Origin of the sequence: Pseudocitrobacter sp. 73, assembly GCF_008369545.1 — a bacterium.
Lineage (GTDB): Bacteria > Pseudomonadota > Gammaproteobacteria > Enterobacterales > Enterobacteriaceae > Pseudocitrobacter > Pseudocitrobacter vendiensis.
In genome coordinates, this window is the sequence record NZ_VTZO01000001.1 from 230,687 (window position 1) to 345,508 (window position 114,822).

Consider the following 114,822-nt stretch of genomic DNA (forward strand, 5'->3'; position numbering starts at 1 on the left):
TCAGGTTGTAGCGGCAGACGTGCGGTAACAACACGGCGTTTGCCACACCGTGAGCCATGTCGTACAGGCCGCCAAGTTGGTGAGCCATCGCATGGACATAACCGAGATTAGCATTGTTAAACGCCATCCCGGCAAGCAGCGAGGCGCAGGCCATATTTTCACGCGCTTTGATGTTGGTGCCCAGCGCCACGGCCTGACGAAGATTGGTCGCAATCAGTTTGATCGCCTGGATAGCAGAAGCGTCCGTCACCGGGTTGGCATCTTTGGAGATGTAAGCTTCCACGGCATGGGTCAGCGCATCCATCCCGGTTGCGGCGGTCAGGCCGGCAGGTTTACCGACCATCAACAGCGGATCGTTGATGGAGACGGAAGGCAGGTTACGCCAGCTCACAATAACGAATTTCACTTTGGTTTGGGTATTCGTCAGTACGCAGTGACGGGTGACCTCGCTGGCGGTACCGGCGGTGGTGTTGACGGCAATAATCGGTGGCAGTGCATGGGTCAGGGTTTCGATACCTGCATAGCTATAAAGGTCGCCTGGGTGGGTCGCGGCGATACCGATACCTTTCCCGCAGTCATGAGGGCTGCCGCCGCCTACGGTGATTATCATGTCGCAATGTTCTTTCTGGAAGACCGCCAGGCCATCGCGCACGTTGGTGTCTTTCGGGTTCGGTTCGACACCATCAAAAATCACCACGTCAATACCGGCTTCGCGCAGATGTTTTACGGTCTGATCGACTGCGCCGTCTTTAATAGCACGCAGGCCTTTATCGGTCACCAGTAGGGCTTTTTTCCCGCCCAACAGTTTGCAGCGTTCGCCCACCACAGACACCGCGCCCGGGCCGAAGAAGTTCACATTTGGAACAAGAAAGTCATACATACGATCGCTCATAATAAGCCTCAGAAAATGGAGTTTGAAATAAAGTTGATTAATGCTTGTCGAAATAGTCGAGCGCTGATCTGGCTATTTCCATGTCCTGTTCAACCGTGCCACCACTGACACCGATTGCGCCAATAACCTGATTGTTTTCAATAATAGGGAAACCACCGCCAAAAATAACAATTCGCTGCTGATTGGTAAGCTGCAAACCATAGAGTGACTGGCCCGGTTGAACACCTGCGGTTATTTCATGCGTCGGTTGTTGCAGACAGCAGGCTGACCACGCCTTGTTCAGCGAAATATCACAACTGGTGACGAAGGCTTCATCCATTCGCTGCATTATCAGCGGGTTTGCGCCGCCATCGACGATGGATATGACTACGGGTACATTGATTTCACTGGCTTTACTCTCAGCGGCTGCCGTCATCGCTTTTGCCATGGCAAGGCTGACGGTGGCGCGGGGAAGGCTTTTAATCATACAGACTCCTGAAATCATCCACAGAGTGTTAATGGGAGTGGTGTTAATTTAATGAAAAATTAAATGCTGGATAATTAATGGACGAAAATCACATTAATCCTTTGGTGTTATTTTTGCTTTTAATGAACGTAAGTCAACAGGGGGTAATGGGCGGGTGGTTTTATAGGAAATGCTTTTTTAGCACTATTTTGATTTGACGTCGGTCGTGTATCACATTTATTTGTGAGGCTGTTTTATTACGTTCCACAGTGAAACGGATTAACGAAAAGATGTCCCAAAATGAAACCAAATTTATTTAATTTTTTTATTTCGCTGCACCCTTTAAGTTGCCGGTAATTCTCACCCGGAGAGCACTACCGGGCACAATTTTTTAATCTTATGAGCCAGAGCAAAATGAGACGATCAAAACGATTCGAAGTCCTCGAAAAGCGGCCAGTTAACCAGGATGGCCTGATTGGTGAATGGCCTGAAGAAGGGCTGATTGCAATGGGTAGCCCCTGGGACCCGCCATCTTCCGTGAAAGTCGAAAACGGGCGCATTGTTGAACTGGACGGCAAAGCCCGTGCCGATTTCGACATGATTGACCGGTTTATCGCCGATTACGCCATCAACATTGAACAGACAGAACGCGCAATGGCCCTGGATGCGTTGACGATTTCGCGCATGCTGGTGGATATCAACGTCGGGCGGGCAGAAATCATTAACATCACCACCGCCATTACCCCGGCGAAAGCGGTGGAAGTGATGGCCCACATGAACGTGGTGGAAATGATGATGGCGTTGCAGAAAATGCGCGCGCGGCGTACGCCTTCCAATCAGTGCCATGTGACCAACCTGAAAGACAACCCGGTGCAAATTGCGGCGGATGCCGCCGAAGCGGGGATCCGCGGATTCTCCGAACAGGAAACCACCGTCGGCATTGCCCGCTATGCGCCGTTTAATGCCCTGGCGTTGTTGGTGGGCTCGCAATCTGGCCGTCCTGGCGTATTAACCCAGTGCTCAGTGGAAGAAGCCACCGAACTGGAGCTGGGAATGCGCGGGTTTACCAGCTATGCGGAGACAGTCTCCGTGTACGGTACTGAAGCGGTGTTCACCGATGGCGATGATACACCGTGGTCGAAAGCCTTTCTGGCATCTGCCTACGCGTCTCGCGGGCTGAAAATGCGCTATACGTCTGGCACAGGCTCGGAAGCGCTGATGGGATATTCTGAGAGCAAATCGATGCTTTACCTGGAGTCGCGCTGCATCTTTATCACCAAAGGTGCCGGGGTGCAGGGGCTACAAAATGGCGCGGTAAGCTGCATTGGCATGACCGGGGCGGTACCTTCCGGTATTCGTGCGGTGCTGGCGGAAAACCTGATTGCCTCCATGCTCGACCTGGAAGTGGCCTCAGCCAATGACCAGACGTTCTCCCACTCTGATATTCGCCGCACGGCACGCACGCTGATGCAGATGCTGCCGGGGACGGACTTTATCTTCTCAGGCTATAGCGCCGTACCGAACTACGACAACATGTTCGCCGGGTCGAATTTCGACGCGGAAGACTTTGACGATTACAACATTCTGCAACGTGACCTGATGGTCGATGGCGGCCTGCGTCCGGTATCAGAAGAAGAGACTATCGCCATCCGCAATAAAGCGGCCCGCGCGGTGCAGGCAGTATTCCGTGAACTGGGGCTGCCTGCGGTGACCGATGAAGAAGTGACGGCGGCGACTTATGCGCACGGCAGTAAAGACATGCCGCCGCGTAATGTGGTGGAAGACCTGGCTGCGGTGGAAGAGATGATGAAACGCAATATCACCGGGCTGGATATTGTTAAGGCCCTGAGCGTTAACGGATTTGATGATGTGGCTGACAATATTCTCAATATGCTGCGCCAGCGTGTGACCGGGGATTATCTGCAAACCTCTGCGATCCTCGACCGTGATTTTGACGTGGTCAGCGCCGTAAACGATGTCAACGATTACCAGGGGCCGGGAACGGGCTACCGAATCTCCCCGGAACGCTGGGAAGAGATCAAAAACATTGCCACGGTTATCCAGCCTGACAGCATCGAGTAAGGGGAGCTGCATCATGGAAACGAAACAGAAAAAGAGCCCGGTTTTTACCCTGACGCTGGTTGAAAACGGCGTTGCCGGTGCGGGTGAACGTGCCGATGAAGTTGTCATTGGTGTTGGCCCGGCATTTGATAAATTTCAGCACCAAACCCTCATTGATATGCCACATAAAGCAATTATCAAAGAGCTGGTGGCGGGCGTTGAGGAAGAGGGGCTGCATGCAAGAGTGGTCAGGATCCTGCGTACCTCGGATGTCTCCTTTATGTCCTGGGATGCGGCGAATCTCAGCGGCTCGGGGATTGGAATCGGTATCCAGTCTAAGGGGACAACGGTAATCCACCAACGCGATCTGTTGCCCCTCAGTAATCTGGAGCTGTTCTCTCAGGCTCCGCTGTTAACGCTCGAAACCTATCGTCAGATTGGCAAAAACGCCGCGCGCTATGCCCGCAAAGAATCGCCCTCGCCGGTGCCGGTGGTGAATGACCAGATGGTGCGCCCGAAATTTATGGCGAAGGCGGCGTTGTTCCACATCAAAGAGACAAAACATGTGGTGCCGGATGCCAAACCCGTTGCGCTAAATATTGACATTATCCGGGAGGAAAAATGACCACGAAAACCACAATGACGGCCGAAGATTACCCGCTGGCAACCCGCTGCCCGGAGCGTATCCAGACGCCAACCGGAAAACCGCTTACGGATATCACGCTTGAAAATGTTCTCGCCGGAAAGATAGGCCCACAGGATGTGCGTATCTCACGGGAAACCCTGGAGTATCAGGCGCAAATCGCAGAACAGATGCAGCGCCATGCTATCGCCCGCAACCTGCGTCGCGCCGGGGAGTTAATTGCCATTCCTGATAGCCGGATCCTCGAAATCTACAATGCGCTGCGCCCCTATCGTTCTTCCACCGAGGAGCTGCTGGCGATTGCCGATGAACTGGAAAACCAGTATCAGGCGACGATCACCGCCGCGTTTATTCGCGAATCGGCAGAAGTCTATCGCCAGCGCGATAAGCTGCGCAAAAAAGAAGCATAAGGGCGAGCTAATATGGCATTGATTGCGGGGATTGATATTGGCAACGCCACGACAGAGGTCGCCCTGGCCGAGTCCACCAGCCAGGGGCTGCAGTTTCTTGCCAGCGGTATCGTGCCGACGACCGGAACGAAAGGAACGCGGGACAACATCAGCGGGGTGATTGGCTCACTCATGCAGGCGCTGGATAAAGCCGGGCGCAGTCAGCAGGAGGTGGCGCTCATTTGCCTGAATGAGGCCGCGCCGGTCATTGGCGATGTGGCGATGGAGACCATTACCGAAACCATCATCACCGAATCGACGATGATTGGTCATAACCCCCAGACGCCGGGCGGTGAGGGGCTGGGTGTTGGAACCACCATCCGTCTGGAAAATCTGGATGCACTTTCACCCGAAGAATACGGCAGCGGATGGATACCGCTGGTGGACAATCAGGTAGATTTTATGGATGCCGCCTGGCAACTGAATGAGGCGCTCACGCGGGGCATCAACGTGGTGGCGGTGATCCTCCAGCAGGATGACGGCGTGCTGATCAATAATCGCCTGCAGCGGACCTTGCCGATTGTTGATGAAGTGACGCTTATCGACCAGGTACCCGAAGGCGTGCTGGCGGCGGTGGAAGTGGCGGCGACCGGGCAGGTGATTTCGCTGTTATCTAACCCCTATGGCATCGCCACCTGGTTTTCGCTCAGCCCGGAAGAGACACGGATGATTGTACCCGTGGCGAGGGCGCTTATCGGCAACCGCTCGGCGGTGGTGCTGAAAACGCCGAAAGGTGATGTGAAATCGCGGGTGATCCCGGCGGGGCATATCACCGTGCGTGGGGAAAAGCGCACCGTCCAGGCGGATGTGGCACTTGGGGCCGAGTCGATTATGCGCGCCGTCGCCGGGTGTGCCCCGATTTGCGATATTCGCGGGGAACCCGGCACTCACGCTGGCGGGATGCTGGAACGGGTGCGCCAGGTGATGGCTTCCCTGAGCGGTCACGGTGCTCATGAGGTCTTTATTCAGGATTTACTTGCCGTGGACACATTCATTCCCTGCAAAGTTCAGGGCGGGCTGGCGGATGAGTTCTCGATGGAAAATGCTGTGGGCATTGCGGCTATGGTGAAATCTGACCGACTGCAAATGGAGGTCATTGCCCGCGAACTCAGCCAACGTTTAAGCACCCGCGTGGAAGTGGGCGGCGTGGAGGCCAATATGGCGATTGCCGGGGCACTCACCACACCGGGGAGCGACACGCCGCTGGCTATCCTGGATTTGGGCGCGGGTTCCACCGATGCCGCCACCATCAATGGATCAGGGCAGATAAAATCGGTGCATCTGGCGGGGGCGGGCAATATGGTCAGCTTGCTTATCAAAACCGAGCTTGGATTAAGCGATTTGACGCTGGCGGAGGAGATTAAGAAGTACCCGCTCGCCAAAGTTGAAAGCCTGTTTAGTATTCGCCATGAAAATGGGGCGGTGGAGTTTTTCCGTGAACCGCTCAGCCCGACCGTGTTCGCTAAAGTGGTGTATATCAAAAACGGTACCCTGATCCCGATTGATAATCACACGTCGCTGGAAAAAATCCGTCTGGTGCGCCGACAGGCAAAAGAGAAGGTCTTTGTGACCAATTGTCTGCGCGCTCTGCGGCAGGTCTCGCCAGGGGGCGAAATCCGTGACATGGCCTTTGTCGTGCTGGTGGGAGGATCATCGCTGGACTTCGAAATCCCGCAGATGATCACCGATGCACTATCCCATTATGGTGTGGTCGCCGGGCAGGGCAACATTCGTGGAACGGAAGGCCCGCGTAATGCGGTGGCAACCGGACTCGTGTATCGCTGCGATGACAGATGAATATAAGGTAGTCGCGGTATGTTAATAAAACGGTACTCATAACGTATTATTTTCAGGGTTTACTTATAAACTTTTATATTATTGATTTTATCATGACGCTATTAATAATTAATTTTTTCTTTGTGCTGGGTTTAATCATTGACGGTTATTATATTTTTAGCTTTATTCAATGTGAGGGAAGCGCGCGTCTGAAGCCTGCTATTACGTTAGCAGACTAAGTCGTCGCGATTTTCCGGTGGGGCTGAGCATATATCCATCTTAGGGTCGTTTTTTGAAGTGAAGGGGGAATCGAGATCGTTTTCCCCCGGGGCGGAGCTGCTCTGTCTACTCGTTCAGTTAGCTATTTCAGGCGCGTAATTCGAGTGCCTCATACCGGCTTCGCCTTTTCGTGCCTGTTCATAGTCATTATTGAGAGAAATGAAAATGAACGATGTCAAAAAGCCTGACCTGAAATATATACTCAAGCAAATCCCTGCAACACAAACGGATGACGAAAGTGTTAACCTGAATATGTTATCCAACCGTTTGATGCCGTTCGTTATACCTGTCTTCGATCTTAGCTTTAGCCACCTGGCGACAGGGCAAGTCAAGTATGCTGCTGCAGAAAATTCCTTACTGCGCGTTTTTGATTCCTCGTCTCAGGGGGGATACGCAGGAACGAGCAATAACAAGACCGCCAGCATCTTACCCGCAGCTGATGTGAACAACGTTACCGCTCCCATTCTCGTCGCCAGCAAGAAAGCGTCGTCGGATGACGATGATAAGGACGATGACGATGATGATGTCGGCGGCAACGGCGCTTTCCCGCTCAACGCCAGTGATATCGCCAACCTGAAGAATCTTGTCAACGGGCTTGAGGGCGGTGAAGACAACGATGCGCTCGGGATCCGCGATCTCGAAGGTACCGGCAATAACCGTGCTCATCTTGACTATGGTTCCGCTGATCAACCGTTCATACGACTCACCGACGCGCACTATGGTGCTTACAATGAGACGACGCATAACCGCGACATCAACCCTCTGTTCTCCGGGCTGGATCCGCGCGCCATCAGTAATATCCTTGGCACACAGGAAGCCAACCTGTCCGGCAACGCCGCCGGGGTGAACAGTTTGTTCACGGCCTTCGGTCAGTACTTCGATCACGGTCTTGATTTCCTCGGAAAGGGAGGCAACGGAACGATCCAGATTGGCACGCCGGGCATGTTTCCTGATCCCGCGGACCTGACTCGCGGCACCGTTGACAGCATTGATGCCAATGGCATCCCACAGCATCTCAATAAGACATCGCCATTTGCCGATCAGAACCAAACATATGGCTCGAACGAACTTGTCGGCCAGTTCCTGCGTGAAGGCAATGGACAGGGCGGGTTTTCGGGCAAGCTGCTGGAGGGCGGCGTGGATCCCTCCAATCAGGATTTCAAGCTGCTCCCTACGCTTAGGGAACTCATCCAGCATCACTGGAACAACAACACGCAGTTCACCGACCACTCACTGCCGGGCGATCACAGCGTAACCTTTCGTGAATATTTCTCTGGGCTTGTCGACAGCAATGGCGTCATCAACCAATCGATGCTCCCTGCCATGACCTCTAATTTCATGGGAAGCGGCTTTGCGCTGCTGCTCGACACCAATCCCTTTATCAATCTTCTCGACCATTACGTGGCGGGTGATGGACGGGCGAACGAGAATATTGCACTCACCGCTATCCACAACATCTGGGAGCGGAATCACAACTTCCATGTCAACGGGCTGCTCGACGCCGGATTCGAAGGAACCGCTGAAGAGCTTTTCCAGGCAGCCAAGATAATCAACGAGGCTGAATATCAGCGCGTGATTTACACCGACTTTGCCGACAAGTTGCTGGGGGGGATGAGAGGTACGGGCGATCACGGTTTCGCCGGGTACAATCCAGACGTGGATGCGCGCGTCTCGCACGAGTTCGCGACGGCCGCTTACCGGTTCGGCCATTCGCTGATAGGGCAGACGCTAACGGTGCTTGACGCGCAAGGCAATGCCACGCAGGTCCCACTGTTCGACGCCTTCCTCAATCCGACCAACGATACGAGTGCGTTCACCTTCCCTAAAGCGCAATTGCCTTACTCTCCGCAACCGGGCTATGAGCAACTGGGCGCTGCCGGGATCATTGCCGGTGGGGTTGTCCAGCAAGCGGAAGAAGTTGACGTCAATATCGTTGATGCTGTGCGAAACGACCTCGTTCGTATGAGTGCTGACGTGTTTGCCTTCGACGTCGCCCGCGAGTGGGATGTCGGCCTGGGGTCGATGAACCAGATCCGCGCCGACCTGATGACTTCTCTCGATCCGTATGTGAGGGAGGCGGTCAGCTTTGCTGGCTCCCTCACACCTTACAGTTCGTGGGAGGACTTCCAGGCACGGAATAATCTCAGCGACACCGTCATAGGGCAATTCAGGCAGGCTTATCCCGACCTCGTGCTGGAGGAGTCGCAGATTGCAGGCTTCCTGGCGGCGAATCCTGGCTATAAGTTTGTTAATGGAAACACGGTCAAAGGTATCGACAGAGTTGATCTGTTCGTTGGTGGGCTCGCCGAGAAGCACATTAATGGCGGCGTGGTTGGCCAGACTTTCTGGGCTATCATCCACGAGCAACTTGACCGGATTCAGGAAGGTGATCGGCTCTATTATCTCGACCGCGTGGAGCATCTGGATCTCTACGAGGCCATTGAGGAACAGGGCTTTGCCGGGATTGTGGCACGCAATACGGGCCTGACTAATCTTCCTGAGAATATCTTTGGCACCAGTCAGCTTGATAACCCACCGGTTGTTGTCGGCCACAACCTCGTCCTTAATGGCGGTGGCGGCAACGACACGCTCAACGGCGGGGCCGGTAACGATACTCTTAACGGCGGTGCGGGCGCCGATGTGATGAAGGGTGGTACTGGAAATGACACCTATATCGTTGAAAATATTGGTGATGTTGTCAAGGAGGAACGTAATGGCGGGATGGATATTGTCTACACTACCCTCAAAAATTACACGTTAACCAATAACGTTGAAACTCTGATATTCAGTGGGACTGGCGCTTTCACCGGCAGAGGGAATGCCCTTGCCAATACCATCAATGGTGGCAGTGGTAATGACGTTTTGTATGGAATGGGTGGCAACGACACTCTCAATGGTGGAGCAGGAAATGACACGCTTGAGGGGGGAGACGGCGCCGATATTCTTAAGGGCGGGGCCGGTCACGACAACCTGACAGGCGGTGCGGGTAACGATAGACTCGAAGGTGGTCTGGGAGCTGATATCATGACCGGTGGTGCCGGAGATGACACCTTTGTCTTTAGCAAAGGCTTTGGCCGAGACCGTATTACCAGCGGTTTCGATAGTCATCCCAGCGGTGGACAGGACCACCTCGATCTGAGCCTATCAGGCATTAGTGTGGCGAATTTTGCCAGCAGCGTCACGATTGCCGGAGGCGCGGGTAACAGTACCGTTATTACCCTCGGCAATCCGATTGATGGCAATGTTATTACTTTAGAAAACGTAAACGTTAAAAGCGTGGATGTTAATGATTTTATTCTCATCGGATAAAGGAAGGTCACCTGGGCCTGGCCAAATACACAATCCCGGGCAAGAAATTGTCCGGGATTTTTGCTTCTCGACGTTCTTCAACGCTTACGCACCCGCATTAACCCAAATGCCAACATGAACATCGCTCATGTTGCATTGAAATTAACTCGCTTTCTCTCCCCCGGCGGCTCTGTCATTAATATCGTTATAACTTACTGACAACATGAGTGCCGCGGCACCAACAAGCCGGTTACATCTGGCCTGTGAAGCTGATGTGCGGTTTCATGTCTGAACCCAGGGTGCCAAAAGACGATGAATAACGAATTTACTTTTACCATCAAGCACAGCCGTTTTGATGAGAATTATAACCCTTCAGAAAACACGCGTATTACCACTAACTTTGCGAATCTGGCGCGCGGGGAAAATCGTCAGCAGAATTTACGCAACACCTTAAAGATGATCGATAACCGATTTAACTCGCTGGCTTATTGGGATAACCCGAAAGGCGATCGTTATTCCGTCGAACTGGAGATTATCTCTGTAGACATGGGCATCAAAGGCCAGAGCGGCGTCTTCCCGGTGATCGAAATATTACAAACTGCCATTCTCGACAAGAAAGTGGGTGAGCGCATCGAGGGTATTGTGGGGAATAATTTCTCATCCTGGGTGCGTGATTATGACTTCAGCGTATTGCTGTTAGAGCATAATAAAAACACGGCCCAATTCAGTATTCCGGTAAATTTTGGTGAGCTGCACGGGAATATCTTCCGGCATTTTATCCATTCCCGTGTCTACAGCGATAACTTCAAAAAATCGCCGGTTATCTGTCTTAGCGTGTCGAGCAAAGACACCTATCAACAAACCGGAAATCAACATCCTGTGCTCGGCCATGAGTATCAGCAGGAAGGCACCTCGTTAACGGAGAAATACTTCAATAAGATGGGGTTACAGGTGCGCTATTTTATGCCGAAAGGCAGTGTGGCACCGCTCGCCTTTTATTTCACCGGCGATTTACTGCGCGATTATACCGATCTTGAACTGATCGGCACGATTAGCACGATGGAGACATTCCAGAAGATCTATCGGCCGGAAATTTATAACGCGAATTCACCTGCCGGGTTGCACTATCAACCGGATCTCAATCATGACGATCATTCGTTAACGAAAATTGTCTATGACCGCGAAGAACGTAGCCAGTTGGCGATTGAACAAGGGAAGTTCACCGAGCAACACTTTATTAAACCCTACCAGCATATTTTTGAGCAATGGTCCGCTCACTACGCGCTTTGATTAATTGAAAAGAGAAGGTCACCTGTTATGAAAACATTGCTCCCAACCTCGACTGCTGGCAGTTTACCGAAACCGTTATGGCTTGCTCAACCCGAAACCCTCTGGTCGCCGTGGAAACTGCAAAATGAAGAATTAATTGCAGGCAAGCAAGATGCCCTACGTTTATCACTGGACGATCAATTACGTGCGGGGATTGATATTGTCAGTGATGGCGAGCAAACGCGTCAGCATTTTGTCACCACGTTTATTGAACACCTCAACGGCGTGGATTTTGAAAAACGCGAAGTCGTTAAAATTCGTAATCGCTACGATGCCAGTGTTCCCACTGTTGTCGGCGCGGTTGAGCGTCAAAAACCTGTTTTCGTTGACGATGCCCGCTATCTTCGTCAGCTCACGAAACAACCCATTAAATGGGCGCTGCCTGGGCCGATGACCATGATCGACACGCTGTATGACGCGCATTATAAAAGCCGTGAAAAACTGGCCTGGGAATTCGCCAAAATTCTCAATCAGGAAGCCAAAGAGTTAGAAGCTGCAGGTGTCGATATCATCCAGTTTGATGAGCCGGCTTTTAACGTGTTTTTTGATGAAGTGAATGACTGGGGCATCGCCGCACTGGAAAGGGCCGTTGAAGGGCTGAAATGCGAAACAGCAGTGCACATCTGCTACGGATACGGCATCAAAGCCAACACCGACTGGAAAAAGACGCTGGGATCTGAGTGGCGACAATATGAAGAGGCATTCCCGAAATTGCAGCAATCGACAATCGATATCATCTCGCTGGAATGCCACAACTCACGCGTACCGATGGATCTGCTGGAGCTGATTCGCGGTAAAAAGGTAATGGTAGGGGCTATCGATGTGGCGACCTCTGCCATTGAGACGGCGGAGGAGGTGGCTGATACCTTACGCAAAGCGCTTCAGTTTGTAGATGCGGATAAGCTATATCCTTCGACTAACTGTGGAATGGCACCCTTATCTCGCCAGGTGGCGGCGGGTAAACTTAACGCGCTGAGTGCGGGTACGGACATTATTCGCCGGGAGTTACTGGCATAATCGTGTTGGCATATTTCATACAAAAATGAATTGATCGCTTACCAACCTTTTCAGTATCACTTCGCCGAAGATCATTCAACGTGGGTGCCAGGATTAGATGCCTGGCACTAAATTTCATCGTTTGCAATTTACAATCAGTAATGGATTAATTATTATCAATAGTTAATACCTTTGCTATATCCCTTCCGCAATGTCTGGTATTCCAGGTTTCATCCGTATTAGCGTGATAATGATAAAGGGATGAAACTTTTTAATGATGTAATTAATACTGGTTAAATCCCCCCTCGACACAGAAAAATTTCTAAATAGCACTTTTTGCATGTTGAAACGTTAAGGCAATACGGGCTTTGTCAACTAAACTGAGACACTGAGTATACCTAATTGATGTTGTAAGGGAATTCTGAAGGAATAAAATGCGCATGTAAAAAGTAGTGTTATCTAATTCAAGATCGTGCTTTTTACAGGGAGTGGACTTCAATGAAAAAGAAGTGCCATTACTCAATGTCATATAAGGTTATTTTTTAATCTGTTGTTTTATCTAGGGAAACATCATGCAGTACTTATCGCTGGACAAATATAAAAATGGCTTCTTGTTGGTTGCTCGTATTTTACTGGCAATCCTGTTTGTGTTATTTGGCTGGCAGAAAATGATGGGGTTCGAGGGCACCGTGGGCTATATGGCATCCGTCGGTGCGCCACTGCCGCAGATTTCCGCGATTATTGCCGTTATTGTTGAGCTGGTGTTTGGGTTACTTATCGTTGCCGGTTATTTCACCCGTCCTTTGGCGCTGCTTTTGGCTGTCTACACCGTTGCAACTGCCATTATTGGTCACCCTTACTGGAGCATGACCGGTATGGATCAGTATATGGCAATGACCAATTTCTTCAAAAACGTTAGCATTTGTGGCGGTTTCTTACTGCTGGCTTTCACCGGCCCAGGCAGCTATTCACTCGATCGCAAATAACAGTCGGCAACAATGGTCTATCATTGATGCATAAATAATACCTACAGGCCCATGAGAGGCTGAAAGGTTAATGACTCGTATTGCCATTCGAACGATTTTGTTGGAATGGTAATATTTCTTATTTATGGCTAGGTATTTTCTTATTCGGTAGCGTGTGAAAATTAATTGAAGGGATGTGTGACAATGTCGAGCGAGAAAACAAACAGTTCGAGACGTGACTTTCTGGTCAAGTCGATGACGTTAATTCCTGCGGTAGTGGTGGGCGGCAGCAGTGTTGGCGCCCTGGGGATGGTTGAAAACGCCGTCGCCGCAGAAAGTAAGCCTCACTCAGCGCCCGATCAGGGTGAGTGGACACCACGGTTTTTTAACAGTGATGAATGGGCGTTTGTAAAAGCCGCTGTCGCGCGGCTTATCCCTGCGGATGAGCGGGGCCCGGGCGCGCTGGAAGCGGGCGTACCTGAGTTCATCGATCGTCAGATGAATACGCCGTATGCCACCGGCTCCATCTGGTACATGCAGGGGCCATTTAACCCGGATGTGCCGAAAGAGATGGGGTATCAACTTCCTCTGGTGCCAAAGCAAATCTATAACCTGGGCATTGTCGACGCTAATGACTGGTGTCGCCAGCAGTATGGCAAACCGTTTGCCGAACTGGATGGTGCAAAGCAGGATGCTGCCCTGAGCCAATTTGAATCGGGCGCTGCCAGCTTTAAACAGCTTCCCGCCTCTCTGTTCTTCTCCTACTTACTCCAGAACACCCGTGAAGGATTCTTCAGCGACCCGATTCATGGCGGTAACAAAGGCATGGTGGGCTGGACGCTGATTAATTTTCCCGGCGCACGCGCCGACTTTATGGACTGGGTTGAACGGGGCGAGCGTTACCCCTTCCCGCCGGTATCAATTAATGGGGAGAGGGCATAACGATGGCAACTGTAATGAAAAAAACCGACGCGGTGATCGTCGGATTCGGTTGGGTTGGCGCGATCATGGCCAAAGAACTGACCGAAGCCGGGCTGAATGTGGTGGCGCTGGAGCGCGGCCCGATGCGCGATACCTGGCCGGATGGCGCATATCCGCAGGTTATTGATGAACTGACCTACAACATTCGCCGCAAGCTGTTCCAGGATCTCTCTAAAAGCACCGTAACTATCCGTCACAACAGCAGCCAGACCGCCGTTCCTTATCGCCAGCTTGCGGCCTTCCTGCCGGGGACGGGCGTAGGTGGCGCTGGGCTTCACTGGTCGGGGGTTCACTTCCGCGCAGACCCAGTCGAATTACGTATGCGCAGCCACTATGAAGAGCGCTACGGTAAGAATTTCATTCCGCAGGACATGATCATTCAGGATTTCGGCGTCACCTACGACGAGCTTGAACCCTTCTTCGATAAAGCCGAAAAAGTGTTCGGGACATCGGGAACGGCGTGGACGGTGAAAGGCAAAGTGGTTGGGAAAGATCGCGGCGGAAACCCGTTTGCGCCGGATCGTTCAGACGATTTCCCGCTGCCAGCCCAGAAAAATACCTGGTCTGCACAGTTGTTCGAAAAAGCCGGGCGTGAAGTGGGCTACCACCCGTACAACCTGCCGTCCGCAAATACTTCTGATTCTTACACTAACCCCTACGGCGCGCAGATGGGGCCGTGTAACTTCTGTGGATTCTGTAGTGGTTATGCCTGCTACATGTATTCCAAAGCCTCGCCAAACGTGAACATTTTGCCTGCGCTGCGGATGGAAAAACGCTTTGAACTGCGCACCAATTCCAACGTGCTTAAAGTCAATCTGACCGATGATAAAACCCGCGCGACGGGCGTAACCTATGTCGATGCGCAGGGGCGTGAAGTCGAACAGCCAGCCGATCTGGTGATTGTTGGCGCGTTCCAGTTCCACAACGTTCACCTGATGTTACTGTCAGGTATCGGCAAACCGTATAACCCGGAAACCGGGGAAGGTGTGGTTGGGCGTAACTTCGCCTACCAGAACATGACGACGATCAAAGCTATCTTCGACAAAGACACCTTCACCAACCCGTTCATCGGGGCGGGCGGTAACGGCGTCGGTATCGATGACTTTAACGCCGATAACTTTGACCACAGTGAAGTTGGTTTTGTTGGCGGCTCACCGTTCTGGGTAAACCAGGCCGGTACCAAACCGATTTCCGGCCTGCCAGTACCTCCGGGAACCCCGGCATGGGGAAGCAAGTGGAAAGCGGCGGTCGCCGATACCTATACGCACCATCTGTCGATGGATGCCCACGGTGCGCACCAGTCCTATCGTCAGAACTATCTTGACCTCGATCCTAACTACAAAAACATCTACGGTCAGCCGCTGCTGCGTATGACGTTTGACTGGCAGGAAAACGACATCAAGATGGCGCAGTTCATGTTTGACAAGATGGCGCCAATCGCCAAAGCGATGAACCCGAAATACATGCTTGGCAGCCCGAAAAATGCCAACAGCCATTTCGATACCACCAGCTATCAGACCACCCACATGAACGGTGGGGCGGTGATGGGCGAAGACCCGAAAACCAGTGCCGTAAACCGCTACCTGCAAAGCTGGGATGTGCACAACGTGTTCGTCATCGGCGCATCGGCCTTCCCGCAGGGGCTGGGATATAACCCGACAGGGACGGTTGCCGCGCTGGCCTACTGGTCAGCAAAAGCGATCCGTGAACAGTATCTGAGAAACCCGGGCCCACTGGTACAGGCATAAGGAAGGCAACGATGAAAATTCAACTGTTATCGGCGCTGGTGCTGGGCGCGCTGAGCTTCGCAAGCTTCGCGCAGGATGCGTCAACCGACAGCAATCTCATTCGTCAGGGAGAATACCTGGCGCGCGCGGGCGACTGTGTGGCTTGCCACACTAACGGTAAAGACGGGAAACCGTTCGCCGGTGGTCTGCCGATGGAAACACCGATCGGCACCATTTATTCAACCAACATTACGCCGGACAAAAAGAACGGCATCGGCGATTACACCTTCGAAGAGTTTGACGATGCGGTGCGCAAAGGGGTCCGCAAAGATGGCTCAACGCTGTATCCGGCGATGCCATTCCCGTCGTTTGCTCGCGTGAGCGAAGCGGATATGCGCGCGATGTACGCCTACTTTATGCATGGTGTGGAACCGCAGGCCGAGCCAAATCGCGACTCCGATATCCCGTGGCCGCTCTCCATGCGCTGGCCGCTTTCCATCTGGCGTCTGATGTTTGCGCCAACGCCGAAAGACTTTGTCGTTAATCCCAACGCCGACCCGGTGCTGGAACGTGGTCGTTATCTGGTGGAAGGGCTGGGGCACTGTGGTGCCTGCCATACGCCGCGTAGCCTGACCATGCAGGAAAAAGCCCTGAGTGAAAAAGACGGCGATAACTATCTTTCCGGCAGCAATAGCCCGATTGATGGTTGGGTGGCTTCCAGCCTGCGCGGTGAAAATCGCGACGGACTGGGTACCTGGAGCGAAGCGGAACTGGCGGAATTCCTGAAAACCGGGCGTAACGACAAATCCGTGGTCTTCGGCGGCATGAGCGATGTGGTGGAACACAGCCTGCAATATCTCTCTGACGATGACATTACGGCGATTTCCCGCTACCTCAAATCCCTGCCGCCGCGCGACGGTAAGCAGACGCCTGCGCCGGTTGAAGACAGCGTGGCGAAAGATTTGTGGAAAGGGAACGACAGCAAGCCTGGTGCGTCTCTGTATGTGGATAACTGCGCAGCCTGTCACCGTACCGATGGCGTAGGTTACAAACGTGCCTTCCCGTCGCTGAAAGGCAACCCGGTGGTGCAGACGGAAGATGCCACTTCGCTGATTCACATCATCCTCACCGGCAGCACGACACCGGCAGTTAAAGGGGCCGTTTCCAACCTGACCATGCCGTCATTCGGCTGGCGTCTGGACGATCAACAGGTGGCGGACGTGACCAACTTTATCCGCACCAGTTGGGGCAACAACGCCCCTCCGGTCAGTGCATCGGATGTGGCGAAGGTGCGCAAATCGCTTTCTCACGATGAAAAAGCGATGGGCAACGCCGATATCTCCAAACTACCAACGCCGTAACGGACAAACGGGGAGCCTCGCTCCCCGTTAAAGGGTTTTTCATGCTGCACGCAAATCAACTGACCTGCGTCTACGAGGAACGGGTGCTATTTGAGTCGCTGTCTTTCACGGTGGAGCCCGGGGAAGTGGTGCAAATAGCGGGCGCGAATGGCTCAGGTAAAACCTCTCTGCTACGCCTGTTAGCCGGACTGACTCAGCCTGAAAACGGTGATGTATTCTGGGGGGGAGAACGGCTTTCGCGCGCGCGTGACACGTTCCATCAACAGCTGTTGTGGATTGGGCACAAACCGGGCGTCAAAACCGCGCTCACTGCCGAAGAGAACCTGCGTTTCTTTTATCCACGTTCAACGCTTGCGGCGCGGGAAACAGCGCTGGCGGCGATAGGTCTGGCGGGTTTCGAAGACTTGCCGCTGTTTCAGCTCTCGGCCGGGCAGCAACGACGCAGCGCGCTGGCGCGGCTGTGGTTAAGCGATGCCGCGTTATGGATACTCGATGAACCGCTGGCGGCGCTTGATGTGTCAGCGATTGAAATACTGACCCGTCGGCTGGAAAAACACGTGCACAGAGGCGGCAGCGTGGTGCTGACCACCCATCAGCCGCTGCGGTCGCTGAACTGCCCGTTACGCGTCTTAACGTTATCCGGCGGGGAGGCGTACGTTTCATGATCCGCACGATTTTTCTCTGCGAGCTGCGTCTGGCCTGGCGGCGAGGTGCGGACATCCTTAACCCGCTGTGGTTTTTTCTGATTGTCATCACGCTGTTTCCCTTTAGCGTTGGGCCGGAAAACGCGCTGCTGGCGCAAATCGCGCCTGGCGTTATTTGGGTTGCGGCGTTGCTGGCCGCGCTGCTGGTGATGGACCGCTTATTTCGCGACGACCTGCTGGACGGTTCGCTGGAGCAGCAATTACTGCTGCCGACGCCGCTCCCGGGCGTGGTGATGGCGAAAGTGCTGGCGCACTGGATGATGACCGGGTTGCCGCTGCTGCTGGTTTCACCGCTGGCGGCGTTGCTGCTGGGTTTGAACGCGCATAGCGCTGGCGTGCTGTTTCTGACGTTATTGCTGGGGACGCCCACGCTGAGTTTTATTGGTTCGGTAGGCGCGGCGCTGACGGTGGGATTAAAACGCGGTGGCGTTCTGCTCAGTTTACTGGTGCTGCCGCTCTCTGTTCCGATGCTGATTTTTGCTTCCGCCGCCTGCGAAGCGGCCGCTGCGGGTCTTCCCGTTGATGGTTATCTCGCGGTGCTGGGCGCTTTTCTGGCGGCGAGCGCGACGCTATGTCCGTTCGCCACCGCTGCCGCATTGCGGCTTTCCGTTTGACGGGCCTGTCTTCACCAGGAAGGGCATTTTTATGTGGAAATTATTACATCAACTGGCGATACCGGAGCGGTTATACACGCTCTGCGGCCGCTGGCTTCCGTGGCTGGCGATGCTCAGCGCGCTGCTGCTGATTGTCGGGCTGGGCTGGGGATTCATCTACGCGCCAGCCGATTATCAACAGGGCGAAAGCTACCGCATTATGTACGTGCACGTCCCGGCCGCAATGTGGTCGATGGGGATCTACGCCATGATGGCGGTGGCGGCGTTCATCGGCCTGGTCTGGCAGATGAAAATGGCGGACTTAACGCTTATCGCGCTGGCTCCTATTGGCGCAGGTTATACGTTAATCGCGCTGGTGACGGGCGCGGCCTGGGGCAAACCGATGTGGGGCACCTGGTGGATCTGGGATGCGCGTCTGACGTCTGAACTGGTGCTGCTGTTTCTCTATGCCGGGATTATCGCTTTGTGGAATGCCTTCGATGACCGACGCCTTGCCGGGCGCGCCGCGGGGATCCTGGCGCTGGTCGGGGTGGTGAATTTGCCGATTATTCATTACTCGGTTTTATGGTGGAACACCCTGCATCAGGGTTCCACCAATATGCAGCAGACCATTGACGTCAGCATGCGCATGCCGCTGCGTTTTTGTATTTTCGGTTTTCTGTGCCTGTTTATCACTTTAACGCTGCTGCGTTTGCGCAACCTTATCCTCTGGCAGGAGCGCCGTCGTCCGTGGGTGGCGACGCTCGCAAGCAAAGGAGACGCGCAATGACGCCTGCTTTCTCATCATTTGCCGATTTTCTGGCGATGGGCGGCTACGCCTTTTATGTCTGGCTTTCGCTGGCAACGACGCTGGTGGTGCTGCTGGGGCTGGTGGGGTATTCGCTCTGGCAGCATCACGCATTATTGCAGGCTGTTCGGCGTCAGCAGCGTCGCGAGCAACGGCTTCGCCATGCGCGTGAACACATGAATAAGGAGCAGGTCGATGCAGGCACGCCGTAAAACTCGCCTTTATCTGGTGCTGGCCGTGCTGGCAGGGCTTGGGCTGGCGGTGACTCTGGTGCTGTACGCTCTGAGCACCAACATTGACCTGTTCTATACGCCGGGGGAAATCCTCAACGGCAAAAATGAGACTCAGGAAAAGCCGCATATCGGCCAGCGCTTGCGCGTAGGGGGGTATGTTGAGCCGGGTAGCATCAAACGGGATGATAAAACGCTGGATGTCACTTTCCGCCTGTACGACGCGCGCGGCGCGGTCTCAGTGAGCTACAAGGGCATTTTGCCGGATCTGTTCCGTGAAGGGCAGGGGGCGGTTGCGCAGGGTGTCCTTGACAGCGAACGTCATATTACCGCGCAGCAGGTGTTAGCGAAGCACGATGAAAACTACACGCCGCCGGAAATTCATAACGCCATGACCACCTCGCCAACCGCGCAAAAGGATACTCGCCAATGATGCCGGAACTGGGCAACTTTTTACTCTGTCTGGCATTAGGGCTTGCGCTGCTGCTGGCGATTTACCCGCTGTGGGGCGCCTATCGCCAGAGCCGCTGGCTGATGGCGCTGGCGCGTCCCTTAAGCTGGGGGCTGTTTTTCGCGATTCTTGCCGCGTTTCTGGTGCTGGTGCACGCTTTCGTGGTCAATGATTTCACGGTGCGCTACGTAGCGGATAACTCTAACGTTGCGCTGCCAGTCTGGTATCGCGTCGCGGCCACCTGGGGCGCGCACGAAGGTTCGCTGCTGCTGTGGGTGCTATTGATGAGCGGCTGGACCTTCGCCGTGGCGCTGGGCAGCCGCCGGATGCCGCTGGACGCCGTCGCGCGCGTGCTGGCGGTGATGGGCATGGTCAGCGCCGGTTTCCTGCTGTTTATTCTGTTCACCTCTAACCCATTTACCCGCGGACTACCGGAATATCCTATTGCAGGGCGCGATCTTAACCCGCTGTTGCAGGATATCGGCATGATCTTCCATCCGCCGTTGCTCTATATGGGTTACGTCGGTTTCTCGGTGGCGTTTGCTTTTGCGATAGCCTCATTACTGGCCGGGCGTCTCGATACCGCCTGGGCGCGCTGGTCGCGCCCGTGGACCCAGGCCGCATGGGTATTCTTAACAATGGGCATCGTGCTCGGGTCAGCATGGGCCTATTACGAGCTGGGCTGGGGCGGCTGGTGGTTCTGGGACCCGGTCGAGAACGCTTCGTTTATGCCGTGGCTGGTGGGGACCGCGCTCATGCACTCGCTTGCCGTAACCGAAAAACGCGGCAGCTTCCGCGCCTGGACAGTGCTGCTGGCGATCAGCGCGTTCTCGTTGTGTTTGCTGGGCACGTTCCTGGTGCGTTCCGGCGTGCTGGTGTCGGTGCATGCTTTTGCCTCCGATCCGGCGCGCGGTATGTTCATTCTGGCACTACTGGTTCTGGTTATCGGCGGCTCATTGCTGCTGTATGCCCTGAAAGGCGGCAGCATGCGGGCGCGGGTGGAACACACATTATGGTCACGAGAATCTTTCCTGCTGGGCAACAACATCTTGCTGATTGCCGCCATGCTGGTAGTGCTGCTGGGTACGCTTCTGCCCCTGGTACATAAAGAGCTGGGGCTGGGCAGTATCTCTATCGGCGAGCCGTTCTTTAATACCCTGTTTACCGTGCTGATGGCGCCTTTTGCGCTGTTGCTGGGCATCGGCCCGCTGGTGCGCTGGCGTCGCGATGATGCGAAAAAGCAGATTAAGCGGCTGGTCATTTCGCTGCTGCTGACGCTGGTGTTATCCATTGTTCTGCCGTGGTGGCTCCAGGACCGCATCGCCGCCATGACGGTTATCGGTCTGATGATGGCGCTGTGGGTCTTTATCTTCGTGCTGATTGAACTGCATGAACGTGCCACCCATCGCCACGGTTTCTGGCGTGGGTTGACGAAACTTTCTCGTAGCCAGTGGGGCATGGTGCTGGGACATATTGGCGTGGCGGTGACAGTCACCGGTATCGCCTTTAGTCAAAGCTACAGCGTCGAGCGCGATGTGCGCATGAAGGCGGGCGACAGCATTGATATTCACCAGTATCACTTCGTCTTTAAAGGCGTGCGAGACATTGTCGGGCCGAACTGGTTTGGCGGGGAAGGGGTTATTGACGTCACGCGCCATGGCCAGCCGGAAGCCACCTTGTATGCGGAAAAACGCTTCTACAGCGCCAGCCGCATGATGATGACCGAAGCCGCCATCGATGGCGGCCTGACACGCGACCTGTACGCGGCGCTGGGTGAAGAGCTGGATGACGGCAGTTGGGCAGTTCGTCTCTATTACAAACCGTTTGTCCGCTGGATCTGGTACGGCGGCGTGCTGATGGCGCTGGGCGGCCTTTGCTGCATGCTCGATCCGCGCTACCGGATGCGTAAATCACGCCAGGAGGCCAGCCATGACGCGTAAAGCGCTTTTCCTGCCGCTGGCGCTGTTTCTGGCGCTGGCTGTTGCCCTGCTGTGGCAACTGCTGCGCAACGCCGGTGGCGATGACCCAACTTCGCTTGAATCGGCGCTGATTGGTAAGCCGGTTCCTGCTTTTCGTCTTGAATCGCTGAATAATCCTGGCAAGGTGTACGATCGTTCTGTACTGGTTAGTGGTAAGCCGCTGCTCCTCAACGTCTGGGCCACCTGGTGCCCAACCTGCCGGGCGGAGCATCAGTTTCTCAACCAGCTCTCTGCGCAGGGCGTGAGGGTGGTGGGAATGAACTATAAAGACGATCGCCAGAAAGCGGTCGACTGGTTGAATCGCCTCGGTAACCCTTATTCTCTGAGCTTGTTTGACGGCAACGGCATGCTGGGGCTGGATCTCGGCGTCTACGGCGCGCCAGAAACGTTTCTCATTGATGGTCAGGGCGTGATTCGCTGGCGTCATGCGGGGGCGCTGGACGATCGTATCTGGCGGGAACAGCTGGCGCCACTCTGGCAGCAATACAGTAAGGAGGCGTCATCATGAGACGCTGGATACTCGGTATTGTCACACTGCTGCTGGCCTGTAACGCGCTGGCGGCCATCGACACCTGGCAGTTTAAAGATGATGCCCAGGAGCAGACGTTTCGCGAAATCACCTCTCAACTGCGCTGCCCGAAATGCCAGAACAACAGCGTCGCTGACTCCAATGCGATGATCGCCGCCGATATGCGGCTGAAGGTCTATGAACTGTTGCGCCAGGGGCAGAGCAAACAGCAGATTATTGATTACATGGTGGCGCGCTACGGTAATTTTGTTAGCTATGAGCCGCCCGTCACGCCGGGGACGATTGCCCTGTGGCTGATCCCGGCGCTGTTTATCGTGGCGGGCGCGACAGTCGTGGTGACACGCGCCCGGCGGCGCATAACGCAGAGCGATACGCTAAGCGACGCAGAGCGCGAACGCCTGGCTGCCCTGTTAAATAAAGAGAAAAAGCTATGATCCTGTTTTTACTCATCGCGGCGCTATTGCTCACCGCGGCACTCGTGCTGCTGTATTTTCCATGGTCCATGCGTGACGATGTTAATCACGATGCGCTGAACCGCGCGTTTTATCACTCGCGCCTGCGGGAAATTGAGCTGGAAGCGCCTCAGGATCGCGACGCAATGGTGGTGGAACTGCAACGTACGCTGCTGTCGGATATCCCGGAAACGGCCTCGCCGACAGCACGCCCTCAAAGCCGCTGGCTGCTGTTACCCGGCGCGCTGGCGCTGGTGGTTATCAGCCTCGGCGTGTTTCTGAAAACGACCAATATCGGTGAAGTGCTGACGTTGCGTCTGGCACAAAATGAATTCCCTGGCCTGATGCAACGCGCATTAAACCCTGCTGAACGTCCACTGCGTACAGATGAATTGGAACAACTGGCGCTCGGCTTGCGCAGCCACGTTCAACGTGCGCCCGACGATCTGGATGCCTGGCGTTTACTGGGGCGGGTTGGGATGGTGCTTAACAACGGCGACATGGCGATAGGCGCGTATGCCAGAGCGAGCCAGCTCGCGCCAGATAGCGCGGCCATCGCGCTGGATTACGCCGGAGCCTTGCTGTGCACAGGGGATGAGAGCGCAAACCGACAAGGCGAAATGAAGCTGCATGAACTGCTGAAAAAATACCCCGATAGCGTGCGCGCAGCATCGATGAACAGCACCCAGCCGCCGCTCAATCTGTTAAATAACAGCGGAATGCGCTGTGATGTGATGGTACACCGTTTCCTCGATATTCTGGCGCGGGGCGGCAAGCCGTAATACACGTGCAGCCTGACGCGCTGGCGCTTACAATGATTAGCGTTGATTGAACGATGTATTGCGCATCCCGTACCTGGTGGAAGAATGCAGTTAGAAGATATTCGAATATTTGTCACAATCGTAAATATGGGAAGCTTTACGGCAGCGGCGGAACATTTGCAGCTGTCGAAACAATATGTCAGCCGACGCATGGCGGCGCTGGAGAAAAAAGTCGCCGCCCGTCTACTGGTACGTAATACGCGAAAGCTGTCGATAACCGATACCGGGCAGGTTTTTTTCCATCACGCACAGCGGATTCTGGAAGAAGTTCAAGAAGCCGAACAGGTTATTTCTGCCCGTCAGCAAAAACTAAAGGGCTCTTATCGTATTAGTCTGCCGATGATTTATGGCGTGCGACGCCTGGCGCCGCTGGTGGTGGAATTTCAGCGTGCACATCCAGAATTATCAATGCACATTGATATGAGCGATCATTACGTCGATGTGGTCGGCGAGGGCTACGATATGGTCCTGAGGATTGGCAACCTGATGGACTCCACGCTAATTGCCCGCTGCTTGGGAAAACTGGCAATGGTGCTCTGTGCCAGCCCGGACTACCTGAAGGTTCACGGTACGCCACGATCATGCGATGATTTAAGTCAGCATAATTGCTTGCTGTACGGGCGCGAAGGACAATTAGGCTGGAAATTAAAATCGGATGGCGCACTTAATACCTTCGCGGTTAAAGGCAGCCTGAACAGTAACAATGGCGAAGTGATTCGTGACGCCGCCGAGGCCGGTGTCGGCATCGCACTGCTGCCCACGTTTATTGTGGAAGATGCGCTGCGTCAGGGCTCACTGGTGCAAATATTAGCGGAATGCTCACCCCCGCATCTGGCACTGAGCGCACTGTATCCCAAACATCGACAGAATAGCGCGGTGACCAGAGTACTGCTCTCTTTCCTGGCCGAACGGGTGGCGGGGATAGTGGATGAAGATGCGGGTGATGAAATATAAATCGCGGTTTATGCGGTTGTATTAGCGCCAGCCTTGTTTCCTGCGACGGATAATAAAGCCAAAACGGCTAAGACCCGTCCAATCCATAACGCTGAACGTAAACCGAACGATTATGGGCCGTTCAGTCAAATAATTTTCATAAAATAATCAGTGGTGATGCGCAATCGGCGGCCAAATCACCGCCGATCCCCTGGAACTTACAAATCTGGCCCTTTTTTCCCTTCCTCAATAAACGCCTCGTCGAGTTCTTCGGCATTGCCTTCATGATCGCGGCCTGAGAAAAGATTCCAGCTGGCAAGGAACAGGGCGGCAATGAGTGGGCCGATAACGAAACCATTAATTCCGTAAATTTCCATGCCGCCAAGCGTGGTGATCAGAATCAGGTAATCAGGCATTTTGGTGTCTTTGCCGACCAGCAGCGGGCGCAGAATATTGTCGACCAGGCCGACGATAATCACAAAGAAACCAATAATAAACAGGGCTTGCCACAACTGGTGGGTGGCGAACAAATATATCGCCGCCGGAACCCAGACGATGGCTGAACCCACGGCGGGCACCAGCGACAGAAACGCCATCAGTGCGCCCCACAGAATACTGCCGTCGATGCCGACAATCGCAAAGGCGATTCCGCCCAATGCGCCCTGAACAATGGCAACGACCGCCGTGCCTTTCACGGTGGCGCGTGTAACGCCGACAAATTTAGCAAACAGATGCTGCTTCACAAAGTCGGAAAGCGGGAGTGAATCCAGAATCTGATTAACCAGATACGGCCCGTCTTTAAGCAGGAAAAAGAGCAGATACAGCATGATACCGAAACTGATGGCAAAACCGAAGGTCCCTTTACCAATCAGGAAGGCGCTGCCCGCAAGATATTGCCCACCCTGCAAGGCCACTTCCGAGAGCTTTTTCTGGATCTGCGCCGCGTCATCCAGATTGTGTTCCGTCAGGAACCCACGCGCCCAGTCGGGAAGATGTGAGAAAAGGGCGGCGACCACTTCCGGGAACTGCGTATTGTTTTGCTGGAGTTTGGTGTAAACCACGTTCAATTCGAATGCCAGCGATGACAAAATGATCATCAACGGGATAAAGACGATAAGACAAATAATCACCAGCGTAACCAATGAGGCCAGCCCGTTACGATCCCCCATCGCATCGCGTAATTTGTTTTTCACCGGATAGAAAATTACGGTTAATACTGCCGCCCATAAAATCGCGGAGAAGTACGGCGACAGCACATCGAAAAAGGCCCAGGTTACCAGGGCCAGAATGAAGAGAAAGAAACCTTTAGTAAGTCCATTAAAACGCATTAGTAAATCCTGTAACTGAAAGACTGTATCGACTATAGAACCGTACAGACGATTTACCAAACTAAAAGCCCTCAGGGCACAATAAAGTTGCGAAATACCTTAATGGGCTGACACAAAGGAAACGAAACAATTTAATACCCGGCTAACCTCACGGTTTTTCAGCCATATCATCATGGTATTGACGTTGCCAATGTGCGGAGAAATAGAGTGACAGCGAATAGGGAAACTTGCTTCATACTGCTTTACGACGCTCTCAGGTAAAAGTGCAATGCCCATTCCGGCGCTTACACAACCAAGAATTGCCTGAAAAGAACCAAACTCCAGTGGATCGGCATAATCGACGTTCTGCAGCCGCAACCATTGCCCAAGCCGGGAACGATAATTACATCCTTTCACAAACACCAGCGGCCTTGTCACCTCAAGATCGGCACCTGTTACGACATCACCATGTTCTGCGGCCGTCACCAAAACCAGGGTTTCCTGACACAGCACCTGCGTTTGTAGCCTTGAATTGTCTGTGTGCAAGGCCTGGTGATCAGCGACGAAAGCAATTTCAAGTTCACTATTCAGGATTTGCTGAACCAGCACATCTGTCGGTGACGTTTTTAAGTTCAGCTCGACGGAAGGCATTTCGCGATGAAAGTTTGCCAGCAAGGCAGGAAGCCGGACGGCGGCGGTGGTTTCCATTGCACCAATGCGAAGGGGGCCAGCCACTTTGGTCCCCTGCATGGACAATTCGGCTTCGTCCAGAAGAGCAAGGATTTTATTGGCGTAACGCAGGAGTAGCTCACCTTCAGGGGTGATGTGAAGACGGTTCTTCTCGCGAATAAATAATGAAACATCCAGGCTGGATTCCAGTTGCTTGAGTCGGGTGGTGACGTTAGAAGAAACACAGTGCAGGTGGCGGGCTGCTGCGGTGATTGAACCGGTTTCTGCGACAGTTTTAAACAAATTTAATGAGGTACTGTTCATCGTATCTGTTACTCAAAGTGAATGTTTTCGTCATTTTTATTAACTTTTTATTATCATTTCTTTATGTAACATAACAATCAAATCTGATAGACATATTGAGCCTGAAAAATGGATCTTGATCACAATGTTATGGGCCATCGCCAGTTCAGCACGGCTGTCTTCGGCATGATCGTTTTATCGCTGGGGATGGGAATTGGTCGGTTTTTGTATACTCCCATGCTACCGGTGATGTTGCATGAAGGTATTTTTAGTTTTTCTCAATTATCGTTGATAGCCAGCGCCAATTATGCTGGATACCTCGTTGGCAGCCTTTTGTTCTCTTTTGGTATTTTTGGTGGCCTGAGGAATATCAAGGTGATGTTAATTTCTGCAGCATTGGTCACCGGGTTACTTATTTTTGCGATGGCTGTGATCACGCATCCAGATATAGTGATTGCTATTCGATTTATCGCCGGTGTCGCCAGCGCGGGCATGATGATATTCGGATCGATGCTTGTGCTACAGCATACCCATAATCCCTTTGTTATTGCGTCTTTGTTTGCAGGCGTTGGGGTGGGCATTTTTATAGGCAATGAATATGTTATCGCGGGTATCGCATACGCATTAAATTCGAAGTTGCTATGGATTGGCGCGTCAATCATTTCCGCCGTACTCTTCCTCGCGTTGATTATCTTGCTGCCTGCCAACAAACATGTGCTGCCTCCTCAGAAAACAGCGTCGTCATCCGAGCCGAACATCCAGTGGTGGAATTTAGCATTGCTGTATGGGTTGGCAGGTTTCGGTTATATCATTGTAGCCACTTATCTTCCTTTAATGGCCCGCGGAGTCGGCAATGAATTTCTGGCCAATCATATCTGGTCTATTGTTGGGCTTGCCGTTATCCCCGGATGCTATGGGTGGTTATGGGCCGCACGTAAGTGGAGCATATTGTCCTGCCTGACTATTAACTTAATTGTGCAGGCGAGCTGTGTTGTGATGGCATCGTTTATCCATAGTCCTTTTTTATTGACCTTGAGCTGCATTGGCTTCGGCGCAACGTTTATGGGGACCAGTTCTCTCGTTATGCCTCTTGCGAAAAAGATATCTGCGCCTCAGAAAATTAATCTTCTTGGGCTGGTGACGCTGACCTATGGCATTGGACAAATTGCCGGGCCATTAATCGTGAGTGCGTTTCAAAACAATAAAAACGGCATGACTATTTCAATATTGTCTGGCGCTTGTGCACTATTTATCGCAGCAGGGATTAGCTATGTTCAACACAGCAAAATTAAATACTCTCAAAGTTGGAGCAAAGAATGAAAAAAACAACCGTTGCTATTATAGGAATGGGGCCTCGGGGGCTGAGTATTCTGGAAAGGATTTGTGCTCAGCACGCTCAACGCAAACAGAATGAAAATATTGACATTGTAATTTTTGATAAAAATGCAATGGGGGTAGGTGCGCATAGCCTATCGCAGCCCGACCATTTATTGGTTAACACGGTTGCCTGTCAGATAACATTATTTGGTGATGCAACGGTAAAAAATGCCGGACCTTTCCGTTCAGGGCCTTGTTTTTATCAATGGGCTAATGAACAAGGATATAAAAATGTTGATGGCCGGTATTTAAAAGATGTCGTGGGAAAACCAATTGAAGCCAATGATTATTTGCCTCGTCGATTATTAGGTGAGTACTTAAACTGGTTTTATCACGAAATTATCAACACCTTGCCTGATAATATCTCGGTCACTCAGGTAGATCAGCAGGTCAGCAATATTCTGATCCAGGATGACGCAAAGTCGATCATTGTTTTAGATGACAGCCAGCGTAGGGTGGTCGATTATGTCTATTTGACCACAGGTCACAGTGACAATGTTAAAACGTTTGATGACCATCTGGTTGAACGATTTATTGCCAATAATTATAAAAAGAATGAGCGCCTGGACTACTACGCGACGCCTTATCCAATAATTAATTTAAATAAAATTACAGCGCAATCGAATGTGATTATCCAGGGCATTGGCCTTACTGCCTATGATGTCATTTCGCAGTTAACTATTGGCAGAGGGGGAAGATTTAGCCGGGAAGAAGGTGAGCTTCGCTATCACCCTTCGTGTGAGGAACCGGGTATCTTTATCTACTCACGTCAGGCTCTACCATTTAGCAGTCGCGGTGCGAATCAAAAAGGCGTCTCCGGCCAGTATTCACCACGCTTCTTAACGGCAATGGCTGTCAGAGAGTTACGGGTGAAAAATGTGTTTGAGAAGGGCTCTTCGAAAATTGATTTTATTGAACAAATATTCCCCTTACTGCATAAAGAAATGTGTTATGCCTACCGTTCTACCCTAAACGGGCAGTGGTTAGATGCAGTTTCTTATGAACCAAGTGCTGAAGACATTGCGGTAATTGACAGTGTGCTTTACCCACATCAATCGCAGGAGCATCTGAGTTTAAAAGATTATACGCAATGGTTTATGTATTTCCTGCGTAAGGATCTACAGGAGTCTGAGCAAGGCAACGTCCATGGCCCGATCAAAGCGGCGACAGATATTATTCGTGATGTCAGGGATATTTTGCGAGAAGCGATTGATAATTCAGGACTTGACTCACGTTCACATCAATACTTCCTTGAGCATTTTAATCCGATTTTTAACCGTATTGCCGTTGGCCCGCCAAAGTTAAGAAATGAACAATTATTAGCATTAATGGAAGCGAATGTAGTGTGTCTGGCTGGTGGCAAAGACTCAAGATTAGTATTGAACGACTGCGAAGGAAAATTTGAAGTTCATTCAACGTTCAAAGAAGAGAGTACTGAGATTCAGGCTGATGTTTTAATCAAGGCGAAAATTGCCAGTTTTTCGCCATTACATGACGCTTCACCGTTAATCAGAAATATGACAGCCAATGGTATTGTTCGTCCATTTATGAATGAGGGATACCATCCGGGTGGGCTGGATATCGATCAATGCCAGCATCCCATTAATCGCATGGGAGAAGCGCAGACGACTTTTTGGGTGCTGGGCAACCCTGCGGAAGGCGCGAATTTTTACACCTACGTCCTGCCGCGTCCGCTGGTAAATTCACGATTCCTGGTCGATGCTGGCCGTTGTGTCGCTGATATGTATCATCAAATGACGTTGCGCCATGTTCAGCCTGAGGTGGCGATAAATGCAGACTGAGCAAATTCAGGCCCGTGGCACGGCGTGGCAATCATTGCAATCCACATTAGCGATAACGTCGTTAATGGTGTTTCTGTTCGCGTGTGCGCTGACGGAAAAATTTGAGTGGATGTCGGCTATTGCGGTGGTTACCGCTGTGCTCTATTTCGCATCTACATTTGCGTTTTGGTCAAAAAAATCATCCGCCAGAAGTGGTGTTATTATTTTTCTTGGTTCGATGATTTTTATTCTTGCCACTAACAATCTGAAAGGCATTGCGCTTCCTGCTGTTTTTTCGCGATATTTTGATGTTATTTTACTGCTTGTTGGTATTGCCTTATTGCGACAAGTGATGGCTTCTCTGAATTTCACGGCTGTCATGGGGGCTTACTTTTCGCGTAAAAAAACATCGAACATGACCTCCTGGGTGACGTTACTAACGGCTTTCTCAACATGGCCGATGAGTCTGGGGGCGATATCATTACTGCTTGATGGCCTTAAGTCAGTTATTGGGCCAAGATTTAATCTGGCAAAAATTATTACCCGAACCGTATGCATTACGATGGTACTGATGCCAACGACCATCGGCGCTGCCGCTGTTTGGGCGGCAATGCCTGACGTTCCGCATGTTAAGGCAATGCTGGTGGGTATCCCTCTCTTTTTATTCAGTATCTTGCTAAACCAACGCGCTAAAGTGACGGTTATTGCTGAGAAGGAGACGGTGAGACCCAACCGTGAAGCGATGCGGTATATCATGCTGTGTGTAGGTCTGTTCTGGGGAGTATTCATTTTTTCACTAACGGTACTGAATCTCAATTCACTGCAAAGCATTGCCTTCACAGCCGTCGTACTCTTTATCATCGATCACCTGGTTAAAAAGGATAAACCCTGGGCTGAGCAATTAACTGAATCGGCACAGAATATATCCGGTGAAGTCTTGTTGCTTTTAAGCTGTAGTGTGTTGACCTCAGTTTGCTGGCTGCTTTTTGCGCATGTGCCTGACACCATCACGGCTTATGTTCACGGTCTGACAACATTGCAGTTCTACGCGATTATTTTGTTTATCGTACCGCTTTTTGGTTTATTAGGTATCCATCCCCTGATTATCTTTAGCGTCGCATGGTCGATATTTTCAGACTATTTGACAGGCAGTATGGTTGATTATCAGATATGGATTTGTTTATTTATTGCAACTCAACTTATTTCTCCCGTGTCGATAAATGCAATTTTCGCGGCAAACAGCCTGAATGTTTCACCCAGTCAAACCAGCTTTAAAATGCACTACGGTTATGTTTTATCGTTTAATCTCTTTGCACTTGTTTATCTTGGTGCAATGTCAAAAATCATCTAATAACAGGAGTTAACATGCCCTACGTAAACATCAAAATTACTAATGAAGGTGCTACCGTTCAGCAAAAGAAACAATTAATGGAGGGGGTCACACAACTGTTGGTTGATGTTCTGAATAAAAACCCCAGCACAACCATTGTGGTCATTGATGAGGTAGAGACTGACAACTGGGGAATTGGTGGTGTGCCAGTGACGGAGTTGCGTAAAAACAGCAAGTAAAGCGTTAAAAAAGTAAGGAGCGTGTCTCCTTACTTTTGCTTACAGATCAACAGTATAAAAGAACCTGCAATATCACTTATTGTCGGGTATGCATTTCATACCTTATTAATAGACTGCTCAACCTATTGTTTTTAAGGACGTTAGCTATGCACGCTTATCATCATATTCGTCTGGGGAAATCGTCTGCGAAAGTAAAAAATAGCTTTGCTGAGTTATTACCCGATCCGTGGCTGAAAGCTGAAGATGGCATCTTTCGATTCAGAAGTTATATGCAGGCCAAAGCCGGGCGTGAAAAGTATTTCGATCTGTGCGCGGCGGGAGAGTTTTTCCAAACAGAAAAGCTGAATCATTATGCCGGTGGTATTGCCAGAAAATATCCTGAAATAAAAAAAGATGTGGCTGAAGAAGTGATGAATCTGGTTTTTCGTAAACTATTGCCACTACTTCCTGACACAAATTACAACATTGGTATTCATCAAATTAGAATCACTACAGATGATCGAAAGCCAGGATACCCAGCGCCAGAAGGTATTCATAAAGATGGTTTTAAGTATATTGCAATTTACTGCAGTGAAATTGAGAATATAACAGGTGGAGACACCACACTGATCCCTAATCATGATGGGGGCAATGATGCATCAACATTTAAACTGCATGCGGGTGATGCAGTAATATTCAATGATGTGAATTATCAGCATTATACCGCGGCAGTGGTGCCTTTGTTACCCGGGAAGGGTTATCGGGATGTTTTTGTGATTACGTTTGATATTGAAGGGGAAAAACAATGAATATTTTACTGTGCCCACCAAAGATTATTTTTCAGCACTCACGGGAAGAGTGGCAATCATTACAGACAGTGACTCCGGTTCTGATTGCAACCTGTGCAAGCCAGACTGATAATATTCTTAATCATATGGGAGAAGGTTTTTCTTTCCTCTTTTATGAAAACTTTAATGACAATCCCTTCGTGGAAATGGATATTTACCACTACGCTCAGGCGAATAAAGCAACGGGTATCTTTTTCCTCGCCGAAATTGATGTGCTAAGGGCCGCGAGAATCAGCGATCGTCTGGGTTTAACCCACGACCGTGAAAAGAAAGCCATGTTATTCCGTGATAAGTTTATGATGAAATCGCTTGTTCAGTCTCATCACTTACCGGTTCCTGCCATGGCGCGCGTCGACAGTGCAACTGCAATTGCGCGATTCATCACTGAACAAGGTTATCCCTGTGTGATCAAACCTAATGATGGGCGTGGGTCGCAGGGTGTGGTGGTTCTCAAAAATGAAGGGCAGCTCTATAAATATCTGGCACAGGTTAAGCCGCCAGAGTATCACAATCTGCTTATTGAAAAATTTGTTGAAGGCGAAGCCTATCAAATTAACGCGCTGTATTTAAAAGGGAAGCCGATATTTGTTTCCGCCTCTCGTGCAACGGTCTCCTGCCTGGATTTTCTGTCCGGGAAAACGTTGGGTCTGGTGATGGAAGATGATACGCCGTTGCACCGTGAACTGATTGCCTACACCAAATATCTTGCTGAAGAGGTTTTTCCAACGGAAGAAAATGCGTTGCTTCATCTTGAGGTTTTTGTCGATAAAGATAACAACATCATTTTTGGTGAGCTTGCCTGCCGTTTAGGCGGCTGCTTTGTCAATGAGGAATTAGGTGCCGCTTTTGGTCTTGATCCTCGTATGACGTGGCTTAAAGCGTGTTTATGCGAAATCTATCCGCAGGATATGTCGCAAAGGCAACCCGTTCTGCGGGTTGGTCAATTAAATGTGCCGCCTGCGCAGGGCACGCTTCTTTCGATTGCGGAAAAATGTCCGTTACCTTTTGTGGTTAAATATCAGGCAACAGGTATCGTCGGCCGGCAATATGACATGATGAAGTTAACAAATGGCGAGATCGTGAGTGCTATTGTTAAAGCGGAATCCAGCCGAGAAATCAAAGAACGTCTTGATGCATTGACCCAGTGGGTTACTGAAAATACCCTTTGGGTTAACGAAACCGTCCACTGAATATTCGACATTCCCGGTAACCAGGAGAAAAGGTGTATGAAATTGCTGGTAGGCTTTGTTCTTTGTCTCCTGGTCGGGGTGGGTTTTACCTGGTGTCATGTTCCGTTAGGTATGATGTTTGGTTCCCTTATTACCGTTCTGGTGTTAAAACGTACCGGCCTTTCTGTGCCAGTGCTTCCCGGCAGCATGACGGTGATTCAACTCTCTCTTGGCACCTCGATTGGTCTTTTATTTCGCGATTTTTCCTTTGGGGCCCAGGAAAACATCGCATTTTTACTGCTGTTGTTATTGCTGTGCTTATCCCTGCAATTTACTGCGTGCTACTTATGGTGTATTCACCGATTACGCTGGAATAAACAAGAGGCCCTATTGGGTGCCGTTCCGGGGGCAATGGCAGCGGTTTTAGCGTTGGCTTCTCATATTAAAACACCGCCGCAAAAAATTATCATTTCGCACTCACTGCGGCTCATCACTTTGACGTTGTTTGCCGGATACATTACTGACGGCGCACACACCAGTATGGTCATGCCGCCTGTATTGTTTGCCACAACGAATGTACTCTGGTTATTGGGCATTGTCTTCGCGGGCTACGCGTTAGGCAGGTGTCTTGAGCGCTTTCATTTTCCAGCGCCCTTTATGATTACGTCGTTATTATGTGCGGCGATCCTGCACCCTTTGTCACCTCAGACGGTAATGTTCCCTGATATTATAAATCAGTTCAGTATGGCCTTAATGGGCATATTGTTGGGGCATCATTTTATTGCATTTACGTTGATGGCCTTTTTGCGTCACCTCTGGTCCTCAATACAGCTGATTGCTATTGGGCTGGGCGTGACGGTGGTGATGGCATTGACTGCGGCGCATATGCTGGATTACCCCTTCTATTTATTAATGCTCTCCTGGGTTCCCGGAAGTGTGGAGTCGATGTCCTTTGCGGCACTGGCACTTAACGCGAATGCCAGTTTTGTGATGGCCAATCACATCATTCGAATGTTGCTCATCCAGACGATTCCGGCGATTGTTATTTATCGAAAAAAAGAAGTTATTCAGGGTAATAGCGCTAAAATGCGTAAACCGACGAAGCCACTTTAGGGTTTTGCTCATGACCGAGTTGAGGGAATACGCTCATGCTTAAAGAAAACTTCAATGAGCTTCAGTTTTTTCTCGCCGTTGCGCGAGAACGTAGCTTTACCAGGGCGGCGGGTAAACTTGGCGTTACGCAGTCTGCACTCAGCCATGCCATAAAAGCGCTGGAGGCCCGGCTTAACATTCGTCTGTTAACACGAACCACCCGTAGCGTGGCGCCGACACAGATGGGGGAGCGAATCATCGCCTGCCTTGAGCCACGGCTTTCCGAACTGGATGAAGAGCTTGAACAGCTCGTACAACTCAGTGGGGCTACGGCGGGAAATATCCGTATCTCCGCGGGTGAACATTCTGCCAAATGTCTGGTGTGGCCAAAACTGAAACCGTTTTTACGCCAGTATCCTGACATTAGCGTTGAGCTGGTGGTGGATAACGGTTTCGTCAACATTGTGGAAGGGCGCTTTGACGCCGGTGTGCGCCTGGGCGAAAGTGTCGATAAAGACATGATCGCCGTGCGCATTGGTCCCGACGTTCGCCTGGTGGTTGCCGGTTCGCCGGACTATTTTGCGCGGCATGGCGAACCGCAAACGCCGCACGATCTCCAGCATCATCGCTGCATCAATATGCGCCTGCCTACGGCGGGCGGGGTGTATCACTGGGAGTTTGAAAAGGCGGGTAAGCAGTTAAAAGTGAAGGTAGACGGACAATTAACGTTTAATACCATTGCTGAACGAATCGACGCTGCTGAGTCGGGATTTGGGCTGGCATTTATTCCTGAGGATAGCATCCGCCAGGAAATAGCCGACGGACGGTTGGTCACTGTCTTATCCGAATGGAGCCCCGCTTTTTCCGGATATTATCTCTATTATCCCAGCAGAAAACAGCATCTACCTGCATTTGCATTACTCATTGATGCACTCAGATATACTGAAAATCTTAAAGATGTTGAGCGCGTTTAACGCGCTCCGACCATTGCCTGCTGAATCACCGGGATCGGCGTCAGCAAATGCTGACGCATTAACTCACTGGCGCGTGCCGCATCGCGCGCCAGTATGACCTCGGTCAATTGCTGATGCTGGTCATGTTTATCTTCCAGCATTTCCACGGACAGCACCGTTCTGCGCAGCCAGATAAAGCGATAGCGTGCGGCCAGGTCAAATAACCGTTCACGCATTTGCAACAAATAATGCGAACCACAGCCCGCGACAATCGCCGTATGGAATGCCTGATGGCGGCGGTCCCACTCATCAAGCATATTTTCACTGGCGTCATTGGCTTCCAGCTTGCTGAGCATATGCGCGCGGGCAAGGATTTCGGCCTCCCAGGCGTCATCGCCGCGTTCGATGGCCAGGCGCACCAGCATGGCTTCCATGTTGGCGCGCGCATCGAAGATGTCGAGCAGCTCCTTTTCCGACATGGAAGCGACGTTGTATCCTTTCTGATTAACCACCGTCACCAGCCGCTCTGCCACCAGTTGGGAAAGCGCCTCGCGCAGTGGCCCTACGCCAAGGCCGTAGCGAGCGGTGAGCAGGCTCATGCGCAGCTTTTCATCCGGTTGATAAACGCCGCGAATAATATCGTTTTTCAGCCAGCGATAGCCATCAATGGCCGTTGGTTGAGGAATAGCGGTCATGGCCTTGCTCCTGTGTAATAATCCCGGCTTGCGCCGGGATAACAATCTATCGGGTATTGTGTAGTGGCGTTTTTTGCCACAATACCAGCTTTTTCCAGCGAGCCATAATTGGCACGGTACAGATAATCCCTATCGCTAATAAGCCGGTGGAGATCACTTCTAACTGTTGCGCCGGGCGGAATAGCATCACTACCAACACAAAGGTAATAAAGCCAATGACCAGCCAGGTGAGCCACGGGTAAAGCCACATTCGCAGGCGAATTTCGCTTCCTTCTGCTCGCAGGATTTTGCGCATTCGTAATTGCGAAACGGCGATGACTAAATAAACCAGCAGGGCGATAGCGCCGGAGCTGTCGATCAGAAATTTAAACACTTTCGCCGGTGCGTAATAGTTAACCACCACCGTTAAAAACGCCGCGCCGGTGGAGAGTAACACCGCCACATACGGGGTTTTACTGCGGTTGATTTTACCCATTACCGCGGGAGCATCACCGCGACGGCTTAAGGAGTAGAGCATTCTGGAAGCGGTATACAGCGCCGAGTTCAGGCAACTGGTTACGGAAAGTAATATCACGCAGTCCATGATTAATTTCGCATGGGGAATATTGAGCAATTCCAGAACCGAGCGATAAGATCCAACGGCTTTCAGCCCCGGCATATTCCACGGAATTAATGCCACGACGACAAAAATAGAACACAAATAGAATATAGAGATACGCCAGATAACCGAGTTGGTGGCGCGGACAATGTGTTTTTCTGGCGTGTCGGATTCCGCGGCGGCAATGGTGACAATTTCTGCGCCCATAAACGAGAACATGGTGATCAACATCGCGCTTAATACCGCACCGAAGCCATTGGGCATAAAGCCGCCGCTATCCCACAATCTTGAGATCCCGCTCACTTCGGCATAAGGGTAAAAACCGCTAATTGCGACTGCGCCAAGGAATATAAACGCCAGAATGGCAATGACTTTGCACAGCGCCAGCCAGAACTCAAATTCGCCGTAGTTTTTAACGCTTAATAAATTACTGCCAGTTAAGGCGAGGGTAATGACGAGGGAAAATAACCAGATGGGAATGCCTGGAACCCACGAGTGCAGGATCATGGCGGCGATGTTGGCTTCCAGCGGGATAACCAGTACCCAAAACCACCAGTACAGCCAGCCGATGGTATAACCCGCCCAACGGCCAATAGCTTTATCGGCATAGGTGGAAAACGAACCCGTGTCGGGCGTGGCAACCGCCATTTCCGCCAGCATCCGCATAATCATAACCACCAGTAATCCGGCGAACAGATAGGCCAGTAATACCGCCGGGCCCGCTTCGGCGATGGCGACGCTGGAACCGACAAACAGACTTGCGCCGATAACACCGGCAATAGACAACATGGTGACGTGGCGTGATTTCAGCCCGCCGCCTAACTCATGTGGTTGCGATGATTGCCCCATCCTGAATCCTCTCGAAAGTGTGTCACTTGGGAGAGCGCCCCGACATTTCCCGCGTCGGGTCACGCGTGTAATTGTTATTGGTTCTTTTTACCGGAGAGCGGCTCCGCCTTATCCGGCCGACATAGATTTATTTCTGTTCACGTACTGATTGTCGGATGCGGCGTAAACGCCTTATCCGACCTGGATTCTCGTAGGCCGGACAAGACGCGAAGCGTCGCCTCCGGCATGGTGCGCCGAATGTCGGATGCGGCGTAAACGCCTTATCCGACCTACATTTCCGTAGGCCGGACAAGACGCAAAGCGTCGCCTCCGGCATGGGTGCGGTGCTACTGCTTCGCCTCATCAAAACACTGGCTAATGATCTCCAGACCCTGACGGATCTGAGCATCTTCAATAGTGAGCGGGACAAGGATGCGCAGCACGTTGTAATACGGGCCGCAGGAGAGAAGAATCAGGCCTTTATCGCGGGCGCGCGCCACGATATCGGCGGTGAGTTTGGCGTCCGGTTTACTGTGATCGCCACCTTCAAACAGCTCGATAGCAATCATCGCCCCCAGCCCGCGAACGTCGCCTACCTCCGGGTGTTTTTCGGCGATCGCCAACAATCCGTCTTTCAGTTTCTGCCCCAGATCGTTGGCTTTTTGCAGCAGATTTTCCTGTTCAAACACCTTCAACACTTCCAGCGCCGCGACGCAGGCAATCGGGTTACCCGCATAAGTGCCGCCTAAGCCGCCCGGTGCGACAGCGTCCATCACTTCGGCGCGCCCGGTGACGCCCGCCAGCGGGAAGCCGCCCGCGATCGATTTCGCAAAGGTGGTGAGATCAGGTGCCACGCCCATTTGTTCCATCGCAAACAGCGTGCCGGTACGCCCCGCGCCGCTCTGCACTTCATCGGCAATCAACATGATCCCGTGCTCGTCACACAGCGCGCGTAAACGCTGCATAAATGCAGGTGTCGCGGCGTAGAAACCGCCTTCACCCTGAACCGGCTCAATCACGATGGCGGCGATATCTTCCGGCGCAGCGTCATTTTTGAAGATCCGATGAATACTGGCGATAGCGTCATCTTCACTGATCCCGTGCAGCGGGCAAGGATAAAGCGCGCGATAAACATGGCCCGGCATCAGGCCCATGCCAGCAGAGTACGGGTTCACCTTACCAGTCAGCGCCAGCGTGTAGTGCGTGCGCCCGTGATACGCGCCGCTAAAGGCGATGGTGCCGCTACGTTTGGTGGCGGCGCGGGCGATTTTCACCGCGTTTTCCACCGCTTCAGAGCCCGTGGTGACCAGCAGCGTTTTTTTTGCGAAATCGCCCGGCACCTTCTGATTCATAATCTCGCACAGCTCCAGATACGGCTCGTAAGCCAACACTTGGAAGCAGGTGTGCGACAGTTTTTTCAACTGCGCTTCCACCGCCGCAACCACTTTCGGATGCAGGTGCCCGGTATTGAGCACCGCAATCCCGCCCGCGAAATCAAGATACTCACGGCCTTCAACGTCCCACACCCGGCAGTTTTCTGCGCGATCAGCGAAAATCGGGTGAATTTGCCCAACGCCACGGGGAATCGCCTGACTGCGGCGTTGCATTAACTCTTTATTGCTGCTCATTCGCGTTCTCCAGTTAAAGACCGATGCACATGTATTTGATTTCTAAATAATCTTCGATGCCATACTTCGAACCTTCACGACCCAGCCCCGAGGCTTTTATGCCGCCGAACGGGGCCACTTCATTGGAAATAATGCCGGTATTGATACCGACGATGCCGTATTCCAGCGCCTCGCCCACGCGGAAGACGCGGCTTAAATCACGGGCGTAAAAATAGGCGGCAAGGCCAAACTCGGTGTCATTGGCTTGCGCAATCACATCGGCTTCATCTTTAAAGCGGAACAGCGGGGCGAGGGGGCCGAACGTCTCCTCTTTCGACACTTTGGCGTTGGCCGGAACATCCACCAGAATGGTCGGCTGGAAGAAGTTGCCGCCTCGTTCATGCGCTTTGCCTCCGCAAACCACGCGTGCGCCTTTCTCCAGCGCATCGGCGATATGCTCTTCCACTTTTGCTACCGCTTTTTCATCGATCAGTGGCCCAATGGTGACGCCTTTTTCCAGCCCTTCACCGATGTGCAGTTTGCTCACCGCCTGCTGCAATTTTTCGGCAAAGCGGTCATACACGCCGTCCTGTACATACAGGCGGTTGGCGCAGACGCAGGTTTGCCCGGCGTTACGGAATTTCGAGGCCAGCGCGCCTTCCACGGCTTTATCGAGATCGGCATCGTCAAAGACGATAAATGGCGCGTTACCGCCCAGCTCCAGCGACACTTTCTTGATGTCTTTCGCGCACTGTTCCATTAACTGACGGCCAATTTCGGTCGAGCCGGTAAACGACAGCTTGCGCACCAGCGGGTTGCTGGTCAGTTCGTTACCGACCGCGCCCGCCGAACCGGTCACCACGTTAAATACGCCAGCCGGAATGCCCGCGCGAATCGCCAGCTCTGCCAGCGCCAGCGCAGAGAACGGCGTCTGACTGGCGGGCTTCAGCACCATCGTGCAGCCTGCCGCCAGCGCCGGACCGACTTTGCGGGTAATCATCGCCGCCGGGAAGTTCCACGGCGTGATAGCGGCGGTAACGCCAATCGGCTGCTTGATAACAATCAGGCGTTTATCGGCCTGATGACCGGGAATGGTGTCGCCATAAATACGCTTGCCTTCTTCGGCAAACCACTCAATAAATGAGGCGGCGTAGCTGATTTCGCCTTTCGCTTCCGCCAGCGGTTTGCCCTGTTCGAGGGTCATCAGGCGCGCTAAATCGTCCTGATGTTCCATCATCAAATTGAACCAGTTGCGCAGAATGTTGGCGCGTTCTTTGGCGGTAAGGGCACGCCAGGCGGGCAGGGCGCGGTTGGCGGCGTCGATAGCGGCGCGGGTTTCATCTGCGCCCATTTTGGGTACGCTACCCAGCTTGTCGCCGTTTGCCGGATTAGTGACCTCGATGACTTCGCCATTGTTGGCGTCCAGCCACTCCCCGTTAATTAACGCCTGCTGGCGAAATAAGTTACTGTCGTTCAGTTTCATCGCTACATCCTGTTTTCAAAGGTTATTGATTAAAGGCGGCGTGTAAGGCATCCACACTACGTGCCGCTCGCAGCGTGCGTCCGGGGTTACTCTGGCTTGCCAACAGCGTTTGTACCTTGCTGACAATATGCGCACCAATAGGAATTGCTGATGTCGCTGCCGGGGAGGGCGCATTGCAGGTGTGGATCGTGCGCGGGGTGGTGACAAACAGAAAATCGTCAATCAGCTTGCCGTCCGGCGATACTGCCTGCGCCCGCACACCGGCGGGCCAGGGCTGGAGATCGCTTAACGAAAGCCCGGGACAATACTTTTGCACCAGCCGCAGATAGCCGCTTTTGCACAGCGAGTTTTTCATCTCGCCCAGTCCTGAGCGTAGATGGTTTTGCAGCACCCGGCGAATCCCCGACGAGCCCAAAATCTCCAGCGTGTCGCTAAATGAGAAGTCGCGCTTTCGATAGCCTTCGCGTTTGAACGCCAGCACCGCGTTTGGCCCGACGGTCACGCTGCCGTCGATCATACGAGTGAGATGCACGCCCAAAAACGGCATTGCCGGGTCGGGGATGGGGTAAATCAGGTGGTTAACAATCTGGTTATGCTCCGGGGCAAGGCGGAAATATTCGCCACGGAACGGGCAGATGATAAAGCCCGGTTCGAGTCCGAGCATTTTCACCAGCCGGTCAGCCATCAGCCCGGAACAGCTAATCAGCGTCGATGCTTCATATTCACCGCCCTGACGGGTCCGTATCACCACGCCGTTTTTATGCTCACTGAGAGCGCTGACTTCGGCGTTATAAATAATTTCACCGCCTCTGGCCTGGAAGATTTTTGCCATCGCCGCCGTTACTTCGCGGTAGCTGACGATGCCGCTGGACGGCACAAAAATGCCGCCAAGCCCGGTGATATTCGGTTCGCGCTCGCGCAGTTCCTCGGCGTTTAACCACTCGCGCTCGATACCGTTCGCCGCCGTGCGTTCCCATAAGCCGCGCATCCGTTCCATTTCGAGTTCAGACGTGGCGACCAGCATCTTGCCGCAGTTGTCGTAGCGAATGCCGTTTTGATCGCAAAAGGCTTTAGTGGCGCGGTTTCCCGCCAGGCAAAACTGCGCCTTCAGGCTGCCGGGCGTGTAATAGACCCCGGCATGGATCACGCCGCTGTTGTGGCCCGTCTGGTGACAGGCCGGGCCGGACTCTTTTTCCAGCAACGCAATGCGGGCGTCCGGATAGACATCAATCAGTTGCATGGCGGTCGACATGCCGATGATGCCGCCGCCAATAATCACAAAATCATACATCCGCTCAATTCCTTTGCGCTTACTGATGCGTCTGGTAGTGGTGAGTGGCGTAAGCGAAATAGCCACGCTGGCGCATCAGTTCACGACGCAGATCCGGATGTGCGGTAAAGCGGTCGCGACCGTGCAGCCAGAACAGATTGTTAATCAACAGGAATTTGCCAACGGGAACGGGCACAGAAAGTATGCCTTTGCTGGTTTCAATGGCGTCCGAAAGCTCGCTCAACCACACGCCTTCTTCGAAGTCTTTCGGCTGGACGAACTGGTCTATATAGCGCATCACCGGGCGGCCCTGCTGATCGACGTCGAACACCGGATGGAAAACATCTTTGCTGACGTTTTTGCTCGGCGGCGCGGCGAAACGCATTGGGCGACGCGCCAGCGGGTGGCGGAAATAGTGGTCCAGATGTTCCCAGTCATCAAGATGCAGCAGCAGCGAGTTGCCGCCCTGCATGTTTTGTTCGTCGATTTTCATCATCAGCACGTAATCAGTGATCTCTTCGACGTAGGTGCCGTCGTTGTGCAGCTCCATCACACGATGCGGCTGACGCAGATAGCTGTCTGAGTTATCGACATTTTTCACCACAAAACGCGCGTAATACTGACCACTCATAGCGTCGAAATTTGAACGACCAATCAGATGCGCTACCGCCGTCGCCAGCTTCACCATCTCATCTGCCTGCGCGACATCATCGACACCTACCGCATTAATTAACAGCGCACCTTCAGCACGGTTTAGCAGCGTCTTCAACAGCAACGGTTGCAGCTGATTCGCACACAAATCATCAAGAATTTTGCCTACCCGAAAACGCAGAAACGATTTGTACTCCAGCGCCTGCACGGGCCATTCGGCAACCTGCTCGAGAAACTGTTTGGTCGTCTGTTCGGTGAAGGTGAGTTCCAGCAGACGCGGGGATTGCGCCGACGGGATGAGAGTGAATCCGCTATAGTCCTGGCCTGAATCGACAGCGTTGTTTTGTACGGCGGTCAGTGCATTCATCAGAAGCGATCCTCTTATGGGTTTGAGAGAGTGGGTGATGCTCATTTCGTAGCCATAAGTAAAAAATATCTACATTTTTATAAAATGTGCACAGAAGGGTCGATTTGTTTCATTTTTGTGATCAGATTGAGCAAAAATTAAACATCTTATTTGTGTGGGTATGTGGTGCCGGATAACAGAGTTACCCGGCTATTGGGGGAGGGAAATTATCTCGGCATCAGGGCAAATACACCCCAGCCGATGTATTCACGTGTACGGCTGACGTGGCGTAGGGGGGCCGCTGATAACTCTGCCCGCGCCTCGGGGGCAAAGTCATCGTCGGGATTTTCCGTCAGCCATCGGCGTAACGTGAGCCATTTTGCGGCTTCATAGCGATCCCAGCCTTCTTGATCGGCCAGCACCATTTCCACTACATCGTATCCTTGCTCTGCAAACAGACTGACCAGCTCCGGCAGCATTCTCAACTCCGCCAGCGCGGAGAGACCACACTCTGTCACTACCTCTGGTGATTCTGGCAGGCGACGCCAGTAGGGCTCGCCAACCAGCATCATCCCGCCGGGTTTGAGGCTCTGGCGCAGAAGATTCAGGGTACCTTCTACACCCCCGGCTATCCAGGTTGCGCCAATACAGGCGGTAACATCGCATTTTCTATCCGCAACGAAACCCGCAGCATTGTTGTGAATGAACGTAACACGGTCGCTTACCCCCAGCTCAAGTGCACGTGATTTAGCCTGTTGAGTAAACAATGGGCTCAAATCGATTCCAAGACCGGTAATGTGATGATCGCGTGCCCAGGTGCAGAGCATTTCTCCCGACCCGCTTCCAAGGTCGAGGATTTGCATCTCCGGCATCAACCCGATCACTCTGCCCAGCGTGGCATATTTTTCCGGAGTGAAGGGATTGTGAATGCGGTGAGCGCTTTCGCTGATCGTGAAAATACGTGGAATATCCATAGGTTTGCTCCTTGCTTAACGGTTATCCAGTTGGGCGCGAACGTTCTGCAACCCGGTGGTGTTGATACGGTAAGGTTGCCCATTGACAGATTTAATCAGTTTTTTGGTTTTAAGTTTTTTGAAGACGGCGAGGGTACAGTCGCTGAGCAAAAGCCCTTCGCGGCTATAGCATTCGACGGAAGTTACGCGGCCAGAGGAATCGCGAACGTGCGCAATTCGGCCACCTTTGGCGAGAACGTGTAAGGTACGTTGTTCCTGACGGGATAAATTCATACTGGTGAACCTGTTAATCATCATGTGCAAAACGTGCAAACACACAGCGGTGTCCGCATTCGATTTCGGCGCATTGATAATCAGCCCGGCCTGAAAAGGTCGAGTGACTGATTATCAGATGATTACATTCTCCAGCATCAAAGCCTCGGTATGAGTTGAAAGATATTTACAGCGTGAATGTTAACACGCAGGTTTTACAGGGGAATCGGGGATGCTGGATTGTGTGAGGGCGATCACGCAAGAGAGCGCGTTGATGTCTGCTGCATATCCCTCGAAGTGAAGAACTCAATTGTATTTTCAAATTAGGTAAAAATGCTTTATGGCCTAACAGGTAACGCTATGCTGCCTTCAGGTATCGCGATGATATGAAAGGAAGCCTATGAAGCCACCCGCCTGGTGTTTTTTGGTATTACCGTTCCTCTTTTCACCGTTTGTTAATGCGACTGAAAAAAACGACTATTTCAAGCGCATAAGCTTTCACTCACCCACCAATTCCGGTTTTCGCACCGCCACTATTCTAAGCGCCGGGTTTACCGGGGCCACGGTCACCATGAGCAGCAACCATGAAGCGCTCAATCTGAACGATGTTGTCTTTAGCGTTGCCCATGACTGGCTCGATATTCGACCGCACCAGGAAGGGCGCGTGACGCTGGTGATGAAACGGCAGCCACAGGAACATGAACTTGCCAATACGTTGACGCTGCGCAACCGTAAAACGGGCAATACGCAGCACTATCCTTTCATTGTGAATACCTGGCTTATCGGTGAGGGCACGGTTGATAATAATTTCGCTACCGCCCGCGAACGCTGTCAGCGAATGGGGGGACGCTTGTTAACGACGCGCGAATTCCGCGAGGTTTCAAGAAAATGGTTTGGCTTGAGTCACGGTCAACTGAGCGAAAGGTATCCGCTGGCTCGTCTCTTCCATCCACAGGCGCAGGCTGGAGGCAGTTTCTGGGTGCATGAGGCGAAAGCGTTGCACCTGCATACGGGGATTAAAAGTCATCAGCGAGGGATTAATACGGTTTGTCGGTATAATTATGCTGGTGCGTTGTAGGTCTGGGCTGGAACTTTTGAGTATGGCAAAGAAATTTTTCAAAAAGAATCGTATTACCAAATTAAGTGGCACTGGCAGTGTACGCATAACCAAACTGTTGAATGCCATCCTTCCTGCGGGTCCAAAGGTTGATAGCAGCGGCCTCATGTTAGAAATTAAGCGTCAACTTGCCGTTGGTAAAAATGAGGAATATATCCTCCGCAATGTTCCTAAATCCGTTGCTTATGCTCGCTATCTTAAGGCGCAAGCCTTCACCGAAAACTATCGAGAATTAACGCGGGAAACACTGGAGAAAGCGAAGGCCAAACGACAGCAGGTTGAGGTCCACCAACATGAAAATGAGCAGCTGGAACAGGAACGGCGTTTCCAGATTGTTGAATGCCATAAAGATGAAGCTCTGCGCCTTGCCAGTGGCGGGGGGATTGAAAAGGGTGTGCCGTATTCGAAACAGCTCCACGAATGGGTGAGTGGCCTTCGGAATCAAGGTCTTCCAGTACAGGAAATCACCGCGGCTATTCTCTCCTCATCCATTTTTGAAAAGTACTGCTTCCGGCGTGATGCTGTCGGGAAAATCCAAAAGGGGAAAAAAGCCGCTGCTAAGGCTGAGGACTTGCAGCGTTTGGAGGATCTACATAAAGCGTCACGCCTTCGCCGTGAAGAAGAAGAGCGGAAGGCTAATAAAAAACGCATCAATGATGAAGCCAGCCGTGAAGATATCCACGAAAAATTGCGCCAGATTTTACCGACGCATCTGCTGCTCGAATTCCGTCTACAGTTCCGCGGCACCGCTGAAACTATACTCGAAAGCGCCCGTGATTTTATGGCTGCACGTGTGCATAAACAGGTACAGTCAGCACCAGTCAGTCAGCCTATCGAACTGATAGATATGCAACAACCGGTAGCACCCATTGCAGAACTTCCTGTGAAGCCTAAACGAGAAGGCAATAAAGCGGAGATCATCACTCGTCCTGATCAGGTTGAATTCACCGAGACAGTACGTCTGAACTGTTTTAATTGTTGCGTGATTTCCGGTGTTCGCACACGCCAGCGCACGGAAGCGGCTCATCTTGTGGAGCACTGCAATGACGGTATCGACCATTACACTAACGGGCTGCTTATGCGCGTTGACCTGCATCGCTTGTTTGATGCGGGCCTGATGGCGATTAACCCAGAGACATTGACCGTTCACTTTGACGCGGGAGTTCTGGCAGATGATCCCGACCTGGCGCAATTTGCAGGTAAGCTCATTGCTGATACCCAGCGTCCGATTAACCCGGTTTACCTGCTGGCCCGCTGGGCGGAATTCAGTCAGAATACAGCGTGAAGGGGCTGGCAATAACGAACACTCTTGTTTTTAAGCTGTTAGAGGTTGATAGGCTGCTTTTTAGCGAGGAGCACACATTAGTTTGAAATGAAACCAAATTTGTATGCCGAAAGTGCTTTAAAAATGACTGGCTTGTTTAAGTGAGATCTTACTAAGTATCTAGTAAGATCCTGTTAAACCTAAATGTAATCACCACACTGCCGGTAATTCTACTTAATGTACATAAGTAAGCCAATTTCATTTATGCACCAACGATCTAACGACAAGGAATAATTAGATGCCAAGTAAATCAATAAAGGCGATAGTTCAGGAAATCAACAACGATGAAGCCGATGGTGGTGGGCTTTGGCTTCCAAATATCCAGAGGCAGTTTGTGTGGAATACAGATCAAATTGCCCGCCTTTTTGACTCGGTGATGCGCCAATACCCGTTGTCTTCAATGCTTTTCTGGAAAACCCGCGAAGCGATAAAGCATCGGAAGTTTATACAGAACTTTAATGGTAGTAAGGTTGATTTGAAGGATCATTATCATCATGGTAAAACGAAGGCAAAATGGCTCGTGCTGGATGGCCAGCAGCGTTTGCAGAGCTTCTATCTGGCATTAAAAGGGAGTATCGACGGTCAGGTATTGCATTTCGATTGACTGAGTGGTGAACCAGCGAGCAAAGAAGAACTACGTTATCGCTTTGAGTTTAAGGATGTATCTTGTACTGGTTGGCCGTGGATGGCAATGTCCGACATTATCTACCCCAAGAAATTGCCTGAGTAGATACTCAGCCAGCGCCTCAAGGAAGAAGGACTGGAGCTGAGTAGTGAAGAACGTGAGCTGGCAACGATTAACCTAAGCAGAGCGCGTATGGAGTTCAGTAATGAAGGGGCTTTGTTATATCATGTAATTGACAGTAGCGACGATGAAGGCGATCTCACCTTTGACGATGTGGTTGAAGTTTTTATCCGCGCTAATTCAGGCGGTACGCGTTTAAGTAAATCAGACCTGATGTTTACTCTGCTTTCCACAGAATGGTCTGAAGCAGATGTGATCTTTGAGGAGTTTCTGGAGCAAATTAACGATAATGATCGCTTCAACTTCTCTCGTGATTTTCTCATCAAGCTGAGTACTACTATTCTGGGATACGGCGCTAAATACGATGTGGATAAATTACGTGACGATGAAGTCCGCAGAAAAATCAGTGAGAACTGGCCAGAAATAGCTAAAGCGCTGCTCTTTGTAAAAGGTGAAATCGTCAGTAAAGCCTATATTCGTACCGGAAAAGCTCTTACATCATATAATGCACTTATCCCATTAGTATATTTGCAGTATCATTTCCCCAAGAAACTCGAGAAATCACAAGCCTTAAAACAGTATCTGATACCTGCGCTTCTCAATGGCGTATTTTCCGGTCAGCCTGATGGCATCATTGATAAACTGGTGAAGCTAATTGAAGAGCAACAAGGATTTGATGTTAAAAAAATTCGTGCTGCTATTGTTTCATCCAACCGGAGCCTGAATTTAACTGAGGAGCGTCTCTTCGACTGGTGCGGCTATGGCAGCGGACATATCCACCTTCTGTTCAACATGTGGTATGGAAGGGAATACAAATCCTCTGGATTCCAGCACGAACCGCAAATTGACCATATCTTCGCACGTAGCATTCTGAAAGCTCAGAAGGAACTTAATGAAGAAACCGGTCGCCAGATCCGAACCTACGAGAACTGGGAAATTGACCAGTTAGCAAACTGTATGCTTTTGCCTGCGCATCAGAATGGCTCAGGTGATAAAGGTGCACAACCACTCGAACAATGGCTGAAAAATCAATCAGCTGATTTTTTAGAGTTACATTGCATTCCCTCTTCACCTAAAACACTCTGGAAAACTGAAAATTTCAGACGCTTCATCGAAAAGCGCAAACAACTGATCCACGAACGTATTGCTGAAATTGGCCTGCTGGAAACTGAGGAGTAAATTCCCTGAAATACATGGGCCTGAATGTACTAGAGTTAAATAGCCCAAATTTGCCAGGTATTATTGTAGAAGGTAATAGCCTGGCATTCCCCTATACGTTAAGGCCATCCCTTGACCCGCCATCTGTTGATTAAAATATGGTGACGCACTCAACATTTTCCACTGGCATGAAGCAGTCAAGTTCCTGATACCCAAAGTCTGCTATGAGCGAGGTGCGGACTTAAGGCTGTGGAACAGAGTATGATCTATTCCACAACATACAACCACAATGAATTTAACTGATATCTCTTACAGGAAACCACCCTGTTCCTTTAGATGCCTTGATAACGCCCCAAAGTTTGTCTGGAATAGATAGCTCTGGCACGAATTTGGGATCAAGTACTGTCTGAATTTCATCACTTCGACCTAATTTAGCCAAAGAAACCCACTCAGGGTTAATAACTAACCCTTTTCCTACTGCGACAAGAGGAAGTCCTAAGGAAAGCGCTTCCAGCGCCTGTTCAGGGGTGCGCACTTTACCCGCAGCAATCACCGGAACCCTCCCGGCAATATGGTTTAATAGCAATTCGATAGTTCGCAGCCCTTTTGAATTCTCAACGGGATAGCTCTCGTTAATACTCATCAGAGAGGTGTGTATATAGGAGACACCGGATGAGATCAAACGATCCAGTAGCTTATAAGTGTCCCCTAACCGCAATCCCCCCTCGGCAGACTCTTCAGGGGAAATTCTGTAGCCAATGACAAAAGGTTTTGTCGCACATTCGTAAACTGCGTTTTTAACTTCCTGCAATACGGCTAGTGGGAAACGCATACGATTCTCAAGCTCGCCTCCCCATCTGTCGGAGCGATGATTAAATAGGGGGGAGAAGAAATTTTGCAGGAGAAAACCATGCGCGCCATGAAGCTCCACACCATCGAAACCGGCTTTAATCGCTCTTTTAGTCACATCACCAAATGCCTGAATTGTTGCCTGGATTTCGTTCTCCGTCATTCCCCTGCTCAGGGTTTTACCACTATTGAAATCACTAGCGTGGTCGTTTGATGCACTGGCGCTTAAAACATCACTATTTGGTACAAGTTCAGGAAGCGCCTTGTTGCCAGCATGAAAAATCTGAAGAATGGCCGGTGCACCGCCACTCTTTGCCGCAGTAGCCAATTTTTCAAGACTGTTTATGAATCGATCGTCATACGCTGCAAACTCATCGGTAAATCCGATACCACTTGGCGTAACGTAGGTACACCCGGTAATTACCAGTCCAACATCCCGCGAGCGTCGTTCATAAAATGCCAGCTCTTGATCAGATATCGTCCCGTCAGGATTTGCTGACCATGTGGTCATAGGGGCCATTATAATACGGTTACGTAATTCTATGTTTTCGCCCAAGGAATAAGGGGCGAATAATGATGTAAATTTGTTTTTCATGATATTATTCCGGTTGGGTTTTATTTGTCAGAAGATGCTCGTTATGGAAGTTAACTATTTAAATACGGATTACATAAATTTAGGTTTACTTCCATGAGTGCCTGGTTTGTTCAAACCAATATTTTTATTAACCATTTGCGATGGGGTGTTAATGATTTGGATAACCTGATCAGCTACGCTCTTTCTGGAAACTTCTGTTCCTTTAAATTGTTCATCTTTTTGTGTGACCTCATAATCAACTTCATTCTCATCTGTCAGCCAGGCGGCTCTGATGATGGTATAGTCGAGGTTTGATGCTTCCAGAATGTCAGCAGCTTTCCTGTAGCGAGGGAAATACTCTCCAATGGTTTTATTGTTCCACTCACCGAAAGCGCCTGGCACTTCATCGTAAATTCCAAGGGTATTAATACTGATCACTCTGGTTACGTTATTTTTTTTCATTGCTGAAGTAATGACTTCCATCTGTTCGTCCACATTTCCAGCAAGGTTTGCATAAACAATATCTTTCCCTGCTACAAGTTGGTCCATGAGCCTCTGGTCTGACGCATCACCAATGATAATTTCGGAATTTAGAGGTTCATTCCCTTTTATTTTTATTGGGTTGCGATACAACAATGTCATTTTAATATCAGTTTGAGTGGATAGCATATCTATCACCCAACGGGCAATTTGCCCATTGGCGCCTAAAACAAGCACATTTGTCATTTTTATGTCCAGGATAGTCATCAAATTGTAAGTGGGGGGTAATTCCCCCCCATGTCAGCACTTATAAATGGGTTTTGTAGAAAGGGATGAGTTTATCGAGCGCCTGTTTGACAGGTTCTGGTTTGTCGTAGAGGTCATAATGAGACCAGCCTTCAACGACGACAAGTTCTTTATCTTTGGAAGCTGCCCGACCAATAATTTCACACCCATCACGATACGCTCCAAATGCACCAACTTTGTCTCCTACTACAACCATCAGCGGCTGGGTTAAGAGAACTTCTGACAGATGAAATGCATCCCACCCCACGGCGACAGTTTGATGAGAAAATAGCGCCCGGTTAACCCCATTTGGCGCATAGCCTCTCGGAGAACGGTAATATTCAGTTGCACCAAACAAGTCTGTTTCTGTCAATCCTGCTGCAACAGCAGCCTCCGGTGATGGTGGCAACAAATCATCCACACGAAGCTCAGTTCCACGAGCCTCTGCGGTTCTTTGCTGTGCCATTGCTTCGAGCGCACCAATCGGGTCGAAGGCTGTAAATCCTTCACGCATAAGACGACCATAATTTGCGCCAGTGACGGCACCAATGGCCTTAATTCGACGCTCAGTCATTGCTGCATTAATGGCGTAACCACCTCCGCCACAAATACCCAGCACACCGATACGATCTTCATCGACGTAAGGCAGCGTCACCAGATAATCAACCACAATACTGAAATCTTTAACCCGCATAGAAGGATCTTCCAGATAACGTGGTTCTCCACCGCTACTTCCCTGGAAACTGGCATCAAACGCAATCACTACAAACCCAGCTTTTGCCAACGCTTCGCCATATACGCTACCTGACGTTTGTTCTTTACAACTTCCAATCGGATGAGCACTGATGATTGCTGGATATTTTTTTGTCTCATTGAAATCAGCAGGGAAATAGATGTCAGCAGCTATATCCCAGTATGTGTGTTTAATCGAAACAGTCTTCATTGCAAGCTCCAGGGATTTAACCCAACAGGTTTAACGGGTAATGCTGTTTACACCGAGTGGCGCTCATGGCTACGCTGCGGAGTGAGTAAATAGTAGAACTTGTATTGGTTATCATCAATAACCTAATATCTACCACAGTGTTAAGCCAAGGTTTACAAAAAATGAAAATAGAGCCTTCCATTCTGCCTTCTCTTGCATGGTTTGCGTTGATTGCGCGCTCAGGCAGTTTCTCGAAAGCGGCCTCGGAGATGGGCATCACACGGGCAGCATTATCCCAGAACTTAAAAGCGCTTGAGGAACGACTCAATACCAAGCTTGTTTATCGAACCACTCGTAATATGTCGTTAACAGAAGAAGGGCAGCGTCTTTACGATGTGTTGATATCCGCATTTGGGCAGATTGATGATGCTCTGAGAGATGTCGGTGATACCCAGCTGGAACCTACGGGTTTACTAAAAATTAACTCCTCTCGTGTTGCGGCAAGGATGCTTGTTGAGCCACATATCAGTGAATTCCTGCATCGTTATCCGAAAACACAGATAGAACTGATCATGGATGATGGATTGTCTAACATTATTGCTGAAGGATGTGATATCGGCATCCGCCTGGGGCAGAGTCTGGCAGAACATATGACGGCAGTACCTGTCTCTCCACGGATAAAACTGGTTACAGTGGCATCACCAGACTATTTACAAAAGAACGGTATTCCACAAACGCCTCAAGAGCTTTGCTATTACAATTGTCTGCGATTACGACATAAAAGTAGTGGGGCGCTTCCATCATGGGAGTTCTCACAAAAAGAAAATAATGAAGAGTTCGAAATTGAAGTTTCAGGTGGATACGTTACCAACGACGATGAAAGCATGATTCGTATGGCCGTCAATGGGACTGGCATCATTCAACATTTGGATTTTGCGATAACAGAGCAAATTAACAAAGGTCAGTTACAACAAATACTTGAGGACTGGTCTATATCATTCCCCGGATTCTATCTCTATGTATCATCACGAGTAAGAATGCCTTCTAAAGTTCGTGCATTCATAGATTTCATGGTCGAGAAGCGTTTGAGAGATTGATTAAACACTCTGGCATATATCCTTGTGCTACGTTTAGCGCCAAGGTCCGCTTTTGGCACGAAGCAGACATCCCCAAATTCCTCACCATCCGCAATCTGCAAGCAGCCAACTTAACCTGTCACAGCACCCGGTTTACATAGCGAGTTCTAACTCGATGCATGAAACGCTACCGACGACCTCAGATCTTAAGCGCAGCAGCGATTGTATCCTCCATTTTTTCTGGCGTGGTGAAGGGCGCAAAACGCTTGATTGGCTTGCCATCGCGCCCTATCAGGAATTTCGTGAAGTTCCACTTGATTCGTCCGCCGAGAACGCCGGGTAATTCGCCTTTCAGATAACGGAATATCGGATGCGCGGCGCTGCCGTTAACGTCTACTTTTTCGAACATCGGGAAGCTTACGCCGTAATTAATGTGACAGGTCTGCGCGATATCATCGGCATTGCCGGGTTCCTGTTTACCGAACTGGTTACAGGGAAAACCCAGCACAACGAAACCCTGATCGGCATACTTCTTATAAAGTGTTTCAAGGCCTGCATATTGTGGGGTGAAGCCACAATGGCTGGCGGTATTCACAACCAGTACCAGTTGACCGAGGTAGTCGGACATTGCAATGTTCTGACCCTGCAGACTGGTGGCAGTGAGTTGGTGAAAGGCGGGCATCTTGATATCCTCAGTGCAGAAGCGGTGTGACATAGACCTTGCTAATTAGTATGGCGCAAGTATGCGTGAATCATTTTTACAGAGTCTACAAACATCGTCCACCGTTCACCCTTTCAGGGCTCGTGGTTACTTCATCCAGCCCAAACAGCCACAGGCATTCGCTCCCCATCTTAAATTCCGCTATCATCTCCACCCACTTCCATGCCAGGCCGCGTCATGTCTAGCCTTATCGACACGTTTATTGCTCCACCATGCCATGACGATGTAGAGATTCTCTATCAGGATGAACATCTGCTTCTGATCAACAAACCCTCCGGTCTGCTCAGTCTCTCAGGCAAAAACCCGCAAAATAGAGATTCGGTGCATTACCGTCTGGTGCAGCAGTTTCCGGGTTGTACGCTGGTCCATCGTCTCGATTTCGGCACTTCCGGATTAATGCTCGTGGCACGCAACAAAGCTATCAATGCGGCGCTGTGTCAGCAGTTCAGCCAGCGTACGGTGAGCAAGGTTTACACAGCGCTGCTTTGCGGGCATCTGCAAGATGATGAAGGCGTGATTGATGCGGCTATTGCCAAAGATCCCGCGCTGTTTCCTCTGATGTCGATCAACGCCTGCGAGGGCAAGCCCGCACGTTCTCGATATCGGGTGCTTGAGCGTATTTATCACACGCCGGGAGAGGGCGCGGCGCTAGCCGTGACCCGCGTCGAGCTTATCCCGGAGACCGGGCGTACTCATCAGTTACGTATTCATTGCCAGCATTTGGGGTATCCCATTTTAGGCTGCGATCTTTATGGCGGACAGCTTCTGCCGGGCACGGAAACGGTGTCCCGATTAATGCTCCATGCGAGTGAATTGCACTTTATTCACCCCGTTAGCCAGAAGCCAACCCATGCCTGCAACCCCAGCGCATTCTAGGCCGGGCAGAAAGGATGTATAAATTCAACATTTGTTTATTTTTATAAAAGCGTTTAATTTTTAAATCGCGATGCTATGATGTGCCCATACATCAGCTATGGGCATTGCATAATGACGCTTCAACGATTCCCCTCCAGCAAGCCGTTTCCGTTCTCGGATATGGTGAAAGCCAACGGTTTTCTCTTCCTTTCGGGCCAGGTCTCCATGACGCAAAACGGTGAGCCTTTACCGGGTTCGGTCACCGAACAAACCCTGCGTATTATGGATTCCATTGAACAGACGCTGGCACTCGCGGGGGCGACGTTAAACGATATTGCGCGCGTACAGGTGTGGCTCAGCGAGATGGCGCATTTTGCCGAATTTAATGCCGCATATCGCAGCCATTTCCCGGACGGATTCCCTGCGCGTTCTGTTGTGACCAGCCGCCTTGCATTTGGGCTGGATGTTGAAATTGAAGTACAGGCGATTGAACCATGTCTAACCTCCTGAATATTCTGATGGCGTCAATGGATGCCATGCGCACCACGCTTGCGGCGAATACGGAAGCCGTCTTACACGATCTGACACAGCCTGATTGCTCTGTTATCAGCATCGTTAATGGTCATGTGAGTGGCCGAGAGCCGGGCGATCCTTTGCTCTCCGGGCCCAATGATGATGTGGGCTTTCTGGGGCTGCTGGAGCCGGCACAGCGTGTGCCTTCCCGCGTGTTCAATAATTACAAAACCACCACCTCCTCAGGCAAAGTGCTGAACAGCGCTTCGACGATTTACTACAGCGAGGATGGCGTTCCGTTGGTCGCTTTTTGCATTAACGTGGATCTGGATGTTGTGAATAGCCTGAAGCGCACGCTGGATTCGTTGTTGCCGACAGTGGCAGAGCAGGAAGCAGAGGATATGACCGACAAAATTCCCGCGCAGTCCTTTGATGAAGTCATTGCCAGGTTTCGCCAGACGGGGTCAGAAAACAAAATTCAGTTTCGCAAACGCGTGGTCGCGGAATTGCAAAAAATGGGCTTCTTTAAGGTTAAAGGCAGCGTGGGGCATATCGCGCATGCGCTGGGCGTTTCGCGTTACACCATCTATAACTATCTGGAAAAAAATGATGAAAAACAATAATACACACAACATCCCATTTTATCAGGTTGATGCATTTACCGCCGAACCCTTCGGCGGTAACCCGGCGGGCGTGTGTCCGCTGAAGGAATGGTTGAGCGACGACACGCTACAGGCCATTGCCCGTGAAAATAACCTGTCGGAGACGGCATTCTTTGTGCCGACGGACGATGGCTATCACCTGCGCTGGTGTACGCCTGCGGTAGAAGTGGATCTTTGCGGTCATGCGACGCTCGCTGCGTCCTGGGTGCTGTTTAATAAGCTGGGCTATTCCGGCAAAACGATTCGCTTCCAGACACGCAGCGGCGAGCTTAGCGTCTCCCGACACGGTGATGAATATTGTATGGATTTCCCGGCGCAAAAGGCAGAAGCCATTGCTATCCCGGCAGGATTACTGGAAGCGCTCGGTATTACCCACGGCGTCGTTGGCGTCTGGAAAGCGGCTGATTTAATCGTGCTGGTCGATGACAAAACGATGATTGACGGCCTGTCGCCAGACTTTAACGCGCTCAATCTATTTGACACGCGCGGCGTGATCGTCACCGCCGCCGACGATGAGTTTGATTTTGTCTCGCGCTGGTTTGGCCCGCAGGTTGGCGTCAATGAAGACCCGGTGACAGGCTCTGCGCATACTTTCCTCGCGCCGTTCTGGGCGGAGCGTCTGGGCAAAAATACGTTATCTGCCCAGCAGGGCGGTGCGCGTAAAGGCACGCTGCGCTGTGTTGTTCGTGAGGATGACCGCGTTGAACTGTACGGCGCGGCACGCATGATGATTGAAGGAACCTTCAGCCTGTGATGAAGCAGAAAGAGCCTCGCTATGTGGTTGCGCTTGGCACGGCCATCATTGTGCTTTTGTACGTTGCCTATGTCTGGGGAAGTTTGAGCCAGTTCTGATCTCGGGTGGCGCATGACGTCGCCACTCTCTTTTAAGAGTTTCTTTCATGTCGGATACGAAACACCTCTCCTTCACGGATACGCTCGCGTTAGGCGGGATGACCCTTGCGTTATTTTTGGGGGCCGGGAATATTATTTTCCCGCCACTGGTGGGTATGCAGGCGGGCGCGAACGCCGTCACCGCGGGCGCCGGTTTTATTATTACTGCCGTGCTGTTTCCTGCATTGGCCATTATTTCTCTGGCGATCAATAAAGGGGATATTAACGAATTGACGCGCCCATTGGGGCGGGCCGTGAGTATTGCTTTTATCAGTGTTTGTTTCCTGACGCTCGGTGTTTTATTTGGTACACCGCGTACGGCCACCATTAGCTATGAAGCGATTACCAACGGTGCGCAGAGTACGTTGACGCAAAAAACGGTATTCTCTTTTACGTTCTTCGCCCTGGCAGGCGCGGTGCTGGCAAAATCGGGCAAGCTGCTGGAAATTGTCGGCTTCTTCCTCTCGCCGGTGAAAATTGGCGCACTGATTTTCATTGGCGTCACGGCCTGGATTTACCCTACCGGCGCACTGACCTCTGCGGTTGACGCGTTTGATACGCATCCGTTTGGTACCGGGTTCATCAATGGCTATCAGACGCTGGATGTCATTAGCGCGTTATGCTTTGGGGCGATTATTACCCACACGCTTTATCAGCGGGGCATCGTTCATGCCAAAGGTATTCTGCGTTATTCCAGCCGCGCAGCGCTGATTGCCGCCGCCGGGCTGGTGCTTATTTACGTCTGCTATATTTCTATGGGCGCGCATACGCTGGAACATTCCGCCAGTAACGGGATGCAAATTATGAGCGCCTATGTGGAGACCGTCTTTGGCGTCTATGGTCGCGCGTTGTTGGCGACAATTATTACGCTGGCGTGTCTGGTGACGGCGATTGGTTTAACAACCGGCACCGCGCGTTATTTTCATCAGGTAACCGGCATCTCTTATGGCCTGCTGGTGATGTTATCGCTGGTGCTTTCAGCGATGATTGCCATACTGGGGCTGGATTCGCTGACGATGCTGGCGGTTCCGGTGCTGAGTGCGATTTATCCGGCGGCGCTGGTGGTGGTAGCGTTGGGGATTGTCAGAAAATGGCTCGCCATTCCGACGATGTTATACCGGGGATTATTCTTTATCGCGCTTAATGTGGGCGTGGTTAGCGCGTTCCTCTGATGGGCTTCACTGCCCGGTAAGCGTACCGGGCAGTTCCCGCATTATAGTCACGGGTAGGGAATTACTCATTTCCCCATTGATTTAAAAACTCCGCAATCTCATCAATTCGCGCGCTTTTAATGCCCGCTTCATCGGCCATCTCTTTCTGCGCCTCCTCGCTGATCTCTTCGTTATTCATCAGGCGGGTTAGTAGCAGTTGAAAATAGTGCGCCAGCGGGGTGCGTTCAGACTCGGCAACCGGCTCTGCGCATTCCGTCGCGTATTCATCGGCAATATCGTAATACTTCAATGGGATATCGTTGTTCATAAAAAGCCTCTGGTTAAGGTTACGCGTGTGTCTGGTCAGAATAGTATCACTCAATTGATGTACACAACACTTCGCGCAGCCACGCCATAAACGTGGTGACGCGCACAGGGGTATAGTGGCGAGTAGGGCGGATGAGCGAAAGGGGGAGTGCAGACGGCGCATGATCCTGCATTATCGGCACCAGCGTGCCTGCATGCAGGGCATCTTCGACGATAAACCACGGTAGCATAGCAATTCCCATTCCCTGGATTGCCGCTTCCCGCAGCACGTCGCCGTTATCGGTGACGAGCGGGGTATTCATCTCAGGCAGTTCTTTGCCTTCGGTAATTCCCCACTCATCTCGCGCGGAGAGCAACGAGTAGCGCAGACAGTTGTGCCCGGCAAGGTCAGCCGGTGAGGCCGGGACGCCTTTTCGCGCAAGGTAAGCCGGCGAGGCGCAAAACAGCCGCGGAAGGTCTGCCAGGTGCGCGCAAACTAGCGACGAATCATTCAATGCACTGATGCGTAATGCCAAATCCAGGCCTTCTCCCACCAGATCCGACAGTCGGTCTTCCAGCTGTAACTGCACGGTAATTTGCGGATATTTCGCCATAAACACCGGCATCAGCGGCGCCAGCTTTTTCACCCCGAAGGTTAACGGCGCCGATAGACGAATTACGCCGCTCAGCGTCTCCTGAAAGCAGTTAAGCCGCTCTTCCGCTTGCTCCAGCGATTCAAGGATCCCTTTCACATCCTTGTAAAACTGCTCCCCGGCGGTGGTGAGTTCCAGGTGTCGCGTGGTGCGGTTGAGCAGACGCACGCCCAGGTTCTGTTCCAGCGAAGAGACGCGGCGGCTGATGGAGGCGCTGCTGGTTTCAAGCTGTACGGCGGCGTTATAAAAACTGCCCGTTTCGATTACGGCGACAAAGCTGCGCAGGGCGATGAGATCGTATTCTTTCATTTTTCGTAACGGTGAATTGTGTGTAGCCCCATTTATCGTGGGGGGAATGGTGATTACTCTGTCCGCATTATATGAACACCGGAGAGAAACAATGACAACCCAATACCGCGTAAAAAAAGGCGAATCCCTGCATTATCTGCCAGCAAGTGATTATCACCCGGCCGATACGTACTTCCATTTTTCTTTTGCCAATTATTACGATCCTGACAACATGAATTATGGCGTATTGCGTGTGGTGAATGATGACAATGTGAAACCGCACAACGGTTTTGGTCGCCACCCGCATCAAAATATGGAAATTGTCAGCTATGTGATTGATGGTCAACTGACCCACTGGGACAGCGCAACGCAAACGGAAGAGACGCTGGGGCGCGGGCATGTGCAGGCGATTACCGCCGGAAATGGCGTTTGGCACTCAGAGTTGAACAAGCATGATGAGTGGTGCCGCTTCCTGCAAATCTGGATCCTGCCGCCAAAACAGGGGCTGGAGGTGCGTTACAACCAGCGTAAATATCAGGCGGAAGAGCGTGAAAATAAGCTCCTGCATATTGTGGGTAGCCTGAAAAATGACGATGCGCCGCTGATGCTCAATCAGGATGTGAACATGTACGTCAGCGAACTGACCAACCCGACGGCGGAAGTTGAGTATCAACTGCAGGCCGGACGCCAGGCCTATATCAATAACTTTGAAGGTGAAGTGAACGTAAAAGGTATCGCGACATTAGGTCTTAAAGATACGCTGGAAATTACCGGGCCGGCGACCCTGAAATTCAGTACCGCTAAAGAACAGAGTCATTTTATTATTATCGAAATGCCTCAGTCTCACGCCTGATTTTTAACGCATGACGCTGTCGATTTTTCCGGACACTTGCTAAAGTAACCTGCTGATCGCAAAGGAAGGAACGCGCTGTGGCCGGAAGAATCGATTACCAGATTGAAAAGTACAGCTTTACCGAAGCGGGCGAGTCGCCGAGGCTCGCTCAACAGTGGGCGGAAGTGATTGAAGAGTGCCGTCAGTCCGGCGCGGGCGCGCAGGAGCGTTTACGCATTGCGCTGCTGAACGTTGACTACGTCACCAGCTTCGAATTGCCCTTTCGTCTGCTGTTAATCCGCGCGCCACAGCTGATCGCCGCCGTGCGTGACGAACTTCAGCTTAGTCAGAAAAATGTCCTCTTTAACGGCAAACGTTTCGGCTGTGTTTACAGCCTGAAAGCCAACATCGACACCATTCCCGATGAATACCAATACCGCTTATCCAACCGTATCCGGCGAATGGATGGCTCGCTATCAACCGCCTCGCCGTACCAGGACATTGCCAAACAGATTAAACAGCCGCGCGAGCGTTTAAAGCTGGCGCTGGAGAATGATTTGCAGGTTACCGCGCTGGATGGGCTTTTTTGGTTTGGCATTCAACGTATCGCGGCGGATGTGCAGAAGCTGCGGAGAACGGGGATGAAAATCAGCACCGCAGAGGGGGATGTGTTTGATAACCTGACCGGCACCACACGGCGAGTGCCGTATTATCAGCAGGTTAAAAGCGGCGCGTAGTACGCCGCTTTTTGCCCGATGGCGCTACGCTTATCGGGCCTACAATTGGTGATGAGTTGTAGGTTGGATAAGCGCAGCGCCATCCAACAATTACGTTTCGCTCACCGGCGTTCTGTCACCCTCATACAACGGCACTTTGCGATAACGACGCACCAGATACCACAGATACGCGCCACCCAGCGCTGCCCATACCAGCCCCAGCGTCAGCGAGGTCGATTCGAGGTTAACCCACAGCACGCCCACCGTCAGCGCGCCAACCAGCGGCATCAGCAAATAGTGAAAGTGATCCTTCCAGCTTTTATTCATCCCTTTACGCCGCCAGAAGTGATTAAACACCGACAAATTGACGAAGGTAAACGCCACCAACGCGCCGAAGTTAATCAGTGCCGTGGCGGTGACTAAATCGAAGAACAGCGCCGACAACGCGACAATTCCGACCATAATGACGTTCAGTGCCGGAGTCCGCCATTTCGGGTGCACATAACCAAACACGCGTTCCGGAAACACATTGTCGCGCCCCATCACATACAGCAGACGCGACACGCTGGCATGTGACGCCAGGCCAGACGCTAACGTGTTCACAAACGTCGTGCAAAGGAAAATCGACTGAAACAACTTGCCGCCAACGTACAGTGCGATCTCCGGCAGTGCGGCATCCGGGTCTTTAAAGCGGCTGATATCCGGGAAGAACAGCTGCATAAAGAACGACGCGGCGATAAAGATAACGCCGCCGTACACCGCCGTCAGGAAGATGGCTTTTGGAATGACACGCGCGGCGTCCGGCGTCTCTTCCGAAAGCGTGGTCACCGCATCAAAACCGAGGAACGAGAAGCAGACAATCGTCGCCCCGGTAATAATCGGGATCAGATGCGCGTTCTCGCTGATAAACGGCTGAAGTGACCAGACGGTGCCAACGCCTTCTCCTTTATGCAGCCCCTGAACCACCAGGAAGATAAACACCAACATGATGGATATCTGCACCAGCACAAACAGGGTATTGAAGTTAGCCACCAGATTGACGCTCTTCAGGTTCGCGGCAGTTAAAATAGCGACGAAGGTTACCACCCACACCCACGGCGGCACTTCCGGGAAGAGGGCGGAGAGATAGATTTTCGCCAACAAAACGTTGATCATCGGCAAAAAGAGATAATCCAGCAGCGATGACCAGCCGACCATAAATCCGACGTGTGGGTTAATCGACTTTTGCGCGTAGGTATAGGCCGAACCGGCCTCCGGAAACTGGCGAACCAGTTTGCCGTAGCTGATCGCGGTAAACAGCACGCCCGCCAGCGCCAGCAAATAGGATGCCGGAACGTGGCCGTCGCTGATGCCGGAAACGATGCCAAAGGTATCGAACACGGTCATCGGCGTGAGATAGGCCAGGCCCATCATCACCACCTGCCACAGCTTCAGCGACTTACGCAGTTTGGTTTTGCCGGGTTGTGCGGCGATATCCAGTGAGGAATTAAAGGCCATGTTGCGTGCCTCCGCTGCGTAATCGGGTTTGCGGTCGCGTCGACCTGAAATCAAACCTGTTTAGCAGGGGAAGCAAGGGGGGCGGAGTACACTCGGTCGTGGGGAGGGCGCAAACGCAGCCTCCCTCGCCATGCGGGTATTTCATCATCGGCATCATCTCATTTCCTCGTCACAGTCTGTATCGTTAACGGAAGCCCGTTGCCGCCTGCGTTCCATAACGCGACATACGGGAAATGTCTGGATTACCAGCAAATGTCAGGCCAGGCTCCGCTCAGGCCGGTGATACATACCCCGCAAGGGGCCACTACGCGTTTTTCAACATCCACTCAATTTCGGTTTCTGTGATAAGTCTTTCAAACTGCAGCAGTTCATCGTTTTTACAGGCGTGGTACACATGGCAGAAACGCTCGCCCAAATAGTGGCGCAGGTCGTCGTTTTGCATAAATTCCCACAGCGCATCGCTCTGGCGAATCGGGAAGGGTAATCCTTCCTGTTCCAGCCCGTTGCCTTCCACTTCTTCCTGCAACGGCAACTCGTTATCAAGGCCGTGCAGAATACCGGCAAAAATCGCCGCCATTACCAGATACGGGTTGGCATCGGCTCCTGCCACGCGGTATTCCACGCGGTGGTTATGACGATCGCCGCATGGAATCCGCAGAGCGACGGTGCGGTTGTTATGGCCCCACGACGCCTGCGTCGGCACATACATCCCCGGCTGGAAGCGGCGATACGAGTTCACGTTCGGCGCCAGCAGCGCCATTGACGACGGCATCAGGTCAATCATTCCGGCAAGCATCTTTTTCAGCAGCGGCGAATCTTCGCCGTCCGCGTCAGAAAGCACGTTCTCACCACGGTTATTTTGCATGCTGATATGGATGTGCATCCCGCTGCCCGCGTGTTCTTCATACGGCTTCGCCATAAAAGTGGCGTGCATCTTATGCTTTTCCGCCATCAGACGCACCAGGCGTTTAAGGGCTAATGCATCATCGCAGGCATCCAGCACGTTATCAGTGTGGTACAGGTTGATCTCAAACTGGCCCGGCGAGGCTTCGGCGACCGCGCCATCTGCCGGAATCAGCTGTAACTGTGCCAGTTCATCAATATCATTGAGCACGTCGGCGAAATGGTTGAGGTTATCAACGGAGTAAACCTGGCTTTGCGTATTGCGGTCATCGGTGCCGGGGGCGCAGGGCGGTTGTAGGTAGCCTTCGGCGTCACGTTTGCGATCCAGTAAATAGAACTCCAGCTCTACCGCTACGACCGGGAACAAGCCGCGCTGGCGTAGCTGCTGCCACAGGCGGTTGAGAACGTTCCGCGGCTCAACGTCAAAGGGAGCGCCATCTTCATCGACCATGGTCAGAAGCATCTGACCGATATATTCCGGGTCGGCGGCGGAAGGGGTTAAGGAACCGAGTACCGGCACGCAGGTACGATCCGGTTCGCCCATATCCTGACCCAGGCCCGCTTCTTCTACGACGTTACCCAGAATATCCATCGCAAAAACGGAGGCCGGGAAGTAACACCCTTTCTCCAGCTTCTTCAGGCTGGAGACCGGGACGCGTTTTCCGCGGAAGCAGCCATTCAGGTCGGTAAGCAGTACATCAACATATTGCGTATTCGGGTAGCGCTCCAGGTAGCGTTTCACTTCCTGCGTAAAGGCGCTACCCCGCCTCTCTTCTGACTGCTGAACAAAGTTCTCTACTTCAACGATATTGGTTTCCATGATTCTTCGCCTTTGGTTTTGTTTTCCGCTCGCTATGAAAGCGTAAAATATAATGACCACTATTCGAATTTGTATGCAAACTAAATGTTTGTCAAATGTTAAATTAAGTTTGCAAAACAGAAAATCCACTGCTAGATTGAAAAAATATTGAACAGAAAGGTCATTTTAACCGCAATAATGGCGATAATTTAGTCCACTTTGTGAGATCGATCATGGAAAATATAATGTACAAGCCGGTTATCGGTATCGTGATGTGCAGGAACAGGCTTAAGGGTCATGAGACCCAGACCCTGCAAGAAAAGTACCTGAATGCCATTATTCACGCGGGCGGTTTGCCGATTGCGCTGCCACATGCGCTGGCGGAGCCTGAGTTACTCGCAGAACTTCTGCCGAAACTCGATGGCATTTATCTGCCAGGAAGCCCCAGCAATGTGCAGCCGCACCTATATGGTGAAAACGGCGATGAGCCTGACGCCGATCCCGGGCGTGATCTTCTGAGCATGGCGTTAATTAATGCCGCACTCGAAAGGCGCATCCCCATTTTCGCCATCTGCCGTGGGTTACAGGAACTGGTGGTGGCCACCGGCGGGGCACTGCATCGCAAGCTGTGCGAGCAGCCAGAACTGCTGGAACATCGTGAAGATCCTGAATTGCCGGTTGAACAGCAGTATGCGCCATCGCACGAAGTGCAGGTTGAAGAGGGCGGATTATTGTCCGCATTGTTACCTGACTGTAGCAACTTTTGGGTAAACTCCCTGCACGGGCAAGGGGCGAAAGTTGTGAGCCCGCGATTGCGCGTCGAAGCCCGTTCACCGGATGGGCTGGTGGAGGCGGTGAGCGTTAATAATCACCCCTTCGCGCTGGGCGTGCAGTGGCATCCGGAATGGAACAGTAGCGAGTATGCGCTTTCGCGTATATTGTTTGAGGGCTTTATCACCGCTTGTCAGAACCATATCGCTGAAAAACAGCGACTCTGACCCCTACAGTTAAGGAAATGCAATTATGAGTGATGACGGACTGGCACCGGGTAAACGCTTGTCGGAAATCCGCCAGCAGCAGGGACTTTCACAACGTCGTGCCGCCGAACTCTCCGGGCTGACTCACAGTGCTATCAGTACGATAGAGCAAGATAAAGTCAGCCCAGCTATCAGTACGCTGCAAAAGCTGCTGAAGGTGTATGGTCTGTCACTCTCGGAATTCTTTTCCGAGCCGGAAAAACCTGATGAACCGCAGGTCGTCATTAATCAGGACGACTTAATTGAAATGGGCAGTCAGGGTGTGTCAATGAAACTGGTGCATAACGGTAACCCGAATCGCACGCTGGCGATGATCTTTGAAACGTACCAGCCGGGCACAACCACTGGGGAAAGAATTAAGCATCAGGGTGAGGAAATAGGCACTGTACTGGAAGGTGAAATTGTTCTGACCATCAATGGCCAGGATTATCACCTCGTTGCGGGGCAAAGTTATGCCATTAATACCGGCATCCCGCACAGTTTCAGTAATACGTCGGCAGGTATTTGCCGAATTATCAGCGCCCATACGCCCACCACGTTTTAATCTTTTGGTTTTTGTAGGCCGGGTAAGCGAAGCGCCACCCGGCTTGCTATAAAGGCAATCCATAAAGAATGTCGCCGGAAATAAACGGGCTTATCGCCCGGGGATCTCTGCGCCCTGACGTTCACAAATTGCATATATCTGATAGACGTGAAACAGGAGTCATAATGAATTTTCATCATCTGGCTTACTGGCAGGATAAAGCGTTAAGTCTCGCCATTGAAACCCGCTTATTTATTAACGGTGAATATTCTGCTGCGGCGGAAAATGAAACCTTTGAAACGGTTGATCCGGTCACCCAGGCACCGCTGGCGGATATTGCGCGCGGTAAGAGCGCCGATATTGATCGTGCGGTGAGTGCGGCGCGTAGCGTATTTGAACGCGGCGACTGGTCGCAGGCTGCCCCGGCAAAACGTAAAGCGGTGCTGAATAAACTCGCTGATTTAATGGAAGCCCACGCCGAAGAGCTGGCGCTGCTGGAAACGCTCGACACCGGCAAACCAATTCGTCACAGCCTGCGTGATGATATTCCCGGCGCGGCGCGCGCCATTCGCTGGTACGCCGAAGCCATCGACAAAGTGTATGGCGAAGTGGCGACCACCAGTAGCCATGAGCTGGCGATGATCGTGCGTGAACCGGTGGGCGTGATTGCCGCCATCGTCCCATGGAACTTCCCGCTGCTGCTGACCTGCTGGAAACTTGGCCCGGCGCTGGCGTCAGGGAACAGCGTTGTCCTGAAGCCGTCGGAAAAATCACCGCTTAGCGCGATTCGTCTCGCCGGGCTGGCGAAAGAGGCCGGTCTGCCGGATGGTGTGCTCAACGTGGTGACCGGTTTTGGTCATGAAGCGGGCCAGGCGCTGTCGCGTCATGATGATATCGACGTTATCGCCTTTACCGGCTCGACCCGTACCGGCAAACAGCTGCTGAAAGATGCGGGCGACAGCAACATGAAACGCGTCTGGCTGGAAGCGGGCGGCAAAAGCGCCAACATCGTTTTCGCTGACTGCCCGGATTTGCAAAAAGCCGCGAGCGCGACAGCCGCAGGTATCTTCTACAACCAGGGCCAGGTGTGCATCGCCGGAACGCGTTTGTTGCTGGAAGAGAGCATCGCCGATGAGTTCTTAGCCCTGTTAAAACAGCAGGCGCAAAACTGGCAGCCGGGGCATCCGCTTGATCCCGCGACCACCATGGGCACCTTAATCGACTGCGCCCACGCTGACTCGGTGCATAGCTTTATTCGGCAAGGCGAAGGTAAAGGGCAACTGCTACTGGATGGTCGTAATGCCGAACTGGCTGCGGCCATCGGCCCGACCATCTTTGTGGATGTCGACCCGAATGCGTCCTTAAGCCGCGAAGAGATTTTCGGCCCGGTGCTGGTGGTCACGCGTTTCACATCAGAAGAGCAGGCGCTACAGCTTGCCAACGACAGCCAGTACGGCCTGGGCGCGGCGGTGTGGACGCGCGATCTCTCCCGCGCGCACCGCATGAGCAGCCGCCTGAAAGCCGGTTCCGTCTTCGTCAATAACTACAACGACGGTGATATGACCGTGCCGTTTGGCGGCTATAAGCAGAGCGGCAACGGTCGCGATAAATCCCTGCATGCCCTTGAAAAATTCACCGAACTGAAAACCATCTGGATAAGCCTGGAGGCCTGAAATGACCGAACATACCAGCAGTTATTACGCCGCCAATGCGAATAAATATGCCCCCTTCGACACGCTGAATGAGTCAATCACCTGCGACGTTTGCGTGGTCGGCGGCGGCTATACCGGGCTTTCCTCCGCGCTGCATCTGGCGGAAGCGGGCTTTGACGTGGTGGTTCTTGAAGCCTCACGCATCGGCTTCGGCGCAAGCGGACGCAACGGCGGGCAGCTTGTGAACTCCTACAGCCGCGACATCGACGTTATCGAAAAAAGCTACGGCATGGATACCGCCCGTATGCTCGGCAGCATGATGTTCGAGGGTGGCGAGATCATCCGCGAACGTATCAAACGTTATCAGATTGACTGCGACTATCGCCCCGGCGGCCTGTTTGTGGCGATGAATGATAAACAACTCGCCACACTCGAAGAGCAGAAAGAGAACTGGGAACGCTACGGCAATAAACAGCTGGAGCTGCTGGACGCCAACGCTATTCGCCGCGAGGTCGCCAGCGATCGCTACACGGGTGCGCTGCTGGATCACAGCGGTGGGCATATTCATCCGCTAAACCTCGCCATTGGTGAAGCCGACGCCATCCGTCTGAACGGTGGACGCGTGTATGAGCTTTCTGCGGTGACGCATATCCAGCATACCACGCCCGCCGTTGTGCGCACTGCCCAAGGGCAGGTGACGGCGAAGTATGTGATTGTCGCAGGCAACGCGTATCTGGGCGATAAAGTGGAGCCGGAACTGGCGAAACGCAGCATGCCGTGCGGCACGCAGGTGATCACCACCGAGCGGCTGTCGGAAGATTTAGCCCGTTCGCTGATCCCGAAAAACTACTGTGTGGAAGACTGTAACTATCTTCTTGATTACTACCGCCTGACTGCCGATAACCGCCTGCTGTACGGCGGCGGCGTGGTGTACGGCGCGCGTGACCCCGATGACGTTGAGCGTCTTGTGGTGCCGAAACTGCTGAAAACCTTCCCGCAGTTGAAGGGCGTGAAAATTGATTACCGCTGGACGGGCAACTTCCTGCTGACCCTGTCACGGATGCCGCAGTTTGGTCGCCTTGATACCAACATCTATTACATGCAGGGTTACAGCGGCCACGGCGTCACCTGTACCCATCTTGCCGGGCGTTTGATTGCTGAACTGCTGCGCGGTGACGCCGAACGCTTCGACGCCTTCGCCAATCTGCCGCATTACCCGTTCCCTGGCGGGCGCACGCTGCGCGTGCCGTTTACGGCAATGGGTGCAGCGTACTACAGCCTGCGCGATCGTCTTGGCGTTTAATTTCCGATTAACAGTGAAGAGCTAAAGGTGTGAAACATGAGCAACAATGAATTCCATCAGCGTCGTCTTTCTGCCACTCCGCGCGGGGTTGGCGTGATGTGTAACTTCTTCGCCCAGTCGGCTGAAAACGCCACGCTGAAGGATGTTGAGGGTAACGAGTACATCGATTTTGCCGCAGGCATTGCGGTGCTGAATACCGGTCATCGCCATCCTGAACTGGTCGCGGCGGTGGAGCAGCAACTGCAACAGTTTACTCACACGGCGTATCAGATTGTGCCCTATGAAAGCTACGTCACCCTGGCGGAGAAAATCAACGCTCTTGCCCCGGTGAGCGGACAGGCCAAAACCGCGTTCTTCACTACCGGCGCGGAAGCGGTGGAAAACGCGGTGAAAATTGCCCGCGCCCATACCGGACGCCCTGGCGTGATAGCGTTTAGCGGCGGCTTCCACGGTCGCACGTACATGACTATGGCGCTGACCGGAAAAGTCGCGCCGTACAAAATTGGCTTCGGCCCGTTCCCCGGTTCGGTGTATCACGTACCTTATCCGTCAGATTTACATGGCGTTTCAACGCAGGACTCCCTCGATGCCATCGAACGCTTGTTTAAATCGGACATCGAAGCGAAACAGGTCGCGGCGATTATTTTCGAACCGGTGCAGGGCGAGGGCGGGTTTAACGTAGCGCCAAAAGAGTTGGTTTCTGCGATTCGCCGCCTGTGCGATGAGCATGGCATCGTGATGATTGCCGATGAAGTGCAAAGCGGTTTTGCCCGTACCGGTAAACTGTTCGCGATGGATCACTACGCCGATAAGCCGGATTTAATGACCATGGCGAAAAGCCTCGCGGGCGGGATGCCGCTTTCAGGTGTGGTTGGGAACGCGAATATAATGGACGCACCCGCGCCGGGCGGGCTTGGCGGCACCTACGCCGGTAACCCGCTGGCGGTGGCTGCCGCGCATGCGGTGCTCAACATTATTGACAAAGAATCCCTTTGCGAACGAGCGAATCAACTGGGCCAGCGCCTGACGCAAACGCTGATTGATGCCAAAGAAAACGTTCCGGCCATCGCGGCGGTACGCGGTCTGGGCTCGATGATTGCGGCGGAGTTTAACGACCCGCAAACGGGGGAGCCTTCCGCCGCCATTGCGCAGAAAATTCAGCAGCGCGCGCTGGCGCAGGGGCTGTTACTGCTGACCTGCGGCGCGTACGGCAACGTGATTCGTTTCCTGTACCCGCTGACCATCCCGGACGCGCAGTTCGATGCGGCAATGAAAATCTTGCAGGATGCGCTGCACGACTAACGGTTATTCCCCCTGCATCCCTGCAGGGGGCCCTTTACAGGCGAATCACAAACACCGGCACACGGGCATGGCGTAAAATCCCCGAGGCTTCAGATCCCAGCAGATGCGACTGCTTTGCCGGATTGCGCGAACCAATCACCACCACATCCGCTTTCAGCTCATCTGCCAGCGTCGCGACGGCGTCACGCACTTTCCCGCTACGAATATGGTGATGAATACGGTTCTGAGGGAATGAGAGACTTCTTGCCAGTTGGGCCATTTTCTCTTCGCTGGCGCACTGCAGATATTGCTGCATTTTCTTCGCGTCGGCGATAAAACCACGGGTAAGCATGGGTGAAAATTCCGGCAGCACGTGCAGAAGGTGAATATCACCGCCAGCTTTCTCGGCCAGATATTGCGCGTGTGTTAAGGCGTTGTCGGCGAGGTCAGACTCAAAGACATCAACGGGAACCAGAATCGTTTTATACATAGTTGAAATCCCTTCATATCAATCATTTGCTGAAATAATCTTTATTGTGGATAACAACGCATAAAGGGGCCAGCGATCGCGGTCACTGATTAAGAAATATCGACAAATCAGATGGTTAATTTACAGTTTGTGACTGACGTTTGCCCGGCCTCCAGATCCCGTAGGCCTGATAAGCGAAGCGCATCAGGCAACTGTGCGGTCTTCTTGCCGGGGGCGCTGCGCTTGCCCGGCCTACAAGGGTTTAAGATCCGGTAGGCCTGATAAGCAAAGCGCATCAGGCAACTGCGCCGTCTTCTTGCCGGGGCGCTGCGCTTGCCCGGCCTACAGTCCCGGTAGGCCTGATAAGCAAAGCGCATCAGGCGTTATGGCACACGCTTACAGCTTGTTTAGCCGCTGAACACTTATGCTATCCAGCTTGCCGTCTAATATTTCCAGAAAGTCATCGTGATACGGCATGGCGACGTGTTTTTTCAAATCGTCCTCAGACTTCCAGCGCTCAATAAACACAAATGATACCGCGCCTTCCACGGCCAGATTACGCACGTCCGGAATGGCGCGGCTTTCGTGCAAATCATATTGCAGGCAGCCCGCTTCCAGTTGCGTCGGGCCGACCATCGCCTGCGCGGCGGTGCGGACGGTATCGATATATTCTTTGCGCGGGGTCAGGGTGGCGACAATTTTCACTTCACTCATAGTGATATCCTTTTTGTTATCAATGATTAGACGAATATTAGACGCATGATCATTGAGAGTAGTGGTGAATCTGCACAATTGCCACTATTAGCAGTAATGATCTTTGCTTAAATTGCAAAAATCATTTGCCGCTATGCCTCTTAATGCAACGCGGCAGTAGCGTTATCCTGCCGCCAGTGACATTAACCGGGAGAACCTCAATGTCTGACTCATTATTTGATACTTTTGCCTTTGGCGACACAACGCTTGCGAACCGCATCGCGATGGCGCCGATGACCCGTTCCCGCACCTCTCAGCCGGGTGATGTGCCCAATGCGATGATGGCGACCTACTATCAGCAGCGCGCCGATGCCGGGCTTATCATCACCGAAGGCACGCCAATTTCTGCCGTGGCGCGCGGTTACTCCATGACACCGGGCATCTATACGCAAGCGCATATCGACGGCTGGAAAAAAGTCACTCAGGCTATCCACGCGGCGGGCAGCAAAGTGTTTGTTCAGCTCTGGCACGTTGGGCGTCGAAGCCACGCCAGCATTGCGGGCGAGCAGCCCGTCTCGGCTTCCGCACTTAAAGATCCGGACCAGGTATTTGGCCCGCTACCGGAAGGTGGCTTTGGCATGATTGAAACGCAAACCCCGCGCGCCATGACCCAGCAGGATATCGATAACACCATTGCTGACTTTGTGCAGGCGGCGCGTAATGCGCTGGAAGCGGGCTTCGATGGTGTAGAGATCCACGCGGCACACGGGTATTTATTTGATACTTTCCTGCGCACTTCCAGCAATCAGCGCACAGACCAGTATGGCGGTAGCCAGGAAAACCGGATGCGTTTCCTGCTGGAAACCTTACAGGCGGTGAGCGATGAAATTGGCGGACATCGCGTCGCGGTGCGCGTGTCGCCGCACGTCATGGAAGGGTTTGCCGAAAGCGACCCGGAAATTGTTGAAGTGGTGCTGAAAGCGCTGGAAAAAATGACGCCAATGAAGCTTGCCTACGTGCACTTCTCGGAGAATATTTCCCGTCATGTTGAGGTGCCGGAAACGTTCCGTCAGCAGGTGCGTAAAGTGTGTGATTTGCCGGTCATGGTTGCCGGGAAACTGACGCCAGAAAGCGCCCAACAGATGCTGGATAAAGGCTATGCCGACCTGTTTGCCTTTGGCACGCCGTACGTCACCAACCCGGATCTGGCAACCCGATTCCGTCACGGCTGGCCGCTGGAAGGATTTGACGCCGATGCACGGCTGACGCTTTATGGTGGCGACCAGCACGGCTATATCGACTACCCGACTTACTCTGCATAAACATTTCCCCGCGCTTTCCTGCGCGGGGTTTTTCATGACGCCCCAAATCGATGCAATGCACCGCTTTGGTTCCCCAAACGGGTGTTACTTGCCGTCTGTCTATCCCATCTTACTGATTTAAAAGCTTCTTTCTTTCTGGCATGTAGATTGCAACATTCAAGGCAGAAGGCAGCGTAAGACAATCTGGCATCAATGGCTGGCTAGGGTTCCGGTTCACGAAGGTGAGCGTCAGGTCCGAGAGCTGGCGACCTCGACGAGGTTACACGGCGGGACAAAAGCCCGGGAGACAGCAGCACCATAGGGTGTCGCGCTGCCCCCACTTTTTGTGCCAAACCGAGGTCCATGATGAAGAGATTGCCGTTTGTTCGCTCACTTGCTCTAACGCTTGCGCTGTTCGCCTGCGCACCCTCATTTGCCGCCGTCAAAAAAGAGTTCAACATCTGCTGGACTATCTACGCAGGCTGGATGCCCTGGGGCACCATCAGTAACGAAAAAATCATTGATAAATGGGCCAGCAAATATGGCATTAAAATCAATATCGTCCAGCTTAACGATTATATCGAATCCATAAATCAGTACACCGCAGGTCAGTTTGATGGCTGCACCATGACCAACATGGATGCGTTGACTATCCCCGCGGCGGGCGGTGTTGACACCACGGCGCTGATTACCGGGAGCTACTCTGACGGCAATGACGGTGTGGTGCTGAAAGGTGCGGATAAAAAGCTGAGCGACCTGAAAGGCTTGTCGGTGTATCTGCCTGAGCTGTCTGTTTCCCATTATCTGTTGGTGCGCGGGTTGGAAAAAGCGGGGCTGGCGGAGCGAGACGTGAAGGTGGTCAACACCTCGGATGCGGATATCGTCTCGGCATTTTCTACCGATAACGTGCGCGCCGCCGTGGCGTGGAATCCACAGCTTTCTGTGATTAAGCAGACGCCGCAAACCACGGAAGTGTTTAGCTCTTCGCAGGTACCGGGTGAACTGATTGACATGCTGGTAGTGAACAGTGAAACCCTGCATGACAACCCGGCGCTGGGTAAAGCATTGACCGGCGCATGGTTTGAAATGATGGCAAAAATGCAGGCGGGCGATACGCAGGTTCTGAGCGCAATGGCCGCCGATTCTGGAACCGATCTCGCCGGTTATCAGGCACAACTCAAAACAACTCATCTGTTCTGGACACCCGCCGACGCGCTGGCTTTCATCACCGCGCCTGAGCTTGCAAAAACCATGCAGCGCGTGGCGCAGTTCTCTTTTGATAAAGGTTTATTGGGCGAAGGCGCAGCGAGTGCGGATTTCATCGGCATGGCGTTTCCGGGTAACACCACCCTGGGGGATACCGCTAACACCAAACTGCGTTTTGATGACCGCTATCTGAAGATGGCCGTTGCAGGCCAGCTGTGATAATTGACGATGGGAGCCTTCACCATGCGCCAGATTAACCGCCACCCCCAGCACGGCATGCGAATCATGTTAATGCTGCTGCCTTTCGTGCTGCTTATTGCCGCCTGGTTTGTGGGCTCGACCCTGCGTCTGGAGGCCAACCCGCACGACAAACTGTTGCCTGGCTTATCGCAAATGCTGTCGGCCATCGATCGGATGGCCTTCACGCCGGATCGCCGCAGCGGCGAGTATTTACTGTGGGTCGATACGCTCATTAGCGTGACGCGTTTGCTGCTTGGGTTGGCTATAGCGTCGCTCATTGGGCTCAGTATCGGCATTATCGCAGGCGTTTTCCCGATGTACAGCGCGGCGCTGTCGCCGCTGATGACCGTGCTTTCGATGGTGCCGCCGCTGGCTATCCTGCCGATTCTGTTCATCGTCTTTGGCCTGGATGAGCTTTCAAAAGTCATGCTTATCGTCATTGGCATCACGCCGATGCTGGCACGCGATCTCGAACAGCGAGCAAAAGAAATCCCGGCGGAGTTGTTCATTAAGGCGCAGACGCTCGGTGCCAATAGCTGGACAGTTGTGCTGCGGGTGGTATTGCCGCAGTTGCTTTCCCGGTTAATCACCTCACTGCGCTTAATGCTTGGCTCGGCATGGCTGTTTCTGATCTCGGCGGAAGCCATTTCCGCGACCGCGGGTCTGGGCTATCGCATCTTCCTTGTTCGTCGCTATATGGCGATGGACGTCATTATTCCCTACGTCATCTGGATAACCCTGCTGGCGTGGCTGATGGATCTGGCACTACGCCAGTTACACAAACGCTGCTTCCCGTGGGCAGAAGGGGGACGGGCATGAGTTTCATCGCAGTGAACAATATCTGGCAGGAATACGGCGACCACGTCGTGCTGGAACGCATCAATCTGACGGTAAAAGAGGGCGAGTTTTGTTCGATGGTTGGCGCGTCCGGCTGCGGAAAATCGACTTTTCTACGCCTCCTGTTGGGCCAGGAGCGACCCAGCCGTGGCGAGATTTTTCTCGATGGCAAACCGCTGCCCGGCGAACCCGGCAGTAGCCGGGGCGTGGTCTTTCAGCGCTATTCCGTTTTCCCGCATCTTAACGTGCTGGATAACGTTGCCGTTGGGCTGGAACTCCCCGTATCGCCGTTGCTGGGGCGACTGTTTGGCGCACGCAAACGCGCAGCCCGTGAACAGGCCGCGCAGATGCTGGAAAAAGTCGGTTTGAGCCATGCGCTGGATAAATACCCGGCGCAACTGTCGGGCGGGATGCAGCAGCGTCTCGCCATCGCCCAGGCGTTCATCATGCAACCGCGCGTCCTGCTGCTGGATGAACCCTTCGGCGCACTGGACCCCGGTATCCGCAAAGATATGCATGCCTTGCTGCTGGCGCTATGGCGTGAGACCGGGATGACCGTGTTTATGGTTACCCATGACCTGACGGAAGGTTTCAACCTCGGCACCCGTTTACTGGTGTTTGACAAGGTACGCATCGATCCGCAGGCCCCCAACGCCTACGGTGCGCGAGTGACCTACGACATTCCGCTCAATGAATCGCGGCTTTCGCAGCGTCAGGGGGCGGGGGCAGAAAACAACGTATTTTCCATAAGGAGAGAATCGGATGAAGCCATTACTTCACACTACATCGAGCCTGCGTGAAGAGCAGGTGCCGGGCGGCGGACAAGCGTCGTTTATTCTGCGGCGCGGGCAGATCCTGCGCCTGACTGATATCGACGGCGAGGCCAACGTCAGCATGATGATGCTCAACCCACATGAGAAAAGCGAACGGCTCAATCTGCCCGATACCCTGAAAGGGCAGCACACGGCGCGTCTTACTACCGGACACTGTTTCTATTCTGATATGGGGCGCGTGCTGGCGGGTATTGTGGCGGATACCTGCGGCTGGCATGACCCTTTTGGTGGCGTGTTAAATGCCGGGGAAACGGCAGAAAAATATGGTGCAGGGCGCTATCAGGAACTGCGCAACGCCTTTTATCGCAACGGCGTCGATAACCTGCTGGTGGAGCTGGGAAAATGGGACCTCGGTCTGGAAGATTTGCTGATGGTGGTGAATTTCTTCAGCAAAGTGACAGTGGATGAAAATGGTGACTTTCGTTTTGTGCGCGGGCATTCGAAGGCAGGTCAGTATGTCGAACTTTTCGCCCCGATGGACGTGTTGATCGTATTGACGGCACTGCCGCATCCGCAAAATCCTGCCACCGATTATGCCCCGCGCCCGGTTCAACTGAGCTGGTATCAGGCCGACGATGAGCAGGCCGCAACGGCCGCGCTGTTCACCCGTGATGAAAATCAGCGCGCGTTTTTGAATACGCAACTTTTCACCTGTTAAGGAGCCCGTGATGACAATGACGACCAGCCCACGCCATCCGCAAGACGCGGTGTTCCGCCACGTGATCCCGGCGGGAGAGCCCTATTTGTTTGAAGTGAAAAAAGGGCAGACCTTACGTTTGCTCGATCTCGAAGGTAATCAGGCTATCGACACACTGTTCTACAACGCGGATAACCCGCGTGAGCGCTATGACGTGCAGCGGACATTGCGCCGCCAGGGGAATGCCTATTTGACCACCGGCAGCGTGCTTTACTCTAACCTCGGTAACCCGTTGTTAACGATAGTGGCGGATACCTGCGGGCGTCATGACACCCTTGGCGGCGCTTGCGCTCAGGAGAGTAATACCGTGCGCTATTCGCTGGACAAACGCTATATGCACAGTTGTCGCGATAACTTTCTGTGCGCCTGCCTGCACGATGGCCGCCTGCATAAGCGCGACATCAGCGCCAACATCAACTTCTTTATGAACGTACCGGTGACCCCTGAAGGGGGGCTGACCTTTGAAGACGGTATCTCGGCGGCCGGGAAGTATGTGGAGCTTGTTGCTGAATGCAACGCAATGGTGCTTATTTCCAATTGCCCTCAGCTCAACAACCCATGTAATGGCTGGAACCCAACGCCTGCTGAGGTATTGGTATGGAATTGACCCGTTGGCAACGCTGGCGCAAGGTGATTTTTCACCTGTTTGCCACCCGGGCCGATCGCCTGAATCACACGCCGACGCCGAAAGCGTAAGCGCGTGCACCCTGAGGACGACCTCAGGGGAATGACTTTATCGCGGGACGACCCGCCTGAAATGAGTCATCACCATGTTTACATCACTCCTCATTGCCAATCGCGGCGCTATCGCCTGTCGAATTTTACGTACGTTGCGCGCTATGCACATTAAGGGCGTGGCGGTCTATTCTGATGCTGACCTCAGCAGCCTGCATATCCGGGAAGCCGATGAGGCGATAAGCCTTGGCGAAGGCCCGGCGGCACAAACGTACCTGGTTATTGACAACATTATCGCCGCCGCCAAAAACAGCGGGGCCGGCGCGATTCACCCAGGCTACGGTTTTCTGTCGGAGAACGCGACGTTTGCCGAAGCCTGCGAGGCCGCCGGGTTGGCGTTTATTGGCCCTACGCCTGCGCAGTTGCGTACTTTTGGTCTGAAACATACTGCACGCGCGCTGGCGAAAGCGCAGGGCGTGCCGATGCTGGAAGGAACGGAACTGCTTGCGGATGCGCAGGAAGCCTGCCAGCAGGCTGCGTTGATAGGATATCCGGTGATGCTGAAAAGTACGGCGGGCGGCGGTGGAATCGGGATGCGTGTGTGCCGTGATGCGCGAGAACTCAGTGAGTCGTTCGACGCTGTTGTGCGTTTGGGGCAGAACAACTTTAGCGATGCGGGTGTCTTTCTGGAGAAGTATATCGAACGCGCCCGCCATCTGGAGGTGCAGATTTTTGGTGACGGAAAAGGTGATGTCATCGCACTCGGTGTGCGCGATTGTTCCGTTCAACGTCGTAACCAAAAAGTGATTGAAGAAACGCCAGCGCCGAATCTGCCTGATGGCATGAGTGAAGCGTTGTGTGAGGCTGCGATTGCGCTTGGAAAAGCGGTGAACTACCGCAGCGCAGGCACGGTGGAGTTTGTGTATGACAGCCTGGCCGCGCAGTTCTATTTCCTCGAAGTAAATACCCGTTTGCAGGTGGAACACGGCGTCACTGAACAGGTATGGGGTGTGGATCTGGTACGCTGGATGATTGAACTCGCCGCCGGGGAACTTCCGCCCTTATCGACGCTTTATCGCCAATTAACGCCGCGCGGCCACGCTATTCAGGCACGTATTTATGCGGAAGATCCGGGGCGTCAATTTCAGCCATCGCCAGGTCTACTGACTGAGGTGGTCTTCCCGCACGCCGATGGCGCGACGCTGCGTATTGACCGCTGGATTGAAGCTGGATGTGAGGTACCGCCGTTCTTCGACCCGATGCTGGCCAAGATGATTAGCTGGCGCGACAACCGGGCAGAGGCAATCACGGTACTGAGCGATGCCCTTGCCGAAACCCGTTTATATGGGGTAGAAACCAATCGCCTTTATCTCCAGCAAATTCTGGCGTTCGAACCGTTCAGCAAAGGCGAACCCTGGACTCGCTGCCTGGACGCGTTGCAGTATCGGGCGAATACCGTTGAGGTGGTGAGCGCCGGAACGCAAACCAGCGTGCAGGATTACCCTGGTCGGCTGGGATACTGGGCCGTCGGCGTACCGCCATCGGGCCCCATGGATAACCGGGCGCTGCGTCTGGGCAATCGCCTGCTCGGTAACCCGGAAGGGGAAGCCGCGCTGGAGATAACCCTCAGCGGCCCCACCCTGAAATTTAATACGGCGACTGTCGCGGTTGTCGGCGGTGCATCCATTCCCGTCACGCTTGATGGTGTGGCACAGGAGATGAACCGAACGTTCACCATCCCCGCAGGGGCGACGCTGAAAATCGGAGAAATCAGCGGAACTGGCGTGCGAAGCTACCTGTGTCTGCGTGGCGGCATCCAGGTACCAATGTATCTCGGCAGCAAAAGTACCTTTACCCTCGGCCAGTTCGGCGGGCATGCCGGACGCGCGTTGCGCGCGGGCGATGTGCTGCATCTGGGCGATTGCCATGACGCGCAGCCGGCGACGTTGCCCGCATCGCTGGAAACGCACTTGCCGGATGTGCGCACGTTGCGCGTGATCTACGGCCCACACGGTGCGCCGGAATTCTTTGCCGAAAGCTATATCGACACGTTTTTCGCCACTGACTGGGAAGTGCATTTTAACTCCAGCCGTACAGGTGTGCGATTGATTGGCCCGAAGCCTCTTTGGGCACGTGAAAGTGGCGGAGAAGCGGGGCTGCATCCGTCGAATATTCACGATAACCCCTATGCGGTGGGGGCGGTTGATTTTACCGGTGATATGCCCGTCATTCTTGGGCCGGATGGCCCGAGCCTGGGCGGATTTGTTTGCCCGGTCACCGTTATCGAAGCCGATCTCTGGCAGCTTGGTCAGCTAAAGGCGGGAGATAAAATACGCTTTGTCGCTGTGAGTCTGGCAACGGCGCGTCAGCTTGCGCAGTCGCAGGATACAGAGATAGACACACTGCAAGCCATTGCGAACGAATGGCAACCTGCCGCGTTAAACTCGCCGATCGTGATGAACGGCGGCGAGGGTGACAAGCGGTTGATTGCACGTGTATCGGGCGACACGCATTTGTTGCTGGAAGCCGGAGAACCCGAGCTGGATCTGGTGCTGCGTTTTCGCATTCACGCCCTGATGCAGGCGCTGGAGCGCGCATCACGGCCTGGCGTGATTGACCTGACGCCGGGCATTCGATCATTACAGGTGCATTTTAATCCGGAAGCCTTGCCGCTTGATGACCTGCTGGCGTGGGTGCAAGGCGAATGGCATTCCGTCTGCGGCAGTGATGATTTACAGGTGCCCACGCGAGTGGTGCATCTTCCGCTTTCCTGGGATGATCCGGCCTGCCGTAAGGCGATTGATAAATACATGACCACGGTGCGTCCTGATGCACCCTGGTGCCCGAGCAACCTCGAATTCATCCGTCGGATCAACGATCTGCCCGATGAGCAGGCGGTCTGGAACACGGTGTTTGACGCCAGTTATCTGGTGATGGGATTAGGAGATGTGTATTTGGGCGCGCCGGTAGCGACGCCGCTGGATCCTCGCCACCGTCTGGTGACCACCAAATACAACCCGGCGCGGACGTGGACTGCGGAGAACTCGGTAGGCATCGGCGGCGCGTACCTCTGCGTGTACGGCATGGAAGGGCCGGGCGGTTACCAGTTTGTCGGACGAACCCTTCAGATGTGGAATCGCTATCATCACGTAGCCGATTTCGACGGCAAACCGTGGCTGCTGCGCTTTTTTGACCAGATTCGTTTTTATCCCGTTTCGGGGGAGGAATTGCTGCAAATTCGTCGTGATTTCCCCCTCGGGCGCTATCCGTTACGCATCGAGCACAGCACGCTGCGGCTTGCAGAGTATCAGCAGTTTCTTGAGCGGGAAGCGCAGGAGATTGACGCTTTTCGTGAACATCAGCAGCGGGCGTTTAACGAGGAGCGCGACCGCTGGATCGCCAGCGGACAGGCGCATTACGATAGCCAGGAGAGCGTGACGCAAGACGACGATGATATGCCACTCGGGGTGGGGGAGCAGGGTGTGGAGAGCCCCATCTCCGGGAACCTCTGGCAGGTGCAAGCCGCCGCAGGAAGCCGCGTTCGTGCCGGTGACGTGCTGGTGGTTCTGGAATCGATGAAAATGGAGATCCCACTGCTGGCGCCGTGTGATGGCGTGGTCCAGCATATGAGCGTACAACCCGGCTCGTCAGTGCGCGCCGGGCAGCGTGTGGCGGTGATCCTTGAAGAAGTCGCCTGACCGTCACGTTCGGGCTGCGGTATCACTCAGATGCCGCAGTAGTTCTTCAATCACCGGATTCTCCAGCGCCTGCATGGCATAGCAAATCCCGACCCGGCGTAGTAGCGGATAGCCGGGAAGGGGCAATGAAGCCAGCGCACAGCGCGCATCAACCAGCGGGGCAGGCGCAATTGTCAGGCCATAGCCCGCTTCCACTAAATCCAGTGCCAGCGTAAAGCTCCCCGCATTTGCGGCGGGCTGGCTGGCGTTGGCGCCGTAAAAGGGCAGAAAACGCTGGTGCGAATCGTGGCCTGGCAGCATCACCCAGGGTGAGTCGTGCAACTGTTCTATGGTCAAATTGGATGTGTGGCTGAGCGGATGATTGAGCGGTAAAGCCAGCACGTAATGCTCTTCATACAACGGAATAAACAGCTCGTCTTCGCAGCGCAGACTCTCACAGGCCAGCCGAATGTCGCCCGTACAGCCGGGGTCTAACGTCAGCAGTACATCCGGCAGCGCCTGTCTTGCCCGTTCCAGTACGCGAGTAAGATGAGCAGAAGCGACATCTTGTTCAATCCCGAGCGTTAGCGGCGTTTTATCGTGACGTTTACGAAAGCGTGAGGCCAGCGCCGCCATGTCACTTACCATGCGTCGGGCGTGAGGATAGAGCACGCGTGCGTCGTCGGTCACATCCACACCACGTGTTCTGCGAATAAACAGCGGCGTTCCTAAATCGTCCTCCAGCGCCTTGATGGTGGCGTATAACGCGGGCTGTGTCAGACTTAACTGCTGAGCGGCGCGGGTGATGTTGCGTTCTTCGAAGACGCAGATAAAAGCTTTGAGCTGGCGCTTATCCATAGAAATTTATTATGACGGTGAAAGAAATAAACCATTTTTCACCAAATCTGCGGCGATTTAAAGTAGCGGCATGACCATAGTCATCATTTTTATTTATGAGGAATTGCCATGAGTACTGCATCTAAACCGTTAATCGTGATCACTGGCGCAAGCTCCGGCATCGGCCTTGCCACCGCCAAACTGCTCTCTGCTAAAGGTCACGCGTTACTGCTGCTGGCGCGTCGTGTAGAACGTATGACGGCGCTTAATCTGCCGAATACGTTGTGCCGCGCGCTGGATGTGACGGACCGTGCGGCATTCAGCGCGGTGATTAAAGAAGCAGAAGCGCAGTTTGGCCCGGTGGATGCGCTGGTCAATAACGCCGGCGTGATGCTGCTGGGTAACATTGAACAGCAGGACCCGAATGAATGGGATCGGATGCTGGATGTGAATGTGAAAGGGCTGCTAAACGGTGTGCATGCGGTTACGGAAGGGATGATTGCGCGCAAAGCGGGCACCATCATTAACATCAGTTCCGTTGCCGGGCGTAAAACATTCCCCAATCACGTGGTGTATGTCGGCACAAAATTTGCCGTACACGGTATGTCAGAAAACCTGCGTGAAGAATTGTCGCCGCATAATGTGCGCGTGGTGGTGATTGCGCCGGGCGCGGTGGAAACTGAACTGCTAAGCCACACGACCAGCGATGAAATCAAAACCGGTTATCAGGCCTGGAAAGAGGATATGGGCGGAAAAGTACTGAGCCCGGAAGATGTGGCGAACGCCATCGACTTTGCCTATTCTCAGCCGCAGTACGTCTGCATTCGCGAAATTGTGCTGGCCGCGACTCGTCAGGGCGCGTGACAGAACAACGGCCTGATAGCGTGTTGCGGATCAGGCCATTTGCGTTACTGCAGATTTCCGGCAGTCAAATTTTCTGCATCAAAAGCGTGGCTGACATCGATATGATTCTGTCCAACCGAGGTATCGATGTTTGAGCCCGCTTCAACGCGGGTATTGTCTGCAGCCAGCGCGTCGGTGGATAACACAGAAGCCAGTGACAGCGTCGCGATAAGGGCAAATGATTTGATAGATTTCATGATAAGACTCCTTCATACAACCAGAGGGTAAGGTCGTTGTTGTTTTGATAACCCTAAGGATAAAGTGTGACGGCGATCATGAAAATCGGAATGTTTTGCTGTTCTTGTTCAAAAAAATAGAATGACTTTGGGTCATCTTTTTCAGCAGACATTTGACGTCTCTGGCTGACGCGTGTAAAACCCACCTACCTTATTACTTACTTTTATTTTCCTCGCCCGATAGCGATGATTATCGTGGCAGCGAAAAGTATTCCCATGCGCATTATTATATTTTTAATTTTCACCGGGTTATTGTTACCGATAATGACCATGCCTGCGACAGTCCATGCCGCCAGTGGTGCAATAAGCTGTGAGTTTTCCGGCGGAAATAGTTTTTCCTTTGGCTCGCTGGCAATTGGTTCGACCGCCACGACAATCGCCAGCGCCAAATACACATGCCACCTTCAGGATTACACGCCAGGGGTTAATCACTATGCGAATATTTGTCTCAGCAGTGAAGATGCGCCGCCCTTTAAAATGCACTCAAACGGCGACGGCCAGGGTAATGTGTATACGCTGCTTTTTCGCGTCTATAACCTGAGCGATCCTGCGCAGGGATTGCAGCAAAATGATAATTTGATGCAGCAAACCATCATGTTGAACACCAATAATACAACGGTGGGGGGAACCTTTAATCTCAGGGGAATTGTTCCGGCCGGGCAGAATGATATTCCCGCTTATGCCTATTATAACTACAGCATGACGATGCGCATTCGCTGGAACACCGAGACCAGTGCGGATGCACTGGCATCCTGTCAGTCCGGGCAGGCGCAGAACAGCGCAACCAACGGCGGTAATACGCAAAGTTCGGCGTCTGTTTCTGATAGTTGCGCGATTCAAAGCGTCTCGAATCTGGATTTTGGCCTGCTGAAGGCCTCGACGCTGCGCCAGCAAACCCTTAAAACCAGCGCGCAGGTTCAGGTGCGATGCCCGTTGGGAACTGCATTTTCCCTGGGTATTGATAACGGCAGTCATGCCAATGGCGATAGCAGGCAGATGTGTAACGGTAATAACCGTTGCCTGACGTACACGCTTTGGCAGGACAGCGCTGCATCAATGCCGTGGGGCAATATCGCCAACGTCAATCTCGTGGATGTCTCCAGTGCCAGCGGATCGGCGCAATCCTTTGTTGTATACGGGGAAGTGCCCTCCGGGCAAGCGGTGAACGGGGATGGCATATTTAGTGATGACGTGGTGATAACGCTGACGTATTAATGGGGTGACTCATAAAAAGCATCAAATAATCCGCATTTAATAATTACTTAATAATATTAATCTGCATATCTGAATAATATTGGATTATTCATCACATGCCGATTTCTTCAACGGGAAACAGGCGTTTCTTTACGGAGGTGTTAAAGGTGTGTGTTTTTACCTGGCACCTTTTTATAACATGCAACCCAATTTGTGTGCATTTTCTTTTTCTGCTTGCTGACTCACTTTAAGATTAATCAAAATATAGCATGAAATTTATTTAGTCACGCCTTGAAACGGCAAAATAGAATGCATAACAAATCAAACTATCACTCCTGGTGATAACCCAATACGGTGCTGTATTATGAATGCGAAGCGAATCTCTTTTATTTTTGCCTTAGTGATGCCAGTGGCGTTGAGCGCACATGCGCAAGACGGCAGTACATCGGCAAATATGCACGTTACGCTGGAAGTCCTCAAATCCTGCGCAGTCTCTGCAGAAGATATGAATTTTGGTGAACATGCCTCATCAGAAACAGCCGAACTCACGGCCGATTCCACCGTGACGGTCACCTGTACCAGCGGAACGGAATATAAACTGAACGCAACCAGCGCCAACGGTGGGTCGGATAACTTTACCCTGGTGTCCGGAAGCAGCAGCGTTGCATATAACCTGTACGCGGATGACGCCAAAACGCAGCAGGTAACCTCTACCACGCCAATTGAAAATATGACCGGCACGGGCAACGAACAAGAAATAACCCTGTACGGCAAGATTGCCAGCGGCGCGCTGGCGCAGGTACCCGCAGGAACGTACGAAGACGATGTCACGTTGCAAGTGACTTACTAACGATGCTACGTCACCTCCCTTATTGTTTCACGTTATGGTTGCTGGCCGGGCTGAGTGTCAGCGCCAGCGCTGCTACGTTACAGGTCGCCCCGGTGCTTCTCACTCTGAAACCGGGCGAACAGGCCGCCGCGCTTTATCTTTCTAATACCGGGCGAGAGCCGATTCAGGCACAAGTTCGCGTCGCGTCGTGGACGCAGGTCAACGGCAAAGATACGCTCACACCCACGACAGACGTCGCCAGCAGCCCCGCAATGACGCGGATTGCTCCTGGAAATCGCCAACTGGTGCGAGTGGTGATTTTGAATCCGCATACGGACAACCGCCAGCACAGCTACCGCTTACTGATTGATGAACTGCCTGACCTGCAGGCTTCGCATGCCGAAGAGAATGCGGTCCACTTCCTGCTGCGTTACTCGATCCCGGTTTTTATCGCGGGGGAAGAAGGCGCGAACCGCGAGCCGCTGACCTGCGCCTGGGATGCCCGCCGTCGCGTGCTGAGTTTCGCCAACCCAGGGCAGCAGTACGCGCGATTGAGTGACATCGCAATTCTCTCCGCCTCAGGAACGCAAATTGCCGATATCCGCGGGCTTGCCGGCTACGTGCTGGCCGGAAGCCGGGTCGACATTCCGGTTAAATATCGCGGTAACACGCCGCCTGCCACTTTGAATCTGCATCTGAACAGCCATAACGATGACTGCGTACTCTCCTCAGGCATATCGGTTTCTGCCACTGGTATGTCTTCTTCTGCCTCTTTGCGCAGAGGCTGACGAGCAGCGCGAATGGCTGGAGATCTCCCTCAATCAGGCGGTGTATTCGCGCCTGGTTGAAGTGGATATCCGCGATGGCGCATATTGGATTTCGTCACAGGATGCCAAAAAATAGGACTCAAGCCTGCTGACTCGCCATCGGCTTGGATAGCGCTGGCTTCGCTGAAGGGCGTTGAGGTGGCCTATGACGCCATAAACCAACGGCTCAATATCCATGCGGCGCAGGAAGCCCTGGGAGGTAAGCAAAGGCTTCACCCGCAGGCGCAAGACCCGCTGACCTATGCGCAGGCTCAGCCACTCAGCTCCCTGATGATGGCGTATACCCTCAATTACGCCACAAGTCAGGAGGTTAAACAGACCAGCGCACAAACCCGTTTCAGCGCTTCAGGCTGGCTACCCGGTACGCTGACCAGCAGTTTTAATGCGCTGCATCGGCAAACCGCGACGGCATCGACCCGCCGCAATACACGCTTAATGAGCACCTGGCAGTTCGACAGTCCGACACATCTGGCGTCATTGAGCGTGGGCGATAACATCACAACGGGCGTTGGCTGGAGCCGTCAGGTGCGCTTTGGCGGTGTTCATCTGGCGCGAAATTTCGGCCTTGACCCGCAGCTCAACACCCTGCCGCGCCAGACGTTCAGCGACACCGTGGCGCTGCCTTCGACGGTGGATCTCTACGTTGATGGCCTGAAGCAGAGTTCCGGCCACGTCACGCCGGGGCAATACATCCTGGAAACGACGCCGACATTTACCGGAATGGGGCAGGCGCAGGTGGTGGTAACCGATATTAACGGCAATCGCAAAACCGTTTCCCTCGATCTCTACGGCACGCCGCGCATGCTGGCGCAGGGGCTCAGTAGCGGTTCGCTGGATATGGGCTGGATGCGCAAGCACTACCGTACGCGCTCTGCTGATTATGAATCACCGTTGCTAACTGACGCTGGCTGGCGTTACGGCGCCACGCAGCAGCTTACGCTGGAGGCCCACGCCGAACAGCAGCAGGATATGTACAACGGTGGGCTCGGCGCATACTGGATGCCGATAATGGGGCTGGGGGTGATAAATGGTTTTGCTGTCGCCAGCCAGGGCCCGGACGGCGCAGGGAAAAAATATGGCGGAGGCTACCAGTGGAGCGGCTACGGTGTCTCTTTTGCAGCAACGAGCACCATCAACAGCGCACGTTTTGCGGATAACGCATCTCTAAGCGGTTCCACTCCGCTGCGGCGTAGCGACGCTGTTTGGCTTAGTGGCAACGTACCGCAACTGGGTACTTTCGGCGCGGGTCTGGTCCGTCAGAGTGCCGATTCACTACAAAGCCGTTATCTTAATCTCTCCTGGTCGAAAAGTCTGGGGCGAGGCTATTTCACCAGCCTCAGCTATACCCGGGAGCTAAGGGATCATGCTCAGCAGTTGACCTTCACGCTGACCGTTCCCTTCGGCCGCGAGGATCTGGTGAACGTGCAGGCTCAGGGGCAAAACCGCCAGTGGAACTATCGCCACCAAACGGAAAATAATAACGATGGCTGGCGCTGGCAGGTAGGGCAAAGTAGCGGCAGTTCCGGCACGCGTTCCGCGGATATCGGCAATGCTAGCCCCAGGGGAGAATGGCATATTGGAACCAATCAGTATGGTTCTGACAAGAGTTGGTACGCCAGTAATGAAGGCAGCATTGCACTGCTCGGCAAGCAGTTCTTTCTGCTACGTCGCACAGATTCCGGCTTAGCGCTGGTGTCGACCGACGGGTTTGCTCATGTCCCGGTGCATCTGGAGAATCGTCTGGTGGGGGAAACCGATGATAAGGGCTATCTCTTGCTGACGGATATTCCTGTGTGGAACAACAGTAAAATCACGATCGATCCCTTAGGCCTGCCGCCATCTGTGCCTGCTACCAATGTCGATATGAACGCGCTGCCGGGCAAAACGCAGGCGGTGCTGGCCGATTTTGGCCTGAAAGCGACGGTCTCGGCGATGGTTTATCTGCATGATGAACAGGGAAATGCTGTGCCAATGGGCAGCCGGGTTGCCATTAAAGGCATGGCGGGTTATCAGATGGTCGGGCGGGAAGGGGGGGTATGGCTGGAAAACCCGCCGTTACCGGCCGATATTACCGTCTTTATGGGGCGCGAGTCGTGCCATCTTAGGCTACCACCGATTACCGGTAAGCAATATATTCAATATGGCGTAAAAATCTGTAGCCGTACTAACAAGGGCCCTTAATCGATAAGGGCCCCGTTGGCGCTACAATGTCTGATGGGTATTTTCGTGAATAAAATTGATAAAGGTGGATAACGCTTGAGAGGTGTTATTTTTCATCCAGTTAATCATGATATCGAGCTTAAATGACGGGACGTTAATATCTTTCATCACCACCCGATTCGCCGGTAAAATTGAGCGAAAAGAATCCGGTACAATCGCAATGCCTAAACCCGCACTGACCAACGAGGGGAGCAAAAGCGGGTGCGATGTTTGATGATGCACATCTGGAGTAAATCCGCATAACGTTTTGATGGCATCGCTGGTGGTATAATCTGCTGTTGCATAAACGATAAAGGGCTCTCCCGCCAGTTGCGTAAAACTCAGTGATGATTTATCAGCCAGATGATGGTTGCGTGGCATAATCACTTTTAGCGGATCGGAGGACAACCATAAGCAAGACGTTTCGACATCATGCGGAACATCCAGATTAGTGAAAAACCCAACGTCGATTTCGCCATCAATCAGCCGTTTACTTTGGTGGAAGTCACTGTGCTCAATCATGTTGATATTAATTTCCGGATACCTTATCTGGAACCGGCTAATTAATCGGCCCATAATATCGCTGTGCGCGGTAATACTGGAATAAAATATATTTAATGTCCCTGAGATCCCTTCCGCCAGATCGCTTGCTGCTTCAAGAAAGCTTTCTGACGCCATTAAGGCAGAGCGGGCCTTGCCCAGCAATAATGCGCCCTGTGTGGTGAGTTGCACGCTGCGTGTGGTACGGATAAAAAGCGGCGTGCCTACTTGTTCTTCAAGTGACTTTATCAATGCGCTTAATAGTGGTTGGCTAATGTTGAGTTTCTCTGCAGTTCGTCGAAAATGTAATTCTTCAGCGAGGCAAACGAAAGCACGTAAATATTTCGTATCCATTGTTTAACATTTCATCATTATAATAACTAATTGCGTGAGTGTATGTTGCAAGCGTTGAATGTGTGCAAGAAGAGAATATGACTCGGTATAATAAAGAAACAACATTATCTGTTTTTTATTTTACTGTCTATTCAATAATAAAAGATATCCTAATAACCGTTAAAATATATTATAAAAAGTTAATAAATGTCAATATAGGTTTTTTCTGTGTTTTGCATTAACAGGAGTTGGAAAATGCTGTAGGGTGTTGTAATTCGGAGGAAAAAAGACTTTATTTATAATATCTGATCAATCCAATATTATTAATTAAATAGTGCCAATAATAAATAAAAGCATCATATCAAATGTGTCTTTAGGGACATTATGGCAGAAACCGGCATGAAAAGGAGATAGCGCTTAATAGTTACCGGAGAGAGTGGATAAGATATGTTTATAGATCAAATTAAAAGCCCGACGGAGTGGGGTGAAAATGCCTGCCCATACGCAGGAGATCAAAATTGCCCGTTTTCCCGTCGGGTTTCACAGAAAGAGCTCACTGGCCCGGCCCGTCGAATACCAGGCGTTTTATTCTGCCACCATCCACATATCCGCTTCTTCAAACATCTCTTCCAGCATTCGGTTAAGTTTTTCCCGATCGCTTTTGCTGGCGTCGCTGTTCAGGCCATTGGCCTGCATCGGTTTTACGCGCACATCGGCATCAGGGAAGAGGCGATGTACCCGTTTAGTCAGCTCCGCTAAGATGATTTCACGCGCATCAGGTAACCCTGCAACGTTACGTTTATCGTAAACCAGTTCTACAAACATACTGTCTCCAAATACTGAATTTTTATACAGTATTATGCGCTATAACCGGGGGCGGACGTCAACAGATTTGTCACGCGTATCCCGCAAATCGCGCACCATATTTCAAAAATGTTAATAACCTTCTGCGTAATTGTTATTTTGTGGCCATAAGGCTTTCCCCTACAGTGGCGAAACAGAAACAACAATAATCACATCGCACATTTGGGGCCGCACCATGCACGCTAAAAAAACCTTTTTCGCCAGAACCGCATCTGCGCTGGTGCTAACGTTCGCCGCGTCTTACAGCCAGGCAGAAGCGTTACCGACATTAAGCCTTGATTATGCTTACTACGCCCCGGAAAGCCTGATTGTGAAGAAAAATCACTGGCTGGAAGATGAATTAAAACCGCAGGGGACGGAAGTGCGCTGGGTATTATCGCGTGGCTCGAATAACTCGCTGGAGTTCCTGAACAGCGGCTCAACGCAGTTTGCGCTCACCTCCAGTATTTCGGCGTTTGTCAGCCGCACCAACGGCCAGCCGGTGAAAGCGGTGTACAGCTATCTCTGGTACGTTCCGAGCCTACTGCTCATTCAAAAAGATTCACCGCTGAAATCGATCGATGAGCTGAAAGGCAAGAAAATTGCGGCGACCAAAGGTACCGATCCCTATTTCTTCCTGCTGCGCGCACTGGAAGCCAACCAACTGAAACCGAGCGATGTGAACATTGTTCATCTTCAGCATCCTGATGGTCGTACCGCTCTGGAGCAGGGGCGCGTTGACGCCTGGGCCGGGCTGGACCCGCATATGGCGGCGGGGCAACTGGCAGGAGATAAAGTGCTCTACAGCAACGACACATTTGGCGTTGCGGCATTCCTTAATACCAACGAGAAATTCCTTGCGGAACATCCTGACACGGTAAAACAGGTGATTGCCGCTTACGACAAAGCGCGCCAGTGGATCATCGCCAATCCGGACGAAGCAGTGAAAGTGATTGCCGCAGAAACCAAACTGCCGGAGCCGGTTATCAAGCTGCAGCTCAGCCGTTATGACCTGACCAAACCGCTCCCTGGCGAGGCACATCTGAATGCCATCAAACCGGTGATTCCTCTGCTACAGCAGGACAAAATTTTGCGTTCCGGCACCGATCCTGAAAAAGCGTTGAACACGCTGGTGGATAGCGCGCAGGCCAGGCAGGTTGTGGGGGAATAAGCCTATGTCCGATATCATGCGGGGGACGAAGGTTAAACCGCCACGACGATTTACCGTTAAGCGCTATAACCTGCGCGGCTGGGCGCTGCCGATTCTGGCGGCGCTGGCCGTGGAGGTAATCGTGCGGCTGGGGATTATCCCGGCGTGGGTGATGCCGCCTCCGGAAGAGCTTTTCTACAGCTTTGTCGAGCTGGCGCAAGGAGAACTCTGGCAGCATATTCTGGCCAGTTCTCTGCGTGTACTGGCAGGCTTTACCCTCGGTGCGTCGTTGGGCGTTCTGGTGGGATCGCTGGTGGGATTGAGCCGCAGCCTCGAAAGCTGGCTTGACCCAACATTTCAGGCGTTGCGCGCGGTCCCAAGCCTCGCATGGGTGCCGTTGCTGCTTATCTGGATGGGCATCGACGAAAGCGCCAAAATCACGCTGATTGCCATTGGCGCATTTTTCCCGGTATATCTCAACCTGGTGGCGGGTATTCGCAACGTTGACCGCAAACTGATTGAGCTCGGCACGCTCTATCGCCTGAGCGGGGCGCAGCTAATCCGCCGTATTATCCTTCCCGCCGCACGGCCTTACCTGTTTACCGGGCTGCGCAGTGGGCTTTCAATGTCCTGGCTTTGCGTGGTGGCGGCAGAACTGCTGGCGGCGACGCAGGGGGTCGGCTATCTGCTGACCGATGGTCGCGAAAATTCGCGTCCGGACCTGGTGCTGGTGGCGATAATTACGCTTGCGATGATGGGCAAACTTTCCGATAGCCTGCTGAAAAAACTGGAAAACCGCATGATGGCCTGGCGGGATAACTATGAAGGAGGTCGTTAATCATGGAGGCAATTTTACGGCTGGCGCACATTGAGAAAAGCTTTGCCGAACGCACAATTCTGCGCGATATCCACATTCGCCTGGACGAGGGCGAAATCGTTAGCCTGCTCGGTGCCAGCGGCTGTGGTAAAAGCACACTGTTGCGAATCGCTGCCGGGCTGGACACCGATTATCGTGGGCGTTGCCTTTACGGCGAAGAGCAGAGCACCCGCCAGGATCACCACGCCGTTTCCTGAATTCTTTTCATGCATTTTTTACCTTTTATCGCCGCGTGGCGAGGGGAGCCCCTTGATGAAAAAACAGATACGACTGAACGCCTTTGAGATGAATTGCGTCGGGCATCAGGCTTCCGGGCTGTGGCGACACCCGCGCGATCGCTCATGGCAATATAAGGATTTGTCCTACTGGACTGAGCTTGCCCGTTTGTTGGAGCGCGGGCTTTTTGACGGCCTGTTTATCGCCGATGTGATTGGTTATTACGATGTTTACGGCGGCAATACAGAAGCAGCGCTACGCGATGCCGCACAGATCCCGCTTAACGATCCCTTACAACTGATAGCGCCTGTTGCAATGGTCACTGAACATCTCGGGATTGGCGTAACTATTTCCACCAGTTATGAGCATCCGTACACCTTTGCCCGACGCCTGGCGACGGCCGATCATCTTTCCGGGGGGCGCGTGGGGTGGAATATCGTGACCTCTTATCTCGACAGCGGGGCGCGCAACACCGGGCAACAGGCCCTGCTGGAGCACGATGCGCGTTACCAGCGCGCCGCAGAATACATGGAAGTGGTGTATAAGCTGCTGGAAGGCAGTTGGGAGCAGGATGCAGTGGTGCGCGACAAGGAAAAGGGCATTTTTGCGCATCCCGAAAAAGTGCATCCCATTCGCCACCACGGTGAACATTTCCGCGTGCCGGGCGTGCAGATGAGTGAACCCTCGCCCCAGCGCACGCCGCTGCTCTTTCAGGCGGGGTCGTCCGGAGCGGGCGTTAACTTTGCATCTCGCCACGCCGAGAGCGTGTTTGTGAACTCTCACACCCTGAGCGGTTTGAAGAGTTATGTCGCGTCCCTGCGTGAACAGGTTATCGCCAACGGGCGGCAGGGAAGCGATGTGCTGGTCTACACCCTGGTGACGGTGATTGTGGAAGAGACCGATGAAAAAGCACAGCAAAAATATGAGGAGTATCAGCGCTATATCTCTCGCCCCGGCGCGCTGGCGTTAATCTCGGGCTGGACGGGGCTTGATCTCGCTGCGCTACCGCATGATGTGCCGTATCCGCAATTACCGGAGCCTGCATCGGGGCTGGTGGCGCGTTTTGCGGCAGGTGACACCTCGTGGACGCTGAACGATCTCGCTGAATACGGTGCCATTGGCGGGCTGGGTCAGGTGTTCGTGGGATCGGCTTCAACCGTCGCGGACAAGCTTCAGCACTGGGTTGAGGAGAGCGACGTGGACGGCTTCAACCTTTCCTATGTTGTGGCGCATGAAACCTTTAATGATGTGGTGAAGTGGCTGGTGCCGGAACTGCAACGGCGCGGCGTTTACCGAACCCATTATCCACAGGGAAAAACGCTGCGGGAAAAAATGTTTGGCCGGGGGCCGCTGCTGCCGGAAAGCCATCCGGCGAACGCGTACCGCGATCCTGCCCGCTATACCGACGATTTCAAACAAGAGGTAAAACTATGACCGCAGTCTGGGCGCTACACAGCAATGATAACGATCTGCAATATACCGCGCTGGCAGAAACCTTTCGCCCTGTGTTTGCGCGCATCCGTGAAGGCGCGCAGGCCCGTGAGCAGCAGCGAGAACTGCTTTTTGAACCACTCCAGTGGCTTAAAGCTGCGCGATTCGGTGCGCTGCGCGTGCCGGTTGCGGCAGGTGGCTATGGTGCCAGTTTGCCGCACTTTTTTGCGCTACTGACCGAGCTTTCTGCCGCTGATTCCAATATCACCCAGGCGTTGCGTGGTCACTTTGGTTTTGTCGAAAGCGTACTGGCGTCTGCGGATGTCGAAAAGCAATCGCGCTGGTTTGCCCGACTCGCCGAGGGGGATTGGGTTGGCAATGCGTGGAGCGAACCGGGGGACGCGAAGCAGGGAACGTTTACCTCACAGATCGTGCGCGAAGGGGAACACTATCGGCTGAACGGTAAAAAATATTACACCACCGGGTCGCTGTATGCCGACTGGATCAACACTGGCGTCAGCGATGAACAGGGGGTATGGGTCAATGTGGTGGTGAATCGCTACGCTGAAGGGGTAACGGTAGAAGATGACTGGGACGGATTCGGTCAGCGCCTGACAGCCAGCGGCACGACGCTGTTTGTTGATGCGCCAGTGCAGGCGGAAGAGTTGACGCGCCATGAATCAGCGACGTCCTACGATCCTGCGTTCTATCAACTGGTGCATCTTGCGACCTTAACCGGCATTGGTCTTGCCGCGGCACAGGATGTGGCACAGACGGTGCGGACCCGCACGCGCAGCTACTCCCACGGCAACGGACCGCGCGCGGCGCACGACCCGCAAATCTTACAGGTCGTAGGTGAGGTCTACAGCGCGGTGTATGGCGCGAATGCGATTGTGGAGCAGGGTGCCCGTACCTTGCAGCAGGCGTTTGACGCTATCGGCCAGGCCGAGGCGGCGGATCGCGCCAATCAACAGGCGGAACTGGCTATTGCCCAGGGGCAAACCGTGGTGTCAGCGTTAATTCTGGATGCGGTGACGCGTCTTTTTGATGCCCTTGGCGCATCGGCCACGTCCTCTGCGCAGGGATTGGATCGCTACTGGCGCAATGCCCGCACGCTGGTCTCGCATAACCCACGCGTTTACAAGGCGCGCATCGTGGGAGATTACGCCGTGAACGGCACGCCGCCGGGATATCAGTGGCGAATTGGTACGGTGTGATTGATTGCCGGTGGCGCGGCTCAAACCCGTAGGCCTGATAAGCGCAGCGCATCAGGCGCAGTTCGGCGCCGATGACGCGGGAGGTGTTGCGTCTGGCGGAGCATGTAGCGGACAAGATAGCTATTCACGAATAGCGCGAAATTGACCGTCGTCTCAGGAGGAGGCGCGGTCAATCAGTTAGCAAGGTGAGCGCACAGTTCATTCCAGTAGGTTTCGCGGATAAGACGTTTCTCAGCGTGCTTTGTCACGGAACCACTCCGGCTCAATATTGGCGACATCCACACCATACAGGCTGGCGACGGGTAACACAGACTCGATAACGCGTTCAGCACTATGTTCATCCGTCCCCAGCCATATTTGTTGCAGACGTTTTAAAAGCGCAGTCAGCATCGTTTTCATTATTGACCCCAGACTATTTTTGACGGAATAAAATCAGTAAAACCGCTTCTGAATAAAAGATGAAATAACAATATTGGCTGACCTTTTGCGAAAACTGGCATTAGGCTTTGTCAATTTATTCACCTTCATACAACAATGTTTTCACTAATATTTTTTTGCTCTTGATAATAAAGATTCGTTATTTGGTGAGAACGAAAGCTTATGGGAGCGTAACAGCACACAACAAAAACAGGGATATCGGAGAAAAACTATGGCACTGAAATTATACACCGCACAGAAGCTGGCAATATTCGTGGGGCTGGCCGTTAGTACGCTGGCGGTTATTCCGGCGCAGGCCGATCAACTGGCGGATATTAAAGCCAAAGGCGTGGTGAAAGTGGCAACTTTCGACGCCAATCCGCCGTTTGGCTCAGTCGATGCCAAAACGCATGAGCTGGTGGGGTATGACATTGACTTTGCTAAAGCCCTGGCAAAATCACTGGGCGTGAAACTGGAACTGGTGGCGACCAACCCGGCTAACCGCATTCCGCTACTGCAATCGGGCAAGGCGGACCTTATCGTCGCGGATATCACCATCACCCCTGAGCGTGCTCAGGTAATTGATTTCTCGACGCCTTATTTCGTGACCGGGCAGCAATTCCTGGTGCCTGCGGCGTCTGGCGATAAACTGGATGATTACAGCAAAGCGCGCATTGGCGCGGTAAAAGGCACCACCGGCGAACAGACGCTACATCAGCGTTATCCGCAGGCGCGGGTGCTCTCCTATGACGATATCCCGCTGGCGCTCACTGCCTTGCGTAATGGCAACGTGCAGGCGATAACCCAGGACAGTACCATTCTGGCCGGCCTGCTTGGCGAAGCGCCGGATAAAGCGAAATTCAAAATCATCCCGGATTTACTGAGTAAAGAAGAAATTGGCGTCGGTGTGAAAAAAGGCGAACCCGCACTATTAAAAGCGGTGAATGATGAACTGGTGAGCCTGGAAAAAACGGGCGAAGCAGCAAAAATTTACGACGCCTGGTTTGGCCCCGCGACCAAAGCGCCGCAGCCACGTTCATTCACCATTGAAGCAAAATAGTATGTTGTCGGCATTATTTTCGCGTTCCGCGGCAAAGACCGCGGATTTCTCTCATCTTCAGCAGGCGAGCGTGCAATTTCGTCAGGCAGTGAAAAGCTATGGCGACCATCGCGTGCTGAACGGTATCAATTTGACGATTCACTCCGGTGAAGTGGTGGCGATCCTGGGCCCATCGGGTTCAGGGAAATCCACGTTGATTCGCCTGATTAATCAGCTGGAAAGCCTGAGCGGGGGTGAAATTCTGATTGACGGTAAAGCGACTTCTCAACTTACGGGTAACGCGCTAAGGCAGTTACGTAGTCGTATTGGCTTTGTTTTTCAGCAATTTAATCTCTACGCGCACCTAACGGCTCGACAAAATATCATGCTGGCGCTGGAGAAAGTTCATGGCTGGACACACGCTAAAGCCGAAATCAGGGCGCTGGAGCTGTTGCGTAAGGTCGGGCTGGAAGAGAAAGCTGACCATATGCCCTCGCAGCTTTCCGGCGGCCAGCAACAACGCGTTGCGATTGCCCGCGCGCTCTCATCCTCACCGCAGATAATTTTGTTCGACGAGCCTACGTCGGCGCTGGATCCTGAAATGATCGGCGAAGTGTTACAGGTCATGCAGACGTTAGCGCACAGCGGCATCACGATGATTGTGGTGACGCACGAAATGCAGTTTGCGCGTGAAATCGCCGACCGGGTGGTGTTTATCGACGGCGGTGATGTGCTGGAAGTTGCGCCGCCTGCGACGTTCTTTACGAGGCCGCAGCATCCCCGCGCCGTGCGGTTCTTGCAAAAAGTGCTCGACCCGCTGCATCAGGAGCGTGCTGAGTGACACACTTATTTGACTGGCAGGGCGTGCTGAGCGGGCAGCCGTTGCAATGGATCTTCTCAGGGTTCCTGACCACGCTGTGGGTAACGCTGGCAGGTATTGTGCTGGCCAGTCTGCTGGCGATTCTGTTTCTGGCGCTGCGTCTGTCGGGCGGAGGCGTGGGGCGTGGCATCACCGCCGCGTGGGTGTCTCTGTTTCGCAATACGCCACTGCTGGTGCAGCTTCTGTTCTGGTATTTCGCCGCGTGGAATCTGCTGCCGCAGGGCGTGCGGGATTTCGTCAATGACGACCACGGCTGGTCTATCCTGCCGGGCGATGTATGGTGGCTAACGCCGGAGTTTCTCTGTTCTGCATGGGGGCTCGGCGTATTTACCTCTGCATTCTTGATTGAAGAAGCGGCATCGGGCCTGCACAGCGTGTCGAATGGCCAGCGGGAAGCTGCGCTGGCACAGGGTTTTAGCACGTGGGGAATGTTGCGACATATTCTGCTACCACAGGGGCTGGCGAACGCCTGGCAACCGATCGTGGGGCAGTATCTGAATCTGATGAAACTCTCCTCCCTCGCGAGCGGTATTGGTTTCGCCGAGCTGACTTATCAGGTGCGCCAGATTGAAAGTTATAACGCCCATGCGCTGGAAGCCTTTGCGGTCGGCACGGGGCTGTATCTTCTCACCGGGATCGTGTTGGGTTTACTGTTCACGCGCTTCGGCCCATCGCCAGTGGGCAGCGCGAAACGGGTGAAAAACGTCACGCTGAAGAGAGCAAGGAGCGTTGAAGATGGACGCTAATCTGGCGGTCATTATTGATAACCTGGATTATTTACTCTGGGGCCGCCTGATGGACGGCGAACCCGGCGGCGTAGTATTGACGCTGATGATGGCATTAGGGGCTGGGGCGCTGGCGCTGCCTGGCGGTATTGTTCTCGCCTGCCTGGCCTGGCGCTACGACGGTGTGGTACGCAAGCTACTCTATTTGTGGGCGGAAATTATTCGCGGTATTCCGCTGATTTTCGTCATCTTCTGGCTCTGGTATCTGTTGCCGATGTTGACCGGCAGTGATTTACCCGGTGCATTGACGGTCACGCTGGCCCTGGCCTGGTTCACGGCCGCATCGGTGATGCATTCGGTACTGGCGGGGCTGCGTTCCCTCTCCGAAGGGCAATATGAAGCTGCACTGACGCAAGGTTTTAGCGCCGGGCAGAGCCTGCGTTTTATCCTGCTGCCGCAGGTGCTGAAAAACGTCATGCCGTCGCTACTGGGGATATTCATCGGCCTGCTGAAAGATACCTCGCTGGCGTTTATCGTCAACGTGCCGGAACTGACCACCGTCGCCGGGCAGGTGAACAATCGGGTGCAAATCTATCCGATGGCGATATTTATCTTTGTCGGCCTGGTGTACTACCTGTTGTGCGCCGCGCTGGGGCTGCTGGCGAAACGCTGGCAGCCTGGTCGTTATTCATCAACGTGATGAAATTACGCGCTTAATCCCAGCTTTGCGAGCTAACCCCCGGAAAATTGTCACATTACTGTCACAATCAAGCGGTGGGTTATCACGCAAAGAGGATTGAGGGATGAAAAAAGCCGTACTGGCCGTCGCGGTGGCGACGACACTATTAACCTCCATTGCCGCACAGGCGGAGACCTCCCCGGAGGGATACCAGCTCCAGCAAGTGTTGATTATGAGTCGGCACAACCTGCGCGCACCGCTCGCCAATAATGGCAGCGTGCTGGAACAATCCACTCCGCAAAGCTGGCCGGAATGGGATGTCCCTGGTGGGCAACTCACCACCAAAGGGGGCGTGCTGGAAATCTATATGGGCCATTACATGCGTGAATGGCTGGCGCAGCAGGGGATGGTGACCTCTGGCGAGTGCCCAACAGATAACACGGTTTATGCGTATGCAAATAGTCTGCAGCGTACGGTGGCGACGGCGCAATTCTTTATCACGGGTGCGTTTCCGGGGTGTGATATTCCGGTTCATCATCAGGCTGAAATGGGGACCATGGACCCGACCTTTAACCCGGTGATCACCGTCGATTCTGCGCAGTTCAGCCAGCAGGCCGTACAGGCGATGGAAAAAGAGCGCCAGCAGATGCATCTCGACGAGAGCTATAAGCTGCTGGAGCAAATCGCCGATTACCGCCAGTCTCCGAGCTGCAAAGAAAAACAGCAATGCGACCTGAATGGAGCGAAAGACAGTTTCAGCGCGCAATACCAGAAAGAGCCGGGCGTTTCCGGGCCGTTGAAGGTGGGTAACTCGCTGGTGGACGCCTTTACATTGCAGTACTACGAGGGCTTCCCGCAAGATCAGGTGGCGTGGGGTAAAATCAAAACCGACCAGCAGTGGCGCGTGTTGTCGCAGCTGAAGAATGGTTATCAGGACAGCCTCTTTACCTCTAAAGAGGTGGCGCAAAATGTCGCTGCGCCGCTGGTGAAATATATCAATAACGCGCTGGTTGCGGATGCGGACAAATCCGCCAAAGTGACGCTGATGGTGGGGCATGACTCCAATATCGCCTCGCTACTGACTGCGCTCGATTTCAAACCTTACCAGTTGCACGATCAGTATGAACGCACGCCGATTGGCGGAAAGATTGTTTTCCAGCGTTGGCATGACGCGAAGGGCAATCGTGATTTGATGAAGATTGAGTATCTGTACCAAAGCACGAAACAAATTCGCGACGCGCAGGCATTAACGCTGCAATCGCCACCACAGCGCGTGACGTTGGCGCTGAACGGTTGCCCGGTCGATGCCAACGGTTTCTGCCCGATGGAGACGTTTAAAGCGGTGATGAAGGACGCGGTGAAGTAGGGCGTTCGGTTGTTTTCCCCTCTCCCCGAAGGGGCCAGGGGACTTCCCGCGCGCTCCAGATTTTCTCCCTCTCCCTGTGGGAGAGGACTGGGGTGAGGGCATCAGCACGAACGCACTCACCTATAACGAAAAGGCTCCCATCGGGAGCCTTTGTCATTCACACTGCAATTTCATTAAACGTTTTTACGTTCAATGGTTTGCTCGCCCCAAAAGAGGGAATCTTTATCGGTTTTACTGAACGCCAGGGCGAGGACTTCATCACTGCCTTCTTCCCAGATCTGTTCGGCCAGTTTTTCATCATATTTGGCCACCTCAAAAATCGCCTGAGCGATTTCCGGTGAGGTGTTGCGCAAGCTCGCCCATTCGTTTACGTGATGAGCTTTTGCTTCTTGTGTAGGCATAGAAATCCTCCTGCTGAAGATTAACCTTTTAACTTAACCGCAAGCCCGGCGACATGTTCACCCTGATAGCGGGCAATCGCGAGTTCTTCTTCGCTCGGCTGACGTGAGCCGTCGCCGCCCGCGATGGTGGTCGCGCCATATGGCGTACCGCCGCGAACCTGGGAGACATCAAACAGTTCCTGCGCGCCGTAGCCGATAGGAACAATCACCATCCCATGATGAGCAAGAGTAGTCCATGTTGAGGTAATCGTCTGCTCCTGACCGCCGCCGGTACCCGTAGAGCTGAATACGCTACCGATTTTGCCGTACAGCGCACCAGAGGCCCAAAGGCCGCCAGTTTGATCAAGGAAAGTTCTCATCTGCCCGGACATATTACCGAAGCGAGTCGGGGTACCAAAGATGATGGCATCGTACTCTGCCAGTTCTTGTGGCGTGGCAACCGGTGCGCTGTGCGTTTTACCGCCCGCTTTAGCGAAAGCTTCCGGTGACATGGTTTCCGGTACGCGTTTGACGACAACCTCTGCACCCGAAACCTTATTTGCACCCTCTGCGACGGCTTTGGCCATCGTCTCAATGTGTCCATACATGGAATAATAAAGCACCAGAACTTTTGCCATCTGCAACACTCCTCGGTTTATCGTTACACAGCTTTTCGCTGTCCTCCTTTAAAGATAAGCCGTGTCGACAGGAGTGCAAACTTTAGAGCCATTTCTTTGATTTGTAACAATGACGCATGTGATTGAATGTAAAATAAAGATTCTCTGTTAATGTTTTGAAATCTTCTGTTTAATAGATGTGCAACAAGAGCACCCGAACCTGACTGTCAGAGTCGATTCGCGGGCAAAAATGCCCGCGTTTTTGTTAGAGTGTTACACCGCGTGTTTTAAGCCAGTGACGGGCGCACACTTCCGAGCAAGTACGAAAGTGAATATCCATTGTGAACCTGCTGTCCCGGGTGACGTTGAACACACTGGCAGGCCCATTGGCGTTATGATCGCTGACCAACAGATCGCCCGAAACGGGTTTTTCACCGGATATCAATGTGCCAATGATGAACTCTCCATGCTCGTTAAGGCTGCAAATACACCCGGTTCTGGCGCTGAAATGCAATACCACATTGCACAATTCGCATCCTCCTGCGACAGCTCAGTTAACTGGACGCAGGGTAGGGAAGAGAATGACATCGCGGATAGTTGGCGAGTCTGTGAAGAGCATTACCATCCTGTCGATACCAATCCCCAGCCCTGCCGTGGGCGGTAATCCATATTCCAGTGCCGTGACATAATCCGCGTCGTAGTACATCGCTTCATCATCGCCTGCATCGCGTGATGCAACCTGCGCCATAAAACGTTCAGCCTGATCTTCAGCATCATTCAGTTCTGAGAAGCCATTGCCAATTTCTCGCCCACCGATAAAGAATTCGAAGCGATCGGTAATCTCGGGATCGCTATCGTTACGCCGCGCCAGTGGTGAAACTTCGGCCGGATATTCGGTAATGAAGGTGGGTTGAATCAGATGGCTTTCAGCCACCACGTCAAAGATTTCCGTGATGATGCGGCCGTGTCCCCAACTCGCCTCGGGTGTAATCCCCAGACGTTGCGCCAGCGCAAGCGTTGACTCAGGTGAATCCAGTGCTTCAGCCTGGATATCGCTGCCATATTTCACGATAGCTTCTTTCATCGTCAAACGGGTAAACGGTTTGCCAAAGTCAAAGGACCACTCGCCATACGTCACTTCTGTGCCGCCCGTAACGTCCTTTGCAATCTGGCGGAACAGCGCTTCTGTCAGCGCTATCAGATCGTTGTAATCGGCATAAGCCATGTAGAGTTCCATCATCGTGAACTCAGGGTTATGGCGCGGTGAAATACCCTCGTTGCGGAAGTTTCGGTTGATTTCGAATACGCGCTCAAAGCCGCCTACCACCAGGCGTTTGAGGTAAAGTTCGGGAGAAATACGCAGGAACATATCCTGGTTTAACGCATTATGACGCGTAATAAATGGCCGAGCCGATGCGCCGCCTGGAATGAGCTGCATCATGGGTGTTTCGACTTCCATAAAATGGCGCGCATTCATAAAGTCGCGAATCACGGACATGATTTGCGAACGCACTTTGAAAGTATTGCGCGTTTTTTCATTGGCGATCAGATCCAGATAACGTTGACGATAGCGACGCTCCTGGTCAGTGAGGCCATGAAATTTATCGGGTAAGGGTTTAACGGCCTTGGTGAGGAGGCGTAAGTCTTTGCAGTCGAGGGTAAGCTCACCGGTTTGGGTTTTAAACAACACGCCCGATGCACCAAGGATATCACCCTGATCGATGAGTTTGAGAAGCGCGTCGTAGCGGTCGGCGTTAAGGCCCTTAGCGCTTATATAGAGTTGAATTCTTCCCCCCATATCTTGCAGCGTCAGGAATGCCGCCTTTCCCATCACCCGGCGGGTCATCAGCCGCCCTGCGACAGAAACGCTTATTTTATGTTCGGTAAGTGCTTCTGCGCTGAATGCATCATAAAGATGATGCAGAGATTGTGATGTCGCATCACGGCGAAAGTCGTTAGGAAAAGCATTACCGGATTGACGAAGCTGTGCGAGCTTCTGTGACCGAACGCTAAATTCATCTTGTAGTGTTTGCTCGTTATCTGAAGTTTCCATACTCGTAGCCTCCTGGGCAGTGGTCGCTATCGCGTACTGTACTGCCAGGTTGAGCGTTATTGCAAGTGAAATGATCTCCATAGAGATCATTTCACTTTTAATCTTCTCTGCTACTTTTCAGATTTGAGTGCTGTCGCCAATGCGAGTGCCTGAGTATAGAAATCGTTTCGTTGGACCTCGTCGAGTTGGGAGATGGCCTGCGCCAGAGAATGACGTTGATCCGACTCACGCAAAATGCCTTTTATCCCCTCTTTGTGAATCAGTCTTAATAGCGCTTCTTGCTCAACATTGTCGAGCGAATTGAACACCATCATCCAGGCCATCTGGAGCGGTTCATTTCGTGCTTGTTCAGGCCTGTTGACGTGGTAAATAGCCGGTTTTTCTTCTGTTTGCACTGAAGCGTCTTCACGGTATCCCCAGGCAAGCCATTCTATCGAAACGCCCTCAAGCTCGGCAATTTTGGCCGCCACACTGAGAGAAGGTTCTGTGCCGCGTGTCATGTAGTTGTTAAGCGTAGAGTAGGAGAGTTGCCAGGCCTTTGCTGCAGCACGGGTGCTTCGATTGCCAATCAGGTACCGCAACCTGTCTGCTAAAGAAATCAGGTCATCCTTCTCATCAATATGCCGCTCTTCATTACTCATTTTTATCCGTCCATCGTCATTGAGCTCTGCAAATGACTCATATAGAGATCAGTAAAGTACGATTTAACTCACAAAAATCGCGTTTAGTCCTTTCTGTTATCTCAAAAGAGATCGATGCTAGTGCCAGCATCATCATATTGAATTCACCTCATGGGGTTAACCCATGGGGTAATAGAAGAGGGTAATCCAAATATGGTCACAAATGAAGATCGTGCTGACTGGCACAGGGTAGATATTGTTGCAGCACTTCATAAACAGGGCGTTTCTATTCGCGAACTTTCTGTTCGCTCAGGCCTCAAGCCAGACACCCTTAAGAACGCGCTCTCACGTGCCTATCCCAAAGCGGAACGCATTATCGCCGACGCGTTGGGTCTTACGCCGGAAAAAATCTGGCCCAGTCGCTATCCCAATACCGTGAACACTGCCGCGAATCCCCCTTCCTTAATGAATTAATCCCTTCTCACAAGGAGCGTTTTATGACGTAGCGAAACTGTTGGCGTAAATAAAATTTGTCGTATTCAAGGAAATTATAATTTCATTATAAAGAGAAGTCATTATGAGTAATCCCGGGAATAAAATGGGTGTAATGCATCTGACCATATTAACCGCAGTGAACATGCTGGGGTCAGGCATCATTATGTTACCGACAAAGCTTGCGGAAGTGGGGACAATGTCAATATTGTCCTGGCTGGTAACGGCGTTTGGTTCGCTTGCTCTCGCATGGGCATTTTCGAAGTGTGGTTTATTTAGTACAAAAAGTGGTGGAATGGGAGGATACGCCGAATATGCGTTTGGGAAATCGGGTAACTTTATTGCTAACTATACCTACGCAATAAGTCTATTAATTGCCAATATTGCGATTGCTATCTCTGCTGTAGGTTATGGGACGGTTTTATTTGGTGTTGAGCTTACGCCTGTCCAGGTTTGTATTGCGACCATTGCCGTACTGTGGATTACCACCGTGCTTAATTTCGGCGGGGCAAAAATTACGGGGCAGATTGGTTCCATTACCGTGTGGGGCGTCATTATTCCTGTTGTTGGGCTATGTGTGATTGGTTGGTTCTGGTTTAGTCCATCACTTTATATTAGCGCCTGGAATCCTAATAATATGGATTTCTTTTCTGCAATATCAACGTCAATCTCCATGACGCTGTGGGCATTTCTTGGCCTTGAGTCAGCCTGCGCGAATATGGATGCCGTTGAAAATCCGCAGAAAAACGTGCCTATCGCCGTATTTGGCGGTACGTTGGTTTGTGCCGTAATCTATATTTTGTCTACAAACGTTATCGCCGGAATTGTTCCAAACCTTGATCTCCTGCACTCGACGGCACCGTTTGGTTTGGCCTATGCCTCGATGTTTACGCCCGTTGTTGGAAGTGTGGTGATGTTCCTGATGGCGCTGGCCTGTATTGGTTCGCTGTTGGGGTGGCAGTTTACCGTCGCTCAGGTCTTTAAATCTTCCGCAGATATTGGTTATTTCCCGGGGGTGTTCTCGCGTGTAACGGCGAAAGATGCGCCAGTTATTGGCATGATTATCTTAGGGGTTGTGCAAACACTATTAGCATTAATGACGATTAGCCCTTCGTTGAATAAACAATTTAATAGCTTAGTTAACCTGGCGGTAGTAACAAATTTAGTGCCTTATGTACTCTCAATGGCCGCATTAATACCGATGCAAAAGCTGGCCGGTATTCATGGTGGGCAGATGAAAACCAATACTATCATTGCACTGCTGGGCACCATTTATAGCTTTTACGCGCTCTATGCCTCGGGGGAAGAGGCCATGATGTTAGGTGCGTTAGTGACATTCTCCGGCTGGACATTCTGGGGAATGTTTATACAGAAAAAGGATGAAAGTTCAGTAACGGCTTATCAGGGATAAGAAAATGAAAATAATCGCGATTATGAATCATTTTGGCGTATTGGCAAAAGAAGCGCCTGTAGAAGAATTACATAAAAAACTCGTGTCAAAAGATTATCGTATTATCTACCCAGAAGATGTAGATGATCTCATGGAACTGGTCGAAAATAATGCAAAGGTTTGTGGTGTTATTTTTGACTGGGATACCTGGTCAGTACTCTTACCCAAAAATATTTCTGGCTTAAACGAGCAGCTGCCGATGTATGCATTTTCGAGTCAGCGCAACCCGCTCGAAATAGATGTGGATGATCTTGGCCTTAATCTTCATTTCTTCGAGTACGCCTTTGACGCCGTCGAAGAGATTGCTGCCCGTATTCAACGAGGCACTGATGCCTATTTTGACGCGATTCTTCCGCCTTTTACTAAAGCGCTATTCCGCTACGTTGACGAAGGGAAATACACGTTTTGTACGCCAGGCCATATGGGCGGAACGGCTTTCCAGCAAAGCCCCGTAGGCAGCCTGTTTTACGACTTCTTTGGCGCAAATACCATGAAGTCAGATATCTCGGTCTCCGTCTCTGAACTCGGTTCGCTTCTTGACCACTCAGGCCCACACCGCGAGGCAGAGAATTATATCGCTGATGCCTTTAACGCGGACCGTAGCTACATGGTGACAAACGGCACATCGACGGCTAATAAGATTGTAGGCATGTACGCCGCACCTGCGGGCAGCACTATTTTAGTTGACCGCAATTGCCATAAATCACTGACCCATTTAATGATTATGAGTGATGTCACGCCAATCTATTTCCGTCCAACGCGAAATGCGTGGGGGATATTAGGTGGGATACCGCGCAGTGAATTTACACGTGAAACGATTGAAGCGCGTGTAAAACAAACCCCCGGCGCCACCTGGCCGGTGCATGCAGTCATCACAAACTCCACCTATGACGGCTTGCTTTATAACACCGACTACATCAAACAGACCCTGGATGTAAAATCCATCCACTTCGATTCTGCCTGGGTACCCTATACCAACTTTAGCCCCATCTACAAAGGCCTCTGTGGTATGAGCGGCGAGCGCGTACCAGGTAAAGTGATATACGAAACGCAGTCTACACACAAATTGCTGGCCGCCTTTTCCCAGGCATCCATGATTCACATTAAAGGTGAAGTGGAAGAAGAAACCTTCAACGAAGCATTTATGATGCATACGTCCACGTCGCCACATTATGGCATCGTGGCGTCTATTGAAACTTCTGCGGCAATGATGAAAGGAAATGCGGGAAAACGGTTGATGGAAAATTCTATCCTGCGCGCCGTTCGCTTCCGTAAAGAGATTAAAAAGATTAAAGCGTCCTCCGAGAGCTGGTTCTTCGACGTCTGGCAGCCAGAAGGAGAAGCATTAGCACCATGCTGTTGGAATCTTACGCCTGGTGCAGAGTGGCATGGTTTTAAAAATATCGATGAAGGGCATATGTTCCTCGACCCCATCAAAGTCACTCTGTTAACGCCGGGAATGGATAAACAGGGCAAAATGGAAGAGCGGGGGATTCCGGCATCCATCGTGGCGAAATATCTCGATCAGCATGGCATTATTGTTGAGAAAACCGGGCCCTATAACCTGTTATTCCTCTTCAGTATTGGCATCAATAAAACCAAAGCGTTGAGCCTGCTTCGGGCACTGAATGATTTCAAACGCGACTACGATAGTAATGCGTTAGTTAAAGATATGCTGCCATCCATCTATGAGCAGCAGCCTGGTTTCTACGCAGGTATGCGTATTCAGGAACTCTCGAACGGTATTCATCAGCTTATTCGCCAGCATCAATTGCCGGAACTGATGTTCCGTGCTTTTGAGACCTTACCGACAATGGCGATGAACCCTCATGCAGCTTTCCAGAAAGAACTGCATGGTGAAATTGAGGAGGTTTATCTCGAAGCGATGATTGGCCGAGTTAGCGCAAACATGATCCTGCCTTATCCTCCTGGCGTGCCGTTAGTGATGCCTGGAGAGATGCTGACTGAAGAGAATCGCCCCACGCTCGAGTTTATTCAGATGCTTTGCGAAATTGGTGCCTGGTACCCGGGTTTCGAAACAGATATCCACGGCGTTTATCGACAGGCCGATGGGCGTTATACGGTTAAAGTGATTAAGAACATGCAGTAAGTTTGTCTGGCAACCTGCCCCTTATCTTTGAGGGGCAGGCAGAAGCATCGTGACACACTTTCAGTTATGCATTTTTCTTCTGCGATAAGAGCTAATTATGGCCCGCACCCATCGTGACGGTACGCTTCGGACATAAACCCATTACAAAATGTTACCTTCCTGCCCATAACTGAGCGTAGTCCACTAAGCTTAATCTCACGCAGCATAAAAAATGGTCAACGCCAGTGCTGCGGGGGAATGACTCCCTGATTTCACGTAATGCAATATGATGTCTAATCAACTGGAGGTCAGAAATGGCAAATCATCGTGGTGGTTCAGGTAACTTTGCTGAAGACCGGGACAGAGCATCAGAAGCAGGTCGTAAAGGTGGCCAGCATAGCGGCGGTAATTTTAAAAATGATCCGCAGCGCGCCTCCGAAGCAGGTAAAAAGGGAGGGAAAAACAGCCATGGTAGCAACCGCAACAGCTAACCTCTTACAGGGCTGAGTTAATCCGTAGCGAGTGTTTATACACTCTGTAACCCCTCTCCGCCGCCGATGGATTCGGCGGCTTTTTATTTTCACTTCACCGGGTTGAACTGTGACCTTGCTCACTGCACACTGTAAGGCTGTTTGATTTCCGGGCGGCATCATGTCTCTTTTCTCACGCTACGCATTTTCTGTTAAGCCTCAGGAAGCCATCCTGATCCTCATCACCATGTTCTGGGGCGGTACCTTTCTCGCCGTACAGTACGCCGTCACCCTCAGCGGGCCGTTCTTCTTCGTGGGCGTGCGCTTTGCGATGGCTGCGGTTGCCGTTGGGCTGCTTTGCGCCCGCTCATTGCGCGGCCTGACCCGGCTTGAACTGAAAGCGGGCGTCGTGATTGGTGTCGCCATTGCGCTGGGCTACAGCCTGCAAACCTGGGGGTTACAGTCGATTCCCAGCAGTAAATCCGCGTTTATTACCGCCATGTATGTGCCGCTAGTGCCGCTGTTGCAGTGGCTCTGTTTAGGGAGAATGCCGGGGCTGATGTCCTGCGCGGGCATCGTGCTGGCTTTCATCGGGCTGATTTTTCTTGCCGGGCCAAATGGCGATTTGCTGGCGCTCGGGCAGGGGGAGCTGATTACGCTTGCCAGCGCGGTGGCGATTGCGGCTGAAATTATTCTTATCAGCGCCTGGGCGGGGAAAGTCGATGTGCGGCGAGTCACCGTTGTGCAACTGGCGACGGCGTCGATTGTGGCATTTGCCATGATGGTACCTGCCGCTGAAAGTGTGCCACCGGTATCGCCTGGCTTGCTGATAGTGGCCCTGGGGTTGGGGATTTTCAGCGCCATTATTCAGGTGACCATGAACTGGGCGCAGCGTAGCGTGTCGCCGACGCGCGCGACGGTTATCTACACCGGTGAACCGGTATGGGCAGGGATTTTTGGCCGACTGGCTGGAGAACGCTTACCGGCGCTGGCGCTGCTGGGCGCGGCCTTTATCGTGGTTGGTGTGTTGGTCAGTGAATTGAAGTTTAAGCGTAAAAAAAAGTCACAACTGACTACGGAAGCATCACTTAATCATGAGCCGTAAGTATCACGCCTGTGTATGCCTCCCGCTTTTGCTATGCTGTGGAGGCTAATAACAGGAGAGGGCGTATGACTCAGGACGCAACAAAGAAAAGCGGAAAACGCTCGCAGGCAGTCAGTGCAAAAAAACAAGCCATTCTCTCGGCTGCGCTCAATACTTTTTCCCAGTACGGCATTCATGGCACGCGCCTTGAGCAGGTAGCTGAGCTTGCCGGCGTGTCAAAAACCAATCTGCTTTACTACTATCCGTCGAAAGAGGCGCTTTATGTCGCCGTGATGCGACAAATTCTGGCTATCTGGCTGGCGCCGTTGAAAGCGTTTCGCGAAGATCTCGCCCCGCTGGTGGCGATTAGAGAGTACATCAGGCTGAAACTGGAGGTCTCGCGCGACTATCCGCAGGCTTCGCGACTGTTCTGCCTTGAGATGCTGCAAGGCGCGCCGTTGCTGATGAACGAACTGACAGGCGATCTTAAAGCGCTGGTCGAGGCTAAATCCGCGATTATCGCCGCGTGGGTGAATGCGGGAAAACTCGCGCCGGTTGACCCGCACCACCTCATTTTTATGATTTGGGCGACAACCCAGCACTATGCGGATTTCGCCACTCAGGTGGAAGCGGTTACGGGCGCGACATTGCAGGATGAAGCCTTCTTTCAGCGCACGGTCGACAATGTGCAGCAGATGATTATCGAAGGCATTCGCGTACGTTAATTGGCATTCGCTGGCGGCAGCGGGCAGCTCAGGTCACCCTCTTCGCATTGTAAAAGGGAAGAGAGAAAGGCTTCGCGCTCGGCGGTTTTATCCGTAAGACATTGGTTGCGCACCATTGGCTGAACGCTACCGCCCTCGCTGCTGGAGCTTAGCAGTTCGCAATCGGCGTCACGGGAAGCAATCCATGCTGTCTGCGCTTTTTTCAGCTGCTCACGCTGCGGTTCCTGCGCCCGTTTTTGCGCCGCCTGATACGTCTCGTTTAGTTTTTTGTCCGCCGCCTGATACTGAGCAGCAGTGCATTGATTCAGGTCGCTCTGAGTGCTGGCGTCTTTGCATTCATCCGCCAGCGCCAGGCCGCTTGCCATCAGGGTGATCATCGCCAGCAAGGTACGTTTCATCTGTTCACTCCCTTAAAAAAGATGCCGTTGAATATAGTATGAATCATGGTCCATGTGAAAGGGGCGTTAATGCTTTGCACTCACAATTATCTCCTCCAACCAGCGTTCGCTTTTCTGATTTTTGACCCTGCCGTAGACCGCGCCAACAAAGATGGTTGATCATCATCTACTGCTAATTAAAAAATGTTCAATAACAGGGATGGCGGACGATGTCAGGCGAGGAAAATACCTTCAGGCTCGGGCTATATACATTGGCCTGGCCGATATTTATCGAACAGTTGCTGCGATTGCTGATGAACTACGTCAGCGTGTTTATGCTGGGGCATTACTCGGATGAAGCGGTAGCCGCCACCGGTGTTGCCAGTCAGATTTTGGCTATCTCGGTTATCTTTTACGGCTTTTTAACGGTGGGTGTACAAATTGTCGTGGCGCAGCTTATCGGCGCGAAAAAATTTCATCGCGTGGAGTACGTCATCACTAACGGACTGGTGGTGGCGTTTATCATTGGCGTAGTGATGAGTTTTATCTTCATCATTTTTGGAGAGGGATTCCTGCGCGCGCTGGGGTTGAGTGAACAGTTGGTCAGCGTGGGTGCACCGTTTATTCAGATTATCGGCGGCAGTTCGGTGATTATTGCGCTTTATTCCTCAGTGCTGCCGATTCTGCGTACGTATGGCTACGTGCGTCAGGCGATGGTCGTGCCGATTACCGTGAGCGTGATTAACGTGATCCTCAACTACATGTTCCTCTACGGGCCGCTCAGCTTTCTGGATATGGGCGTTACCGGCGTGGGGATCGCCAGCAGCATCGCCAACATTGTGGGGATGGCGCTTAGCGTCTGGCTGCTGAACAAGTACATTGGTTATCGATTCCGCTGGCAGAAACTGAAACAGTGCTCACGCAAAATGCTCGGTTCTATTTTGCAATATGGCCTGCCGTCCGCGGGAGAGAACTTATCCTATGCGGGTTCCCAACTGGTGGTGACCGCCATTATCGCGTTGCTAGGCACCGAAGCGCTGACCACCAAAATTTACGCCTCCAGCATCAGCCAGTTTGTGGCGCTGTTTGCCATATCGATAGGCCAGGCTTCGCAAATCATCATTGGCCGGGCAATTGGCGCGCGGGAACTGGATACCGCGTATCGCCAGGGCATCCGCAGCTGGCGAATAGGCTTGTTGATTGCCTTGCTGGTAAGTGCGCTGCTGGCGACGTTTGCCAGGCCGATTATGGCGCTGTTTACACCCAGCGAAACGATTATTGAAATGGCCAGGGTGCTGTTTATGTACTCCATTTTGCTGGAACTGGGGCGTGCCACCAATATCATCGTGATCAGCTCGTTAAACGCGACCGGGGATGTGCGTTTCCCGTTTATCTGCGGGATTATTGTGATGTGGGTTGTCAGCCTGCCGTTTTCGTATGTGCTGGGGATCTCCGCCGGGCTGGGGCTGGTGGGGGTATGGCTGGCGTACATTATTGATGAGGGCGTGAGGGCCGCGTTGATGTACCGCCGCTGGCAGAGCCGAATCTGGACGACGAAATCGCTGTTTTAATCGTCGGCGAACTGGGGTTAATAATGTATTAATAAGCCATTATTAACCCCGCCTTCTGTATTGGTTGGGTAAACTCATCGCCTGTTTTTTACCCGGTTTTGCTTGCTATGTCTTCGCTCTCCCTCCCGCAATGGTTTTTTACGTTGTGTATTCTGCTGCCTGCTGTTTCGTTTGCTGGTGCACAACATACCTCTCTCAGCTACGCCGCCCGCGAGCGGATGCAAAACCGTGCCAGGCTGCTAAAACAGTACCAGGTGCATCTAAAAAAACAGGCGAGCTACATTGTGGAAGGCAATGCCGAAAGCAGAAGGGCGCTGCGCCAGCACAACCGGGAGCAGATAAAACAGCATCCTGAATGGTTCCCTGCACCGTTGAAGTTGAGCGATAAACATTGGCAGGCGCTGGCGGAAAACAACCATTTCTTAAGCAGCGACCATCTGCATAACATCACCGAAGTAGCGATTCACCGCCTGGAGCAGCAGCTTGGTAAGCCTTACGTCTGGGGCGGCACGCGGCCTGATAAAGGCTTCGACTGCAGCGGGTTAGTTTTTTATGCCTACAACAAGATCCTCGAGGCAAAGCTCCCGCGCACGGCTAATGAGATGTATCACTACCATCGGGCAACGATTGTGGCGAATAACGACCTGCGCCGGGGAGATTTGCTGTTTTTCCATATTCACAACCGCGAAATTGCTGACCATATGGGCGTGTATCTGGGCGATGGTCAGTTTATCGAGTCACCACGCACGGGGGAAACCATTCGGATAAGCCGATTAGCCGAACCTTTCTGGCAGGATCACTTTTTGGGCGCGCGCAGGATTTTGACGGAAGAGACGATTTTGTAGGGCGGCAATACTGCGAAAAAGTTAAAGTCGTACACGTTTTTCTCCCTCGCCCCTTTGGGGAGAGGGCCGGGGTGAGGGGCTCAGCGCGCACTTTCCCCTCACCCTAACCCTCTCCCCAAAGGGGCGAGGGGACAGTCCGAGACCTTATATAGTCTCCCCCATCAACTCAACGCCCCCATAATCTTCAACTCCAGCTCGTCCGGCACTTCGTTATACGACAGCACATGCAGCCCCGGCGCAAACAACCTCGCATAACGCGCCAGCAAAGGGCGCAACTGCGGCGGCACCAGCAGCACCGGGTCTTTACCCGCCGCTTTCATTTGCTCCTTCACCTGCGGCATCGTGCTCTGGAACTGGTTGAGCATATTCGGGTCAACCGGCACGCTATCGAGCATCACTTTGCCAGCCTGTTGCGCCTGATTCACCACGTTGGTCAGCAGGTTTTCCAGCTCATTATTCAGCGTATACACCGTCAGCTCCTGCTTGCGAACGAACGGATGGGTAATGCTGCGCCGCAGTGCCAGGCGCACATCGGCCGCCAGCAGAATATGATCTTTGGTGACGGTACTACTGGCGACCAGCACGGTGGCGATGGTGACGATATCGCGCAGGGAAACGCCTTCGGTCAGCAGCGCCCGGTACACTTTCAGCAACTGGCTGTAATTCAGCGCCGCACTCAAATCCTCTGCCAGGCGCGGTGCCATCGACGACAAACGGTTATGCAACTGAGTAATATCGTCATAGTTAAACAAATCAGGAATATAGCTGCGCACAATCTTATTCACATGCGTGGCAATTACGCTGGCGCTGTCGATCACCTGATACCCCATATTCAGCGCCTTCGCCTTCTGCGCGGGCTGAATCCAGGTCACCGGCATCCCGTACGCCGGGTCGTTCCCCAGCACGCCGTCAATCTCACCGTAGGTTTCACTGGAGGGCAGGGCCATCAGTTTATCCGCCGGAATATCCGCTTCATCAGCCTTAATGCCGTTGATGAAAATGGCGTACTGGCTGGGCTTGAGGCGGAAGTTTTCGCGAATGCGGATCTCCGGCAGCAGCACGCCGTTGCCGTCGGAAATCACCTGCCGCACGCCGCGAATCCGCTGGGTGAGCGGATTACCCTGCGCTTTGTCCACCAGCGCCACCAGCTTGTAACCGAGGCTTAAACTAATGGGCTCGATCAGCGGAATGGTTTCCCAACTGACCTGTTGCTCGCTGGTTTCGGTGATGGTGCGGGTTAGCGTTTCGAGGCTTTTCTCTTCCGCCTCCGCCGCCTGCGGGCGTTTGCTCATCCGCCAGCCGGTAAAACCAAGCAGGGCGCTGAACAGCAAAAACGGCAGATGCGGCATCCCCGGCACTACCGCCAGCACAAACATAATCCCGGTGGCGGTGTAGAGCACCGACGGGCTTGCCAGCAGCTGGTGGCGCACGTCATGGGCGATATCGCCGTTGTCGCTGACACGGGTGACGATAATCGCTGCCGCGGTAGAGAGCAGCAGGGAAGGGATCTGCGCCACCAGGCCGTCGCCGATGGTCATCAGCACATACTGCTGGAAGGCGGCATCGGCGCTCAGGTTGTATTTGAAGATCCCGATACAGACGCCGCCAATCAGGTTGATCGCCAGAATCATCATCCCGGCGATGGCATCCCCGCGCACAAACTTCGACGCCCCGTCCATCGCGCCGTAGAAATCGGCCTCGCTGGCAACATCTTTACGCCGGGTCTGCGCCTGCGCCTGATTGATCAATCCGGCGTTAAGATCGGCGTCAATCGCCATCTGTTTGCCGGGCATCGCGTCCAGGGTAAAGCGGGCAGAAACCTCAGAAATACGCTCGGCCCCTTTGGTGACGACGATAAAGTTGATTGTCAACAGCGTCAGTAAATCCGAGCGTGAAAGCATTATCGCCGCGCTGCACGGGCAGTCGATTTTCAATGGCGGCGGGCTGTCGCCGTTAAATAAAATCAGCCCGACGCATCCGCCGAAACCTGCCACCGTGGCGGTGCCGGAAGAGACGGAGAAAAAAGCCCGCGACGTCAACGAGAAAACGGCGCTACTGAAAAAGAAGTCCGCCACTGAGCTTGGCGAGCTGGCGACCAGTATCAACACCATCGCCCGCGATGCGCATATGGAAGCCAATCTGGAGATGGAGATTGTTCCGCAGGGATTACGCGTGCTGATTAAAGATGACCAGAACCGCAATATGTTTGAACGCGGCAGCGCGAAGATTATGCCGTTCTTTAAAACGCTGCTGGTGGAACTCGCGCCGGTATTCGACTCGCTCGACAACAAAATTATTATTACCGGGCATACCGATGCGATGGCCTATAAAAGCAATATCTACAACAACTGGAACCTTTCGGGTGACCGCGCGCTTTCGGCTCGTCGGGTGCTGGAAGAGGCCGGGATGCCGGAAGATAAAGTGATGCAGGTAAGCGCGATGGCGGACCAGATGCTGCTGGATGCCAAAAATCCGCAAAGCGCGGGTAACCGGCGCATTGAGATTATGGTGCTCACCAAAAGCGCGTCCGATACGTTGTATCAATATTTTGGTCAGCATGGGGATAAGGTGGTGCAGCCGTTGGTGAAAAAGCTGGATAAGCGGGAGGAGAAGAGGGGGTAATGGTGCACGCTGTGCCCCTCACCCCGACCCTCTCCCGTAGGGAGAGGGAGAAAACCGCGTAGATTTTACCTTTGGTGCGGTCGGTCCCCTCTCCCATAAGGAGAGGGAAAAACCGTACATTCTTAACCTCTGGCGCGGTCAGTTCCCTCTCCCTTGAGGGAGAGGGTTAGGGTGAGGGGGAAAATACCGCACCAACTTAACCAATCGTCATCAGACTCGCATTCCCACCCGCCGCCGCGGTGTTCACACTCAGCGAACGTTCGTGATACAGGCGTTCCAGCAGCAGATTCGTTTCGCCGCGCGCAAAGCCCTGCACTGAAACAATCGCGCCGTCGCGGGCCGCAACCTGTTCACACAGTTTGCGCAGTTGATCGGAATCGCCGTGGTAAATCACCGCATCGAAGAACTGGCTCATAAGCACATCCGCTTTGGCGAAGCGAATACGCTCGCTCACCTCTTTCGGCAGCTTTTTCGCCAGTTCGCGCTGGAGTGGGGCATCCGGCCA

Annotated in this window: 111 protein-coding genes, 1 pseudogene and 1 riboswitch (2 of these 113 only partly in view); of the genes and pseudogenes, 77 read left to right on the forward strand and 35 right to left on the reverse strand. The window is 52.6% G+C overall.

Going from position 1 to position 114,822, the window contains the following annotated elements; all coding sequences use genetic code 11:
* Both dhaT and F0Q32_RS00955 read right to left on the reverse strand, forming a co-directional pair.
* Positions 1-892, reverse strand: the 5' portion of a protein-coding gene (dhaT, locus tag F0Q32_RS00950) for a 1,3-propanediol dehydrogenase (protein ID WP_149461564.1). Its footprint begins 272 nt before the window's first position; only the first 892 of its 1,164 coding nucleotides appear in the window; it begins with the start codon at positions 890-892; the stop codon falls past the left edge of the window.
* Positions 893-929: 37 nt separating this feature from the next.
* On the reverse strand, positions 930-1,358 hold the full coding sequence (locus F0Q32_RS00955; protein WP_004098893.1) for a heme-binding protein: 429 nt from the start codon (positions 1,356-1,358) through the stop codon (positions 930-932).
* A 393-nt stretch (positions 1,359-1,751) separates the two neighbouring features.
* Between F0Q32_RS00955 and F0Q32_RS00960 the strand changes: the two genes are divergently transcribed.
* The 21 genes from F0Q32_RS00960 to F0Q32_RS01060 all read left to right on the forward strand — a co-directional run bounded on the left by F0Q32_RS00960 (position 1,752) and on the right by F0Q32_RS01060 (position 24,713).
* The gene (locus F0Q32_RS00960) at positions 1,752-3,419 is read left to right on the forward strand and encodes a propanediol/glycerol family dehydratase large subunit (RefSeq protein ID WP_149461565.1); all 1,668 of its coding nucleotides are present in this window, start codon (positions 1,752-1,754) and stop codon (positions 3,417-3,419) included.
* 13 nt (positions 3,420-3,432) lie between these two features.
* Positions 3,433-4,023 carry a propanediol/glycerol family dehydratase medium subunit gene (locus F0Q32_RS00965; RefSeq protein WP_149461566.1) on the forward strand — a complete coding sequence of 197 codons (591 nt, stop codon included), beginning with the start codon at positions 3,433-3,435 and terminating at the stop codon, positions 4,021-4,023.
* On the forward strand, positions 4,020-4,451 hold the full coding sequence (locus F0Q32_RS00970) for a diol dehydratase small subunit (RefSeq protein WP_149461567.1): 432 nt from the start codon (positions 4,020-4,022) through the stop codon (positions 4,449-4,451). The genes F0Q32_RS00965 and F0Q32_RS00970 overlap by 4 nt, the downstream gene beginning before the upstream one ends.
* 12 nt (positions 4,452-4,463) lie before the next feature.
* Positions 4,464-6,287: a diol dehydratase reactivase subunit alpha gene (locus tag F0Q32_RS00975; protein ID WP_149461568.1), complete on the forward strand. Its 1,824-nt coding sequence runs from the start codon at positions 4,464-4,466 to the stop codon at positions 6,285-6,287.
* A gap of 423 nt (positions 6,288-6,710) precedes the next feature.
* Positions 6,711-9,854 carry a peroxidase family protein gene (locus F0Q32_RS00980; protein WP_188016804.1) on the forward strand — a complete coding sequence of 1,048 codons (3,144 nt, stop codon included), beginning with the start codon at positions 6,711-6,713 and terminating at the stop codon, positions 9,852-9,854.
* Positions 9,855-10,145: 291 nt separating this feature from the next.
* Entirely contained in the window at positions 10,146-11,123 is a 978-nt protein-coding gene (locus tag F0Q32_RS00985; RefSeq protein ID WP_149461570.1) for a DUF1852 domain-containing protein, read from the forward strand.
* Positions 11,124-11,150: 27 nt separating this feature from the next.
* On the forward strand, positions 11,151-12,179 hold the full coding sequence (locus F0Q32_RS00990) for a methionine synthase (protein WP_149461571.1): 1,029 nt from the start codon (positions 11,151-11,153) through the stop codon (positions 12,177-12,179).
* Positions 12,180-12,730: 551 nt separating this feature from the next.
* The gene (locus tag F0Q32_RS00995) at positions 12,731-13,144 is read left to right on the forward strand and encodes a DoxX family protein (RefSeq protein WP_149461572.1); all 414 of its coding nucleotides are present in this window, start codon (positions 12,731-12,733) and stop codon (positions 13,142-13,144) included.
* Between the two features lie 183 nt (positions 13,145-13,327).
* Positions 13,328-14,065 (forward strand): gluconate 2-dehydrogenase subunit 3 family protein, encoded by a 738-nt coding sequence (locus tag F0Q32_RS01000; protein WP_149461573.1) that lies wholly within the window; start codon positions 13,328-13,330, stop codon positions 14,063-14,065.
* A gap of 2 nt (positions 14,066-14,067) precedes the next feature.
* Complete coding sequence (locus F0Q32_RS01005) at positions 14,068-15,852, forward strand: GMC family oxidoreductase (protein ID WP_149461574.1); 1,785 nt, start codon at positions 14,068-14,070, stop codon at positions 15,850-15,852.
* Positions 15,853-15,863: 11 nt separating this feature from the next.
* A complete protein-coding gene (locus F0Q32_RS01010; RefSeq protein ID WP_149461575.1) occupies positions 15,864-17,192 on the forward strand; it encodes a cytochrome c in 1,329 nt (442 codons plus the stop codon).
* Between the two features lie 41 nt (positions 17,193-17,233).
* Positions 17,234-17,857, forward strand: coding sequence for a cytochrome c biogenesis heme-transporting ATPase CcmA (gene ccmA / locus F0Q32_RS01015; RefSeq protein ID WP_149461576.1), 624 nt, complete (start codon positions 17,234-17,236; stop codon positions 17,855-17,857).
* Positions 17,854-18,510, forward strand: coding sequence for a heme exporter protein CcmB (gene ccmB / locus F0Q32_RS01020; protein ID WP_149461577.1), 657 nt, complete (start codon positions 17,854-17,856; stop codon positions 18,508-18,510). Before ccmA ends, ccmB begins: the two co-directional genes overlap by 4 nt.
* A 31-nt stretch (positions 18,511-18,541) precedes the next feature.
* Positions 18,542-19,279, forward strand: a complete 738-nt coding sequence (locus F0Q32_RS01025) for a heme ABC transporter permease (RefSeq protein WP_149461578.1) — start codon at positions 18,542-18,544, stop codon at positions 19,277-19,279.
* Complete coding sequence (gene ccmD, locus F0Q32_RS01030) at positions 19,276-19,509, forward strand: heme exporter protein CcmD (protein ID WP_149461579.1); 234 nt, start codon at positions 19,276-19,278, stop codon at positions 19,507-19,509. Before F0Q32_RS01025 ends, ccmD begins: the two co-directional genes overlap by 4 nt.
* Positions 19,493-19,960, forward strand: a complete 468-nt coding sequence (gene ccmE, locus F0Q32_RS01035; protein WP_149461580.1) for a cytochrome c maturation protein CcmE — start codon at positions 19,493-19,495, stop codon at positions 19,958-19,960. The genes ccmD and ccmE overlap by 17 nt, the downstream gene beginning before the upstream one ends.
* On the forward strand, positions 19,957-21,918 hold the full coding sequence (locus F0Q32_RS01040) for a heme lyase CcmF/NrfE family subunit (protein WP_149461581.1): 1,962 nt from the start codon (positions 19,957-19,959) through the stop codon (positions 21,916-21,918). Before ccmE ends, F0Q32_RS01040 begins: the two co-directional genes overlap by 4 nt.
* Positions 21,908-22,465 (forward strand): DsbE family thiol:disulfide interchange protein, encoded by a 558-nt coding sequence (locus tag F0Q32_RS01045; RefSeq protein ID WP_149461582.1) that lies wholly within the window; start codon positions 21,908-21,910, stop codon positions 22,463-22,465. The genes F0Q32_RS01040 and F0Q32_RS01045 overlap by 11 nt, the downstream gene beginning before the upstream one ends.
* Complete coding sequence (locus F0Q32_RS01050; RefSeq protein ID WP_149461583.1) at positions 22,462-22,920, forward strand: cytochrome c-type biogenesis protein; 459 nt, start codon at positions 22,462-22,464, stop codon at positions 22,918-22,920. The genes F0Q32_RS01045 and F0Q32_RS01050 overlap by 4 nt, the downstream gene beginning before the upstream one ends.
* Positions 22,917-23,720: a c-type cytochrome biogenesis protein CcmI gene (gene ccmI, locus F0Q32_RS01055; protein WP_149461584.1), complete on the forward strand. Its 804-nt coding sequence runs from the start codon at positions 22,917-22,919 to the stop codon at positions 23,718-23,720. Before F0Q32_RS01050 ends, ccmI begins: the two co-directional genes overlap by 4 nt.
* 84 nt (positions 23,721-23,804) lie before the next feature.
* On the forward strand, positions 23,805-24,713 hold the full coding sequence (locus F0Q32_RS01060) for a LysR family transcriptional regulator (protein WP_149461585.1): 909 nt from the start codon (positions 23,805-23,807) through the stop codon (positions 24,711-24,713).
* A gap of 197 nt (positions 24,714-24,910) precedes the next feature.
* Here the strand turns inward: F0Q32_RS01060 and F0Q32_RS01065 are convergent, their stop codons facing one another.
* Complete coding sequence (locus tag F0Q32_RS01065; RefSeq protein ID WP_149461586.1) at positions 24,911-26,020, reverse strand: AI-2E family transporter; 1,110 nt, start codon at positions 26,018-26,020, stop codon at positions 24,911-24,913.
* Between the two features lie 99 nt (positions 26,021-26,119).
* A complete protein-coding gene (locus tag F0Q32_RS01070; protein ID WP_149461587.1) occupies positions 26,120-26,992 on the reverse strand; it encodes a LysR substrate-binding domain-containing protein in 873 nt (290 codons plus the stop codon).
* A gap of 108 nt (positions 26,993-27,100) precedes the next feature.
* On the opposite strand from F0Q32_RS01070, the gene F0Q32_RS01075 reads away from it, so the two are divergent.
* The 8 genes from F0Q32_RS01075 (at position 27,101) to F0Q32_RS01110 (ending at position 35,760) form a co-directional block, all read left to right on the forward strand.
* The gene (locus F0Q32_RS01075) at positions 27,101-28,291 is read left to right on the forward strand and encodes an MFS transporter (protein ID WP_149461588.1); all 1,191 of its coding nucleotides are present in this window, start codon (positions 27,101-27,103) and stop codon (positions 28,289-28,291) included.
* Complete coding sequence (locus F0Q32_RS01080; RefSeq protein WP_149461589.1) at positions 28,288-30,150, forward strand: FAD/NAD(P)-binding protein; 1,863 nt, start codon at positions 28,288-28,290, stop codon at positions 30,148-30,150. Before F0Q32_RS01075 ends, F0Q32_RS01080 begins: the two co-directional genes overlap by 4 nt.
* Positions 30,140-31,480, forward strand: a complete 1,341-nt coding sequence (locus F0Q32_RS01085) for a hypothetical protein (RefSeq protein ID WP_149461590.1) — start codon at positions 30,140-30,142, stop codon at positions 31,478-31,480. The genes F0Q32_RS01080 and F0Q32_RS01085 overlap by 11 nt, the downstream gene beginning before the upstream one ends.
* A 14-nt stretch (positions 31,481-31,494) precedes the next feature.
* Complete coding sequence (locus tag F0Q32_RS01090) at positions 31,495-31,698, forward strand: 4-oxalocrotonate tautomerase family protein (RefSeq protein WP_149461591.1); 204 nt, start codon at positions 31,495-31,497, stop codon at positions 31,696-31,698.
* A gap of 146 nt (positions 31,699-31,844) precedes the next feature.
* Complete coding sequence (locus tag F0Q32_RS01095) at positions 31,845-32,486, forward strand: 2OG-Fe dioxygenase family protein (protein WP_149461592.1); 642 nt, start codon at positions 31,845-31,847, stop codon at positions 32,484-32,486.
* Positions 32,483-33,715 carry an acetyl-CoA carboxylase biotin carboxylase subunit family protein gene (locus F0Q32_RS01100; RefSeq protein WP_149461593.1) on the forward strand — a complete coding sequence of 411 codons (1,233 nt, stop codon included), beginning with the start codon at positions 32,483-32,485 and terminating at the stop codon, positions 33,713-33,715. The genes F0Q32_RS01095 and F0Q32_RS01100 overlap by 4 nt, the downstream gene beginning before the upstream one ends.
* Before the next feature lie 36 nt (positions 33,716-33,751).
* The gene (locus F0Q32_RS01105) at positions 33,752-34,807 is read left to right on the forward strand and encodes an AbrB family transcriptional regulator (protein ID WP_149461594.1); all 1,056 of its coding nucleotides are present in this window, start codon (positions 33,752-33,754) and stop codon (positions 34,805-34,807) included.
* Between the two features lie 35 nt (positions 34,808-34,842).
* On the forward strand, positions 34,843-35,760 hold the full coding sequence (locus F0Q32_RS01110) for a LysR family transcriptional regulator (RefSeq protein ID WP_149461595.1): 918 nt from the start codon (positions 34,843-34,845) through the stop codon (positions 35,758-35,760).
* On the opposite strand, the gene csiR is transcribed toward F0Q32_RS01110, so the two are convergent.
* The 8 genes from csiR to F0Q32_RS01150 form a co-directional block, all read right to left on the reverse strand.
* Positions 35,757-36,434, reverse strand: coding sequence for a DNA-binding transcriptional regulator CsiR (gene csiR, locus F0Q32_RS01115; RefSeq protein ID WP_149461596.1), 678 nt, complete (start codon positions 36,432-36,434; stop codon positions 35,757-35,759). The genes F0Q32_RS01110 and csiR overlap by 4 nt on opposite strands.
* A 46-nt stretch (positions 36,435-36,480) precedes the next feature.
* Positions 36,481-37,881, reverse strand: a complete 1,401-nt coding sequence (gene gabP, locus F0Q32_RS01120) for a GABA permease (RefSeq protein ID WP_149461597.1) — start codon at positions 37,879-37,881, stop codon at positions 36,481-36,483.
* A 326-nt stretch (positions 37,882-38,207) separates the two neighbouring features.
* Complete coding sequence (gene gabT / locus F0Q32_RS01125; protein ID WP_149461598.1) at positions 38,208-39,488, reverse strand: 4-aminobutyrate--2-oxoglutarate transaminase; 1,281 nt, start codon at positions 39,486-39,488, stop codon at positions 38,208-38,210.
* A gap of 13 nt (positions 39,489-39,501) precedes the next feature.
* Positions 39,502-40,950: an NADP-dependent succinate-semialdehyde dehydrogenase gene (gene gabD, locus F0Q32_RS01130; protein WP_149461599.1), complete on the reverse strand. Its 1,449-nt coding sequence runs from the start codon at positions 40,948-40,950 to the stop codon at positions 39,502-39,504.
* Positions 40,951-40,972: 22 nt separating this feature from the next.
* Positions 40,973-42,241, reverse strand: coding sequence for an L-2-hydroxyglutarate oxidase (gene lhgO / locus F0Q32_RS01135; protein ID WP_149461672.1), 1,269 nt, complete (start codon positions 42,239-42,241; stop codon positions 40,973-40,975).
* A gap of 19 nt (positions 42,242-42,260) precedes the next feature.
* Positions 42,261-43,238 carry a glutarate dioxygenase GlaH gene (gene glaH / locus F0Q32_RS01140; protein WP_149461600.1) on the reverse strand — a complete coding sequence of 326 codons (978 nt, stop codon included), beginning with the start codon at positions 43,236-43,238 and terminating at the stop codon, positions 42,261-42,263.
* Positions 43,239-43,444: 206 nt separating this feature from the next.
* Positions 43,445-44,191: a cyclopropane-fatty-acyl-phospholipid synthase family protein gene (locus F0Q32_RS01145; protein WP_149461601.1), complete on the reverse strand. Its 747-nt coding sequence runs from the start codon at positions 44,189-44,191 to the stop codon at positions 43,445-43,447.
* 15 nt (positions 44,192-44,206) lie between these two features.
* Complete coding sequence (locus F0Q32_RS01150) at positions 44,207-44,464, reverse strand: YjhX family toxin (protein WP_015964995.1); 258 nt, start codon at positions 44,462-44,464, stop codon at positions 44,207-44,209.
* 379 nt (positions 44,465-44,843) lie between these two features.
* On the opposite strand from F0Q32_RS01150, the gene F0Q32_RS01155 reads away from it, so the two are divergent.
* The 4 genes from F0Q32_RS01155 (at position 44,844) to F0Q32_RS01170 (ending at position 48,808) form a co-directional block, all read left to right on the forward strand.
* Positions 44,844-45,521, forward strand: a complete 678-nt coding sequence (locus F0Q32_RS01155; RefSeq protein WP_149461602.1) for a hypothetical protein — start codon at positions 44,844-44,846, stop codon at positions 45,519-45,521.
* Positions 45,522-45,543: 22 nt separating this feature from the next.
* Complete coding sequence (locus F0Q32_RS01160) at positions 45,544-46,845, forward strand: HNH endonuclease signature motif containing protein (RefSeq protein ID WP_188016805.1); 1,302 nt, start codon at positions 45,544-45,546, stop codon at positions 46,843-46,845.
* Positions 46,846-47,122: 277 nt separating this feature from the next.
* On the forward strand, positions 47,123-47,488 hold the full coding sequence (locus tag F0Q32_RS01165) for a DUF262 domain-containing protein (RefSeq protein WP_149461604.1): 366 nt from the start codon (positions 47,123-47,125) through the stop codon (positions 47,486-47,488).
* Positions 47,489-47,701: 213 nt separating this feature from the next.
* Positions 47,702-48,808, forward strand: coding sequence for a DUF1524 domain-containing protein (locus F0Q32_RS01170; RefSeq protein WP_149461605.1), 1,107 nt, complete (start codon positions 47,702-47,704; stop codon positions 48,806-48,808).
* A 274-nt stretch (positions 48,809-49,082) separates the two neighbouring features.
* Here F0Q32_RS01170 and F0Q32_RS01175 read toward each other — a convergent pair whose 3' ends face one another.
* From F0Q32_RS01175 to F0Q32_RS01185, 3 genes are all read right to left on the reverse strand, one after another.
* Positions 49,083-50,231 (reverse strand): NADH-dependent flavin oxidoreductase, encoded by a 1,149-nt coding sequence (locus tag F0Q32_RS01175; protein WP_149461606.1) that lies wholly within the window; start codon positions 50,229-50,231, stop codon positions 49,083-49,085.
* Between the two features lie 69 nt (positions 50,232-50,300).
* The gene (locus tag F0Q32_RS01180; RefSeq protein ID WP_149461607.1) at positions 50,301-50,936 is read right to left on the reverse strand and encodes an SDR family oxidoreductase; all 636 of its coding nucleotides are present in this window, start codon (positions 50,934-50,936) and stop codon (positions 50,301-50,303) included.
* Between the two features lie 61 nt (positions 50,937-50,997).
* Positions 50,998-51,918 carry an alpha/beta hydrolase gene (locus F0Q32_RS01185; RefSeq protein WP_149461608.1) on the reverse strand — a complete coding sequence of 307 codons (921 nt, stop codon included), beginning with the start codon at positions 51,916-51,918 and terminating at the stop codon, positions 50,998-51,000.
* Between the two features lie 161 nt (positions 51,919-52,079).
* Between F0Q32_RS01185 and F0Q32_RS01190 the strand changes: the two genes are divergently transcribed.
* The gene (locus F0Q32_RS01190) at positions 52,080-52,994 is read left to right on the forward strand and encodes a LysR family transcriptional regulator (RefSeq protein ID WP_049157789.1); all 915 of its coding nucleotides are present in this window, start codon (positions 52,080-52,082) and stop codon (positions 52,992-52,994) included.
* Positions 52,995-53,172: 178 nt separating this feature from the next.
* Here F0Q32_RS01190 and F0Q32_RS01195 read toward each other — a convergent pair whose 3' ends face one another.
* Positions 53,173-53,655 (reverse strand): glutathione peroxidase, encoded by a 483-nt coding sequence (locus F0Q32_RS01195; RefSeq protein ID WP_149461609.1) that lies wholly within the window; start codon positions 53,653-53,655, stop codon positions 53,173-53,175.
* Between the two features lie 216 nt (positions 53,656-53,871).
* Here F0Q32_RS01195 and F0Q32_RS01200 point away from each other — a divergent pair, with 216 nt between their 5' ends.
* The 5 genes from F0Q32_RS01200 (at position 53,872) to brnQ (ending at position 57,787) form a co-directional block, all read left to right on the forward strand.
* Positions 53,872-54,570, forward strand: a complete 699-nt coding sequence (locus F0Q32_RS01200) for an RluA family pseudouridine synthase (RefSeq protein ID WP_149461610.1) — start codon at positions 53,872-53,874, stop codon at positions 54,568-54,570.
* 111 nt (positions 54,571-54,681) lie between these two features.
* A complete protein-coding gene (locus F0Q32_RS01205) occupies positions 54,682-55,059 on the forward strand; it encodes a RidA family protein (protein WP_255475124.1) in 378 nt (125 codons plus the stop codon).
* Positions 55,044-55,685: a transcriptional regulator gene (locus F0Q32_RS01210; protein WP_149461612.1), complete on the forward strand. Its 642-nt coding sequence runs from the start codon at positions 55,044-55,046 to the stop codon at positions 55,683-55,685. The genes F0Q32_RS01205 and F0Q32_RS01210 overlap by 16 nt, the downstream gene beginning before the upstream one ends.
* Positions 55,672-56,478, forward strand: coding sequence for a PhzF family phenazine biosynthesis protein (locus F0Q32_RS01215; protein ID WP_149461673.1), 807 nt, complete (start codon positions 55,672-55,674; stop codon positions 56,476-56,478). The genes F0Q32_RS01210 and F0Q32_RS01215 overlap by 14 nt, the downstream gene beginning before the upstream one ends.
* 145 nt (positions 56,479-56,623) lie before the next feature.
* Positions 56,624-57,787: a branched-chain amino acid transport system II carrier protein gene (gene brnQ / locus F0Q32_RS01220; protein ID WP_149461613.1), complete on the forward strand. Its 1,164-nt coding sequence runs from the start codon at positions 56,624-56,626 to the stop codon at positions 57,785-57,787.
* Positions 57,788-57,848: 61 nt separating this feature from the next.
* Here brnQ and F0Q32_RS01225 read toward each other — a convergent pair whose 3' ends face one another.
* A complete protein-coding gene (locus F0Q32_RS01225) occupies positions 57,849-58,094 on the reverse strand; it encodes a YmjA family protein (protein ID WP_149461614.1) in 246 nt (81 codons plus the stop codon).
* Positions 58,095-58,140: 46 nt separating this feature from the next.
* Complete coding sequence (locus F0Q32_RS01230; protein WP_149461615.1) at positions 58,141-59,034, reverse strand: LysR family transcriptional regulator; 894 nt, start codon at positions 59,032-59,034, stop codon at positions 58,141-58,143.
* A gap of 91 nt (positions 59,035-59,125) precedes the next feature.
* On the opposite strand from F0Q32_RS01230, the gene F0Q32_RS01235 reads away from it, so the two are divergent.
* Both F0Q32_RS01235 and F0Q32_RS01240 read left to right on the forward strand, forming a co-directional pair.
* Complete coding sequence (locus F0Q32_RS01235) at positions 59,126-59,866, forward strand: pirin-like bicupin family protein (RefSeq protein ID WP_149461616.1); 741 nt, start codon at positions 59,126-59,128, stop codon at positions 59,864-59,866.
* A 77-nt stretch (positions 59,867-59,943) separates the two neighbouring features.
* Positions 59,944-60,582 carry a DNA-binding protein gene (locus F0Q32_RS01240; RefSeq protein WP_149461617.1) on the forward strand — a complete coding sequence of 213 codons (639 nt, stop codon included), beginning with the start codon at positions 59,944-59,946 and terminating at the stop codon, positions 60,580-60,582.
* Between the two features lie 90 nt (positions 60,583-60,672).
* Here F0Q32_RS01240 and puuP read toward each other — a convergent pair whose 3' ends face one another.
* The 3 genes from puuP to puuA all read right to left on the reverse strand — a co-directional run bounded on the left by puuP (position 60,673) and on the right by puuA (position 63,781).
* Positions 60,673-62,058, reverse strand: a complete 1,386-nt coding sequence (gene puuP / locus F0Q32_RS01245; protein ID WP_149461618.1) for a putrescine/proton symporter PuuP — start codon at positions 62,056-62,058, stop codon at positions 60,673-60,675.
* A complete protein-coding gene (locus tag F0Q32_RS01250) occupies positions 62,048-62,212 on the reverse strand; it encodes a hypothetical protein (RefSeq protein ID WP_149461674.1) in 165 nt (54 codons plus the stop codon). The genes puuP and F0Q32_RS01250 overlap by 11 nt, the downstream gene beginning before the upstream one ends.
* A gap of 150 nt (positions 62,213-62,362) precedes the next feature.
* Positions 62,363-63,781 (reverse strand): glutamate-putrescine ligase, encoded by a 1,419-nt coding sequence (gene puuA / locus F0Q32_RS01255; protein ID WP_149461619.1) that lies wholly within the window; start codon positions 63,779-63,781, stop codon positions 62,363-62,365.
* Positions 63,782-63,993: 212 nt separating this feature from the next.
* Between puuA and puuD the strand changes: the two genes are divergently transcribed.
* From puuD to puuE, 5 genes are all read left to right on the forward strand, one after another.
* On the forward strand, positions 63,994-64,758 hold the full coding sequence (puuD, locus tag F0Q32_RS01260) for a gamma-glutamyl-gamma-aminobutyrate hydrolase (protein ID WP_088542051.1): 765 nt from the start codon (positions 63,994-63,996) through the stop codon (positions 64,756-64,758).
* Between the two features lie 25 nt (positions 64,759-64,783).
* Complete coding sequence (gene puuR, locus F0Q32_RS01265; protein WP_015964977.1) at positions 64,784-65,341, forward strand: HTH-type transcriptional regulator PuuR; 558 nt, start codon at positions 64,784-64,786, stop codon at positions 65,339-65,341.
* A gap of 164 nt (positions 65,342-65,505) precedes the next feature.
* Entirely contained in the window at positions 65,506-66,993 is a 1,488-nt protein-coding gene (gene puuC / locus F0Q32_RS01270) for an aldehyde dehydrogenase PuuC (protein WP_149461620.1), read from the forward strand.
* A 1-nt stretch (position 66,994) separates the two neighbouring features.
* On the forward strand, positions 66,995-68,275 hold the full coding sequence (gene puuB, locus F0Q32_RS01275) for a gamma-glutamylputrescine oxidase (RefSeq protein ID WP_149461621.1): 1,281 nt from the start codon (positions 66,995-66,997) through the stop codon (positions 68,273-68,275).
* A gap of 36 nt (positions 68,276-68,311) precedes the next feature.
* Positions 68,312-69,577, forward strand: coding sequence for a 4-aminobutyrate transaminase (gene puuE / locus F0Q32_RS01280; RefSeq protein ID WP_149461622.1), 1,266 nt, complete (start codon positions 68,312-68,314; stop codon positions 69,575-69,577).
* Between the two features lie 34 nt (positions 69,578-69,611).
* Here the strand turns inward: puuE and F0Q32_RS01285 are convergent, their stop codons facing one another.
* Positions 69,612-70,046: a universal stress protein gene (locus tag F0Q32_RS01285; protein ID WP_149461623.1), complete on the reverse strand. Its 435-nt coding sequence runs from the start codon at positions 70,044-70,046 to the stop codon at positions 69,612-69,614.
* Between the two features lie 375 nt (positions 70,047-70,421).
* Entirely contained in the window at positions 70,422-70,739 is a 318-nt protein-coding gene (locus F0Q32_RS01290; RefSeq protein ID WP_149461624.1) for a putative quinol monooxygenase, read from the reverse strand.
* Between the two features lie 200 nt (positions 70,740-70,939).
* Between F0Q32_RS01290 and F0Q32_RS01295 the strand changes: the two genes are divergently transcribed.
* The 7 genes from F0Q32_RS01295 (at position 70,940) to uca (ending at position 80,205) form a co-directional block, all read left to right on the forward strand.
* Positions 70,940-72,040 (forward strand): alkene reductase, encoded by a 1,101-nt coding sequence (locus F0Q32_RS01295; RefSeq protein WP_149461625.1) that lies wholly within the window; start codon positions 70,940-70,942, stop codon positions 72,038-72,040.
* Positions 72,041-72,229: 189 nt separating this feature from the next.
* Positions 72,230-72,328, forward strand: a riboswitch (guanidine-I (ykkC/yxkD leader).
* Positions 72,329-72,385: 57 nt separating this feature from the next.
* On the forward strand, positions 72,386-73,444 hold the full coding sequence (locus F0Q32_RS01300; protein ID WP_149461675.1) for a putative urea ABC transporter substrate-binding protein: 1,059 nt from the start codon (positions 72,386-72,388) through the stop codon (positions 73,442-73,444).
* 24 nt (positions 73,445-73,468) lie between these two features.
* Complete coding sequence (locus F0Q32_RS01305) at positions 73,469-74,284, forward strand: ABC transporter permease (protein WP_149461626.1); 816 nt, start codon at positions 73,469-73,471, stop codon at positions 74,282-74,284.
* Complete coding sequence (locus tag F0Q32_RS01310; RefSeq protein WP_149461627.1) at positions 74,281-75,102, forward strand: ABC transporter ATP-binding protein; 822 nt, start codon at positions 74,281-74,283, stop codon at positions 75,100-75,102. Before F0Q32_RS01305 ends, F0Q32_RS01310 begins: the two co-directional genes overlap by 4 nt.
* Positions 75,065-75,793, forward strand: a complete 729-nt coding sequence (locus tag F0Q32_RS01315; protein ID WP_149461628.1) for an urea amidolyase associated protein UAAP1 — start codon at positions 75,065-75,067, stop codon at positions 75,791-75,793. Before F0Q32_RS01310 ends, F0Q32_RS01315 begins: the two co-directional genes overlap by 38 nt.
* 10 nt (positions 75,794-75,803) lie before the next feature.
* Positions 75,804-76,439 carry an urea amidolyase associated protein UAAP2 gene (locus F0Q32_RS01320; RefSeq protein WP_149461629.1) on the forward strand — a complete coding sequence of 212 codons (636 nt, stop codon included), beginning with the start codon at positions 75,804-75,806 and terminating at the stop codon, positions 76,437-76,439.
* A gap of 163 nt (positions 76,440-76,602) precedes the next feature.
* Positions 76,603-80,205 carry an urea carboxylase gene (gene uca / locus F0Q32_RS01325; RefSeq protein ID WP_149461630.1) on the forward strand — a complete coding sequence of 1,201 codons (3,603 nt, stop codon included), beginning with the start codon at positions 76,603-76,605 and terminating at the stop codon, positions 80,203-80,205.
* A 3-nt stretch (positions 80,206-80,208) separates the two neighbouring features.
* Here the strand turns inward: uca and F0Q32_RS01330 are convergent, their stop codons facing one another.
* Positions 80,209-81,042, reverse strand: coding sequence for a LysR family transcriptional regulator (locus tag F0Q32_RS01330; RefSeq protein ID WP_149461631.1), 834 nt, complete (start codon positions 81,040-81,042; stop codon positions 80,209-80,211).
* Positions 81,043-81,150: 108 nt separating this feature from the next.
* On the opposite strand from F0Q32_RS01330, the gene F0Q32_RS01335 reads away from it, so the two are divergent.
* Entirely contained in the window at positions 81,151-81,885 is a 735-nt protein-coding gene (locus F0Q32_RS01335; protein WP_149461632.1) for an SDR family oxidoreductase, read from the forward strand.
* Positions 81,886-81,929: 44 nt separating this feature from the next.
* On the opposite strand, the gene F0Q32_RS01340 is transcribed toward F0Q32_RS01335, so the two are convergent.
* Positions 81,930-82,121 (reverse strand): hypothetical protein, encoded by a 192-nt coding sequence (locus F0Q32_RS01340; protein ID WP_370516863.1) that lies wholly within the window; start codon positions 82,119-82,121, stop codon positions 81,930-81,932.
* Positions 82,122-82,376: 255 nt separating this feature from the next.
* On the opposite strand from F0Q32_RS01340, the gene F0Q32_RS01345 reads away from it, so the two are divergent.
* The 4 genes from F0Q32_RS01345 (at position 82,377) to F0Q32_RS01360 (ending at position 87,191) form a co-directional block, all read left to right on the forward strand.
* Positions 82,377-83,375 (forward strand): spore coat protein U domain-containing protein, encoded by a 999-nt coding sequence (locus F0Q32_RS01345; RefSeq protein ID WP_188016806.1) that lies wholly within the window; start codon positions 82,377-82,379, stop codon positions 83,373-83,375.
* Between the two features lie 343 nt (positions 83,376-83,718).
* On the forward strand, positions 83,719-84,204 hold the full coding sequence (locus tag F0Q32_RS01350; RefSeq protein WP_149461634.1) for a spore coat U domain-containing protein: 486 nt from the start codon (positions 83,719-83,721) through the stop codon (positions 84,202-84,204).
* Positions 84,205-84,206: 2 nt separating this feature from the next.
* Entirely contained in the window at positions 84,207-84,971 is a 765-nt protein-coding gene (locus tag F0Q32_RS01355) for a molecular chaperone (RefSeq protein WP_149461635.1), read from the forward strand.
* An 84-nt stretch (positions 84,972-85,055) separates the two neighbouring features.
* Complete coding sequence (locus tag F0Q32_RS01360; protein ID WP_149461636.1) at positions 85,056-87,191, forward strand: fimbria/pilus outer membrane usher protein; 2,136 nt, start codon at positions 85,056-85,058, stop codon at positions 87,189-87,191.
* Between the two features lie 21 nt (positions 87,192-87,212).
* On the opposite strand, the gene F0Q32_RS01365 is transcribed toward F0Q32_RS01360, so the two are convergent.
* Positions 87,213-88,103, reverse strand: a complete 891-nt coding sequence (locus F0Q32_RS01365) for a LysR family transcriptional regulator (RefSeq protein WP_149461637.1) — start codon at positions 88,101-88,103, stop codon at positions 87,213-87,215.
* Positions 88,104-88,667: 564 nt separating this feature from the next.
* Positions 88,668-88,907 carry a DinI family protein gene (locus tag F0Q32_RS01370; RefSeq protein WP_015964953.1) on the reverse strand — a complete coding sequence of 80 codons (240 nt, stop codon included), beginning with the start codon at positions 88,905-88,907 and terminating at the stop codon, positions 88,668-88,670.
* 214 nt (positions 88,908-89,121) lie between these two features.
* On the opposite strand from F0Q32_RS01370, the gene F0Q32_RS01375 reads away from it, so the two are divergent.
* Genes F0Q32_RS01375 through F0Q32_RS01395 form a run of 5 tightly spaced genes read left to right on the forward strand, consistent with a single transcriptional unit; the run spans position 89,122 to position 93,816 of the window.
* Entirely contained in the window at positions 89,122-90,096 is a 975-nt protein-coding gene (locus F0Q32_RS01375; protein WP_149461638.1) for an aliphatic sulfonate ABC transporter substrate-binding protein, read from the forward strand.
* A gap of 4 nt (positions 90,097-90,100) precedes the next feature.
* Positions 90,101-90,913, forward strand: coding sequence for an ABC transporter permease (locus F0Q32_RS01380; RefSeq protein WP_149461639.1), 813 nt, complete (start codon positions 90,101-90,103; stop codon positions 90,911-90,913).
* Between the two features lie 2 nt (positions 90,914-90,915).
* Positions 90,916-91,149: an ATP-binding cassette domain-containing protein gene (locus tag F0Q32_RS01385; protein ID WP_255475125.1), complete on the forward strand. Its 234-nt coding sequence runs from the start codon at positions 90,916-90,918 to the stop codon at positions 91,147-91,149.
* Positions 91,150-91,204: 55 nt separating this feature from the next.
* Complete coding sequence (locus F0Q32_RS01390; RefSeq protein ID WP_149461640.1) at positions 91,205-92,602, forward strand: LLM class flavin-dependent oxidoreductase; 1,398 nt, start codon at positions 91,205-91,207, stop codon at positions 92,600-92,602.
* Positions 92,599-93,816: an acyl-CoA dehydrogenase family protein gene (locus F0Q32_RS01395; protein ID WP_149461641.1), complete on the forward strand. Its 1,218-nt coding sequence runs from the start codon at positions 92,599-92,601 to the stop codon at positions 93,814-93,816. The genes F0Q32_RS01390 and F0Q32_RS01395 overlap by 4 nt, the downstream gene beginning before the upstream one ends.
* A 231-nt stretch (positions 93,817-94,047) precedes the next feature.
* On the opposite strand, the gene F0Q32_RS26070 is transcribed toward F0Q32_RS01395, so the two are convergent.
* Positions 94,048-94,215 (reverse strand): hypothetical protein, encoded by a 168-nt coding sequence (locus F0Q32_RS26070; protein ID WP_188016807.1) that lies wholly within the window; start codon positions 94,213-94,215, stop codon positions 94,048-94,050.
* A gap of 250 nt (positions 94,216-94,465) precedes the next feature.
* Here F0Q32_RS26070 and F0Q32_RS01400 point away from each other — a divergent pair, with 250 nt between their 5' ends.
* From F0Q32_RS01400 to agp, 5 genes are all read left to right on the forward strand, one after another.
* Positions 94,466-95,293, forward strand: a complete 828-nt coding sequence (locus tag F0Q32_RS01400; protein ID WP_253896886.1) for an ABC transporter substrate-binding protein — start codon at positions 94,466-94,468, stop codon at positions 95,291-95,293.
* Position 95,294: 1 nt separating this feature from the next.
* Entirely contained in the window at positions 95,295-96,113 is an 819-nt protein-coding gene (locus F0Q32_RS01405) for an amino acid ABC transporter ATP-binding protein (RefSeq protein WP_149461642.1), read from the forward strand.
* The gene (locus tag F0Q32_RS01410) at positions 96,110-96,898 is read left to right on the forward strand and encodes an amino acid ABC transporter permease (RefSeq protein ID WP_149461643.1); all 789 of its coding nucleotides are present in this window, start codon (positions 96,110-96,112) and stop codon (positions 96,896-96,898) included. Before F0Q32_RS01405 ends, F0Q32_RS01410 begins: the two co-directional genes overlap by 4 nt.
* Positions 96,888-97,577: an amino acid ABC transporter permease gene (locus F0Q32_RS01415; RefSeq protein ID WP_149461644.1), complete on the forward strand. Its 690-nt coding sequence runs from the start codon at positions 96,888-96,890 to the stop codon at positions 97,575-97,577. The genes F0Q32_RS01410 and F0Q32_RS01415 overlap by 11 nt, the downstream gene beginning before the upstream one ends.
* Before the next feature lie 103 nt (positions 97,578-97,680).
* Positions 97,681-98,922 (forward strand): bifunctional glucose-1-phosphatase/inositol phosphatase, encoded by a 1,242-nt coding sequence (gene agp, locus F0Q32_RS01420; protein ID WP_149461645.1) that lies wholly within the window; start codon positions 97,681-97,683, stop codon positions 98,920-98,922.
* A 173-nt stretch (positions 98,923-99,095) separates the two neighbouring features.
* Here the strand turns inward: agp and F0Q32_RS01425 are convergent, their stop codons facing one another.
* The 4 genes from F0Q32_RS01425 to F0Q32_RS01440 form a co-directional block, all read right to left on the reverse strand.
* The gene (locus tag F0Q32_RS01425; protein WP_015964936.1) at positions 99,096-99,323 is read right to left on the reverse strand and encodes a YccJ family protein; all 228 of its coding nucleotides are present in this window, start codon (positions 99,321-99,323) and stop codon (positions 99,096-99,098) included.
* 20 nt (positions 99,324-99,343) lie between these two features.
* Entirely contained in the window at positions 99,344-99,940 is a 597-nt protein-coding gene (wrbA, locus tag F0Q32_RS01430) for an NAD(P)H:quinone oxidoreductase (RefSeq protein WP_149461646.1), read from the reverse strand.
* Between the two features lie 529 nt (positions 99,941-100,469).
* Complete coding sequence (gene lysS / locus F0Q32_RS01435; protein ID WP_149461647.1) at positions 100,470-101,972, reverse strand: lysine--tRNA ligase; 1,503 nt, start codon at positions 101,970-101,972, stop codon at positions 100,470-100,472.
* A 110-nt stretch (positions 101,973-102,082) separates the two neighbouring features.
* Positions 102,083-102,613: a helix-turn-helix transcriptional regulator gene (locus F0Q32_RS01440; protein WP_149461648.1), complete on the reverse strand. Its 531-nt coding sequence runs from the start codon at positions 102,611-102,613 to the stop codon at positions 102,083-102,085.
* 192 nt (positions 102,614-102,805) lie between these two features.
* Between F0Q32_RS01440 and F0Q32_RS01445 the strand changes: the two genes are divergently transcribed.
* From F0Q32_RS01445 to rutR, 6 genes are all read left to right on the forward strand, one after another.
* Positions 102,806-103,066 (forward strand): helix-turn-helix domain-containing protein, encoded by a 261-nt coding sequence (locus tag F0Q32_RS01445; protein WP_149461678.1) that lies wholly within the window; start codon positions 102,806-102,808, stop codon positions 103,064-103,066.
* 103 nt (positions 103,067-103,169) lie between these two features.
* Entirely contained in the window at positions 103,170-104,495 is a 1,326-nt protein-coding gene (gene potE, locus F0Q32_RS01450) for a putrescine-ornithine antiporter (protein WP_149461649.1), read from the forward strand.
* 4 nt (positions 104,496-104,499) lie between these two features.
* Positions 104,500-106,644 carry a lysine decarboxylase gene (gene cadA, locus F0Q32_RS01455; RefSeq protein WP_149461650.1) on the forward strand — a complete coding sequence of 715 codons (2,145 nt, stop codon included), beginning with the start codon at positions 104,500-104,502 and terminating at the stop codon, positions 106,642-106,644.
* 293 nt (positions 106,645-106,937) lie between these two features.
* The gene (locus F0Q32_RS01460; RefSeq protein WP_015964929.1) at positions 106,938-107,114 is read left to right on the forward strand and encodes a general stress protein; all 177 of its coding nucleotides are present in this window, start codon (positions 106,938-106,940) and stop codon (positions 107,112-107,114) included.
* 160 nt (positions 107,115-107,274) lie between these two features.
* Positions 107,275-108,198 (forward strand): DMT family transporter, encoded by a 924-nt coding sequence (locus F0Q32_RS01465; protein WP_149461651.1) that lies wholly within the window; start codon positions 107,275-107,277, stop codon positions 108,196-108,198.
* A gap of 65 nt (positions 108,199-108,263) precedes the next feature.
* Complete coding sequence (gene rutR / locus F0Q32_RS01470; protein ID WP_149461652.1) at positions 108,264-108,902, forward strand: HTH-type transcriptional regulator RutR; 639 nt, start codon at positions 108,264-108,266, stop codon at positions 108,900-108,902.
* Here rutR and F0Q32_RS01475 read toward each other — a convergent pair.
* A complete protein-coding gene (locus tag F0Q32_RS01475) occupies positions 108,899-109,300 on the reverse strand; it encodes a lysozyme inhibitor LprI family protein (protein ID WP_149461653.1) in 402 nt (133 codons plus the stop codon). The two genes, rutR and F0Q32_RS01475, sit on opposite strands and share 4 nt — an antisense overlap.
* Positions 109,301-109,509: 209 nt before the next feature.
* Between F0Q32_RS01475 and F0Q32_RS01480 the strand changes: the two genes are divergently transcribed.
* Together F0Q32_RS01480 and F0Q32_RS01485 are read left to right on the forward strand one after the other, a co-directional pair.
* Positions 109,510-110,850, forward strand: a complete 1,341-nt coding sequence (locus F0Q32_RS01480) for an MATE family efflux transporter (RefSeq protein WP_149461654.1) — start codon at positions 109,510-109,512, stop codon at positions 110,848-110,850.
* Between the two features lie 107 nt (positions 110,851-110,957).
* The gene (locus F0Q32_RS01485; protein WP_149461655.1) at positions 110,958-111,695 is read left to right on the forward strand and encodes a C40 family peptidase; all 738 of its coding nucleotides are present in this window, start codon (positions 110,958-110,960) and stop codon (positions 111,693-111,695) included.
* 161 nt (positions 111,696-111,856) lie between these two features.
* On the opposite strand, the pseudogene F0Q32_RS01490 reads toward F0Q32_RS01485, so the two are convergent.
* Positions 111,857-113,575 (reverse strand): annotated as a pseudogene (locus F0Q32_RS01490) (flagellar biosynthesis protein FlhA); the annotation flags it as partial.
* Here F0Q32_RS01490 and lafU point away from each other — a divergent pair.
* Positions 113,541-114,317 carry a putative lateral flagellar export/assembly protein LafU gene (gene lafU / locus F0Q32_RS01495; protein ID WP_188016808.1) on the forward strand — a complete coding sequence of 259 codons (777 nt, stop codon included), beginning with the start codon at positions 113,541-113,543 and terminating at the stop codon, positions 114,315-114,317. The pseudogene F0Q32_RS01490 and the gene lafU overlap by 35 nt on opposite strands.
* A gap of 196 nt (positions 114,318-114,513) precedes the next feature.
* On the opposite strand, the gene putA is transcribed toward lafU, so the two are convergent.
* On the reverse strand, positions 114,514-114,822 hold the 3' end of the coding sequence (gene putA, locus F0Q32_RS01500) for a trifunctional transcriptional regulator/proline dehydrogenase/L-glutamate gamma-semialdehyde dehydrogenase (protein WP_149461656.1). Its footprint extends 3,654 nt past the window's final position; 309 of the gene's 3,963 nt are visible here — the last part of the coding sequence; the start codon falls outside the window, past its right edge — the gene reads right to left on this strand; it ends in the stop codon at positions 114,514-114,516.

Coding starts and splice junctions, on each gene's coding strand:
- F0Q32_RS00955 (WP_004098893.1), bottom strand. CDS start 1,358: ATGATTAAAAGCCTTCCCCGCGCCACCGTCAGCCTTGCCATGGCAAAA.
- potE (WP_149461649.1), top strand. CDS start 103,170: ATGAGTAATCCCGGGAATAAAATGGGTGTAATGCATCTGACCATATTA.
- glaH (WP_149461600.1), bottom strand. CDS start 43,238: ATGAATGCACTGACCGCCGTACAAAACAACGCTGTCGATTCAGGCCAG.
- lhgO (WP_149461672.1), bottom strand. CDS start 42,241: ATGTATGATTTTGTGATTATTGGCGGCGGCATCATCGGCATGTCGACC.
- F0Q32_RS01390 (WP_149461640.1), top strand. CDS start 91,205: ATGAAAAAACAGATACGACTGAACGCCTTTGAGATGAATTGCGTCGGG.
- F0Q32_RS00965 (WP_149461566.1), top strand. CDS start 3,433: ATGGAAACGAAACAGAAAAAGAGCCCGGTTTTTACCCTGACGCTGGTT.
- puuR (WP_015964977.1), top strand. CDS start 64,784: ATGAGTGATGACGGACTGGCACCGGGTAAACGCTTGTCGGAAATCCGC.
- F0Q32_RS01440 (WP_149461648.1), bottom strand. CDS start 102,613: ATGAGTAATGAAGAGCGGCATATTGATGAGAAGGATGACCTGATTTCT.
- wrbA (WP_149461646.1), bottom strand. CDS start 99,940: ATGGCAAAAGTTCTGGTGCTTTATTATTCCATGTATGGACACATTGAG.
- F0Q32_RS01110 (WP_149461595.1), top strand. CDS start 34,843: ATGCTTAAAGAAAACTTCAATGAGCTTCAGTTTTTTCTCGCCGTTGCG.
- ccmB (WP_149461577.1), top strand. CDS start 17,854: ATGATCCGCACGATTTTTCTCTGCGAGCTGCGTCTGGCCTGGCGGCGA.
- F0Q32_RS01335 (WP_149461632.1), top strand. CDS start 81,151: ATGAGTACTGCATCTAAACCGTTAATCGTGATCACTGGCGCAAGCTCC.
- puuD (WP_088542051.1), top strand. CDS start 63,994: ATGGAAAATATAATGTACAAGCCGGTTATCGGTATCGTGATGTGCAGG.
- F0Q32_RS01300 (WP_149461675.1), top strand. CDS start 72,386: ATGAAGAGATTGCCGTTTGTTCGCTCACTTGCTCTAACGCTTGCGCTG.
- ccmE (WP_149461580.1), top strand. CDS start 19,493: ATGCAGGCACGCCGTAAAACTCGCCTTTATCTGGTGCTGGCCGTGCTG.
- F0Q32_RS01205 (WP_255475124.1), top strand. CDS start 54,682: ATGACGCTTCAACGATTCCCCTCCAGCAAGCCGTTTCCGTTCTCGGAT.
- F0Q32_RS01085 (WP_149461590.1), top strand. CDS start 30,140: ATGCAGACTGAGCAAATTCAGGCCCGTGGCACGGCGTGGCAATCATTG.
- F0Q32_RS01195 (WP_149461609.1), bottom strand. CDS start 53,655: ATGCCCGCCTTTCACCAACTCACTGCCACCAGTCTGCAGGGTCAGAAC.
- F0Q32_RS00990 (WP_149461571.1), top strand. CDS start 11,151: ATGAAAACATTGCTCCCAACCTCGACTGCTGGCAGTTTACCGAAACCG.
- F0Q32_RS01365 (WP_149461637.1), bottom strand. CDS start 88,103: ATGGATACGAAATATTTACGTGCTTTCGTTTGCCTCGCTGAAGAATTA.
- F0Q32_RS01225 (WP_149461614.1), bottom strand. CDS start 58,094: ATGAACAACGATATCCCATTGAAGTATTACGATATTGCCGATGAATAC.
- F0Q32_RS01175 (WP_149461606.1), bottom strand. CDS start 50,231: ATGAAAAACAAATTTACATCATTATTCGCCCCTTATTCCTTGGGCGAA.
- F0Q32_RS01350 (WP_149461634.1), top strand. CDS start 83,719: ATGAATGCGAAGCGAATCTCTTTTATTTTTGCCTTAGTGATGCCAGTG.
- F0Q32_RS01475 (WP_149461653.1), bottom strand. CDS start 109,300: ATGAAACGTACCTTGCTGGCGATGATCACCCTGATGGCAAGCGGCCTG.
- F0Q32_RS01070 (WP_149461587.1), bottom strand. CDS start 26,992: ATGAACAGTACCTCATTAAATTTGTTTAAAACTGTCGCAGAAACCGGT.
- F0Q32_RS01340 (WP_370516863.1), bottom strand. CDS start 82,121: ATGAAATCTATCAAATCATTTGCCCTTATCGCGACGCTGTCACTGGCT.
- F0Q32_RS01445 (WP_149461678.1), top strand. CDS start 102,806: ATGGTCACAAATGAAGATCGTGCTGACTGGCACAGGGTAGATATTGTT.
- puuB (WP_149461621.1), top strand. CDS start 66,995: ATGACCGAACATACCAGCAGTTATTACGCCGCCAATGCGAATAAATAT.
- gabT (WP_149461598.1), bottom strand. CDS start 39,488: ATGAGCAGCAATAAAGAGTTAATGCAACGCCGCAGTCAGGCGATTCCC.
- lysS (WP_149461647.1), bottom strand. CDS start 101,972: ATGGAAACTTCAGATAACGAGCAAACACTACAAGATGAATTTAGCGTT.
- F0Q32_RS01150 (WP_015964995.1), bottom strand. CDS start 44,464: ATGAATTTATCCCGTCAGGAACAACGTACCTTACACGTTCTCGCCAAA.
- F0Q32_RS01305 (WP_149461626.1), top strand. CDS start 73,469: ATGCGCCAGATTAACCGCCACCCCCAGCACGGCATGCGAATCATGTTA.
- F0Q32_RS01060 (WP_149461585.1), top strand. CDS start 23,805: ATGCAGTTAGAAGATATTCGAATATTTGTCACAATCGTAAATATGGGA.
- F0Q32_RS01095 (WP_149461592.1), top strand. CDS start 31,845: ATGCACGCTTATCATCATATTCGTCTGGGGAAATCGTCTGCGAAAGTA.
- F0Q32_RS01040 (WP_149461581.1), top strand. CDS start 19,957: ATGATGCCGGAACTGGGCAACTTTTTACTCTGTCTGGCATTAGGGCTT.
- F0Q32_RS01395 (WP_149461641.1), top strand. CDS start 92,599: ATGACCGCAGTCTGGGCGCTACACAGCAATGATAACGATCTGCAATAT.
- F0Q32_RS01425 (WP_015964936.1), bottom strand. CDS start 99,323: ATGCCTACACAAGAAGCAAAAGCTCATCACGTAAACGAATGGGCGAGC.
- F0Q32_RS01295 (WP_149461625.1), top strand. CDS start 70,940: ATGTCTGACTCATTATTTGATACTTTTGCCTTTGGCGACACAACGCTT.
- F0Q32_RS01065 (WP_149461586.1), bottom strand. CDS start 26,020: ATGCGTTTTAATGGACTTACTAAAGGTTTCTTTCTCTTCATTCTGGCC.
- F0Q32_RS01290 (WP_149461624.1), bottom strand. CDS start 70,739: ATGAGTGAAGTGAAAATTGTCGCCACCCTGACCCCGCGCAAAGAATAT.
- gabD (WP_149461599.1), bottom strand. CDS start 40,950: ATGAAACTGAACGACAGTAACTTATTTCGCCAGCAGGCGTTAATTAAC.
- gabP (WP_149461597.1), bottom strand. CDS start 37,881: ATGGGGCAATCATCGCAACCACATGAGTTAGGCGGCGGGCTGAAATCA.
- F0Q32_RS01075 (WP_149461588.1), top strand. CDS start 27,101: ATGGATCTTGATCACAATGTTATGGGCCATCGCCAGTTCAGCACGGCT.
- F0Q32_RS01345 (WP_188016806.1), top strand. CDS start 82,377: ATGCGCATTATTATATTTTTAATTTTCACCGGGTTATTGTTACCGATA.
- F0Q32_RS01485 (WP_149461655.1), top strand. CDS start 110,958: ATGTCTTCGCTCTCCCTCCCGCAATGGTTTTTTACGTTGTGTATTCTG.
- F0Q32_RS01160 (WP_188016805.1), top strand. CDS start 45,544: ATGGCAAAGAAATTTTTCAAAAAGAATCGTATTACCAAATTAAGTGGC.
- F0Q32_RS01100 (WP_149461593.1), top strand. CDS start 32,483: ATGAATATTTTACTGTGCCCACCAAAGATTATTTTTCAGCACTCACGG.
- F0Q32_RS01190 (WP_049157789.1), top strand. CDS start 52,080: ATGAAAATAGAGCCTTCCATTCTGCCTTCTCTTGCATGGTTTGCGTTG.
- agp (WP_149461645.1), top strand. CDS start 97,681: ATGAAAAAAGCCGTACTGGCCGTCGCGGTGGCGACGACACTATTAACC.
- F0Q32_RS01460 (WP_015964929.1), top strand. CDS start 106,938: ATGGCAAATCATCGTGGTGGTTCAGGTAACTTTGCTGAAGACCGGGAC.
- F0Q32_RS01090 (WP_149461591.1), top strand. CDS start 31,495: ATGCCCTACGTAAACATCAAAATTACTAATGAAGGTGCTACCGTTCAG.
- F0Q32_RS01050 (WP_149461583.1), top strand. CDS start 22,462: ATGAGACGCTGGATACTCGGTATTGTCACACTGCTGCTGGCCTGTAAC.
- F0Q32_RS01155 (WP_149461602.1), top strand. CDS start 44,844: ATGAAGCCACCCGCCTGGTGTTTTTTGGTATTACCGTTCCTCTTTTCA.
- ccmA (WP_149461576.1), top strand. CDS start 17,234: ATGCTGCACGCAAATCAACTGACCTGCGTCTACGAGGAACGGGTGCTA.
- puuP (WP_149461618.1), bottom strand. CDS start 62,058: ATGGCCTTTAATTCCTCACTGGATATCGCCGCACAACCCGGCAAAACC.
- F0Q32_RS01080 (WP_149461589.1), top strand. CDS start 28,288: ATGAAAAAAACAACCGTTGCTATTATAGGAATGGGGCCTCGGGGGCTG.
- F0Q32_RS01380 (WP_149461639.1), top strand. CDS start 90,101: ATGTCCGATATCATGCGGGGGACGAAGGTTAAACCGCCACGACGATTT.
- F0Q32_RS00960 (WP_149461565.1), top strand. CDS start 1,752: ATGAGACGATCAAAACGATTCGAAGTCCTCGAAAAGCGGCCAGTTAAC.
- F0Q32_RS01000 (WP_149461573.1), top strand. CDS start 13,328: ATGTCGAGCGAGAAAACAAACAGTTCGAGACGTGACTTTCTGGTCAAG.
- puuC (WP_149461620.1), top strand. CDS start 65,506: ATGAATTTTCATCATCTGGCTTACTGGCAGGATAAAGCGTTAAGTCTC.
- F0Q32_RS01465 (WP_149461651.1), top strand. CDS start 107,275: ATGTCTCTTTTCTCACGCTACGCATTTTCTGTTAAGCCTCAGGAAGCC.
- F0Q32_RS01315 (WP_149461628.1), top strand. CDS start 75,065: ATGAAGCCATTACTTCACACTACATCGAGCCTGCGTGAAGAGCAGGTG.
- F0Q32_RS01250 (WP_149461674.1), bottom strand. CDS start 62,212: ATGCCGATGATGAAATACCCGCATGGCGAGGGAGGCTGCGTTTGCGCC.
- F0Q32_RS00985 (WP_149461570.1), top strand. CDS start 10,146: ATGAATAACGAATTTACTTTTACCATCAAGCACAGCCGTTTTGATGAG.
- F0Q32_RS01310 (WP_149461627.1), top strand. CDS start 74,281: ATGAGTTTCATCGCAGTGAACAATATCTGGCAGGAATACGGCGACCAC.
- F0Q32_RS01005 (WP_149461574.1), top strand. CDS start 14,068: ATGGCAACTGTAATGAAAAAAACCGACGCGGTGATCGTCGGATTCGGT.
- uca (WP_149461630.1), top strand. CDS start 76,603: ATGTTTACATCACTCCTCATTGCCAATCGCGGCGCTATCGCCTGTCGA.
- F0Q32_RS01200 (WP_149461610.1), top strand. CDS start 53,872: ATGTCTAGCCTTATCGACACGTTTATTGCTCCACCATGCCATGACGAT.
- F0Q32_RS26070 (WP_188016807.1), bottom strand. CDS start 94,215: ATGAAAACGATGCTGACTGCGCTTTTAAAACGTCTGCAACAAATATGG.
- F0Q32_RS00980 (WP_188016804.1), top strand. CDS start 6,711: ATGAACGATGTCAAAAAGCCTGACCTGAAATATATACTCAAGCAAATC.
- F0Q32_RS01215 (WP_149461673.1), top strand. CDS start 55,672: ATGAAAAACAATAATACACACAACATCCCATTTTATCAGGTTGATGCA.
- F0Q32_RS00970 (WP_149461567.1), top strand. CDS start 4,020: ATGACCACGAAAACCACAATGACGGCCGAAGATTACCCGCTGGCAACC.
- F0Q32_RS00975 (WP_149461568.1), top strand. CDS start 4,464: ATGGCATTGATTGCGGGGATTGATATTGGCAACGCCACGACAGAGGTC.
- F0Q32_RS01235 (WP_149461616.1), top strand. CDS start 59,126: ATGACAACCCAATACCGCGTAAAAAAAGGCGAATCCCTGCATTATCTG.
- F0Q32_RS01165 (WP_149461604.1), top strand. CDS start 47,123: ATGCCAAGTAAATCAATAAAGGCGATAGTTCAGGAAATCAACAACGAT.
- F0Q32_RS01025 (WP_149461578.1), top strand. CDS start 18,542: ATGTGGAAATTATTACATCAACTGGCGATACCGGAGCGGTTATACACG.
- F0Q32_RS01415 (WP_149461644.1), top strand. CDS start 96,888: ATGGACGCTAATCTGGCGGTCATTATTGATAACCTGGATTATTTACTC.
- F0Q32_RS01010 (WP_149461575.1), top strand. CDS start 15,864: ATGAAAATTCAACTGTTATCGGCGCTGGTGCTGGGCGCGCTGAGCTTC.
- F0Q32_RS00995 (WP_149461572.1), top strand. CDS start 12,731: ATGCAGTACTTATCGCTGGACAAATATAAAAATGGCTTCTTGTTGGTT.
- F0Q32_RS01405 (WP_149461642.1), top strand. CDS start 95,295: ATGTTGTCGGCATTATTTTCGCGTTCCGCGGCAAAGACCGCGGATTTC.
- F0Q32_RS01230 (WP_149461615.1), bottom strand. CDS start 59,034: ATGAAAGAATACGATCTCATCGCCCTGCGCAGCTTTGTCGCCGTAATC.
- ccmD (WP_149461579.1), top strand. CDS start 19,276: ATGACGCCTGCTTTCTCATCATTTGCCGATTTTCTGGCGATGGGCGGC.
- puuA (WP_149461619.1), bottom strand. CDS start 63,781: ATGGAAACCAATATCGTTGAAGTAGAGAACTTTGTTCAGCAGTCAGAA.
- csiR (WP_149461596.1), bottom strand. CDS start 36,434: ATGACCGCTATTCCTCAACCAACGGCCATTGATGGCTATCGCTGGCTG.
- F0Q32_RS01480 (WP_149461654.1), top strand. CDS start 109,510: ATGTCAGGCGAGGAAAATACCTTCAGGCTCGGGCTATATACATTGGCC.
- F0Q32_RS01400 (WP_253896886.1), top strand. CDS start 94,466: ATGGCACTGAAATTATACACCGCACAGAAGCTGGCAATATTCGTGGGG.
- cadA (WP_149461650.1), top strand. CDS start 104,500: ATGAAAATAATCGCGATTATGAATCATTTTGGCGTATTGGCAAAAGAA.
- F0Q32_RS01330 (WP_149461631.1), bottom strand. CDS start 81,042: ATGGATAAGCGCCAGCTCAAAGCTTTTATCTGCGTCTTCGAAGAACGC.
- brnQ (WP_149461613.1), top strand. CDS start 56,624: ATGTCGGATACGAAACACCTCTCCTTCACGGATACGCTCGCGTTAGGC.
- rutR (WP_149461652.1), top strand. CDS start 108,264: ATGACTCAGGACGCAACAAAGAAAAGCGGAAAACGCTCGCAGGCAGTC.
- puuE (WP_149461622.1), top strand. CDS start 68,312: ATGAGCAACAATGAATTCCATCAGCGTCGTCTTTCTGCCACTCCGCGC.
- F0Q32_RS01180 (WP_149461607.1), bottom strand. CDS start 50,936: ATGACAAATGTGCTTGTTTTAGGCGCCAATGGGCAAATTGCCCGTTGG.
- F0Q32_RS01355 (WP_149461635.1), top strand. CDS start 84,207: ATGCTACGTCACCTCCCTTATTGTTTCACGTTATGGTTGCTGGCCGGG.
- F0Q32_RS01385 (WP_255475125.1), top strand. CDS start 90,916: ATGGAGGCAATTTTACGGCTGGCGCACATTGAGAAAAGCTTTGCCGAA.
- F0Q32_RS01105 (WP_149461594.1), top strand. CDS start 33,752: ATGAAATTGCTGGTAGGCTTTGTTCTTTGTCTCCTGGTCGGGGTGGGT.
- F0Q32_RS01375 (WP_149461638.1), top strand. CDS start 89,122: ATGCACGCTAAAAAAACCTTTTTCGCCAGAACCGCATCTGCGCTGGTG.
- F0Q32_RS01045 (WP_149461582.1), top strand. CDS start 21,908: ATGACGCGTAAAGCGCTTTTCCTGCCGCTGGCGCTGTTTCTGGCGCTG.
- F0Q32_RS01370 (WP_015964953.1), bottom strand. CDS start 88,907: ATGTTTGTAGAACTGGTTTACGATAAACGTAACGTTGCAGGGTTACCT.
- ccmI (WP_149461584.1), top strand. CDS start 22,917: ATGATCCTGTTTTTACTCATCGCGGCGCTATTGCTCACCGCGGCACTC.
- F0Q32_RS01285 (WP_149461623.1), bottom strand. CDS start 70,046: ATGTATAAAACGATTCTGGTTCCCGTTGATGTCTTTGAGTCTGACCTC.
- F0Q32_RS01170 (WP_149461605.1), top strand. CDS start 47,702: ATGGAGTTCAGTAATGAAGGGGCTTTGTTATATCATGTAATTGACAGT.
- F0Q32_RS01210 (WP_149461612.1), top strand. CDS start 55,044: ATGTCTAACCTCCTGAATATTCTGATGGCGTCAATGGATGCCATGCGC.
- F0Q32_RS01145 (WP_149461601.1), bottom strand. CDS start 44,191: ATGGATATTCCACGTATTTTCACGATCAGCGAAAGCGCTCACCGCATT.
- F0Q32_RS01185 (WP_149461608.1), bottom strand. CDS start 51,918: ATGAAGACTGTTTCGATTAAACACACATACTGGGATATAGCTGCTGAC.
- F0Q32_RS01320 (WP_149461629.1), top strand. CDS start 75,804: ATGACAATGACGACCAGCCCACGCCATCCGCAAGACGCGGTGTTCCGC.